The organism is Streptacidiphilus alkalitolerans (assembly GCF_042511045.1).
Classification (GTDB): Bacteria; Actinomycetota; Actinomycetes; order Streptomycetales; family Streptomycetaceae; genus Streptacidiphilus; species Streptacidiphilus alkalitolerans.
Map to the genome: position 1 here is coordinate 56,999 of NZ_JBHEZX010000003.1, position 111,524 is coordinate 168,522.

General features: G+C 71.7%; 113 protein-coding genes and 1 riboswitch (2 of these 114 running past the window's edge). Of the genes, 22 read left to right on the forward strand and 91 right to left on the reverse strand.

Features of this window, described 5'->3' with window-relative positions; all coding sequences use genetic code 11:
* From ACEZDG_RS06995 to ACEZDG_RS07025, 7 genes are all read right to left on the reverse strand, one after another.
* Positions 1–132: the 5' end (the start) of a 2'-5' RNA ligase family protein gene (locus ACEZDG_RS06995; RefSeq protein WP_380504019.1), read on the reverse strand. The gene continues 414 nt to the left of window position 1, outside the view; 132 of the gene's 546 nt are visible here — the first part of the coding sequence; it begins with the start codon at positions 130–132; its stop codon lies beyond the left edge, outside the window.
* Between the two features lie 7 nt (positions 133–139).
* Complete coding sequence (gene trpS, locus ACEZDG_RS07000) at positions 140–1,132, reverse strand: tryptophan--tRNA ligase (RefSeq protein ID WP_380505426.1); 993 nt, start codon at positions 1,130–1,132, stop codon at positions 140–142.
* Positions 1,133–1,213: 81 nt separating this feature from the next.
* The gene (locus ACEZDG_RS07005; RefSeq protein ID WP_380504022.1) at positions 1,214–2,551 is read right to left on the reverse strand and encodes a hemolysin family protein; all 1,338 of its coding nucleotides are present in this window, start codon (positions 2,549–2,551) and stop codon (positions 1,214–1,216) included.
* A 41-nt stretch (positions 2,552–2,592) separates the two neighbouring features.
* Positions 2,593–3,846, reverse strand: coding sequence for a serine hydroxymethyltransferase (locus tag ACEZDG_RS07010; RefSeq protein ID WP_380504024.1), 1,254 nt, complete (start codon positions 3,844–3,846; stop codon positions 2,593–2,595).
* Between the two features lie 33 nt (positions 3,847–3,879).
* Positions 3,880–3,968, reverse strand: a riboswitch (ZMP/ZTP riboswitch).
* Positions 3,969–4,003: 35 nt separating this feature from the next.
* Positions 4,004–4,993, reverse strand: a complete 990-nt coding sequence (locus ACEZDG_RS07015) for a malate dehydrogenase (RefSeq protein ID WP_380504027.1) — start codon at positions 4,991–4,993, stop codon at positions 4,004–4,006.
* Between the two features lie 203 nt (positions 4,994–5,196).
* Complete coding sequence (locus tag ACEZDG_RS07020; protein ID WP_380504029.1) at positions 5,197–5,673, reverse strand: DUF3017 domain-containing protein; 477 nt, start codon at positions 5,671–5,673, stop codon at positions 5,197–5,199.
* On the reverse strand, positions 5,660–6,511 hold the full coding sequence (locus ACEZDG_RS07025) for a bifunctional methylenetetrahydrofolate dehydrogenase/methenyltetrahydrofolate cyclohydrolase (protein ID WP_380504032.1): 852 nt from the start codon (positions 6,509–6,511) through the stop codon (positions 5,660–5,662). The genes ACEZDG_RS07020 and ACEZDG_RS07025 overlap by 14 nt, the downstream gene beginning before the upstream one ends.
* 239 nt (positions 6,512–6,750) lie before the next feature.
* Here ACEZDG_RS07025 and ACEZDG_RS07030 point away from each other — a divergent pair, with 239 nt between their 5' ends.
* The 3 genes from ACEZDG_RS07030 (at position 6,751) to ACEZDG_RS07040 (ending at position 8,488) form a co-directional block, all read left to right on the forward strand.
* On the forward strand, positions 6,751–7,224 hold the full coding sequence (locus ACEZDG_RS07030; protein ID WP_380504035.1) for a DUF4190 domain-containing protein: 474 nt from the start codon (positions 6,751–6,753) through the stop codon (positions 7,222–7,224).
* Positions 7,225–7,256: 32 nt separating this feature from the next.
* Positions 7,257–7,679, forward strand: coding sequence for a DUF2752 domain-containing protein (locus ACEZDG_RS07035; RefSeq protein ID WP_380504038.1), 423 nt, complete (start codon positions 7,257–7,259; stop codon positions 7,677–7,679).
* Positions 7,680–7,750: 71 nt separating this feature from the next.
* Positions 7,751–8,488: an RDD family protein gene (locus tag ACEZDG_RS07040; RefSeq protein WP_380504041.1), complete on the forward strand. Its 738-nt coding sequence runs from the start codon at positions 7,751–7,753 to the stop codon at positions 8,486–8,488.
* Positions 8,489–8,579: 91 nt separating this feature from the next.
* Here ACEZDG_RS07040 and purH read toward each other — a convergent pair whose 3' ends face one another.
* Together purH and purN are read right to left on the reverse strand one after the other, a co-directional pair.
* Positions 8,580–10,136 carry a bifunctional phosphoribosylaminoimidazolecarboxamide formyltransferase/IMP cyclohydrolase gene (purH, locus tag ACEZDG_RS07045; RefSeq protein WP_380504044.1) on the reverse strand — a complete coding sequence of 519 codons (1,557 nt, stop codon included), beginning with the start codon at positions 10,134–10,136 and terminating at the stop codon, positions 8,580–8,582.
* A gap of 77 nt (positions 10,137–10,213) precedes the next feature.
* On the reverse strand, positions 10,214–10,882 hold the full coding sequence (gene purN, locus ACEZDG_RS07050) for a phosphoribosylglycinamide formyltransferase (RefSeq protein ID WP_380504047.1): 669 nt from the start codon (positions 10,880–10,882) through the stop codon (positions 10,214–10,216).
* A gap of 346 nt (positions 10,883–11,228) precedes the next feature.
* Between purN and ACEZDG_RS07055 the strand changes: the two genes are divergently transcribed.
* A complete protein-coding gene (locus tag ACEZDG_RS07055; protein WP_380504050.1) occupies positions 11,229–12,059 on the forward strand; it encodes a hypothetical protein in 831 nt (276 codons plus the stop codon).
* Here ACEZDG_RS07055 and ACEZDG_RS07060 read toward each other — a convergent pair.
* A complete protein-coding gene (locus ACEZDG_RS07060; protein WP_380504053.1) occupies positions 11,974–13,536 on the reverse strand; it encodes a cell division protein PerM in 1,563 nt (520 codons plus the stop codon). The two genes, ACEZDG_RS07055 and ACEZDG_RS07060, sit on opposite strands and share 86 nt — an antisense overlap.
* A gap of 78 nt (positions 13,537–13,614) precedes the next feature.
* On the opposite strand from ACEZDG_RS07060, the gene ACEZDG_RS07065 reads away from it, so the two are divergent.
* Positions 13,615–14,595, forward strand: coding sequence for a sigma factor-like helix-turn-helix DNA-binding protein (locus tag ACEZDG_RS07065; protein ID WP_380504055.1), 981 nt, complete (start codon positions 13,615–13,617; stop codon positions 14,593–14,595).
* 72 nt (positions 14,596–14,667) lie between these two features.
* On the opposite strand, the gene sucD is transcribed toward ACEZDG_RS07065, so the two are convergent.
* Together sucD and sucC are read right to left on the reverse strand one after the other, a co-directional pair.
* Positions 14,668–15,552, reverse strand: coding sequence for a succinate--CoA ligase subunit alpha (sucD, locus tag ACEZDG_RS07070; RefSeq protein ID WP_380504058.1), 885 nt, complete (start codon positions 15,550–15,552; stop codon positions 14,668–14,670).
* A 20-nt stretch (positions 15,553–15,572) separates the two neighbouring features.
* Entirely contained in the window at positions 15,573–16,745 is a 1,173-nt protein-coding gene (sucC, locus tag ACEZDG_RS07075; protein ID WP_380504061.1) for an ADP-forming succinate--CoA ligase subunit beta, read from the reverse strand.
* 442 nt (positions 16,746–17,187) lie between these two features.
* On the opposite strand from sucC, the gene ACEZDG_RS07080 reads away from it, so the two are divergent.
* Positions 17,188–17,682, forward strand: coding sequence for an ATP-binding protein (locus tag ACEZDG_RS07080; protein ID WP_380504064.1), 495 nt, complete (start codon positions 17,188–17,190; stop codon positions 17,680–17,682).
* A 10-nt stretch (positions 17,683–17,692) separates the two neighbouring features.
* Here the strand turns inward: ACEZDG_RS07080 and ACEZDG_RS07085 are convergent, their stop codons facing one another.
* From ACEZDG_RS07085 to ACEZDG_RS07095, 3 genes are read right to left on the reverse strand one after another with little or no spacing between them, the layout of a single operon-like run.
* Positions 17,693–18,895 carry a VWA domain-containing protein gene (locus ACEZDG_RS07085; RefSeq protein ID WP_380504067.1) on the reverse strand — a complete coding sequence of 401 codons (1,203 nt, stop codon included), beginning with the start codon at positions 18,893–18,895 and terminating at the stop codon, positions 17,693–17,695.
* Positions 18,892–21,192: a DUF5682 family protein gene (locus ACEZDG_RS07090; protein ID WP_380504070.1), complete on the reverse strand. Its 2,301-nt coding sequence runs from the start codon at positions 21,190–21,192 to the stop codon at positions 18,892–18,894. The genes ACEZDG_RS07085 and ACEZDG_RS07090 overlap by 4 nt, the downstream gene beginning before the upstream one ends.
* A gap of 31 nt (positions 21,193–21,223) precedes the next feature.
* On the reverse strand, positions 21,224–22,318 hold the full coding sequence (locus ACEZDG_RS07095; RefSeq protein ID WP_380504073.1) for an ATP-binding protein: 1,095 nt from the start codon (positions 22,316–22,318) through the stop codon (positions 21,224–21,226).
* A 136-nt stretch (positions 22,319–22,454) separates the two neighbouring features.
* Here ACEZDG_RS07095 and ACEZDG_RS07100 point away from each other — a divergent pair, with 136 nt between their 5' ends.
* Positions 22,455–23,837 (forward strand): SWIM zinc finger family protein, encoded by a 1,383-nt coding sequence (locus ACEZDG_RS07100; RefSeq protein WP_380504076.1) that lies wholly within the window; start codon positions 22,455–22,457, stop codon positions 23,835–23,837.
* Positions 23,834–25,396, forward strand: coding sequence for a DUF5691 domain-containing protein (locus ACEZDG_RS07105; protein ID WP_380504079.1), 1,563 nt, complete (start codon positions 23,834–23,836; stop codon positions 25,394–25,396). Before ACEZDG_RS07100 ends, ACEZDG_RS07105 begins: the two co-directional genes overlap by 4 nt.
* Here ACEZDG_RS07105 and ACEZDG_RS07110 read toward each other — a convergent pair.
* Complete coding sequence (locus ACEZDG_RS07110) at positions 25,393–25,800, reverse strand: cobalamin B12-binding domain-containing protein (RefSeq protein ID WP_380504082.1); 408 nt, start codon at positions 25,798–25,800, stop codon at positions 25,393–25,395. The two genes, ACEZDG_RS07105 and ACEZDG_RS07110, sit on opposite strands and share 4 nt — an antisense overlap.
* Positions 25,801–25,926: 126 nt before the next feature.
* On the opposite strand from ACEZDG_RS07110, the gene ACEZDG_RS07115 reads away from it, so the two are divergent.
* Both ACEZDG_RS07115 and ACEZDG_RS07120 read left to right on the forward strand, forming a co-directional pair.
* Entirely contained in the window at positions 25,927–26,706 is a 780-nt protein-coding gene (locus ACEZDG_RS07115; protein WP_380504085.1) for an alpha/beta fold hydrolase, read from the forward strand.
* Between the two features lie 125 nt (positions 26,707–26,831).
* Positions 26,832–27,908, forward strand: coding sequence for a M23 family metallopeptidase (locus ACEZDG_RS07120; RefSeq protein ID WP_380504088.1), 1,077 nt, complete (start codon positions 26,832–26,834; stop codon positions 27,906–27,908).
* A 33-nt stretch (positions 27,909–27,941) separates the two neighbouring features.
* Here the strand turns inward: ACEZDG_RS07120 and pcrA are convergent, their stop codons facing one another.
* Positions 27,942–30,494, reverse strand: coding sequence for a DNA helicase PcrA (pcrA, locus tag ACEZDG_RS07125; RefSeq protein ID WP_380504091.1), 2,553 nt, complete (start codon positions 30,492–30,494; stop codon positions 27,942–27,944).
* Positions 30,495–30,577: 83 nt separating this feature from the next.
* Between pcrA and ACEZDG_RS07130 the strand changes: the two genes are divergently transcribed.
* Both ACEZDG_RS07130 and ACEZDG_RS07135 read left to right on the forward strand, forming a co-directional pair.
* Positions 30,578–31,141, forward strand: a complete 564-nt coding sequence (locus ACEZDG_RS07130; protein ID WP_380504094.1) for an RNA 2'-phosphotransferase — start codon at positions 30,578–30,580, stop codon at positions 31,139–31,141.
* 142 nt (positions 31,142–31,283) lie between these two features.
* Complete coding sequence (locus tag ACEZDG_RS07135) at positions 31,284–32,357, forward strand: C40 family peptidase (RefSeq protein WP_380504097.1); 1,074 nt, start codon at positions 31,284–31,286, stop codon at positions 32,355–32,357.
* A 24-nt stretch (positions 32,358–32,381) separates the two neighbouring features.
* Here ACEZDG_RS07135 and ACEZDG_RS07140 read toward each other — a convergent pair whose 3' ends face one another.
* Together ACEZDG_RS07140 and ACEZDG_RS07145 are read right to left on the reverse strand one after the other, a co-directional pair.
* On the reverse strand, positions 32,382–33,116 hold the full coding sequence (locus tag ACEZDG_RS07140; RefSeq protein ID WP_380504100.1) for a LuxR C-terminal-related transcriptional regulator: 735 nt from the start codon (positions 33,114–33,116) through the stop codon (positions 32,382–32,384).
* Entirely contained in the window at positions 33,113–34,543 is a 1,431-nt protein-coding gene (locus ACEZDG_RS07145; protein WP_380504103.1) for a PspC domain-containing protein, read from the reverse strand. The genes ACEZDG_RS07140 and ACEZDG_RS07145 overlap by 4 nt, the downstream gene beginning before the upstream one ends.
* 114 nt (positions 34,544–34,657) lie before the next feature.
* On the opposite strand from ACEZDG_RS07145, the gene ACEZDG_RS07150 reads away from it, so the two are divergent.
* Entirely contained in the window at positions 34,658–36,031 is a 1,374-nt protein-coding gene (locus ACEZDG_RS07150) for a PspC domain-containing protein (protein WP_380504106.1), read from the forward strand.
* A 280-nt stretch (positions 36,032–36,311) separates the two neighbouring features.
* Here the strand turns inward: ACEZDG_RS07150 and ACEZDG_RS07155 are convergent, their stop codons facing one another.
* The 9 genes from ACEZDG_RS07155 to ACEZDG_RS07195 all read right to left on the reverse strand — a co-directional run bounded on the left by ACEZDG_RS07155 (position 36,312) and on the right by ACEZDG_RS07195 (position 47,494).
* Positions 36,312–36,929 carry a DoxX family protein gene (locus tag ACEZDG_RS07155; protein WP_380504109.1) on the reverse strand — a complete coding sequence of 206 codons (618 nt, stop codon included), beginning with the start codon at positions 36,927–36,929 and terminating at the stop codon, positions 36,312–36,314.
* Between the two features lie 85 nt (positions 36,930–37,014).
* The gene (locus tag ACEZDG_RS07160) at positions 37,015–37,803 is read right to left on the reverse strand and encodes a class II aldolase/adducin family protein (protein WP_380504112.1); all 789 of its coding nucleotides are present in this window, start codon (positions 37,801–37,803) and stop codon (positions 37,015–37,017) included.
* A 77-nt stretch (positions 37,804–37,880) separates the two neighbouring features.
* Positions 37,881–38,486 carry a Uma2 family endonuclease gene (locus tag ACEZDG_RS07165; RefSeq protein ID WP_380505429.1) on the reverse strand — a complete coding sequence of 202 codons (606 nt, stop codon included), beginning with the start codon at positions 38,484–38,486 and terminating at the stop codon, positions 37,881–37,883.
* A gap of 120 nt (positions 38,487–38,606) precedes the next feature.
* The gene (gene guaA, locus ACEZDG_RS07170) at positions 38,607–40,202 is read right to left on the reverse strand and encodes a glutamine-hydrolyzing GMP synthase (RefSeq protein ID WP_380504115.1); all 1,596 of its coding nucleotides are present in this window, start codon (positions 40,200–40,202) and stop codon (positions 38,607–38,609) included.
* A 73-nt stretch (positions 40,203–40,275) separates the two neighbouring features.
* Complete coding sequence (locus tag ACEZDG_RS07175) at positions 40,276–40,557, reverse strand: chorismate mutase (protein WP_380504118.1); 282 nt, start codon at positions 40,555–40,557, stop codon at positions 40,276–40,278.
* A gap of 947 nt (positions 40,558–41,504) precedes the next feature.
* The gene (locus ACEZDG_RS07180) at positions 41,505–42,146 is read right to left on the reverse strand and encodes a TMEM175 family protein (protein WP_380504121.1); all 642 of its coding nucleotides are present in this window, start codon (positions 42,144–42,146) and stop codon (positions 41,505–41,507) included.
* Between the two features lie 132 nt (positions 42,147–42,278).
* A complete protein-coding gene (locus ACEZDG_RS07185; RefSeq protein WP_380504124.1) occupies positions 42,279–44,102 on the reverse strand; it encodes a GMC family oxidoreductase N-terminal domain-containing protein in 1,824 nt (607 codons plus the stop codon).
* 14 nt (positions 44,103–44,116) lie between these two features.
* A complete protein-coding gene (locus ACEZDG_RS07190; protein ID WP_380504127.1) occupies positions 44,117–45,736 on the reverse strand; it encodes a succinic semialdehyde dehydrogenase in 1,620 nt (539 codons plus the stop codon).
* A gap of 60 nt (positions 45,737–45,796) precedes the next feature.
* Positions 45,797–47,494, reverse strand: a complete 1,698-nt coding sequence (locus ACEZDG_RS07195; protein WP_380504130.1) for an ArnT family glycosyltransferase — start codon at positions 47,492–47,494, stop codon at positions 45,797–45,799.
* Between the two features lie 141 nt (positions 47,495–47,635).
* Here ACEZDG_RS07195 and ACEZDG_RS07200 point away from each other — a divergent pair, with 141 nt between their 5' ends.
* Entirely contained in the window at positions 47,636–48,751 is a 1,116-nt protein-coding gene (locus ACEZDG_RS07200) for a glycoside hydrolase family 26 protein (RefSeq protein WP_380504133.1), read from the forward strand.
* Here ACEZDG_RS07200 and ACEZDG_RS07205 read toward each other — a convergent pair.
* Complete coding sequence (locus ACEZDG_RS07205) at positions 48,708–49,823, reverse strand: glycoside hydrolase family 26 protein (protein ID WP_380504135.1); 1,116 nt, start codon at positions 49,821–49,823, stop codon at positions 48,708–48,710. The two genes, ACEZDG_RS07200 and ACEZDG_RS07205, sit on opposite strands and share 44 nt — an antisense overlap.
* Before the next feature lie 67 nt (positions 49,824–49,890).
* Complete coding sequence (locus ACEZDG_RS07210) at positions 49,891–51,210, reverse strand: glycosyltransferase family 2 protein (protein WP_380505432.1); 1,320 nt, start codon at positions 51,208–51,210, stop codon at positions 49,891–49,893.
* Between the two features lie 514 nt (positions 51,211–51,724).
* On the opposite strand from ACEZDG_RS07210, the gene ACEZDG_RS07215 reads away from it, so the two are divergent.
* On the forward strand, positions 51,725–52,516 hold the full coding sequence (locus ACEZDG_RS07215; RefSeq protein WP_380504138.1) for a hypothetical protein: 792 nt from the start codon (positions 51,725–51,727) through the stop codon (positions 52,514–52,516).
* Here ACEZDG_RS07215 and ACEZDG_RS07220 read toward each other — a convergent pair whose 3' ends face one another.
* The 9 genes from ACEZDG_RS07220 to ACEZDG_RS07260 form a co-directional block, all read right to left on the reverse strand.
* Positions 52,517–53,902 carry a dihydrolipoyl dehydrogenase family protein gene (locus ACEZDG_RS07220; RefSeq protein ID WP_380504141.1) on the reverse strand — a complete coding sequence of 462 codons (1,386 nt, stop codon included), beginning with the start codon at positions 53,900–53,902 and terminating at the stop codon, positions 52,517–52,519.
* Between the two features lie 77 nt (positions 53,903–53,979).
* On the reverse strand, positions 53,980–55,833 hold the full coding sequence (locus ACEZDG_RS07225; protein WP_380505435.1) for a serine/threonine-protein kinase: 1,854 nt from the start codon (positions 55,831–55,833) through the stop codon (positions 53,980–53,982).
* A gap of 244 nt (positions 55,834–56,077) precedes the next feature.
* Positions 56,078–57,406: a hypothetical protein gene (locus ACEZDG_RS07230; protein WP_380504144.1), complete on the reverse strand. Its 1,329-nt coding sequence runs from the start codon at positions 57,404–57,406 to the stop codon at positions 56,078–56,080.
* A 49-nt stretch (positions 57,407–57,455) separates the two neighbouring features.
* On the reverse strand, positions 57,456–59,159 hold the full coding sequence (locus ACEZDG_RS07235) for a serine/threonine-protein kinase (RefSeq protein ID WP_380504147.1): 1,704 nt from the start codon (positions 59,157–59,159) through the stop codon (positions 57,456–57,458).
* 45 nt (positions 59,160–59,204) lie between these two features.
* Positions 59,205–60,914, reverse strand: a complete 1,710-nt coding sequence (locus ACEZDG_RS07240; protein WP_380504150.1) for a glycerol-3-phosphate dehydrogenase/oxidase — start codon at positions 60,912–60,914, stop codon at positions 59,205–59,207.
* A gap of 135 nt (positions 60,915–61,049) precedes the next feature.
* The gene (locus tag ACEZDG_RS07245) at positions 61,050–62,165 is read right to left on the reverse strand and encodes a GuaB3 family IMP dehydrogenase-related protein (RefSeq protein WP_380504153.1); all 1,116 of its coding nucleotides are present in this window, start codon (positions 62,163–62,165) and stop codon (positions 61,050–61,052) included.
* Between the two features lie 61 nt (positions 62,166–62,226).
* A complete protein-coding gene (gene guaB / locus ACEZDG_RS07250) occupies positions 62,227–63,729 on the reverse strand; it encodes an IMP dehydrogenase (protein ID WP_380504156.1) in 1,503 nt (500 codons plus the stop codon).
* A gap of 155 nt (positions 63,730–63,884) precedes the next feature.
* Positions 63,885–64,523, reverse strand: a complete 639-nt coding sequence (shbA, locus tag ACEZDG_RS07255) for an RNA polymerase sigma factor ShbA (protein ID WP_380504159.1) — start codon at positions 64,521–64,523, stop codon at positions 63,885–63,887.
* 212 nt (positions 64,524–64,735) lie between these two features.
* Positions 64,736–65,347: a response regulator transcription factor gene (locus tag ACEZDG_RS07260; protein ID WP_030251459.1), complete on the reverse strand. Its 612-nt coding sequence runs from the start codon at positions 65,345–65,347 to the stop codon at positions 64,736–64,738.
* Between the two features lie 424 nt (positions 65,348–65,771).
* Here ACEZDG_RS07260 and ACEZDG_RS07265 point away from each other — a divergent pair, with 424 nt between their 5' ends.
* Complete coding sequence (locus ACEZDG_RS07265) at positions 65,772–66,122, forward strand: WhiB family transcriptional regulator (RefSeq protein ID WP_380504163.1); 351 nt, start codon at positions 65,772–65,774, stop codon at positions 66,120–66,122.
* A 56-nt stretch (positions 66,123–66,178) separates the two neighbouring features.
* Here the strand turns inward: ACEZDG_RS07265 and ACEZDG_RS07270 are convergent, their stop codons facing one another.
* Positions 66,179–67,231, reverse strand: coding sequence for a LysR family transcriptional regulator (locus ACEZDG_RS07270; protein WP_380504166.1), 1,053 nt, complete (start codon positions 67,229–67,231; stop codon positions 66,179–66,181).
* Between the two features lie 78 nt (positions 67,232–67,309).
* On the opposite strand from ACEZDG_RS07270, the gene ACEZDG_RS07275 reads away from it, so the two are divergent.
* Complete coding sequence (locus ACEZDG_RS07275) at positions 67,310–67,966, forward strand: MOSC domain-containing protein (RefSeq protein ID WP_380504169.1); 657 nt, start codon at positions 67,310–67,312, stop codon at positions 67,964–67,966.
* Positions 67,967–68,069: 103 nt separating this feature from the next.
* On the opposite strand, the gene groL is transcribed toward ACEZDG_RS07275, so the two are convergent.
* Both groL and groES read right to left on the reverse strand, forming a co-directional pair.
* A complete protein-coding gene (groL, locus tag ACEZDG_RS07280) occupies positions 68,070–69,701 on the reverse strand; it encodes a chaperonin GroEL (RefSeq protein WP_380504172.1) in 1,632 nt (543 codons plus the stop codon).
* A 121-nt stretch (positions 69,702–69,822) separates the two neighbouring features.
* On the reverse strand, positions 69,823–70,131 hold the full coding sequence (gene groES, locus ACEZDG_RS07285) for a co-chaperone GroES (protein WP_034089847.1): 309 nt from the start codon (positions 70,129–70,131) through the stop codon (positions 69,823–69,825).
* 197 nt (positions 70,132–70,328) lie between these two features.
* Here groES and ACEZDG_RS07290 point away from each other — a divergent pair, with 197 nt between their 5' ends.
* A complete protein-coding gene (locus tag ACEZDG_RS07290; protein WP_380505438.1) occupies positions 70,329–71,510 on the forward strand; it encodes a THUMP-like domain-containing protein in 1,182 nt (393 codons plus the stop codon).
* A gap of 15 nt (positions 71,511–71,525) precedes the next feature.
* Here ACEZDG_RS07290 and ACEZDG_RS07295 read toward each other — a convergent pair whose 3' ends face one another.
* The 4 genes from ACEZDG_RS07295 to tsaB form a co-directional block, all read right to left on the reverse strand.
* The gene (locus ACEZDG_RS07295; protein ID WP_380504176.1) at positions 71,526–72,425 is read right to left on the reverse strand and encodes a polysaccharide deacetylase family protein; all 900 of its coding nucleotides are present in this window, start codon (positions 72,423–72,425) and stop codon (positions 71,526–71,528) included.
* A 93-nt stretch (positions 72,426–72,518) separates the two neighbouring features.
* Positions 72,519–73,592: a tRNA (adenosine(37)-N6)-threonylcarbamoyltransferase complex transferase subunit TsaD gene (tsaD, locus tag ACEZDG_RS07300; protein WP_380504179.1), complete on the reverse strand. Its 1,074-nt coding sequence runs from the start codon at positions 73,590–73,592 to the stop codon at positions 72,519–72,521.
* Entirely contained in the window at positions 73,585–74,106 is a 522-nt protein-coding gene (gene rimI, locus ACEZDG_RS07305) for a ribosomal protein S18-alanine N-acetyltransferase (protein ID WP_380504181.1), read from the reverse strand. The genes tsaD and rimI overlap by 8 nt, the downstream gene beginning before the upstream one ends.
* Positions 74,103–74,777, reverse strand: coding sequence for a tRNA (adenosine(37)-N6)-threonylcarbamoyltransferase complex dimerization subunit type 1 TsaB (gene tsaB / locus ACEZDG_RS07310; protein WP_380504184.1), 675 nt, complete (start codon positions 74,775–74,777; stop codon positions 74,103–74,105). Before tsaB ends, rimI begins: the two co-directional genes overlap by 4 nt.
* Before the next feature lie 126 nt (positions 74,778–74,903).
* Here tsaB and ACEZDG_RS07315 point away from each other — a divergent pair, with 126 nt between their 5' ends.
* Complete coding sequence (locus ACEZDG_RS07315) at positions 74,904–75,479, forward strand: hypothetical protein (protein WP_380504187.1); 576 nt, start codon at positions 74,904–74,906, stop codon at positions 75,477–75,479.
* 31 nt (positions 75,480–75,510) lie between these two features.
* On the opposite strand, the gene ACEZDG_RS07320 is transcribed toward ACEZDG_RS07315, so the two are convergent.
* From ACEZDG_RS07320 to ACEZDG_RS07350, 7 genes are all read right to left on the reverse strand, one after another.
* Positions 75,511–75,687 carry a hypothetical protein gene (locus tag ACEZDG_RS07320; protein WP_380504190.1) on the reverse strand — a complete coding sequence of 59 codons (177 nt, stop codon included), beginning with the start codon at positions 75,685–75,687 and terminating at the stop codon, positions 75,511–75,513.
* Positions 75,688–75,790: 103 nt separating this feature from the next.
* The gene (gene tsaE, locus ACEZDG_RS07325; RefSeq protein ID WP_380504193.1) at positions 75,791–76,303 is read right to left on the reverse strand and encodes a tRNA (adenosine(37)-N6)-threonylcarbamoyltransferase complex ATPase subunit type 1 TsaE; all 513 of its coding nucleotides are present in this window, start codon (positions 76,301–76,303) and stop codon (positions 75,791–75,793) included.
* 35 nt (positions 76,304–76,338) lie between these two features.
* Positions 76,339–77,787: an alpha/beta fold hydrolase gene (locus tag ACEZDG_RS07330; RefSeq protein WP_380504196.1), complete on the reverse strand. Its 1,449-nt coding sequence runs from the start codon at positions 77,785–77,787 to the stop codon at positions 76,339–76,341.
* Complete coding sequence (gene alr / locus ACEZDG_RS07335; RefSeq protein WP_380504199.1) at positions 77,784–78,938, reverse strand: alanine racemase; 1,155 nt, start codon at positions 78,936–78,938, stop codon at positions 77,784–77,786. Before alr ends, ACEZDG_RS07330 begins: the two co-directional genes overlap by 4 nt.
* Before the next feature lie 74 nt (positions 78,939–79,012).
* Positions 79,013–79,609 (reverse strand): L,D-transpeptidase, encoded by a 597-nt coding sequence (locus tag ACEZDG_RS07340; protein WP_380504202.1) that lies wholly within the window; start codon positions 79,607–79,609, stop codon positions 79,013–79,015.
* Positions 79,610–79,660: 51 nt separating this feature from the next.
* Positions 79,661–81,178, reverse strand: a complete 1,518-nt coding sequence (locus ACEZDG_RS07345) for an NAD(P)H-hydrate dehydratase (RefSeq protein WP_380504205.1) — start codon at positions 81,176–81,178, stop codon at positions 79,661–79,663.
* Positions 81,179–81,190: 12 nt separating this feature from the next.
* Positions 81,191–81,559: a holo-ACP synthase gene (locus tag ACEZDG_RS07350; RefSeq protein WP_380504208.1), complete on the reverse strand. Its 369-nt coding sequence runs from the start codon at positions 81,557–81,559 to the stop codon at positions 81,191–81,193.
* A gap of 72 nt (positions 81,560–81,631) precedes the next feature.
* On the opposite strand from ACEZDG_RS07350, the gene ACEZDG_RS07355 reads away from it, so the two are divergent.
* Positions 81,632–84,853 carry a BTAD domain-containing putative transcriptional regulator gene (locus ACEZDG_RS07355; protein WP_380504211.1) on the forward strand — a complete coding sequence of 1,074 codons (3,222 nt, stop codon included), beginning with the start codon at positions 81,632–81,634 and terminating at the stop codon, positions 84,851–84,853.
* Positions 84,854–84,872: 19 nt separating this feature from the next.
* On the opposite strand, the gene ACEZDG_RS07360 is transcribed toward ACEZDG_RS07355, so the two are convergent.
* Entirely contained in the window at positions 84,873–85,682 is an 810-nt protein-coding gene (locus tag ACEZDG_RS07360) for an ABC transporter permease (protein WP_380504214.1), read from the reverse strand.
* Positions 85,683–85,684: 2 nt separating this feature from the next.
* Entirely contained in the window at positions 85,685–86,677 is a 993-nt protein-coding gene (locus ACEZDG_RS07365) for an ATP-binding cassette domain-containing protein (protein ID WP_380504217.1), read from the reverse strand.
* Positions 86,678–86,817: 140 nt separating this feature from the next.
* On the opposite strand from ACEZDG_RS07365, the gene coaA reads away from it, so the two are divergent.
* Positions 86,818–87,798, forward strand: a complete 981-nt coding sequence (coaA, locus tag ACEZDG_RS07370; protein ID WP_380504220.1) for a type I pantothenate kinase — start codon at positions 86,818–86,820, stop codon at positions 87,796–87,798.
* A 111-nt stretch (positions 87,799–87,909) separates the two neighbouring features.
* On the opposite strand, the gene glmM is transcribed toward coaA, so the two are convergent.
* The 4 genes from glmM to ACEZDG_RS07390 all read right to left on the reverse strand — a co-directional run bounded on the left by glmM (position 87,910) and on the right by ACEZDG_RS07390 (position 92,333).
* Complete coding sequence (gene glmM / locus ACEZDG_RS07375; RefSeq protein WP_380504223.1) at positions 87,910–89,268, reverse strand: phosphoglucosamine mutase; 1,359 nt, start codon at positions 89,266–89,268, stop codon at positions 87,910–87,912.
* A 142-nt stretch (positions 89,269–89,410) separates the two neighbouring features.
* Positions 89,411–89,908, reverse strand: a complete 498-nt coding sequence (gene rpsI / locus ACEZDG_RS07380) for a 30S ribosomal protein S9 (RefSeq protein WP_380504226.1) — start codon at positions 89,906–89,908, stop codon at positions 89,411–89,413.
* Positions 89,909–89,953: 45 nt separating this feature from the next.
* Complete coding sequence (gene rplM, locus ACEZDG_RS07385; RefSeq protein WP_380504229.1) at positions 89,954–90,397, reverse strand: 50S ribosomal protein L13; 444 nt, start codon at positions 90,395–90,397, stop codon at positions 89,954–89,956.
* A gap of 274 nt (positions 90,398–90,671) precedes the next feature.
* On the reverse strand, positions 90,672–92,333 hold the full coding sequence (locus ACEZDG_RS07390; protein WP_380504232.1) for an ABC-F family ATP-binding cassette domain-containing protein: 1,662 nt from the start codon (positions 92,331–92,333) through the stop codon (positions 90,672–90,674).
* 83 nt (positions 92,334–92,416) lie between these two features.
* Here ACEZDG_RS07390 and ACEZDG_RS07395 point away from each other — a divergent pair, with 83 nt between their 5' ends.
* On the forward strand, positions 92,417–93,445 hold the full coding sequence (locus ACEZDG_RS07395) for a hypothetical protein (protein WP_380504235.1): 1,029 nt from the start codon (positions 92,417–92,419) through the stop codon (positions 93,443–93,445).
* 7 nt (positions 93,446–93,452) lie between these two features.
* Here ACEZDG_RS07395 and ACEZDG_RS07400 read toward each other — a convergent pair whose 3' ends face one another.
* The 32 genes from ACEZDG_RS07400 to ACEZDG_RS07555 form a co-directional block, all read right to left on the reverse strand.
* Positions 93,453–94,367, reverse strand: coding sequence for a tRNA pseudouridine synthase A (locus tag ACEZDG_RS07400; protein WP_380504238.1), 915 nt, complete (start codon positions 94,365–94,367; stop codon positions 93,453–93,455).
* 75 nt (positions 94,368–94,442) lie between these two features.
* Positions 94,443–94,949 (reverse strand): 50S ribosomal protein L17, encoded by a 507-nt coding sequence (rplQ, locus tag ACEZDG_RS07405; RefSeq protein ID WP_380504241.1) that lies wholly within the window; start codon positions 94,947–94,949, stop codon positions 94,443–94,445.
* 132 nt (positions 94,950–95,081) lie between these two features.
* The gene (locus ACEZDG_RS07410) at positions 95,082–96,101 is read right to left on the reverse strand and encodes a DNA-directed RNA polymerase subunit alpha (protein WP_123497011.1); all 1,020 of its coding nucleotides are present in this window, start codon (positions 96,099–96,101) and stop codon (positions 95,082–95,084) included.
* 109 nt (positions 96,102–96,210) lie between these two features.
* Positions 96,211–96,618, reverse strand: a complete 408-nt coding sequence (gene rpsK / locus ACEZDG_RS07415) for a 30S ribosomal protein S11 (RefSeq protein ID WP_380504245.1) — start codon at positions 96,616–96,618, stop codon at positions 96,211–96,213.
* A gap of 75 nt (positions 96,619–96,693) precedes the next feature.
* Positions 96,694–97,074 carry a 30S ribosomal protein S13 gene (rpsM, locus tag ACEZDG_RS07420; protein WP_380504248.1) on the reverse strand — a complete coding sequence of 127 codons (381 nt, stop codon included), beginning with the start codon at positions 97,072–97,074 and terminating at the stop codon, positions 96,694–96,696.
* 202 nt (positions 97,075–97,276) lie between these two features.
* On the reverse strand, positions 97,277–97,390 hold the full coding sequence (gene rpmJ / locus ACEZDG_RS07425; protein WP_009740505.1) for a 50S ribosomal protein L36: 114 nt from the start codon (positions 97,388–97,390) through the stop codon (positions 97,277–97,279).
* Between the two features lie 59 nt (positions 97,391–97,449).
* Positions 97,450–97,671, reverse strand: a complete 222-nt coding sequence (infA, locus tag ACEZDG_RS07430) for a translation initiation factor IF-1 (protein WP_003956442.1) — start codon at positions 97,669–97,671, stop codon at positions 97,450–97,452.
* Positions 97,672–97,843: 172 nt separating this feature from the next.
* Positions 97,844–98,677: a type I methionyl aminopeptidase gene (gene map, locus ACEZDG_RS07435; protein WP_380504254.1), complete on the reverse strand. Its 834-nt coding sequence runs from the start codon at positions 98,675–98,677 to the stop codon at positions 97,844–97,846.
* Between the two features lie 139 nt (positions 98,678–98,816).
* Positions 98,817–99,488 (reverse strand): adenylate kinase, encoded by a 672-nt coding sequence (locus ACEZDG_RS07440; RefSeq protein WP_380504257.1) that lies wholly within the window; start codon positions 99,486–99,488, stop codon positions 98,817–98,819.
* Positions 99,488–100,795: a preprotein translocase subunit SecY gene (gene secY / locus ACEZDG_RS07445; RefSeq protein ID WP_380504260.1), complete on the reverse strand. Its 1,308-nt coding sequence runs from the start codon at positions 100,793–100,795 to the stop codon at positions 99,488–99,490. The genes ACEZDG_RS07440 and secY overlap by 1 nt, the downstream gene beginning before the upstream one ends.
* Before the next feature lie 303 nt (positions 100,796–101,098).
* The gene (gene rplO, locus ACEZDG_RS07450; protein WP_380504262.1) at positions 101,099–101,554 is read right to left on the reverse strand and encodes a 50S ribosomal protein L15; all 456 of its coding nucleotides are present in this window, start codon (positions 101,552–101,554) and stop codon (positions 101,099–101,101) included.
* Positions 101,555–101,737 (reverse strand): 50S ribosomal protein L30, encoded by a 183-nt coding sequence (rpmD, locus tag ACEZDG_RS07455; protein ID WP_030251557.1) that lies wholly within the window; start codon positions 101,735–101,737, stop codon positions 101,555–101,557. It lies immediately after the preceding gene.
* Entirely contained in the window at positions 101,737–102,381 is a 645-nt protein-coding gene (rpsE, locus tag ACEZDG_RS07460) for a 30S ribosomal protein S5 (RefSeq protein WP_380504266.1), read from the reverse strand. The genes rpmD and rpsE overlap by 1 nt, the downstream gene beginning before the upstream one ends.
* A gap of 44 nt (positions 102,382–102,425) precedes the next feature.
* The gene (gene rplR / locus ACEZDG_RS07465) at positions 102,426–102,809 is read right to left on the reverse strand and encodes a 50S ribosomal protein L18 (protein WP_380504269.1); all 384 of its coding nucleotides are present in this window, start codon (positions 102,807–102,809) and stop codon (positions 102,426–102,428) included.
* 3 nt (positions 102,810–102,812) lie between these two features.
* Positions 102,813–103,352, reverse strand: a complete 540-nt coding sequence (gene rplF, locus ACEZDG_RS07470; protein ID WP_380504272.1) for a 50S ribosomal protein L6 — start codon at positions 103,350–103,352, stop codon at positions 102,813–102,815.
* A 23-nt stretch (positions 103,353–103,375) separates the two neighbouring features.
* Complete coding sequence (gene rpsH, locus ACEZDG_RS07475; protein WP_380504275.1) at positions 103,376–103,783, reverse strand: 30S ribosomal protein S8; 408 nt, start codon at positions 103,781–103,783, stop codon at positions 103,376–103,378.
* A 220-nt stretch (positions 103,784–104,003) separates the two neighbouring features.
* Positions 104,004–104,189 carry a type Z 30S ribosomal protein S14 gene (locus tag ACEZDG_RS07480; RefSeq protein WP_380504278.1) on the reverse strand — a complete coding sequence of 62 codons (186 nt, stop codon included), beginning with the start codon at positions 104,187–104,189 and terminating at the stop codon, positions 104,004–104,006.
* 4 nt (positions 104,190–104,193) lie between these two features.
* Positions 104,194–104,763, reverse strand: coding sequence for a 50S ribosomal protein L5 (gene rplE, locus ACEZDG_RS07485; protein ID WP_380504280.1), 570 nt, complete (start codon positions 104,761–104,763; stop codon positions 104,194–104,196).
* Positions 104,763–105,086, reverse strand: a complete 324-nt coding sequence (gene rplX, locus ACEZDG_RS07490) for a 50S ribosomal protein L24 (protein ID WP_034093714.1) — start codon at positions 105,084–105,086, stop codon at positions 104,763–104,765. The genes rplE and rplX overlap by 1 nt, the downstream gene beginning before the upstream one ends.
* Before the next feature lie 41 nt (positions 105,087–105,127).
* Positions 105,128–105,499: a 50S ribosomal protein L14 gene (rplN, locus tag ACEZDG_RS07495; RefSeq protein WP_030251577.1), complete on the reverse strand. Its 372-nt coding sequence runs from the start codon at positions 105,497–105,499 to the stop codon at positions 105,128–105,130.
* Between the two features lie 109 nt (positions 105,500–105,608).
* Entirely contained in the window at positions 105,609–105,887 is a 279-nt protein-coding gene (gene rpsQ / locus ACEZDG_RS07500) for a 30S ribosomal protein S17 (RefSeq protein ID WP_380504284.1), read from the reverse strand.
* Entirely contained in the window at positions 105,887–106,105 is a 219-nt protein-coding gene (gene rpmC / locus ACEZDG_RS07505; protein WP_380504287.1) for a 50S ribosomal protein L29, read from the reverse strand. Before rpmC ends, rpsQ begins: the two co-directional genes overlap by 1 nt.
* Positions 106,105–106,524, reverse strand: a complete 420-nt coding sequence (gene rplP, locus ACEZDG_RS07510; RefSeq protein WP_030251586.1) for a 50S ribosomal protein L16 — start codon at positions 106,522–106,524, stop codon at positions 106,105–106,107. Before rplP ends, rpmC begins: the two co-directional genes overlap by 1 nt.
* 4 nt (positions 106,525–106,528) lie before the next feature.
* Entirely contained in the window at positions 106,529–107,371 is an 843-nt protein-coding gene (rpsC, locus tag ACEZDG_RS07515; protein ID WP_380504290.1) for a 30S ribosomal protein S3, read from the reverse strand.
* Positions 107,371–107,718: a 50S ribosomal protein L22 gene (rplV, locus tag ACEZDG_RS07520; protein WP_380505441.1), complete on the reverse strand. Its 348-nt coding sequence runs from the start codon at positions 107,716–107,718 to the stop codon at positions 107,371–107,373. The genes rpsC and rplV overlap by 1 nt, the downstream gene beginning before the upstream one ends.
* Positions 107,719–107,764: 46 nt before the next feature.
* On the reverse strand, positions 107,765–108,046 hold the full coding sequence (rpsS, locus tag ACEZDG_RS07525; RefSeq protein WP_380504293.1) for a 30S ribosomal protein S19: 282 nt from the start codon (positions 108,044–108,046) through the stop codon (positions 107,765–107,767).
* A gap of 11 nt (positions 108,047–108,057) precedes the next feature.
* Complete coding sequence (gene rplB / locus ACEZDG_RS07530; RefSeq protein ID WP_380504295.1) at positions 108,058–108,894, reverse strand: 50S ribosomal protein L2; 837 nt, start codon at positions 108,892–108,894, stop codon at positions 108,058–108,060.
* Positions 108,895–108,936: 42 nt separating this feature from the next.
* Positions 108,937–109,266: a 50S ribosomal protein L23 gene (rplW, locus tag ACEZDG_RS07535; protein WP_380504298.1), complete on the reverse strand. Its 330-nt coding sequence runs from the start codon at positions 109,264–109,266 to the stop codon at positions 108,937–108,939.
* Positions 109,266–109,943: a 50S ribosomal protein L4 gene (gene rplD, locus ACEZDG_RS07540; protein ID WP_380504300.1), complete on the reverse strand. Its 678-nt coding sequence runs from the start codon at positions 109,941–109,943 to the stop codon at positions 109,266–109,268. Before rplD ends, rplW begins: the two co-directional genes overlap by 1 nt.
* Before the next feature lie 4 nt (positions 109,944–109,947).
* Positions 109,948–110,592, reverse strand: coding sequence for a 50S ribosomal protein L3 (gene rplC / locus ACEZDG_RS07545; RefSeq protein WP_380504303.1), 645 nt, complete (start codon positions 110,590–110,592; stop codon positions 109,948–109,950).
* A 15-nt stretch (positions 110,593–110,607) separates the two neighbouring features.
* Positions 110,608–110,916 carry a 30S ribosomal protein S10 gene (gene rpsJ, locus ACEZDG_RS07550; RefSeq protein WP_020549238.1) on the reverse strand — a complete coding sequence of 103 codons (309 nt, stop codon included), beginning with the start codon at positions 110,914–110,916 and terminating at the stop codon, positions 110,608–110,610.
* Positions 110,917–111,368: 452 nt separating this feature from the next.
* On the reverse strand, positions 111,369–111,524 hold the 3' end of the coding sequence (locus ACEZDG_RS07555; RefSeq protein WP_380504306.1) for a glycosyltransferase family 2 protein. It continues 753 nt past the right edge of the window; only the last 156 of its 909 coding nucleotides appear in the window; the start codon falls outside the window, past its right edge; its stop codon occupies positions 111,369–111,371.

A 111,524-nucleotide genomic window follows, 5' to 3' on the forward strand; every position in this document is an offset into this window, starting at 1 on the left:
CGGCAGCAGCGTCACATGCGTGGGTATCGACCGCGCCAGCGGGTCGCCGTACCCCGCCCGGGCGTCCTGGATCGCCTGCCCGTACGGCTCGGGCACGGCGATCGAGACGCCGATCGTGATCGGACCGGTCATCGCGGCCTCAGTGCTTCGCCGGGAGGAAGCCGATCCGGTCGTACGCCGCCGCGAGCGTCTCGGCCGCCACCGCGCGGGCCTTCTCCGCGCCGCGGGCCAGCACCGCGTCCAGCTCCGCCGGGTCGTCCAGGTACGCCCTGGTCCGCTCCTGGAACGGGGCGACCCACTCGCCGAACACCTCGGCCAGCTCGGTCTTCAGCGCCCCGTACATCTTCCCCTCGAAGTGCTGCACCAGCTCGGGGACCGGTCGGCCGCTGATCGCCGAGTAGATGTTCAGCAGGTTGGAGACGCCCGGCTTCTCCTTCTCGTCGTAGGAGACGACGGTGCCGGTGTCGGTGACCGCGCTCCTGAACTTCTTCGCGCTGACCTTCACCTCGTCCAGCAGGCTGACCAGGCCCTTCGGCGAGGAGGCCGACTTGCTCATCTTGGCGGACGGGTCCTGCAGGTCGTAGACCTTCCCGGTCTCCTTGAGGATGTACGGGTTGGGCACGGTGAAGGTCTGCCCGTAGCGGTGGTTGAAGCGCTCGGCCAGGTCGCGGGTCAGCTCGACGTGCTGCCGCTGGTCCTCGCCCACCGGGACCTGGTTCGCCTGGTACAGCAGGATGTCGGCGACCTGCAGGATCGGGTAGGTGAACAGGCCGACCGAGGTGTTGCCCGAGCCGTACCTGGCGGACTTGTCCTTGAACTGGGTCATCCGGGAGGCCTCGCCGAAGCCGGTGATGCAGTTCATCACCCAGGCCAGCTGCGCGTGCTCGGGCACGTGCGACTGCACGAACAGGGTGCAGCGCTCCGGGTCCAGGCCCGCGCCGAGCAGCTGCGCCACCGACACCCGGGTGTTCTCCCGCAGCTCGGCCGGATCCTGCTCCACGGTGATCGCGTGCAGGTCGACGACCATGTAGAAGGCGTCGTGGGACTCCTGCAGGGACACCCACTGGCGCACCGCGCCCAGGTAGTTCCCCAGGTGGAAGGACCCGGACGTCGGCTGGATACCGGAGAGCACGCGAGGGCGATCAGTGACCATGCCGCCATTCTCGCAGCAACCGGCGGGCACTTTTCGCAGAGTTCCTGCCAAGGGCTCCCGCTAGGCGGATGTGGTCGGCTGCTCCGGCGGCGCCACCGAGACCCTGACCCGGTCCACCCGGCGGCCGTCCAGCGCCGCCACCGCGATCCGGTAGCCGGGCGCCGCCTCGGTCGGCGCCGCCAGCTCCACCTGGTCGCCGAGTTCCGGCAGCCGCCCCAGCTCGGCGACGACGAAGCCGGCCACCGTCTCGTACGGGCCCTCGGGCAGCTCGACGCCGGTCTCCTCGGCGAAGTCGGGCAGATTGAGCAGCCCGTCCACCTCGATGCTGCCGCCGGCCAGCCGCCGGGTGGTGCTGACCTCCGGCGAGTCGTACTCGTCCCTGATCTCGCCGATGACCTCCTCGACCAGGTCCTCCAGCGAGACGATCCCGGCGGTGCCGCCGTACTCGTCCACCACGATGGCCAGGTGGTGGCCCTCGTGCCGCATCTCCGACATGGACGGCAGCACCCGCTTGGTCGCCGGCAGCAGCTTCACCGGCCGGGCCAGGTCGCGCACGGTCTGCGCGACCGGCCCGCCGCCGGGCAGCGGGGCCCGGTACAGGTCGCGGACGTGGACGAAGCCGACCACCGCGTCGTACGAGCCGTCCACCACCGGGTAGCGCGAGTGCGGGTACTGGCTGACCTCCTCGCGGACCTCCTCCAGGCGGCGCGAGGCGTCCAGGAAGGTCACCTCGGTGCGCGGCACCATCACCTCGCGCAGCTGGCGCTCCCCGGCCGCGAAGACCTCGGCGATCAGCCGCCGCTCGTCGCTGCCCAGCTCGGTGTTGGACGCGACCAGGCCGCGCAGTTCCTCCGAGCTCATCGCGTTGCGCCCGGCCTGGGGGTCGCCGCCGAGCAGCCGCACCATCAGGTTGGTGGACCGCGACAGCAGCCAGATCACCGGCCGCAGCACCACCGAGATGAAGTCCACCAGCGGCGCGGCCAGCAGCGCGATCGACTCGGCCCGCTGCAGCCCGATCCGCTTGGGCGTCAGCTCGCCGAGCACCAGGGACACATAGGAGATCAGCAGGGTCAGCAGCACCAGCGCGACCGCGTCGGCCACCCCGTCGCTCAGCCCCAGGCCGGTGAAGATCGGGGCGGCCTTGGCGGCCAGGGTGTCCGCGCCGAAGGCGGCCGAGAGGAAGCCCATGCAGGTCACCCCGACCTGCACGGCCGCCAGGAAGCGGTTGGGGTCCCCGGCCAGATGCGCCGCCCTGACCGCGCGCTTGGTGCCGCGCTCGGCCAGGGCCTGGATCTGCCCTTCGCGCAGGGAGATCAGCGAGATCTCGGCCACATTGAAGATTCCACCGATGATGATGAAGATCAGGACCAGTCCCGCGTCCTGGAGGGTCTCGCTCACGGGGAACAGTGTAGGCAGTGCTTCCCCGCGGCCCGCGGGGCTCAGCCGACCGGCAGGCCCGGCGCCGGGTAGGCGTCCATGAGCTCCTTCACCTCGGCGCGCACCTTGGCGACGGTGTCCTCGTCCCCGGCGCGGGCCGCCAGCACGGTGCGGTCGATCCACTCGGCGACCGCGGCCATCTCGCTCGCCGGGATGCCCCGCGAGGTCAGCGACGGGGTGCCGATCCGGATGCCGGAGGGGTCGAAGGGCTTGCGGGTGTCATAGGGGACGCTGTTGTAGTTGACCACGATCCCGGCCCGGTCCAGGGCCTTGGCGGCGACTTTGCCCGGGATGTCCTTGCTGGTCAGGTCGATCAGCAGCAGGTGGTTGTCGGTGCCGCCGGACACCAGGTCGAAGCCGCGCGCGGCGAGCTGCTCGCCCAGCGCCCGGGCGTTGCCGACCACCTGGGCCGCGTACGCGCGGAAGTCCGGGCCCGACGCCTCCTTGAGCGCGACCGCGATGGCGGCGGTGGTGTGGTTGTGCGGGCCGCCCTGCAGACCGGGGAAGACCGCGCGGTCGATCGCCCGGGCGTGCTCCTCGGTGGACATCAGCATCGCGCCGCGCGGACCGCGCAGGGTCTTGTGGGTGGTCGTGGAGATCACATCGGCGTGGCCGGCCGGCGAGGGGTGCGCCCCGCCCGCGACCAGCCCGGCGATGTGCGCGATGTCCGCGACCAGCACCGCGCCGACCTCGCGGGCGATCTCGGCGAAGGCCGGGAAGTCGATGGTCCGCGGGACGGCCGTGCCACCGCAGAAGATCACCTTGGGGCGCTCCTTCAGCGCCAGGTCGCGCACCTGGTCCAGGTCCGTGCGCCCGGTCGCGCGGTCGACGCCGTACTGCACCCCGCGGAACCAGGAGCCGGTGGCGGAGACGCCCCAGCCGTGGGTCAGGTGGCCCCCCATCGGCAGCGCCATGCCCAGCACGGTGTCGCCGGGCTTGAGGAAGGCCAGGTAGACCGCGAGGTTCGCGGGCGATCCCGAGTACGGCTGGACGTTGGCGTGCTCGACGCCGAACAGGGCCTTGGCGCGGTCGATCGCCAGGGTCTCCACCTGGTCGATGTTCTGCTGGCCCTCGTAGTAGCGCTTGCCGGGGTAGCCCTCGGAGTACTTGTTCTGCAGCACCGTGCCGGTCGCCTCCAGCACGGCGGCGGAGACGTAGTTCTCACTGGGGATCAGCCGCAGCGTGTCCGCCTGCAGCTGTTCCTCGGCGGCGACGAGTGCGGCGATCTCGGGGTCGGTACTCAGCAACTGGGACATGGCGTCCTCCGGGTCTCGTCCAGTGAAGGGTGACCCGGATGCCCAGGCGTACGGCACTCCGGTGGTCCTGCTCCGCCGCTTCCTCGTGGTTGGTTCCACGTTCGCCAGTCGCGACAGCCCCCACCCTAACGGGTGGGGGCTGTCGTCGACACAGGGACTAGATGAGGCCCAGTCCGGCGACCGCGTCCCGCTCCTCGACCAGCTCGTTGACCGAGGCGTCGATCCGGGCGCGGGAGAAGTCGTTGATGTCCAGGCCCTGGACGATCTCGAACTTCCCGTCCTTGGCGGTGACCGGGAAGGAGGAGATGAGGCCCTCCGGGACGCCGTAGGAGCCGTCGGAGACCACACCGGCCGAGGTCCAGTCGCCCTCGGCGGTGCCATTGGTCCAGGTGAAGACGTGGTCCAGGGCGGCGTTCGCGGCCGAGGCGGCCGAGGAGGCGCCCCGGGCGTCGATGATGGCCGCGCCGCGCTTGGCCACGGTCGGGATGAAGAAGTCCGACAGCCAGGCGTCGTCGGAGACGGCCTTGGCCGCGTTCTCGCCGTTGACCTCGGCGTGGAAGACGTCCGGGTACTGGGTGGCCGAGTGGTTGCCCCAGATGGTGAGCTTCTTGATCTCGGAGACCGTGACGCCGAGCTTCTTGGCCAGCTGGGCCACGGCCCGGTTGTGGTCGAGCCGGGTCATCGCGGTGAAGCGGTCGGCCGGTACGTCCGGGGCGTTGCGCTGGGCGATCAGCGCGTTGGTGTTGGCCGGGTTGCCGACGACCAGGACCCGGATGTCGTCCGCGGCGTGGTCGTTGATGGCCTTGCCCTGCGGGCCGAAGATGCCGCCGTTGGCGGAGAGCAGGTCGCCGCGCTCCATGCCGGGGCCGCGCGGACGCGCGCCGACGAGCAGGCCGATGTTGGCGCCCTCGAAGCCCTGGTTCGGGTCGTCGAAGATGTCGATGCCGGCGAGCAGCGGGAAGGCGCAGTCGTCCAGCTCCATCGCGGTGCCCTCGGCGGCCTTGACGCCCTGCGGGATCTCCAGCAGCCGCAGCTTCACCGGCACGTCGGGGCCGAGGAGGTGGCCGGAGGCGATGCGGAAGAGCAGCGCGTAGCCGATCTGGCCGGCGGCACCGGTGACGGTGACGTTGACGGGAGTGCGGGTCATGAGACATCTCCTGCTGATACCTGGGGTGGTCAGGTTGCGGCAGCAGAGCACGTGCAGGGCACGCCCGCGGTGCCGGACCCTGATCGGTCTCTTGACTTCAAGAGACCGATGTCAGGTTATCCCAGCGAGGCCGGTACGTGTGACGCCGGGCGGAGAAGGCCGGAGCGTCCTTCGTCACGTTTGCCCCAGCCCCCGGACGGACCCTAGTTCTGGTCCCTTCCGAAGAAGCGGGCGATGTCGGTGACATAGGGGATCGTGATCACCGGATCGGGCTCCGCCGCCAGCGCCAGCACGATGATGGCGCTGCCGAGCACCCCCATCACCACGATGTCGGTGAACCGGCTGCGCACGGCCAGCATGCCGACCTCGGGCAGCACCCCGCGCAGCAGCGAGCCCAGCAGCAGCGCCACGCCGATGGTGATCACCCCGGGCCGGAAGTCGTCCAGCGCGGTGACCGCCAGGCCGACGGCGACCAGGGTGAGCACCACCACTATCGGCCACTGCCGGACCGGGACCGGCTGGTCGCGGTCCGCCGCCGCGGCCGAGCCCTCCGGCGGGAAGGTTCCGACGGTCTCCTCCGGACGGCGGCGCGACTTCGCCGCCGCGTGCTTCCCGGGCGGCGGTTCGGCGGCGGGTCCGGCGTTGTGCTCGGCGGCCGGCCCGGAGTCAGCTCGCGGCACGCTCGGCCGCCTCGACCACATTGCTGAGCAGCATCGCCCTGGTCATCGGCCCGACCCCGCCGGGGTTCGGCGACAGCCAGCCGGCCACCTCGGCGACCGCCGGGTCCACGTCCCCGACCAGGCCGTTGGCGTCGCGGCTGACGCCGACGTCGAGGACCACCGCGCCGGGGCGCACGTCCGAGGGCTTGACCAGGTGCGGCACCCCGGCCGCGGCGACGATGATGTCGGCCTGGCGCAGGTGGGCCGAGAGGTCCCGGGTGCCGGTGTGGGTGAGGGTGACGGTGGCGTTCTCGCTGCGCCGGGTGAGCAGCAGGCCGATCGAGCGGCCGACGGTGATGCCGCGGCCGATGACCACGACGTTCGCGCCGTTGGTCTCCACCTTGTGGCGGCGCAGCAGCTCGACGATGCCGTTGGGGGTGCACGGCAGCGGCCCGTCGATGCCCAGGACCAGTCGGCCGAGGCTCACCGGGTGCAGGCCGTCGGCGTCCTTCGCCGGGTCCATCAGCTCCAGCACCCGGTTCTCGTCCAGGCCCTTGGGCAGCGGCAGCTGGACGATGTAGCCGTGGCAGGCCGGGTCGGCGTTGAGCTCGCGGACGACGTCCTCGACGTCCTGCTGGGTGGCGTCGGCGGGCAGCTCGCGCTGGATGCTGCCGATGCCGACCTGGGCGCAGTCACGGTGCTTGGCACGGACGTAGGAGTGGCTGCCGGGGTCGTCGCCGACCAGGACGGTGCCGAGGCCGGGCGTGACGCCCCGGGCCTTCAGCGCCTCGACGCGGACGGTGAGCTCGGACTTGATCGCGGCGGCGGTGGCCTTGCCATCGAGAATCTGGGCGGTCATGGAGACATTCTCGCGGATCGCGGGACCGGCCCGCACAGCGCCCTGCTGGTGGCGGCGTCGAGGTTGGGACGGGTTGACGACGGGGTTGACGGGAGGACCCCGGGGAATACCCGGATTGTCCGAGTCCGGTTGCAGAACCACTACAACTGCGATCCGGGGCGCGAACGCAATGGACAGCGCGCTCGGAGATGGCAACGATGGACCGTGCGAGCGTAATGGAACGAACTTCGGGGGAGACAGTGAGCAACCCGTACCAGCCGCAGGACCCGTACAGCCAGAATCCCTACGGTGAGCAGCAGCCGCCGCCGGCCCCGCAGCCGGGGTACGGCTACCCGCAGCAGCCGCCGGCCCCGCCGTACGGGCAGGACCCGTACGCGCAGCAGCCCCCGCAGGGATACGGCTACCCGCAGCAGCCGGGATACACCGGGTACCAGCAGCCTGGCTACGGCTACGGGCCGACCGGGGAGAACAACGGCATCGCCCTGGCCTCGATGATCGTCGGCATCGTCTCGATCGTCGGCATCTGCTTCTTCGGCGGCTTCCTCGGACTCGTCGCCCTCGGGCTCGGCATCGGCGGGCTGAACCGCTCCAAGACCACCGGCACCGGTCGCGGCCAGGCCATCGCCGGGATCGCGACCGGGGCGGTCGGCGTGGTCATCGCCGTCATCCTGATCGCCGTGATGCTGGCCAACGCCGACTTCAGCACGTACTGACCGCCGCGACCGCTGCCATGACCAGCGATCAGATGACGGCAGTCCCCCCGGTCGCCCCTGCCCGTACCGCGCCTGCGCCCGTACCGCTGTCGCGGCGGATCCGGGAGGTGCTGCTGCGGGGTGGCGGCGCCGGCGCCGCCGCGGTGGCCGCCGCCGCGGTGCACTCGGTGCACGACCCCGGGGTGATCTGTCCGTTCCGGCTGCTGACCGGCCTTCCCTGCCCGGTCTGCGGCAGCAGCACGGTGTTCATCGAGCTCGGCTCCGGCCATCCGGCCGCGGCGCTGCTGGCGAACCCGTTCACGGTGCTGTTCGGTCTGGGGCTGCTGTTCGCACCGCTGGGGGTGGGGCGCCGCTGGCGCGGGCTCCCGAAGCGGCTGCGGACCGGCGTCCTGATCGGGGCCGCGGTCCTCTCCTGGTGCTGGCAGCTGCACCGGCTTGGACTGCTTTCCCACTGACCGTCAGACATCTCCGATAATCTCACCGCGCATCCCTGCTTCATCCACTCCTTTCCTGTCCGGAGGACCACATGAGTTACCCGCCTGATCCCAACAATCCCTATGCGCAGCAGCCCCAGCAACCCCAGCAGCCCCCGCAGCAGCCTGGTTACGGCTACCCGCAGCAGCCGCCGACCCAGCCCCAGTACGGCTACCCGCAGCAGGGTGTGCCGCAGCAGCCGCAGGACCCCTACGCCCAGCAGCCCGGCTACGGCTACCCGCAGCAGCCCCCGGCCCCGCAGGCCGGCTACGGCGGCTACCAGACCGACCCGTACGGCCAGCAGGCCGGCTACGGGCAGGGCGCGTACGCGAGTTGGGGCGCGCGGGTCGGCGCGTACCTGCTGGACGGGCTGATCATCGGCGTCGTGCCGATCATCCTCTACATCATCGCGGGGGTGGCCTTCGCCAGCAGCGTCCACACCACCACCGACGCCTACGGCTACCCCACCACCACGACCAGCGGCGGAGCAGCGGGCATCGCTGTCATCTTCTACCTGCTGGGTGCGGCCGTCGCCTTCGCCGGTGTCCTGTACGTCTGCTACAAGGAGGGCACCACCGGGCAGTCGCCCGGCAAGAAGATCCTCAACATCCGGCTGGTCCGCGAGGCCGACGGCCAGGTGCTGGGCTTCGGCATGGCGTTCGTGCGCAAGCTCGCCCACATCCTGGACAGCATCACCTGCTACGTCGGCTTCCTGTGGCCGCTCTGGGACGACAAGGCGCAGACCTTCGCCGACAAGGTGATGAACACCGTGGTCGTCCGCAGCCAGTAATCCAGTAGTACCGGTACCGAACAGTACGGCCCGCCGCCCCGGGGAACGGGGCGGCGGGCCGTACCGCGTCAGCGGGCCGTGCTCGGTGGAATCAGTGGAAGAAGTGCCGGGTGCCGGTCAGGTACATCGTCACCCCGGCGGCCTTGGCCGCCTCGACCACCAGGTCGTCGCGGATCGAACCGCCGGGCTGGACCACGGCCTTGACGCCCGCGGCGAGCAGGATCTCCAGGCCGTCCGGGAACGGGAAGAACGCGTCGGAGGCCGCGTACGACCCGGCCGCGCGCTCCCCGGCCCGCTCGACCGCGAGCTTCGCCGAGTCCACCCGGTTGACCTGGCCCATGCCGACGCCCACCGAGGCGCCGCCCGAGGCCAGCAGGATGGCATTGGACTTGACGGCCCGGCAGGCGCGCCAGGCGAAGGACAGCTCGGCCAACTGCTCGGCGTCCAGCGCCTCACCGGTGGCCAGGGTCCAGCTGGACGGGTCGTCACCGGCCGCGTCGATCCGGTCGGCCTGCTGCAGCAGCACCCCGCCGGTGACCGCGCGGGTCTCGATCGCCGCGGCCGCGGGGGTGCCACGGAGCACCCGGATGTTCTTCTTCTGCGCCAGCACCTCGACCGCGCCGTCCGCGTAGGACGGGGCGAAGACCACCTCGGTGAAGATCGGCGCGATCTGCTCGGCCAGCTCCACGGTGACCTCGCGGTTCACCGCGATGACGCCGCCGTACGCGGAGACCGGGTCGCAGGCGTGCGCCTTGCGGTGCGCCTCGGCGACGTCCGCGCCGACCGCGATGCCGCAGGGGTTGGCGTGCTTGATGATCGCCACACAGGGCCGGTCGTGGTCGTAGGCGGCGCGGATCGCGGCGTCGGTGTCGGCGTAGTTGTTGTAGGACATCTCCTTGCCGTGCAGCTGCTCGGCGGCGGCCAGGCCGGTGCCGCTGCCGTCCACGTACAGGGCCGCGGCCTGGTGCGGGTTCTCGCCGTAGCGCAGCACGTTCTCGCGCTCCCAGGTGGCGCCGAGGAAGGCGGGGAAGCTCTCCTCGTCGGCGGGGGCGTAGCCGTTGGCGAACCAGGATGCCACCGCCACGTCGTAGGCGGCGGTGTGGGCGAAGGCCTCGCCGGCCAGCCGCTTGCGGGTGTCCAGGTCGAAGCCGCCGGCGGCGACCGCCGCGAGCACGTCCGGGTAGCGGGCCGGGGAGGTGACCACGGCGACCGAGGGGTGGTTCTTGGCGGCGGCCCGGACCATGCTGGGCCCGCCGATGTCGATCTGCTCGACGCACTCGTCGGCGCTCGCGCCGGAGGCGACGGTGGCCTTGAACGGGTAGAGGTTGACGACCACCAGGTCGAACGGCGCGATGCCCAGCTCGGTCAGCTGCTCGCGGTGCGACTCCAGCCGCAGGTCGGCCAGGATCCCGGCGTGCACCCGCGGGTGCAGCGTCTTGACCCGGCCGTCCAGGCACTCGGGGAAGCCGGTGAGCTCGTCGACCGGGGTGACCGGCACCCCGGCGGCGGCGATCCGGGCGGCGGTGGACCCGGTGGAGACCAGCTCGACACCGGCCGCGTGCAGGCCCTGCGCCAGCTCCTCGAGACCGGTTTTGTCGTACACGCTGACGAGGGCGCGGCGGAGCGGGCGGACGTTCTCGGAACTCATGACCGAAATCCTTTGGTGTGGGAGGGGGAGGAGGGGGCTGGGCAGGTGCCTCAAAGCAGGTTCAGGGCGAAACAGGTTCAGGGGGTGAGCGGGAGCACGCGGCGGCCCTGGACCCGGTGGCCCTCGCGGGCCAGCCGGCCGACCGCCTCGACCAGGAGCCCGCGCTCGACGGCCTTGATGCGCTCGTGCAGCGCCTCGCCGCCGTCCTCGTGGTCGGCGTCGGTGACCTCGACCACGCCCTGGGCGATGATCGGGCCGGTGTCCACGCCCTCATCGACCAGGTGGACGGTGCAGCCGGTCACCTTCACGCCGTAGGCGAGGGCGTCGCGCACCCCGTGCGCGCCGGGGAAGGCGGGGAGCAGGGCGGGGTGGGTGTTGATGATGCGTCCCTCGAAGCGGCGCATGAAGCCGCCGCCGAGGATCTTCATGAACCCGGCGGTGACCACCAGGTCCGGGCTGTGCGCGGCGGTGGCCCCGGTCAGCGCGGCGTCCCAGTCGGTGCGCTCGGCGAAGTCCTTGACCCGCAGCACAAAGGTCGGGATCCCGGCCTGCTCGGCCCGGTCGAGTCCGGCGATGGAGTCGCGGTCGGCGCCGACGGCGACGATCCTGGCACCGTAGGCCGGGTCGGCGCAGGCGTCGATCAGCGCCTGCAGATTGGTGCCCGATCCCGAGATCAGGACCACCAGCCGGGCCGGGTTTTCAGGTGCGCTGAAGTCGAGGTGGGGGGCGGTTGGCGAGTACGCCACTGCTCGGTCCTCCGTAACGGCGCGGCCGTACTCCGGCGACTGTTCAGTCCTGCGCACGGGTACTGACCGGGCACTGCTTGCGGCTGAAGTGGGGTGTCATCTTGTGACCGGCATCCACGTCCGCCGACGGGCCCGGGGCGGCGCCACGGGCCGACCAGGAACCCCAGAGGAGCGCCGGTCGTCAGCAACGATACCGGCCCCGCTCCGCGGCCTCGCACTCCTGGTCGACGATCATGGGGTGGGGACGCGCCACAGCGGGGTACAGGGTGAGAGGGTGTCCCTCAGTGGCACAGCGGGACGAAGAGCGGGACAGCGGACGTTCACAGGCAGGAGTACGGCGAAGACCATGGTCCAGAAATCGGACAGCGGCACACCTCCCGAGGGCCCGCGCGACCCCTTCGCCCCGCCACCCAAGGACGCACCCGACCGTCCCTGGCAGCCGCGGCAGCACCCGGTGCACCCCGGTGAGCGCGGCTGGGCCAACGAGGACCCGCCGCAGCACAACGGGCAGGGCGGACCGGACGGCCAGGGCGGGCAGGGCGGCGAGCACGGCTCCCCGGCCGACGGCGACGGACAGCACCGCCCGCCCCGGCCGGTGGTACCGCCGCCGCACCCGTGGAGCCCCGGCTACCAGGGCGGACCGCCGTCGAACCCCGGCTACGGCCCGCAGCAGCCGCGCTTCGACCCCAGCGACCCGGTGCAGCGGCGGGCCCGCTACGCGCTGCTGAGCGGGATGTGGGGGATCTTCTTCCTGATCCTCGACATCCCCTACGTCACCCTGGCCCTGGCCTCGCTGGCGCTCTACTGGTCCATCAGCTCGCTGCGCGGTACGGCGAAGACACCGGTCTCCGCGCTGAACTCCGGCGGCTCCGCTTCGGCGTCGCCGCAGGCGGGCCCGAACGGGACGGGCGCGCCGGTCCCGCCGGCCCCGTCCTATGCGCAGGGCTACGCGCCCGCGTACCCGCTGAAGCCGCAGCTGCCCGCGGCGCTGGGCGGGCTGATCGCCTCGGTGGTCGGGCTCTCGCTGGTCGCCGTGGTCTTCGGGGTGCAGCTGTACTACAAGAACTACTACGACTGCCAGAGCAACGCGCTTACCAAGTCGGTCTACGACCAATGCGCCACCAGCGTGCACCCGGAGCCTCCGGAATGGCTTCGGAAGCTCGGCGGCGACAACTGATCCTCCAGCGCAGCAGCACCGCCCCGGGGACGCCGACGGCGGCGGCCCAGGCCAGCGCGGCCAGCCCGGTGCGCCAGGGCGAGGGCCCCACCTGGGCCAGCGCGGCGGTTCCCAGCGCTCCGCCCGAGGCGCCCGCGCAGAGCGCGGCCAGCAGCCCGGTGCCGAGGGCCGCGGCCAGGGCGACCACGGCCGTGGCGATCGGGCCCCAGTCCCGTCCGCCGCTGGTCGCGGCCCGGCCGACCAGCGCGGCCAGCACCGCGCCCACGGTCAGCGGCAGCGCCAGGGTGAGCAGCCCCAGCAGTGTCCGATCGGACCCGGGCAGCGCCGTGAACAGCGGAAACGCCGGTACGTTGGCCGCCGTGGCGGCTGTGGCGGCCCCGGCCGCGCCGGTGCCGCCCAGCGGACCGAACCACCCGCCCAGGACGAAGCCTGGCCCGGTCGCATAGGCGGCGGCCCAGACCGCGGCGTTCGGCAGCACCACCGCGCAGAGCAGCAGCAGCGCCAGCCGCCCGGCCAGATCGGGGGCGGTCTGCGCGGCCATGGTCCCGGCCGCGCGGAAGTGCGCCAGCAGCGAGGCCGTCAGCACCAGCCCGCCGGCGCCCAGCAGAGCCGCCCCGGCGGCCAGAGCGGCCCGCAGCGCGACCGCCGGGCCGCCGGGGGCCTGCACCCGGTCCGGCAGGGCGCGGAGGCCGCGGAGCGGGGCGTCCAGCCATTTCAGCCAAGCCGGCCAGGCCGGCCACGCGGACCGCTTCAGCCAATCGGGCCGGTTCAGCCAGGTCGGCCAGGTCGGCCGGGAGAGGGCGCGCAGGGCGCCCCAGGCGCCGGGGCCGATCCCGCGCCGGACGCCCAGCGCGGCCACCGGCAGCGAGACCAGGGCCACCCGGCCGAGGGCGGTGAGCGGGGTGGCGAGGCTGAGCGGTCCGGTCGCGGCGACGGCCACCGCGACGGCGGCGACCAGGAGGTAGCCGATCCCGAGGCCCAGCAGGGCGGACCAGGCCTGCGGCGGCTCCACGGCCGCCTGCTCCGGCTGCTCGCCCTCGTCCTGGTCCGGCTCCTCGTCCGGCTCCTCGCCCGGGCCCTCGTCCTCCGCGGACGGCGGCCGGGGCGATCCGATCCGGACCCCGGCCCGGTACAGCGGCACCAGCGCCAGCACGCTGACCAGCAGCGGGGTCACCGCGAGCGGCACGCCGGGGCCGCCGTAGCCCGGGGAGCCGTAGGTCGCCGGGCGGACCAGGTCCGCCCCGTGCGCCAGCAGCCAGACGCAGGCCGCCAGATGGACCACCCCGCCGGGGCCCGCCACCACGTACGGGCTGACGATCCACAGCAGCAGCATCGGCACCGCCACCACCGCCAGGCCCGCGCAGGCCGCCACCGCCCCGCCGATCAGACCGCCCCTGAGCGCCGCCAGGTCGGCCCCCGCCGCGAGGGCGCGCTCCCGCGCCGCGGCGGGGCGCAACCGCTCCATCAAGAACGCCATGCCCCACCATGCGCCGGAGAACCACCCGTTATGCCTACCGACATGGCAGTTGTCACTCTTGGGACAAATAATTCGTATATGTCACTTATCGGGTCGGTGGAGACCGCTGCTCCTGCTGCCTTCGAAGCGCTGTACCAGGACTCCTACACACGGGTGGCCCAGCAGACCTTCCTGCTCACCGGCCACCAGCGGCACGCGGACCACTGCGCCCGCCGGGCCTTCCAGCTCGCCTGGAGCAACTGGGACACGGTCTCTGACGACCCGTCGCCCGAGGGCTGGGTCAGGGCCGCCGCGTTCGAGCTGGCGCTCTCCCCCTGGTACCCGGCCCGGCTGCGCCGTCCGGACCACAGCGCTCTCGGCGCCCGCGACCAGCAGCTGCTGGCGGCGCTGCTGCGGCTGCCGGGAGCCCAGCGCCGGGCGCTGGTGCTGCACGACGCGCTCGGCCTCAGCTGGGAGCAGACCGCCCGGGAGATCGAGTCGAGCACCCCGGCCGCGTACGGACGGGTGGTCAGGGCCCGGCTGGGGATGGCCAGGCTGGCACCCCAGGCGGCCGGGGAGGACGCCAGGGAGCCGGACTTCGCCCGCCGCCTGGGGCCACTGCTGCGCGGCGCGGCGGTACGCGGCTGCCCGGTGCGGCAGGAGGAGGCGCCGCCGCCGGACCGGGTGCAGCAGCAGGCGAGGCTGCGCGAGCGGGTGGTGAACAGCGCGGCCGGGCTGGCCGCCGCCGCGGTGGCGGCGGCCGTGATCACCGGCCTCGCGGTGGGCACCCCCTGGCACCCGGCGGCCCCCGCCTTCATCACCTTCGGCCACGGCTCCGCGCCCGCACCGGTCCAGCCGCCTTCGGCGCCGCCGGCCCCGGCCCCGCCGACAGCGCCGGTCCCGGCCGCGCCGACCGTACCGGCCGCCGTCCAGCAGCCGAACTCGGCCGACGCGGACCTGCGGCATGTCGACCTCTCGGCGCTGAAACTGGTCCGGCCCTCGCCCGCCGGCCACGCCCCGGGCACGCTCCCGGCCGGGTTCTGCGGGCTGGTCGCCCAGCTCTGCCCGTCCCGGCGCTGACCCGCGCCCACGACAGAGCCGCCCCGCACCGACGTACTCGGTGCGGGGCGGCTCCTTCGTCCTGCGCGGGGACTACTTGGTGATCAGCTCGCGGGCGAGCCTCGCGGTCTCGGACGGCGTCTTGCCGACCTTGACCCCGGCGGCCTCGAGGGCCTCCTTCTTCGCCTGCGCCGTGCCGGAGGAGCCGGAGACGATGGCGCCGGCGTGGCCCATGGTCTTGCCCTCGGGCGCGGTGAAGCCGGCCACGTAGCCGACGACCGGCTTGGTGATGTGCTCGGCGATGTACGCCGCCGCACGCTCCTCGGCGTCGCCGCCGATCTCGCCGATCATCACGATCAGGTCGGTGTCGGGGTCGTCCTGGAACGCCTGCAGGGCGTCGATGTGGGTGGTGCCGATGATCGGGTCGCCACCGATGCCGACGGCGGACGAGAAGCCGATGTCGCGCAGCTCGTACATCATCTGGTAGGTCAGCGTGCCCGACTTGGACACCAGGCCGATCCGGCCGGGCTTGGTGATGTCGCCCGGGATGATGCCGGCGTTGGACTGGCCGGGGGTGATCAGGCCGGGGCAGTTCGGGCCGATGATCCGGGTCTTGTTGCCCTTCTCGCCGGCGTAGGCCCAGAAGGACGCGGAGTCGTGCACCGCGATGCCCTCGGTGATCACGACGGCCAGCGGGATCTCGGCGTCGATCGCCTCGACCACGGCGGCCTTGGCGAAGGCCGGCGGCACGAAGATGACCGAGACGTCGGCGCCGGTCGCCTTGATGGCCTCGGCCACGGTGCCGAACACCGGGACCTCGGTGCCGTCGAAGTCGACGCTGGTGCCGGCCTTGCGCGGGTTGACACCGCCGACGATGTTGGTGCCGTCGGCCAGCATGAGGCGGGTGTGCTTCAGGCCGGTGGCGCCGGTCATCCCCTGGACGATGACCTTGCTTTCCTTGGTGAGGAAGATAGCCATGGTTGTGGAGTCCTCGTCCCTTACTTCGCAGCCAGCTCGGCGGCCTTGTCGGCCGCTTCGTCCATGGTGTCCACGCGCTGCACCAGCGGGTGGTTGGCGTCAGACAGGATCTTGCGACCCAGCTCCGCGTTGTTGCCGTCCAGACGGACGACCAGCGGCTTGGTGACGGCCTCGCCACTGGCCGCGAGCAGCTCCAGGGCCTGGACGATGCCGTTGGCGACCTCGTCACAGGCGGTGATGCCACCGAAGACGTTGACGAACACGGACTTGACGTCCGGGTCGCCCAGGATGATGCCCAGGCCGTTCGCCATCACCTCGGCGGACGCGCCGCCGCCGATGTCGAGGAAGTTGGCGGGCTTGACGTTGCCGTGCTTCTCACCGGCGTAGGCGACGACGTCCAGGGTGCTCATGACGAGACCCGCGCCGTTGCCGATGATGCCGACCTCGCCGTCGAGCTTGACGTAGTTGAGGTTCTTGGCCTTGGCCGCGGCCTCCAGCGGGTTGGCGGCGGCGTGGTCCACCAGCGCCTCGTGCTCCGGCTGGCGGAAGTCGGCGTTCTCGTCCAGGGAGACCTTGCCGTCAAGCGCGACGATCTTGCCGTCACCGGTCTTGACCAGCGGGTTCACCTCGACCAGCAGGGCGTCCTCGGCGATGAAGACCTTCCACAGGCTCTTCAGCACCTCGACGATCTGGTCCGCGACATCGGCCGGGAACTTCGCCGCCTCGACGATCTCGCGGGCCTTGGCGTCGGTGACGCCCTCGTTCGCGTCCACCGCGATCTTGGCCAGCGCCTCGGGGTTCTCGACCGCGACGACCTCGATCTCCACGCCGCCCTCGACCGAGGCCATCGCCAGGAAGGTGCGGTTGGTCCGGTCCAGCAGGAACGAGACGTAGTACTCGTCCTTGATGTCGGCCGTCTGGGCGAGCATCACCTTGTGGACCGTGTGGCCCTTGATGTCCATACCCAGGATCTGGCCGGCCTTGGCCACCGCGTCGTCCGGGTCGGAGGCCAGCTTCACGCCGCCGGCCTTACCGCGGCCACCGACCTTGACCTGCGCCTTGACGACCGCTCGGCCGCCCCATTCCTCAGCGATCGCCCGCGCCTCTTCAGCGCTTTCGATGACTGCACCGCCCAGCACCGGTACACCGTGCTTGGCGAAGATGTCCCTCGCCTGGTATTCGAACAGGTCCACGCGCGTCCGTCCTTGTGATCGCGACTTCGGAAGTGGTCGGTCACAGAAGGGCCGGCCACCCCTATCTTCCCAGCGTGCCGCCCGAAAGGTCGCCGCTGTGGCCGTCGTGGCAGGCGGTACGCGGAACCCCGGAGGGCCCTCGCGTCCAGCTTGGTCTATCGCTACGCGGAGCACACGGCCTGGCGTCAGACGGGCAGGCATGTCCGTCTCGCAGGTTATCCCCGTACGACCGGCGCCCCTCACCGTGAGCCGGGCTGAGCCCGGTGATAACCATCACAACCGGCGCGTCGGGGGGAGCGCGCCCTGTCCTTCACTTCGAGAAAACTCACCTCATTTCAGCGAATCCCGCCAAGTGAGTTGCTTCTGCCGACGCGGTCGGGGAATGTTTTATGGGTAACGGTGCAGACACAGACCGTAGCGAAGCCCCAGAAGCGGATGTTCGATGCACAGCGCACGCCATCGCGTCCAGGCCCCACCGGCGGAACCGCCGGGCCCGGCCGAGCTGGGCAGCGCCCGAAGTACCTGGGCGATGGACCGCCAGGCCGCCGCGACCTTCCCCGACGCCCCCGAGTCCGTCGCCACGGCCCGACGGTTCGTCAGAATCACCGCCGCGATGTGGCAGCTCCCCGGCGACACCCTCGCCGACGCCGAGCTCTGCATGTCCGAACTGGTCGGCAACGCGGTCACCCACACCAGCAGCAGCCGGGTCCACTGCCGGCTGTGGAGCGCCCGCGGGGTGCTGTTCCTGGAGGTGGACGACGAGGACCGGTGCGACCTGCCGCAGCTGGAACAGGCCGAGGACGAGGACGAGCACGGCCGCGGCATCCTGCTGATCGACACCTTCGCCACCGCCTGGGGCGCCGTCCCCAAGCCGGGGGCCGGCGGCAAGACGGTCTGGGCCGCGCTCAAGCTCCCGCCGGACCGGTCAGACCTCTGAAGCCTGCTGCTCACGGCTCCGGTATCGGCAGCGGCAGCTTCTGGATGGCGGCGGCCATCACCTCGGGGAAGAGGTCGGGGGTGCAGGCGAAGGCCGGGGCCCCCAGCTCGGCCAGCGCCGCCGCGTGCGAGCGGTCGTAGGCGGGCGCACCGTCGTCGGAGAGCGCGAGCAGGGCGATGAACTGCACCCCGGACGCCTTCATCGCGGCCACCCGCTTGAGCATCTCCGCCCGGATGCCGCCCTCGTAGAGGTCGCTGATCAGCACCACGATGGTGTCGGCCGGCCGGGTGATCCTGGACTGGCAGTACGCCAGCGCCCGGTTGATGTCGGTGCCGCCGCCGAGCTGGACCCCGAACAGCACGTCCACCGGGTCGGTCAGCTCCTCGGTGAGGTCCACCACCGAGGTGTCGAAGACCACCAGCCGGGTGCTCAGCGAGTGCATCGAGGCGAGGACCGCGCCGAAGACCGAGGAGTGCACCACCGAGGCCGCCATCGACCCCGACTGGTCCACGCACAGGATCACCTCCTTCTTCACCGCGTTTCCGGCCCGCGCGTAGCCGATCAGCCGCTCCGGCACGACGCTGCCCGCGGTCCGCTCCCCGGTGGGCTCGACGTAGTTGCGGAGATTGGCGCGGATGGTGCGGTTCCAGTCGATGTCCCGGTGCCGGGGCCGGTTGACCCGGGCGCTGCGGTCCAGCGCGCCGCCGAGGACCGAGCGGGTCCTGGTGGCGATCCGGCGCTCCAGGTCCTCGACGACCTTGCGGACCACGGCGCGGGCGGTCTCCCTGGTGGTCTCCGGCAGCGCCCGGCCCAGCGAGATCAGCGTCCCGACCAGGTGCACGTCCGGCTCGACCGCCGCCAGCATCTCCGGCTCCATCAGCAGCTGGGCCAGGCCCAGCCGTTCGATGGCGTCCTGCTGCATCAGCTGCACCACGCTGGTCGGGAAGTACTCGCGGATGTCGCCGAGCCAGCGGGCGACCTGCGGCGCGGAGCCGCCGAGGCCCGCCTGCCGCGGGCCGCCGCGGTCGACCGCGCCGCCGGAGTCGCCCCGGTAGAGGGCGGAGAGCGCCCGGTCCATCGCGGCGTCGCGTCCGGCGAGCTTGCAGCCGGTGCCGTCCGCCTCGCCGCCGAGCACCATCCGCCAGCGGCGCAGCCGGGCCTCGGCGGCGTCCTGCGCGCCGCCCCGGGCCGGCGGGGGTGTGGTGGGGGTCATGGCTGAGCCTCCGTCAGTCCGAGCAGCAGGGCGGCGGTGGTACGGGCGGCGGCGGCGCGGTCCGGGTCCAGCGCGGCGGCGAAGCCGGGGCGGTCGGACGCCCCGGTGGCAGCGCCGCCGCCCGCGGTGCTGCCGCTGCGGACCCGCTCGCCGATGGTGCGCCGCACACCCGCCTCGAAGCCGGAGAAGGTGCGCCGCAGCAGCGGCAGCACGTCGGGGAAGACCTCCTCGGGGACCGAGCCGAGCCAGTCGTCGACCAGCCCGAGCAGTTGGGCGTCGTGGACCAGCAGCATGCCGCCGCCGGCCAGGAAACCCTCGATCCAGCCCGCGGCCTCGGCCGGGGGCGTCGCGGCCGAGAGGGCGAGGCCCATCTCCCGGGCCGCCTCGTCGGCGTCCCACTGGCTGTCGTCCAGCAGCAGCCGGACGGCGCGTCCGCGCAGCAGCCCGGGCACGGTGTCCCGCCGGGCGAGGGTGCGCAGCGTCGCGCCCCAGCGCTCCCGTATCCCGGCGCCGCCGGCGCCTTCCGGCCCGGCGCCTTCGGGCCCGGCGGCGCAGAGCAGGGTCACCGCGGTGTGGGTGGCGCCCAGGTGGGCGGCCATCGCGCCGGCGCCCTCGGTGTCCAGGCTGCCGCAGGCGGAGGGCAGGCCGATGCAGATCCTGACCGCGAGGCCCTCGGCCAGTTCGCGCAGCGCGGTGGCGTCGGTGCCGCGCACATCGCCGTAGCGGAGCGAGCGGACCAGCGCCGGCAGGGCCTCGGCCAGATGCGCCACGTCGGCGTCCAGCGCGGCCCGGTCGGCCAGCGCCTTGAGCACCACCGGCAGGGCGTCCGCCAGATCGGCCAGCAGGCACACCTCGGCCAGCGCGGTGACCTCCCCCAGCGACCCGGCGTGGGCGGCCCGGTCCCTGGCCCGGTTGGTCGCCGCGGACTCCACGGTGGTGCCCCAGATGCCGGCCTCGGCGATGCTCACCGCCAACTCCGGCTCCCAGCGGAGCCGCCAGCTCTCCCGGAAGGTGCCGGTGCTGCCGGTCCGCGGGGCGGCGGCGTGGCCCCAGTGGATGCCCAGCAGGGTGAGCCGGTGCAGCAGCCGGCTGCGGGCGGCGCCGGTGTCCTCGCGCAGGTCGAGGTCGAGTTCACGCTCGACCGGTTCCGGCTTCAGCCGCAGGCTCCGCTGAAGCCGGGTCAGATCCCGTTGCAGCGGCACCGCCGGGGCCTCGTCCGGGACCTCGCCGAGACAGTCGCCGACCACCATCCGGTCCTCGATCAGGGCCAGCGGGACGTCCGAGCCCTCGCACATCACCGCCCGTACCGCGTCGGTGGTCTCGGCCAGGCCGGGCAGCGGACGGCCGCGCATCGCGGCCAGCGTGCCGGCCAGCCGGACCGCCTCGATGACATGCGCCGAGGAGACCGAGTGGTCCTCCTCCCGCAGCAGCGCGGCGACCCGGGTCATCCAGCGGACCACGGTCTGCTCGGGCGAGGAGAAGAGGTGCTGGTACCAGCCGGGCGAGGCGATGCCCGCGCCGTAGCCGGTGGACTGGGAGAGCCGGCGATGGGTCCAGGGCACCCAGGTCATCTCGACCTTCACCTTGGGCAGGCCCTTGAGCAGCGCGTTGTCCGCGGCCACCGGCAGCTTCGCGGCCAGCGCGGGGACGTGCCAGGCGCCGCAGACCACGGCAATCCGCCGGTGCCCGGCCCGCTGGGCGGCCCGCAGTTGCCTCCGCATGAACGCCTCGCGCAGCAGGTCCGAAGGCCGCTCCCGCTGTGCGCCGAGCGGACGCAGTTCCGCCATCGCCTCGGCGATGGTGCGGAACGGCGCCAGGGCGTCCCCGCCGCCCTCGGGCAGCCGGTGCTCCACCGCGTCGTCCCACCACTGCTCCGGGTCGTCGTGGCCGGCCAGCCGGGCCAGCTCGGCGATCGGGTCCAGCGGTGCGGCGGCCACCGCGCCGGTGACCGCGGCGGGCTCGGCCAGCGCGAAGCTGTGCGCGGCCGGCAGGTCGATGAAGCGCACCGGCACTTCCCGGTCCAGCGCATGGCGCAGCGCCACCCACTCCGGCGAGAACGCGGCGAAGGGCCAGAACGCCGCCTGCGCCGGGTCGTCCACCACATGGGCCAGCAGCGCGACCGGCGGCACCATCTCCTTGCGGGCCGCCAGGCCCAGCAGCGGGTCTGCCTCGGCGGGGCCCTCGATCAGCACGATGTCGGGCCGGTACTGCTCCAGCGCGGCGGCCACCGCACGGGCCGATCCCGGCCCGTGGTGCCGTACCCCCAGCAGCGCGACCGCCGGTGTCTGACGTTCCATCACACCCCCTTCGAGTTCTGGACGGACCGGTTCAGCGGGCGGCGGCGTCGCGGCAGCTGCGGTAGAAGTCCTTCCAGTCGTCGCGCTCGCGCACCACGCTCTCCAGGTACTCCTGCCAGACCAGCCGGTCCGCGGCCGGGTCGCGGACCACCGCGCCGAGCAGCCCGGAGGCGACGTCGGCGGGCCGGAGCACACCGTCGCCGAAGTGCGCGGCCAGGGCGAGCCCGCTGGTCACCACGGAGATGGCCTCGGCGGTGGAGAGGCTGCCGGAGGGCGACTTGACCTTGGTCCGGCCGTCGGCGGTGACCCCGTCCCGCAGTTCGCGGAACACGGTGACGACCCGTCGGATCTCGGCCGAGCCGCTGGGGACCTCGGGCAGCTCCAGCGAGCGGCCCAGCTCGCCGACCCGGCGGGCGACGATGTCCACCTCCTCCTCCAGCGAGGCGGGCAGCGGCAGCACCACGGTGTTGAACCGCCGGCGCAGCGCGCTGGACAGCTCGTTGACGCCCCGGTCCCGGTCGTTGGCGGTGGCGATCAGGTTGAAGCCGCGGACGGCCTGCACCTCCTCCCCCAGCTCCGGGATCGGCAGGGTCTTCTCGGACAGGATGGTGATCAGGCTGTCCTGCACGTCGGCCGGTATCCGGGTCAGCTCCTCCACCCGGGCGGTCATCCCCTCGGCCATGGCCCGCATCACCGGGCTGGGCACCAGCGCGCCGCGGCTGGGGCCCTCGGCGAGCAGCCGGGCGTAGTTCCAGCCGTAGCGGATCGCCTCCTCGGGCGTGCCGGCCGTGCCCTGGACCAGCAGCGTGGAGTCACCGCTGACGGCGGCGGCGAGGTGCTCGGACACCCAGGTCTTGGCGGTGCCGGGGACGCCGAGCAGCAGCAGCGCCCGGTCGGTGGCCAGGGTGGTGACGGCGACCTCGACGATCCGGCGCGGGCCCACGTACTTGGGCGAGATCACCGTGCCGTCCGGCAGCACCCCGCCCAGCAGGTAGGTCGCGACAGCCCAGGGGGACAGCAGCCAGCGCGCCGGGCGCGGGCGGTCGTCGGCGGCGGAGAGTGCGGCGAGTTCGTCGGCATAGGCGGTCTCGGCATGCGGGCGAAGGGCTTCCGCGGCAGCAGGCATGAAGGCTCTCCTCAAAGGGCGATCCGGGTTGCCAACCACTCTGCACCCCGGCACTGACAATCCGACAGGGGAGGCTCCCAGCTGGGGTTTTACCGCGCCGGACGGATTGTCAGTGGTGCCGTCTACCGTCGTTGCCATGGAGGATCGCTGGACACCCGAGCACGTTCTCTCACTCGCCCCCGACGCGCCCTCGCGCAAGGCGGCGACCAAACTCAGCGCGCCCGCGCCCTGGTCCGGCACGGGCTGCGACACGGCCTCGGCCTCCGCCGCCGTGTGGGGCGAGTGCCGGGGCAGCGGGAGCACCCCGTACCGGGTCGTGGTGGACCTCACCGGGCCCGCCTACCGGTGCAGCTGCCCCAGCCACAAGTTCCCCTGCAAGCACGCGCTGGCGCTGCTGCTGCGCTGGTCCGCCGGCGCGGGCGAGCCGGCGCCCGCGCCGGAGTGGGCCGCGGACTGGCTCCGCGGACGCCGGGACCGGGCCGAGCAGAAGGCCGCGCGCGAGGCCGACCCCGGCCCCGCCGCGCCTGACGAGGCGTCACTGCTGGCCGCCGAGCGGCGCCGCGAGCGCCGGGCGGCCCGGGTCGCGGCGGGCGCGTCCGAGCTGGAGGCGCGGCTCGCCGACCAGCTGCGCGGCGGCCTGGCCGACGCCCCGTCCCAGGGCTACGCGGGCTGGGCCGATGTCGCCGCCCGGATGGTCGACGCACAGGCGCCGGGGCTGGCCTCGCGGGCCCGCGAGCTGGGCGCGGTGCCCTCCTCCGGCCCCGGCTGGCCGTCCCGGCTGCTGGAGGAGTACGGCCTGCTGCACCTGCTCGCCACCGGCTACCGCCGGGTGGACGCCCTGCCCGAGCCGCTGGCCGCGACCGTACGGGCCCGGGTCGGCTTCACCGTGGACGCCGCCGAGCTGCTGCGCGGCCCCCGGATCAGGGACCGCTGGCTGGTGCTCGGCGCCCGCGACGGCGCCGACGAGCGGGTGCCCATCCGGCGGATCTGGCTGCGCGGCAGCGAGACCGGCCAGGACGCCCTGCTGCTGTCCTTCGGCCGCCCCGGGCTCGCCCCGGAGCTCGCCCTGCCCACCGGGCTGCTGCTGGACGCCGAGCTGGCCTTCCACCCCGGCGCCCGCCCGCTGCGCGCGGTGCTCGGCACCCGCTTCGGCGCGCCCGTCCCGCCGCCGCCGGCCGAGGCGGTCCCGGCCGGGCTCACCCTGGACGCCGCCCTCGACGCCTACGGGCAGGCGCTGGCGGACGACCCCTGGCTGGAGTCCTGGCCGGTGGCGCTGCACCAGGTGGTGCCCTCCCCCACCGCGCACGGCTGGGAGCTGGCCGACCACTCGGGACCGCTGTCGACCGCGATACCCGTCGACCGCCGCGGCACCCCGGACGCCGCGCTGTGGCGGCTCGCCGCGGTGTCCGGCGGCCGACCGATCACCCTGTTCGGGGAGTGCGGCCACCGGGGGTTCGCCCCGGTCACCGCCTGGTACCCGGACGGCCCGAGAATCCGCACCCTGGGAGTGGCGGCATGACGAGGCTTCAGGAACAGCAGAGCGCCCAGGACGTCGCGGCGGCCTGGCCGGACCTGGTCACCGCCGCGCTGCTCGGCACCGACCGGCGTCCGCTCGCCACCGCGCCAGAGCTGCTGGACCAGGCGGCGCTGCAGGCCGTCCAGCGGCGCTCCGGGCTGCGGGCCGGGCCTGCCGGGGCGGCGGCCGTGGCCCCGGCCCCGGAGGACCCCAGGCCGCCGCTGCCGGAGCCCGCCGCCCGCCGCCTCGCCATGCTGCTGCCGGGGCCTGACGCCTCGTCCGGCGGTTCCGGCAGCCTGGCCAATATCAGCGAGCTGCTGCCGCAGTACCTGACCGCCGCCGCCGGGCACGGCTACCGGGTGCCCTCCGCGCTGGTCCCGCCGCTGCTGGACGCCGCCCGGGCCCGCAGCGAGCTGCGCGGCGACGCGGCGCAGCTGGCCGGACCGCTGGGCCGCTGGCTGGCCGAGCGCAACCCGGACTGGCGCTACGTGCTGCGCACCCCGCTGCCCGGCGACTCCGACCAGGCCGACGAACGCCTGTGGCAGGAGGGCCTGTTCGCGGAGCGGGTGACCCATCTGACCCGGCTGCGCCGCCGCGACCCGGCCGCCGCGCGGGAGCTGCTGCGCTCCTGCTGGTCCACCGAGCGGGCCGAGGACCGGCTGCTGTTCCTGGACGCGCTCCAGGAGCGGCTGTCGGCGGAGGACGAGCCCTGGTTGGAGACCGTGCTCAGCGACCGCTCCAAGAACGTCAGGCTGACCGCCGCGGAACTGCTCTCCACGCTGCCCGGGTCCGCGCTGGCCCGGCGGATGGCCGAACGCGCCCGCGCCGCGGTCCGGCTCACCGACACCGCGGACGGCCCCCGGCTGACGGTGCATCCGCCCACCGCCTGCGACGCCGCGATGCTGCGGGACGGGATACCCGCCACCTCCCCCACCGGGCGCTCCGAGCGGGCGTTCTGGCTGGGCGAGATCCTGGCCGCGACGCCGCTGGAGACCTGGCAGCGGGATCTCGGCTCCCCGGCCGAGGTGCTGGCCCTGCCGGTCTCCGACACCTGGGCCGCCGAGCTGCGCGAGGCCTGGTCCCGGGCCGCGGTCCGGCAGAACGACACCGGCTGGGCCCGGGCGCTGCTGGCCGGCGGCCCGGCGACCGGCCAGGCCGCGGGCGGCGCGGCCAAGCTGCTCGGGGTGCTGCCCCCGCTGGAGCGGGCCGAGTGGACCGCGGCCTACCTGGACCGGCACAGCCTGGACGCGCACAGCCTGGGCGAGGCGTTCCAACTGCTGGTCGCCTGCCCGGCCCCCTGGCCCGAGCCGCTGGGCCGCGCGGTGCTGCGGGCGCTGGCCCGGGTCGCCGACGGGGGCGGCTACCCGTGGAGCCACAGCGGGGTGCTCGGCGTGGCCGAGCGCGCGCTGGCGCCGGAGTCGGCGGGCGCGCTGGACGCCCTCGCCGCGGGCGCGGGCTCGGCCTGGGCCGAGATGTTCACCCGCCTCGCCGCGACCCTGCGCCTGCGCGCCACGATGCTCGCCGAGCTCGCGGAGCCGGCCGCCGCCGTTGAAAGGCTCTAAGCCGCGGCCCGGACGTGGCTCTGCACCCAGCTGACGATGTCGGTGGTGGTCGCGCCAGGGGTGAAGACGCCGTCGATGCCGAGTTCCTTCAGCAGCGGGAGGTCGTCGTCGGGGATGATGCCGCCGCAGAAGACGGTGATGTCCGCCGCGTCCCGTTCCTTGAGCAGCTGCACCACCTTGCCGCAGAGCGTCATGTGCGCGCCGGAGAGGATGGACAGGCCGATGCCGTCGGCGTCCTCCTGAATCGCCGTGTCGACGATCTGCTCGGGCGTCTGGTGCAGCCCGGTGTAGACGACCTCCATGCCGGCGTCGCGCAGCGCGCGGGCGATCACCTTCGCGCCGCGGTCGTGGCCGTCGAGTCCCGGCTTGGCCACCACCACACGGATAGGTCCGGACACGCCCATCGCTGCCTCCTCATGATGTGCCAGCCACATCCCGGTCCCGCTGATGTTAACGAACGTTAGCGCCGATGCGGTCCCCGCACCGTTTTCACTGTCCCGAGCGAGGGGAGAATCACAGCGGAGGCCCGCGTGAGCAGTCTGTTCCGTCGTGCAGCGACGACCGTACGAGCCGTCACCCAGGAGACCGCGGCGCTCGCCGAGCACCTGCTCCGCTACCCGTCCGGGATACCCGGCGAATCCTGGCCGCTGCCGCCCCCCGACTGCGCCCACGACACGCACCGCCCGGTGCTGCTGCTGCACGGGCTGTTCGACAACCAGGCCGTGTTCACCCGGATGCGCCGCTCGCTGCACGCCCACGGCCGGGAGCACGTGCACGCGCTCAACTACAACCTGCTCACCGTCGACGTGCGCAGCGCCGCCGAACTCCTCGGCCGGCACGTCCTGCACACCCGCGAGGTGTACGGGGGCGAGCAGGTGGCGGTGGTCGGGCACAGCCTCGGCGGCCTGATCGCCCGCTACTACGTGCAGCTGCTCGGCGGCGACGAGCTGGTGCACACCGTGGTCACCCTGGGCACCCCGCACGGCGGGACGCTCGGCGCGCACCTGCTGCACCCGCTGCCCATCGCGACCCAGCTGGCACCCGGCAGCAGCGTGATCGAGGAGCTGCGCGCCCCCGCCCCGCACTGCCGTACCCGGTTCCTCGCCTTCCGCGGCGACCATGACGCGCTGATCCTTCCGCCCGGTCTCGGCGAGCTGCGCCACCCCGACCTCTGGGCGGAGAACGTGCTGGTCACCGGCACGGGCCATGTCGCGCTGCCGGTCCATCCCCGGGTTCTGGCCGAGGTCGAGGCCGCCACCGCGCAGCCGCCGACCCGGACCGCCGCGGGCGCCGACCGGCTGAGCGCATAGGTGGATCCACGGCCAAATGCCTTTATTCCTCCATAGAGGGATAGATCGCCCAGGAGATTGTGGCCGGTCCGATACGGGGGATACAGTCGCGGTCACTTTCCATTGGGTTGCGGATTGGGACTTTCGTGGTGGAGACCGAGACCGGCTGGTACGGGTACGCGGCGCCGACGCCTGCGCAGCCCTACTACCCGGAGCAGGACACGACCTACTACGCCGCCTATCCGGTCCACCAGGACCCGATGGCCCAGCAGTGGGCGACGATGCCGGCCCCGGAGCCGCAGTACTACTACCCCACCCAGGAGTACTACTCCTACGACCCGTACCAGGCTCAGACCCAGACCCAGACGTATGTGACCGAACCCCTGGCGGCCTACGAGCAGGAGTTCGAGTACCTCTCTCCGGGGCTGGATCCGGAGCCGGAAGCGGAGTTGGCGTACGAGCCCGAGCCGGAGCCCCTGCCGGAACCGGCACCCGCCGCCGTCGTGGTCACCGGGGGCCGCGCCGCGGCCCGCGCGGCCAGGGGCAGGACCAAGCGCCGCCGTTCCGCCGTGCTGACCATCGCCGTCCCCTCGGTCGCCGTGCTGGGCATGGCCGGCGCCGCCGCCGCGACCCTCGCCCCCGGGATGACCAGCCACGCGGTCGCCGCGAACGACGCCAGCAAGCCGCTCACCGCGGACGACAAGAAGGCCCAGGCCGAGGCCGCCGAGCAGGCCAAGGCCTCGGCCGAACAGGTCAGCAGGGACCAGGCCCGCCAGGCGCTGACGCTGCGTACCGCCGCCGCCAAGAAGGCCGCCGCCGAGGCCCCCCGCTATGTCATGCCGATCACCGCGCACGTCGGCCTCAGCGCCCTCTACGGGCAGGCCGGCACGCACTGGATGTCGCTGCACACCGGGATCGACTTCCCGGTCAGCACCGGCACCCAGGTGCACGCCGTCACCGACGGCACGATCAGCACCAAGTGGAACGCCTACTACGGCAACATGCTGATACTGACCGCCCCGGACGGCACCCAGACCTGGTACTGCCACCTCAGCGCCTACAAGAAACGCAGCGGTTCGGTGAAGGCCGGAGACGTGGTCGCCTACTCCGGCGACACCGGCAACTCCACCGGACCGCACATGCACTTCGAGGTGCACCCCAACGGCGGCGTGGCGATCGACCCGCTGCCGTGGCTGCTCTCGCACGGCCTCGACCCGCGCTGACCGCCCGTCAGGCCGTCAGCGCCGTCGGCACCATCAGAGCTTCTCCACCGGTGCGTAGCGCAGCAGCAGCTGCTTGGTCCCCTCCGCGCCGAAGTCGATCGTCGCCTTGGCGTCGTCCGCCGGACCGCCGACGGCCACGACCGTGCCGAGGCCGAAGCGGTCGTGGGTGACCCGGTCGCCGACGGCCAGCGAGATGGTCGGCCGCTCCTTCAGCCGCCCGGCGCTCTTGCCCCAGCCCGCCGGAGCCGTGCGCTTGCCGGCACCCGCCGCCGAGCTCCCGCCGAAGCCGCCCCGGGCCGAGGGCGCGGCAGCGGCGGCCGTCCGCTTCTCGTTGACCAGGGCCGCCGGGATCTCCTCCAGGAAGCGCGACGCCGGGTTGTACGAGGGCTGGCCCCAGGCGCTGCGCAGCACCGCCCGGGACAGGTACAGCCGCTCGCGGGCCCGGGTCAGGCCGACGTAGGCGAGCCGGCGCTCCTCCTCCAGCTCCTTGGCCTGGCCGAAGGTCCGCATGTGCGGGAAGACGCCGTCCTCCATACCGGTCAGGAACACCACCGGGAACTCCAGCCCCTTGGCGGTGTGCAGGGTCATCAGCGTGACCACGCCCTTGCTCTCGCCGTCCTCGTCATCGGGGATCTGATCGCTGTCCGCGACCAGGGCGACCCGCTCCAGGAATCCGGCCAGGCCGGTGGCCACCGGCTCCGCGGGCTCCGCCTCGGGGTCCGCGGGGTCGGCCGCGCCGGCGGCGGCGACCTCCTCCTGCTCGAACTCCAGCGCCACCGCCGCGAGTTCCTGCAGGTTCTCGACCCGGGTCTCGTCCTGCGGGTCGGTCGACGCCTGCAGTTCGGCCAGGTAGCCGGTCTCGGTGAGCACGGCCTCCAGCACCGCGGCCGGGCCCGCACCCGAGTCGACCACGCTGCCCAGCTTCACCAGCAGCTCGTTGAACTTCTTCACCGCATTGAGCGAGCGCGCGGCCATCCCGTACGCCTCGTCCGCGCGCCGGAGCGCCTGGGCGAAGGAGATCCGCTCGCGCTGCGCCAGGGCGTCGATCATCGCCTCGGCCCGGTCGCCGATGCCGCGCTTGGGCACGTTGAGGATCCGGCGCAGCGGCACCGTGTCCTCCGGGTTGGCCAGTATCCGCAGGTAGGCCAGGACGTCCCTAACCTCCTTGCGCTCGTAGAAGCGCACCCCGCCCACCACCTTGTAGGGCAGGCCGGTGCGGATGAACACCTCCTCGAACACCCGGGACTGGGCGTTGGTCCGGTAGAACACCGCGACATCGCCGGGACGGGCCTGGCCGGCGTCGGTGAGCCGGTCCACCTCGTCGGCCACGAACTGGGCCTCGCCGTGCTCGTCGTCGGCGACATAGGCGGTGATCAGGTCGCCGTCGGCGCCTGCCGTCCAGAGGTTCTTGGCCCGGCGGTTGGTATTGCGCTCGATCACCGAGTTGGCGGCGCTCAGGATGGTCTGGGTGGAGCGGTAGTTCTGCTCCAGCAGGATCGTGGTCGCGCTCGGGTAGTCCTCCTCGAAGTCGAGGATGTTGCGGATGGTCGCGCCGCGGAAGGCGTAGATCGACTGGTCCGCGTCACCCACCACGCACAGCTCCGCCGGGGGCACGGTGGCGAGGCCGGCCGCGGCCGGGTTGACGAACTCCCCGTCCGCGGTCATCTTCGGCGCGGAGCCGGCGGCGCCCCCGCTCAGCTCCCTGACCAGCATGTACTGGGCGTGGTTGGTGTCCTGGTACTCGTCCACCAGGATGTGCCGGAAGCGGCGGCGGTAGTACTCGGCCACGTCCGGGAACGCCTGCAGCAGGTGCACCGTGGTCATGATGATGTCGTCGAAGTCGAGCGCGTTGGCCTCGCGCAGCCGGCGCTGGTAGAGCGCGTAGGCGTCGGCGAGCTTGCGCTCCATCGGGTTCTCCGCCTTCGCGGCGAAGGTCTCCTCGTCGACCAGCTCGTTCTTGAGGTTGGAGATCTTCGAGGTGAAGGACTTCGGCGGGAACTGCTTGGGGTCCAGGTCCAGATCCCGGCAGCAGAGCGCCATCAGCCGCTGCGAGTCGGCCGAGTCGTAGATCGAGAAGCTGGAGGTGAAGCCGAGCCGCTTGCTCTCCCGCCGCAGGATCCGCACACAGGCGCTGTGGAAGGTGGACACCCACATCGCCTTGGCGCGCGGTCCGACCAGGTCCTCGACCCGCTCGCGCATCTCGCCGGCGGCCTTGTTGGTGAAGGTGATCGCCAGGATCTCCCCCGGCTGCACCCCCCGCGCGCCGAGCAGGTAGGCGATCCGGTGGGTCAGCACCCGGGTCTTGCCCGAACCCGCGCCGGCCACGATGAGCAGCGGCGACCCGGCGTGCACCACGGCCTCGCGCTGCTCCGGGTTCATCCCCTCCAGCAGCGCCTCGGCGTCGATGACCGGGCGCGGCGCACCGTTGCGGTAGTGGGCGTCACGGGGCGGCGGAAGCGCGTCGAAGCTGCCCGCGAAGAGGTCCGCGGGGATCTCCTCCTCGTACGGGGCGTCGTCGGGCGGCCCGGGCTCGGCGGAGGCGCTGTCGAGCCCGGGAAGGGGGATGTCGTCAAAGAGGCTGCTCATCGGACACGAGTCTAGGCCGCCGCACCGACAGCCCTCCGCAAAACCAGGAGACGCCCGAAATCGCCGTCGCTATCGTCACGGGTATGTCCGAAACCGACGACCCCGGCCGTACGAAGCGGCTGGTGAAAACCTCCAGACATCTCTCCCTTGTGCTGCGCCACAACCCCGGCTCGATCGGGGTCACCCTGGACCCGGCAGGCTGGGTCGACGTCTCCGTCCTGCTGGCCGCGCTGGCGGCGCACGGCCGCCGGCTGAGCCGGGCCGAGCTGGACGAGGTGGTGGCCGAGAACGACAAGCAGCGCTTCGCCTTCGACGACAGCGGCACCCGGATCCGGGCCAGCCAGGGCCACAGCGTCGACGTCGACCTCGGCTACACCGACTCGGAGCCGCCCGCGCGGCTGTTCCACGGCACCCACCCCGGCGCCCTGGACCAGATCCGGCGCGAGGGGCTGCGACCGATGAACCGCCATGAGGTCCATCTCTCCCCCGACCCCGAAACCGCGACCAGGGTCGGCGCCCGCCGGGGCCGACCGGTGGTGCTGACCGTGGACGCCGCCAGGATGGCCGCCGACGGCCACCGGTTCCGGGTCAGCGCCAACGGGGTCTGGCTGACCGACGCGGTCCCGCCGGAGTATCTGAGCCACTGATCGGCATTCTGATCATCGGATGCCAGAAGAGGGCCAGCAAAAGACAGCAAAAGGCGAATCGGAACGATCGGTTCCGGCAGAACAGGTCAACCTCGAACTCTGCCCGGCGGACCCCCGACCGACCCGACTAGCGTCCCGGCCCATGGCGTCCCACCGAAAACCCCGTGCCGCCCTGCCTGCCCCGGCCGGCATCCGTACCGCGCTCACCCTGGTCACCGCGGCAGCCGCCTCGGTGACCGTGCTCGCTCCGCCGGGGCACGCGGACCCCCGGCTCACCGCCGACCAGGCCAAGGCCCGGTTGGACACCCTCTACCAGCAGGCCGAGGCCGCCACCCAGGAGTACGACGGCGCGGTCGCCCGGGCCGCCGAACTGCAGCGCCAGGCCGCCCAGCTGCAGCAGCAGGCGGCCAGGACCGAGGCCGCGATGAACGGCCTGCGCACCCGGCTCGGCTCGATGGCCGCCGCCCAGTACCGCGACGGCGGCATGGACCCCACGCTGCGGCTGCTGACCACCGCGCACCCGGACGACTACCTGCAGCTGGCCGGATCGCTCAGCCAGGTCTCCTCGGCCCAGCAGCGGGTCCTGGACCAGTACGCGGCCCAGCAGCGCAGCTGCCGGCAGCAGCAGGCCGCCGTCGCCGCCCGGCTGAGCACGCTCCAGGCGCAGCAGCGGCGGATCTCCGCCGCCCGCACCACGATCACCAGCAGGCTCGCCGCCGCCCAGCGGCTGCTGGACTCCCTGGACGCGGCCCAGCGCGCCGCCGTCCAGCAGGCCGAGTCGCGCGCGACGGCCGCGAAAACGCCCAGGCCATCCGCCGCCGCTCCTGCCGGGCCCACCAGCGCGCCCCACACCGAAGTCCCGGTGTCCGGCCGGGCCGCTGCGGCCGTCGCCTTCGCCCGGGCGCAGCTCGGCAAGCCCTATGTCTGGGGCGCGACCGGCCCCGGCTCCTTCGACTGCTCCGGGCTGACCCAGGCCGCCTGGCGGGCCGCCGGGGTCTCCCTGCCGCGGACCACCTACCAGCAGATCAACGCCGGCAAGCGGGTCTCCACCGGCCAACTGCGGCCGGGCGACCTGGTGTTCTACTACTCCGGGATCACCCATGTGGCGATCTACGTCGGCGGCGGCCGGATCATCCACGCCCCGCACCCGGGCGCCGCGGTGGAGTACGCGCCGGTCGGCGAGATGCCGATCTCCGGCGCGGTACGCCCGGCCTGACCGCGCGTCAGATCGCCAGGGGCCTCAGACCAGCCGCCGGGCGGTGGCCCAGCGGGTCAGCTCATGACGGTTGCTCAGCTGCAGCTTGCGCAGCACCGCGGACACATGGCTCTCCACCGTCTTCACCGAAATGAACAGCTGCTTGGCGATCTCCTTGTACGCGTAGCCGCGGGCGATCAGCCGCAGCACCTCGCGCTCGCGCTGGGTGAGCCGGTCCAGGTCCTCGTCCACCGGCGGGGTGTCGGTGGCCGCGAAGGCGTCCAGTACGAAGCCGGCCAGCCGCGGCGAGAACACCGCGTCGCCGTCGGCGACCTGGAAGATCGCGTCGACCAGGTCGGCGCCGGTGATGGTCTTGGTGACGTAGCCGCGGGCCCCGCCGCGGATCACCCCGATCACGTCCTCGGCCGCGTCGGAGACCGAGAGCGCCAGGAACCGCACCGCCCCCGCGCCCTCGGTGGAGGTGGCCGGGGCGGTGCCCCCGGCCATCAGCGAGGCGCAGCGGCGCAGCACCTCGACCCCGCCGCCGCCGGGCAGGTGCACGTCCAGCAGCACCACGTCCGGCCGGGTCGCGGTGACGATCGCCACCGCCTGCTCCACGTCCGCGGCCTCGCCGACCACGTCCACGCCGGTGCTCTCGGTCCGGCCGATCTCGGCGCGGACCCCGGTCCGGAACATCCGGTGGTCGTCCACCAGCACCACCCTGGCCCTGCGCCCGACCGCCCCCTGGTCGGCAGCCATCTCGTCCCCGCCCGTCGTCATCCGCTCGCCCTCTCCATCTCCAGCTCGACCTCGGTGCCCCCGGCAGGTGCCGGACGTACCCGCGCGTGCCCGCCGTTGCGCTGCATCCGGCCGATGATCGACCCGCGCACGCCCATCCTGTCCTCGGGCACCGAGTCCAGGTCGAAGCCGGGGCCGCGGTCGCGGACGAACACCCAGACGGTGCTGCCCTCGACCTCGGCGTACATCGAGACCGGCTCGCCGCCACCGTACTTGGCCGCGTTGACCAGCGCCTCCCTGGCGGCCTGCAGGGTGACCACCAGTTTGTCGTCCATCGGGCAGTCGCCGACGCAGATCACCTCCACCGGGACCCCGTGCAGGTCCTCCACCTCGGCGGCGACCTTGCGGGCGCACTCGGCCAGGGTGTCCGGGGTGTCGTCCGCCGCGTCCGGGCCGGTCGGGCGGTAGAGCCACTGGCGCAGGTCCCGCTCCTGGGCCCGGGCCAGCCGGGACACCTCCTTGGGGTCCTCGGCGTTGCGCAGGATCAGGGTGAGCGTGTGCAGCACCGAGTCATGGATGTGGGCGGCGACCTCGGCCCGCTCCTGGGCCCGGATCCGCTCACCGCGCTCGGTGCTGAGGTCCTGCCACAGCCGCAGCAGGTAGGGCCCACCGAGCAGCAGCGCCCCGGCGAAGACGGCCAGCACCGCCTGGGCGACCTTGGCGAAGTCGGCCAGCGAGCCGGAGACGAACAGGAAGCCGGTCACCCCCGCGCCGACCAGCAGCACCCCGGCGCCCATCCGCAGCGCGGCGGTGCCGCGCTTGCTCTCGCCGAGCGAGAACCAGCGCGCCCAGCGGGCGTCGTCCGCCTGCCGCCAGACCATGGCCACGCCGAGCCCGGTGACCAGTATCGGCCAGACGTACGGGGAGGTGGCCTGCTTGGTGACGATGTTGAGGAACACCAGCAGCCCGGCGACCACCGCGATCAGCGCCAGCAGCGGCCCCCGGTGGTCCTCGCCGTCCCCCGCGCCCGGGGCGGACGCGCCGGAGGCCGCACCGGACGCCGCACCGGACGCCGCGCCGGGATCCGCGCTGGGCAGCGGCTCGCCCTGCAGCGTCTGCTGCAGCAGCTCCCGCACCCGGCGCAGCCCGCGCGGCTTCTTGACCAGCGAGTACGGGCCGACGTTGCCGGCCTGCCAGGTGGTGACCGGGGCCGCTCCGGCCCGCAGGCCCATCGGCACGGCGAACCAGAACGCGGCGTACAGCAGCGCGCCCAGGCCGTTGCCGAGCAGCAGCACCACAAAGGCCACCCGCACCCAGAAGGTCCCGATCCCCAGATGCGCGGCCAGCCCGTTCGCCACACCGCCGAGCATCCGTCCGTCCGGAATGCGGTAGAGCTTGCGGACCGGCTCGGGCCCGGGCTCGTGGAGCAGGGCCGGATCGGGATCGATGCTGGAGTCAGTGGATGCCACCCCTCGATCGTCACATGTCCGGACGCGTCTGAGGCACCCTTAGGGAGGTATCTCAGGGTCGGACCAGGGGGATGACGGATGGGCGCGGCGCCGAACGGACCTCAGGATGGTGGCATGACCGAAGACGCGCCACCCACCCAGCCGGTGCCAGAACCGGGGAACCGGCCCCGATCCGCCCGGCCCCCGCTGGAGCGCAGCCGCGACCGCCGGGTGGTGGCCGGCGTCTGCGGCGGCCTGGGACGGCACCTGGACATCGACCCGGTGGTGTTCCGGGTGGTGATCGCGGTGCTCTGCCTCTCCGGCGGGGTCGGCCTCTTCATCTACGGTCTGGCCTGGCTGGTCGTCCCGGTGGAGCGGACCAGGCGGAACGAGCTGCAGCGGCTGCTCTCCGGCCGGGTGGACGGCCAGTCGCTGGGCGCGGTGCTGGTGACGGTGCTGGGCACCGGCATCTTCTTCTCCTACATGGGCAGCGCCGGGCACATCTTCCCGCTGCTGCTGATCGCCCTGCTGGCGTTCGCCGCGCTGCGCTACGACCCGGCGAAGCACCCGCGGCGCCGACTGCAGCAGCCGCTGCCCGGGGACCCGCCCGGCGAGGACGGCGAGCCGACCGGCTCCTCCGGCTTCGAGGGCACCATCTTCGGGGTGACCTTCCGGACCACGCCGCCGAGCGCCCCGCCGGAGCAGCCGACCGTCCCGGTGCCGCCCGGCGCGCCGGCCTGGTGGAAGCGGACCGACCCGCTGGCCAAGGACGCGCCCGAGGACACCGTGCCGCTGGACACCCCGCCCGCGGACGCGCCGCCCTGGGCGCCGGAGCCCCCGCCGGCGCCCCCCGGGCCGCCCGCGCCGCCCTTCGCGCCGCTCCCCCCGCGCGAACGGCGCTCGCGCTCCTTCCTCGGCTCGGCCTTCTTCTTCCTGGCCCTGATCACCGGCGGCTCGGTCTGGTGGCTGTCCGCCAGGGACCACCACAGCATCGACGTGCTGACCGTGCTCGCCTCGTCGCTGCTGGTGCTGGGCCTCGGCCTGGTCGTCTGCGCCCGCTGGGGCCGCGGTCGCAGCCTGGCGGTCTGGGCCACCCTGCTCACCCTCGCCATCGCCGCGGTGGGCGCGAGCCCGGCCCGGCTGAGCACCTCGTACCAGCACCGGGTGTGGACGCCGACCGCCGCCGCCTCGGTGCAGCCCGACTACAACCTGGGCACCGGGCAGGCCACGCTGGACCTGAGCCGGCTCGCCGCGGCCCCGGGCCGGACCGTGACCACCGACGTCCACCTGGGCGTGGGCAAGCTGCTGGTGCTGCTGCCGCCGGGGAGCCGGGTGGAGATCACCGCCCATGTCGGCCTCGGCAGCATCCACCTGCCCGGAACGGACGACGACTCCGGCGGGGTCTCGGCGAACCGGTCGACCGAGCTGAACCCCGAGGGCGCCGCCCGGTACGGGACGATCAACCTGGACCTGAGCGTCGGGGCCGGAGACCTGGAGGTCACCCAGTGAAGCGCCATCAGCTCGACCTGTTCTCGCTGATCGCGGGACTGACCTTCGTCGCCATCGCGGTGCTCTACCTGATGGACGCCTCGGGCCGGCTGAGTGTCAACGGCCGACTGGTGATCCCGCTGCTGCTGGTGGCCCTGGGCGTGGCCGGCCTCGCCGCCGCCGTGCACCGGATGGCGACCGGCCAGCGCTCGGCGCCCCCGGAGCCGGCCGCGCCGACCACGCCCGCGGCGTGGCCGGAGCAGCCGACGGCGGGCGCCGGCGCCCCGGTCGGGCTGTCCCGCTACGACAGCCTGTCGCCCGACCTGGAGGCGCTGGGGCTGCTCGACGACCCGGCCGCGGACCCGAAGGACCCGACCGGCTCCACCGGATCCAGCGGCCCCGACACGCCCGAGGACCGCCGCTGACCCGGCCGTCCGGACCGCCGCCGGGAGGCCAGCCACCCGTCAAGCGACAGGTACGGCATCCCGGCCAGCAGCAGCGGGGTCCAGGCCATCAGGTAGATCAGGTCGTTGCCGAGGTAGTACGGGTGCACCTGCCAGCTCACGGTGAGCCAGAAGCTCAGGTTGAGCAGCACCCCGCCCAGCGCGGCGACCCGTCCCAGCAGCCCGAACAGGGCGCCGAGGCCCACCGCCAGCTCGCCGACCGCGATGGCGATCGCGAAGGCGGTGGGGGCCTTCAGGGCGACGTCGAGCAGCGGTGCGATCGGGCTTCCGGCCTTGACCCCCTGGGTCATCGAGGCGAACGACAGCGGATCGCCCGGCCCGCCCAGGTAGTGCGAGTCGGTGAGCTTGTCCAGACCCGCGTAGATGAAGGTCACGCCCAGGAAGAGCCGCAACGGCAGCAGCGCGAACTGCGCCATCCGCTCCCGTGGCCCGGTCACCGTGCTGTGCTCGGCCATGTCCGCCGCCTTTCCGTCCGCCGACCGCACGACCGTGCGGCCAACCCTGACTACGCGGTCGGCGGACGTGAGGTTCACGGGTCTGCTACAGGGCGCCCTGGTACGCGTCCGCGTGCCCGGCGGCCAGCGGCTGGTAGTTGATCCAGGCCACCAGGTCGTTGCCGAGCTGGTCCCGGGTCAGCACCGCGCTGTCGTGGTCCACGTGCACCGGCTTGCCGGCCGCCTTCGCCATCAACTGGACCTGGCAGGACCGCTCCATGGTGATGAACCACCAGGCGGCGGCGTCCACCGAGTCGCCGACGGTGAGCAGCCCGTGGTTGCGCAGGATGACGGCCTTGTGGCCGCCCAGGGTCGCGGCTATCCGGCGCCCCTCCTCCTGGTCCAGCACCACGCCGGTGTAGTCGTCGAACAGCGCGTGGCTCTCGTAGAAGGCGCAGACGTCCTGGGTCAGCGGCTCCAGCAGTTCACCCAGCGAGGACAGGGTCTTCCCGTAGAGGGAGTGGCTGTGCGCGGCGGCGACCACGTCCGGACGGGCGGCGTGCACCTGCGAGTGGATCGCGAACGCGGCGGCGTTGACGTGGTGCCGCCCCTGCACCACCTGGCCCTCGTGGTTCACCAGGATCAGGTCGTCGACCGTGATCTGCTTGAAGGACATGGCGAACGGGTTCACCCAGAAGTGGTCGGTCCACTCCGGGTCGCGCGCGGTGATGTGCCCGGCGACCCCCTCCTCGAACCCGAACTTGCCGAACAGCCGCAGCGCCACGACCAACCGCTCCTTGCGGTGCCGCCGCTCCTCCTCGACCGTCTCGAACTTCTGGGGCAGCGCGAACTGCAACTGGTCCACGGGTACCGGGGAAGGGGGCGGGTTGGTCATGGGGGCTCTCCTCGCGGGGATGGAATCCTCGCGAGGGAAGCTACCCCCGGGTAGCCGAGATGACCAGGGCCCCAGGGCTACAAACGCTTGATCTCGGAGAGGTCGATGTCGATGACAAATGGCAGGTTGAGCTTCAGCCGGTCATGGACCACGCCGGCCGACGCATAGGCCCCGGTAGCGGGATCGAGTTCGAACAGGTAGACCACCGGCATTCCGTCCACGGCCCGCTCGACCCGCCAGAAGTACACGATTCCGGCTTTGGCGTAGAGCTGGGGCTTGCGTTCCCGGTCGCGGAGCTCGGACTCCGGTGAGACCACCTCGATCACGAGCACCACATCGGCGGCCTGGTACGAGGTCTGGACATCGCTGGTCTCCGCCTCGGCCCGGATCACGCACACATCCGGCTCGGGGCACTGCCTGGCGTCGAGGACAACCGCCATCTCCCGCCGTACCAGCAGGTCAGCCGGTACGGTGCGGCGCAGTGCCGACGCCAGGAGGTCAACCGCCCGGCTGTGGAAACTCCGCTGCGCGCTCACAAGGACCAGGCTCCCGTCGATCAGCTCGGTGTGCGGCGGGAGGCCTTTCATAGCCAGGAACTCTTCTGCGGTGAAGCCGTCCGGTGGCGGGATCATCCAGCCCGGGACAGACCGCTGTTCAGCCTCGGTGGTCGGCTCGGCAGTCATCAGGTTTCCTCCCATGGCTGGAATCCTTGTCGATCCCCCAGCGTAGATGCCCCGAAACAGCCGTGCCGCCACTCGAAGGAAGGTCGAGTGGCGGCACGGTTGACGGTGTGTTCGAGCGGGCTACTCCCACTCGATGGTGCCCGGGGGCTTGCTGGTGACGTCCAGGACCACCCGGTTGACGTCGGGGACCTCGTTGGTGATCCGGGTGGAGATCTTCGCCAGCACCTCGTAGGGGACCCGGGACCAGTCCGCGGTCATCGCGTCCTCGGAGGAGACCGGGCGCAGCACGATCGGGTGGCCGTAGGTGCGGCCGTCGCCCTGGACGCCGACGCTGCGGACGTCCGCGAGCAGCACCACCGGGCACTGCCAGATCGAGCGGTCCAGGCCGGCCGCGGTCAGCTCGGCGCGGGCGATGGCGTCGGCCTCGCGGAGCAGGTCGAGCCGCTCCTTGGTGACCTCGCCGACGATCCGGATACCCAGGCCGGGGCCGGGGAAGGGCTGCCGCTGGACGATCTCCTCGGGCAGGCCGAGCTCGGCGCCGACCATCCGGACCTCGTCCTTGAACAGCTTGCGCAGCGGTTCCACCAGCGCGAACTGCAGGTCCTCGGGCAGGCCGCCGACATTGTGGTGGGACTTGATGTTGGCGGTGCCGGTGCCGCCGCCGGACTCGACCACGTCCGGGTAGAGGGTGCCCTGGACCAGGAACTCCACCGACTCGCCGGAGGCGCCCGCCTCAGCCACGATCTCGGCGGCGGCCTGCTCGAAGACCCGGATGAACTCCCGGCCGATGATCTTGCGCTTCTGCTCCGGGTCGGAGACCCCGGCCAGCGCGGTCAGGAAGCGCTGCTCGGCGTCGACCACCTTCAGCTGGACGCCGGTGGCGGCCACGAAGTCCTTCTCGACCTGCTCGGACTCGCCCTTGCGCATCAGCCCGTGGTCGACGTACACGCAGGTCAGCTGGTTGCCGATGGCCTTCTGCACCAGCGCGGCGGCGACCGCGGAGTCCACCCCGCCGGAGAGCCCGCAGATGGCGCGCTTGTCGCCGACCTGGGCCCGGATCAGCGCGACCTGCTCGTCCACCACATTGACCGTGGTCCAGTCCGGGGCGATGCCCGCGCCGCGGTAGAGGAAGTGCTCCAGGATCTGCTGGCCGTGGGTGGAGTGCAGCACCTCGGGGTGGTACTGGACGCCGTAGAGCTTGCGGGCGTCGTCCTCGAACGCGGCGACCGGGACCACGTCGGTGGAGGCGGTGACGGTGAACCCGGGAGGCGCGGCGGAGCAGGCGTCGCCGTGCGACATCCACACCGACTGCTCGACCGGGGTGCCCTCGAACAGGGTCGAGCCCGGCCGGCTGACCGCCAGCGGGGTGCGGCCGTACTCGCGGGCGCCGCTGTTGTCGACGGTGCCGCCGAGGGCGACCGCCATCAGCTGGAAGCCGTAGCACATGCCGAAGACCGGCACCCCGGCCTCGAAGATCGCGCGGTCCAGCGAGGGCGCGTCCTCGGCGTAGACCGAGGAGGGCCCGCCGGAGAGGATGATCGCCGCGGGCTGCTTCGCCAGCATCTCGGCCACCGGCATGGTGGAGGGGACGATCTCGCTGTAGACCCGGGCCTCACGGACCCGGCGCGCGATGAGCTGGGCGTACTGGGCGCCGAAGTCGACGACGAGGACGGTGTTGCCTGTCGACTCGCGGTGGTCGGGGGTCGCTGTGGGCACGGGGCGGCCTTCCGGCAGTGCAATGGGAGCGGACCCCCATCCTACCGTCGCCCGCCCCGCCCTCCCGCGCCGCTCAGGCCCGGCCGCGGCAGAGCTCCAGCAGCTGCATGGCCACCTCGGTGCCCTGCGGGCCGAGCGCGGCCCGGTAGCGGGCCAGGATCTCCAGCTCGCGGGACAGGGCGAGACGGGGGCCGCCGGTGGCGATCCGCGCGGCCTGCACCTCGGCCGAGACCGCCATCCGCTCCTGGACCAGGGCGACGATCCGGCCGTCGAGGTCGTCGATCCGGCCGCGGGCCTCGGCGATGACCCGGGCGGCCCGGGCGGGGGTGAGCGTGCTGTCGACGGTGCTGTCCATGGGGTGTCTCCTCTGCGGTGGCGGCGGCTCGGGGCCCGCCGGCGCCGGGGAGACGCAGAGCGCCCCGGGCCAGTGGGCCCGGGGCGCTCGGTGAAGAACTGTCGTCCGTTTCTCAGACGGCGTCACCATGGCAGCCGGAGCCTCCGGTGCCATAGCTAAACTCGTACGCCGTCGTGAACATGGGCGACATCATAGCCGCTTCACCCGTTCGCCATGGACCGCACGGCGTGACTCCTCGTCAGGAGAATCGTTGTCCCTCATGACCGCACGGGGTTCTCGTCTCCGCCAGGGATGTGAACCCAGCCCCCACCGGGGGCCGTGTGCGGCAGCAGGGCCACGCGTGGAGAGTTCAAGACAGTCAGCCGGAGCGATGAGACGTGCCCTCACCGGTACGTCGTGGGACCTCGCTCCGGTGCTGCGACCGGTCAGCAGGGGACAGCGGCCCGGTCGCGACTGATGTGAAGGGGCGGTCGGCGCCGGGGACGCCCGGACCGGCCGCCCCCGATCATGCGAAGGCCCGTCAGTTCCCTTGCAGAGCGTGACTGTCCGCCCGTTGTGCGCCGGGACGCACATCTACGCGCCTAGCACGGAAAACGACTATGCCGAAGTGTGCCGAATCGGTTGCGCACCGCCCTCATATCCCCCACGATGCTGGTGAGGGGGTTGCGTCAGACACCGCGGAAGAGTAGCCGGAACGGCCGCTCCCGCCGGACCGAAGCGTGTCCGTCCGAGGACTTCTTCCGGTCACTCGGAGTAGTCAAAGCGCCCCCGCGACGACCAACTGACAGCGGCGCCCCTCCCCCGGCGCCGTTCCCGCAGCACCGGCGCTGCCCTGACGCCGGCTGCCGCAGACCGAGGGCCCCGTCTTCCCCCGCGGGGCCCTCCGTCGTTGGCACTGCCGGTCGTCGGCACTGTCGGTCGTCGGCGCTTCCGGTCGGGCGACGCCCTCAGGCCACCAGCGGCTCGTCCGGGTCCACGCCCTCGTGCAGCGGCACCGGCAGCTGGTTGAAGCCGTAGTAGACCGCGACCACCCCGTGCACGGCCAGGGTCAGCGGCGCCGAGACGAACGAAAGACCCACCAGGATCGGATAGATGACCGATCCCACCGCGAAGCGCAGCCTGGTCTGCCGGGCCGCCTCAACGTCCACCCGGGTGTCGAAGAGGTGCCCGGTGCGGGTGAGCCACCACCACAGCGCCCCGAAGGTGAGGCTGTGGGCGACCATGAAGCCGCTGTAGACGGCCAGCGCGACGGCGGCCTCGCCGGAGGCCGCGCCGTCCAGGTAGTTGGCGACCAGTCCCGCCGCCCAGGGCAGCGCCGAACACACCATCAGCAGAAGGAGGTTGAGGAACACCAGGACCCGGTCCACCCTGGCCACGTAACCGAACACGGTGTGGTGGTTCGCCCACATGATGCCGATGATCAGGAAGGTCACCACATAGGCGGCGTAGGAGGACCAGTGGCTCAGCAGCTGGTGACCGATCCCGCCCCCCTCGGGGACTTTGACCTCCAGGATCAGCAGGGTGATCGCGATGGCGAACACCCCGTCGCTGAAGGCCTCCACCCGGTTCGAGTCGTTCAGTCTGGACACGTCTTCCACCCCCATGACATGACACCGCCCGCGGCGGCGGTGATCCGTCAACGCGGGCGGGTTCTGATCGCACAATGTACTGATCGCATCGTCACAGCGGAGGGCTGTTCCCAGGAATGTGACGTGGATCGCTCAACCGGTCGGCTTCGGCGGCACGGCCGGTACCGGCAGCAGGGGCAGCCGCAGCTCCGCGAAGGCGCCGGCCGGCACCGCCGGACGCCTGGGCGCGACCGCCGGCACCGGCCGGTATGGCTCGCCCTGCGCCGGACGCGGGTCCGGCTCACCCTTGTTGGGCCACATCGACAGCGCCCGCTCGGCCTGCGCGGTGATCGTCAGCGAGGGGTTCACCCCCAGGTTCGCCGAGACCGTCGAACCGTCCGCGACACTGATCCCCGGGTAGCCGTAGAGCCGCTGGTACGGGTCGATGACGCCGTGCTCCGGCGAGTCGCCGATCACGCAGCCGCCGAGGAAGTGCGCGGTGAGGGTGCGTCCCAGCAGGTCGCTGACGCCGCTGCCGGCCTCGCCGCCGATCTCGGTCGCGATCGCCCTGGCCGCCTCCTCCGCCGCCGGGATCCACTTGGGGTTGGGCGCCCCATGGCCCTGACGGGACGTCAACTGCCCTTTGCCGATGCCGGACTTCTTCCGCGACACGATCACCGAGTTGTCCAGGGACTGCATCACCAGGCCGATGATGGTCCGCTCGGACCAGCGCCGCTTGTCCAGGATCTGCAGCAGCAGCCGCGGCCGGCGCGCGACGATCTTCGCGAAGCGCAGCAGCGGGGCCCTGCTGCCGCCCGGCACCTGCATGATCGTCAGCAGGCTCATCGCATTGGACCCCTTGCCGTAGCGCACCGGCTCGACATGGGTGTGCTGGTCCGGGTGCACCGAGGAGGTGATCGCCACGCCCTTGGTGAAGTCGGCCCGCCTGCGGTAGCGCCGGTCGGTGGTCATCGCGCCGACCAGGGCCTCCGAATTGGTCCGGGTCAGCTCGCCCAACCGGGCCGAGATCCGCGGCAGACGGCCCTCGTCCCGCATGGTGTGCAGCAGCTTCTGGGTGCCGAAGGTCCCGGCCGAGACCACCACCCGGCGGGCCCTGAGGGTGCGTCGGCCTTCGCTCTTCCTGGAACGGGAGTCGGTCGGCCGCACCTCGACCGCGTAGCCCTCGCCGTCCTCGGTGATCCCGGTGACCGTGGTCATCGGCAGGATCCGCGCGCCGTTCCGCTCGGCCAGGTAGAGGTAGTTCTCGGTGAGGGTGTTCTTGGCCCCGTGCCGGCAGCCGGTCATGCACTCGCCGCACTCGGTGCAGGACTTCCGGCGCGGCCCGGCGCCGCCGAAGTACGGGTCCTCGACCTCGGTGCCGGGCGGCACCTCCGCCCCCGCGCCGCCGGCGTCCCGGCCGTCCCCGAAGAACACCCCGACCGGGGCCAGGTGGAAGGTGTCCCCGTAGCCGAGCTTGTCGGCGGCGTCCCGCAGGTGCACGTCCGAGGGGGTGACGGTGGGGTTGGTGCGGACCCCCAGCATCCGCTGCGCCTGGTCGTAGAAGGGGGCCAGCTCCGCGGACCAGTCGGTGATGTCCTTCCACTGCGGGTCCTGGAAGAACGCCTCCGGCGGTACGTAGAGGGTGTTGGCGTAGTTCAGCGAACCGCCGCCGACACCCGCGCCGGCCAGCACCATCACCTCCTTGAGCAGGTGGAAGCGCTGGATGCCGTACATCCCCAGGGCCGGGGCCCAGAGGTAGTTCCTGGTGTCCCAGGAGTTCTTGGGCAGGGTGGCCGGGGTGAACCGGCGGCCGGCCTCCAGCACCGCCACCGAGTAGCCCTTCTCGGTCAGCCGCAGCGCCGAGACCGAGCCCCCGAACCCCGACCCGACGATCACCACGTCGTAGTCGAAGCCGCCCTCGGCCGCGTCTTCGGCCGCGTCCTCGGTCACATCTTCCGTCGGATCTTCCGTCGCCATGGGCGCCGCTCCCTCTACTTGAGTCGCAGTGCCTTCATCGCGCCCAGCGCGCGGGTCTGGAACCTGGCGTACGCCTCGTCGTCCATGCCGAACGAGGGCGACATGCTGATCAGCTTCTGCACCGCGACGGTCTGCGGCTCGGTGTACTTGAGGATCCCCTCGGAGCCGTGCCGGCGGCCGACGCCGCTCTGGCCCATGCCGCCCATCGGGGCCGCGACGCTGGCGTAGGCGGGCGCGTAGCCCTCGTTGACGTTGACCGTGCCGGAGTGCAGCCGGGCGGCGACCGCCACCGCGTGCCGGGTGTTCCGGCCCCAGACGCTGGAGTTCAGCCCGTACGGGGTGCCGTTGGCCAGGTCCACGGCCTCGTCCTCGCTGTCGAAGCGGTAGATCGAGACCACCGGGCCGAAGGTCTCCTCGGTGCAGACGGCGCTGTCCTCGGCCACCCCGTCCAGGATGGTCGGCTCGAAGAACAGCGGGCCGAGGTCGGGGCGGGCCTGTCCGCCGGCCAGCACGGTGGCGCCGTTCTTGACCGCCTCCTCGACGTGCCGGGTGACCGTGTCCAGCTGCCGCTGGGCCACCAGCGAGCCCATGTCGGCGCCCCAGGCCAGGGTGTTGCCGAGGCGCAGGGCCCGGGTCCTGGCCGCGAACTTCTCCAGGAAGGCGTCGGCGATGGCGCGGTCGACGTAGAGCCGCTCGATCGAGATGCAGAGCTGGCCGGCCGAGGAGAAGCAGGCCCGGACCGCGCCCTCGGCGGCCTTGTCCAGGTCCGCGTCGGCGAGCACCAGCATGGCGTTCTTGCCGCCCAGCTCCATCGAGGCGCCGATCAGCCGGGCCGCGGCCCGCTGAGCCACGTCCCGTCCGGTCCTGGTGGAGCCGGTGAAGGAGACGTAGTCCGCGCGGGCGACCACCTCGGGTCCGATCACCGGGCCCTCGCCGATCACGATCTGCCACAGCTCGGCCGGCAGTCCGGCCTCGACCATCAGCTCGCGGGCCCGCAGCGCGGTCAGCGCGGTCTGGCTGTCGGGCTTGGTGACCACCGCGTTGCCGGCCGCGAAGGCGGGCACCGCGTCGCCGACGAACAGCGCCAACGGGTAGTTCCAGGGCGAGATCTGGCCGACCACGCCCTTGGGCTGGCGCAGCTCGCGGACCTGGGTGAGCACCGGGTAGACCCCGCCCCGGCGGCGCGGCTTCAGGTACTTGGCGGCGGCCCGGCCGTAGTGGCGGGCCTCCAGCGCGGCGGCGCTGACCTCCTCGAAGGCATGCGCCCTGGCCTTGCCGGTCTCCGACTGGACCAGGTCGAGCAGCTCCGACTGCGCCGCGAAGAGCAGGTCGTGGAAGCGCAGCAGCACCGCGGCGCGCTCGCGGACCGGGCGCTGCGCCCAGGCCGCCTGGGCCACCCTGGCCCGGGCGAAGGCGTCCTCGACGTCCGCCGGGGTGGACTCGGGGATCTCCGCGAGCACCTCGCCGGTGAACGGGCTGCGGCTCTGCGCCAGGGTCGCTCCGGGGCCGGCCGAGATGCCCTGGACCAGCCGGGCGACCAGCGCGGACGTCACCGCGTCGGCGCTGGTACGGGGGCCGGCGGCGGCGACAGGGTTGCGCTCACCAGTGGCGCCACTGGCGCTGATGTCAGTCATGACGTGCAGCGTAAGCGCTCGCGGCCCGCTTGGGTACCCGGCGGTAACAACGAGCCGGGGTCAGGGTCCTTCCGGGGCCACCCAGATGGTGTACGAGCCCGAGGTGGCGCTGTTGCTGGTGCGGATGGTGGTGAGCTTCCGGTATCCGGCCTTGTCGATGAAGGGGCGCACCTGCTCGTCGATCGACCGGGTCTGGGCGTAGTCGAGGACGATCACGGCGTACTTGTGGGCGGTGATCCCCTGCTCGATGCCCTCGGTGCCGGTGTACTTCACCCCGGTCTTCGGGTCCTGGTACTGGCCGCCGCCGACCAGGTCGTGCCACTGCGGCCAGGTGGAGGAGCGCCGGAGGTAGTACGCGGGGACGTCGTAGTCCTCCGCCAGGTACTGGTCGGTCCCGGAGTGGATGTACGGCTTCAGCGCCGCGACCAGCTTCGAGGAGTCGGGCCAGGCGCCGAACATGTGGGTGGCCTGGCGCTCCCCCTCCACCCCCAGCGGGCCCGCCACCAGCACGGTGACCAGGGCGACCGCGATCAGCACCGGCAGCCGGACCGTGCTGTGCAGCCATTCGGCGATCCAGGCCAGCAGGGCGCCGGCCACGACGCAGGCGAACCAGGCGCCGAAGTCGACGTGCTTCTGCAGCGACAGCCAGGTGTGGATCCGGATCTGGTTCGCCGGGGCGAGCACCCCGCCCAGCAGCAGCACCGCGGCGAGCCAGAAGTCGGTCCCGCCCGAGCCGCGCCGACGCCCGCGCAGATAGCTCGCGAACACCCCGACCAGGGCGACCACCAGCAGCGCGCCCACCCACTTGGCCGCCTCGCCGGCCACGTACGAGGGCGCGTCGTGGCCGGGGTTGCGCAGCAGCGTGGTCTGGGTGAAGCCGTGGATGTACAGCTTCCCGGCCAGCGGGATCGGCAGCAGCACGGCCACCGCCACCCCGGCCGCGAACCGCACCCCGTTGTTCCACCGCGACCGGCCCAGCACGGACCGGCCAGGACCGGCCAGCGCGGCGATCAGGACCACGATCGGCACCCACAGCAGCGAGGCGTACTTGGTCCAGACGGCGAGGGAGACCAGCAGCGAACCCGCGACCATCGCGCCGTGCCCGGTGCCGCAGGCGAACCGCACCGCGAAGTAGCCGGCCCAGGCCAGCGCGGCCAGCGCCATCGCGTCGTAGGTGCTGTAGCCGCCGAGGAACTGGGTCGGGCCGAGTGCCGCGAAGAGCGCGGTGGCGAAGAAGGCCGCCGTGGCCCCGTGGATGCGCCGGGCCGCCAGGTAGAGCGCCACCGTGGCCAGGAGCATGAACACCAGGCTCAGGGTCCGCGCTCCGGCCAGGCCGCCCAGCCGGTCGGCGACCGCGGCCAGGACCGGGTAGAGCTTCGGGGAGCCGGAGAAGAAGGTCTCGTAGGTGGCGACCTTGTCGCCGTAGATCAGGTTGGCGAGTTCCTGGTGCCCGGAGTAGAGGTAGGTCCCCTCGTCCAGGAAGGCGGTGTTGGAGTGGATCAGCCGCCAGGAGAGGGCCGCCTGGGCCACGAGCACCGGCAGCAGCGGCCAGAGCGGCCCGGAGGCGGGCCCGGAAGAGTCCTCGGCCTCCTCCTCCGCCTGGTCGATGTCCTCCTCGGTGTCCCCTGCGGCCACCGCCAGCGCGGCGTAGTCGTTGCTGGTGCTGCGGTGCGGACGGGGCCGCGGCGCGGCCGGACTGGGGGCTCGGGGGACGGACCTCGCCTCGCGGTAGCCGTCGCCGTTACTGCCCGCACTCATCGAACGCTGCCCTCAGGTCTCAGTGTCGTACGGCGCTGACCACCACACAGATCGAACGGTTATCGTATGTGAGCCCGAGGAGCGGACGGCAGCCCACGGGACTCGATCTCATAACACTGGCCTGGTGGGGCGGGAGGGTTCGTGCCACGTCGACTGGCGCACCGTCAGGGCGTCGTCGGACTCGGCTGGGCGCTCGGCCTGGTGCTGCTGCTGGTGGCCGGTTGCAGCAGCCAGGGGGTGGTGTCGCCGCTCGCGCCGTGGCCGCCCCAGCAGACCGCCGGCCCCGTGCCCTCCACCCCGGCCGCGCCGTCGGCCACCCCGTCCGGCCCCACGACCTCGCTGAAATACCGTCTGATCCACCCGGACGGCGACTACTTCGGCATCAGCACCTGGAAGGCGCCCTCCCAGGCCGAGACCAACCTGGTGGCGGCCCCGGCCGGGGCGACGCCCACGATCCAGGAGTTCTTCGTCGGCTGGGACGAGTCGTTCAATCCGCAGTCGGTGCGCAACTCCTACCACCTGGGCGCGCTCCCGCTGCTGACCTGGGAGCCCGAGGGCGCCTCCAAGGACTCCAACCAGCCGGCCTACTCGCTGCGGCGGATCGCCTCCGGCGCCTTCGACGGCTACCTCACCTCGTTCGCCGCGGCGGTCAGGACCGAGGGGCAGCCGGTGGTGATCAGGTTCGCGCACGAGATGAACGGCGACTGGTACCCCTGGTCCGAGGGCAACAGCGGCAACCGCCCCGGCGACTACGTCAAGGCCTGGCGGCACGTCCACGACCTGTTCGTCCGGGCCGGCGCGGTCAATGTCATCTGGCTGTGGAGCCCGAACGTCGTCCGCGGCCCGGAGACGACCGGCTTCGCCTCGCTGTACCCGGGCGCCGACTACGTCGACTGGGTGGGCCTGGATGCCTACGCCCTGGGCGAGAGCACCGCGGGCGCCGTGCTCGACCACTCGCTGTCGCTGCTGCACGCGGTCACCGACAAGCCGGTGCTGATCTCGGAGACCGCCGCCGAGCCCGGCCCGGAGAAGGCGCCGTGGACCGCCGACCTGTTCCGCTGGCTGAACCGGCATCAGGACGTGATCGGCTTCGTCTGGTTCGAGCACACCCCGACCGACGGCGGCAAGTACGACTACCGGTTCACCGCCGACCCCGCCACCGAACAGGCCTTCCGCAAGGGCCTGGCCTCGCTGCGCCTGGTCGACTGGCCGATCAGGGCGACGCTGCCGACGCCGCCGCCTTCGCCGATCCCGTGACCAGGTGCACCTTCTTGATGCCCTGCTGGAAGGCGCGCAGCGTCTCCGGTGTGGCGGAGAACCTCCAGTCGGCGTTGGCCCCGCCGGCGATGTCCTTCTCGAACCAGACGAAGCCGATCACCTGCGGGTGCTTGATCAGCCAGGGGAAGAAGTTGCCGATCCAGGTGGCCTTGAGCGAGCTCGGCTCGGCCCCGGTCTCGGTGATCAGGACCTTCTTCGAGGTGAGCGCCGCGACCTTCTTCAGGGTGCTGTCGAAGGTGGTGTCGGGGGTCTTCTCGCCGAGGACCCCGTAGCCCGTCAGCCCCACCAGGTCCACATACGCGTCGCCCGGGTAGAGCGCGGCCAGCCCCCGGGTGTGGCTGCCGCGGACCACGTCCGGACTCCAGATCCAGATCGCGTTGACCGCGCCGGCCCGGACGAACAGGTCGTGGACGTGCTGCCAGGCCTTGACGTAGTCACCGAGGTGGTTCCCGTTGGTCTGCTCGGACCAGGGGTACCAGGAGCCGTTCATCTCGTGCGCGAACCTGATCATCACCGGCCTGCGGTCGGCCGCCACCCCCTTGGCGAAGGCGGTGATGTAGCTGTCGAACTTCCCCGCGGTGATGTTGGCCAGCCGGTAGGCCGGCTGGTTGACGTCCGCGGAGGTGGTCTTGGGGATGCCCGCGCCCTGGTTGCTGTCCCCGCCCGCCCAGGGCTCCCAGGAGATCAGCGGAAGCGTGCCGTGCTGGTAGGCCGCCGCCACCGCCTTGGGGTCGAAGCCGTGCTTCCAGTTGACGAAGTACTCGCTGATGGTCGGCCGGGCCCCGGCTTCCGTGCCGACCTGCCGCACCTCGGCCCCGGACCACGGCGACTGCTTGGTGGAGGTGCCGAAGTAGATGCCGTCGGGGTCGAGGAGCTGCTCCTTCTCCGGGATCGAGGAGGTCTTCGGGGCTTCCAGCTTCAGCCGGTCGACCAGCCCCGGCCCCTTCGCCTCGGCCCCGAGGCCGGAGTAGCCCGGCGCCTGCGCCTTGGACAGGACGGCCGCGTAGACGCCGTAGGAGAGCGAGCAGAGCAGCAGGGCGTTCAGCGTCATCCAGACCCTGAGCCGGATCCCGGATCCCCGGCTCCACCAGTGCAGCGTACGGGCGCGATGCCGGCGGCTAGACACTCATCATCACCGAGCCGAACAGCATGACTCCGCCGAGGAGGTAGGGGACCACGACCAGCGCGCTCCGGTTCCGGTCGCCCGCGAAGCTGTCCGCCCTGGTCCCCCAGCCCGCGTTGTGGGCGCAGCGCAGGAAGCCGACCATGCGGACCGGCATCAGCAGCAGGGTGTTGATGACCATGAAGACCGGCAGATAGGCCATGTCCCGCGGCCGGTAGGCGAAGTGGCGGCCGAAGCGCACCGCGATGGACAGCGCCGACATCATCGCGGCCAGCATCAGCAGCAGCACGAAGGAGAGCACCGGCGAGGCGGGCAGCGGGAGTTCGTTGTAGAGCCCAGGCCGCGTCCCGTGGAAGCTCGCGACGACCCAGGAGCCGAAGGTGCCCAGCAGGACGAACGGGATCAGGATGTCGGCCACGTAGAACAGCCCGAGGGTCTTCGCCCGCCGGGCCATCCACGGCAGCATCCGCAGGGTGTTGTACTGCGACCCCCGGGCCCAGCGGTACTGCTGCCGGGCCAGCTTGCCGAGCGTGGTCGGCGCGTCGGTGTACACCAGCGAGGTGGCCTGGTAGACGGTCCGGTAACCGGCCTTGAGGGTGTAGTTGGTGAGTGAGCGGTCGTCGCTCACCTCCAGGAAGACGCCGAGGAACTTCTCGTGCAGGAACGCGTCCATGCAGTTCTCCAGGATGCTGCTGCGGAACGCGATGGTGCGTCCCGGCAGGCAGCCCACCGTGCCCAGCACGCTCATCGCCGGGAGCGAGTACTGGCAGCGCACGCTCTCCAGCCAGTCCGCCCAGCGGGTCAGCACCGAGCGGCCCGGGCCGAGGATGCGCTGACGCGTGGTCACCCCGCCGACCTTCGGGTCGGCGAAGGGCTTGAGCAGTTCGGCCAGCGTGTCCTTGGTCCAGATCGTGTCCGAGTCCACCAGGACGCAGACGTCCCCGCTCGCGGCTTCGAGCCCGACCCGCAGCGCGTTCCGCTTGCCGGGAACCTCGGTCCAGCACCACCAGACCTCGAGGTCGTCGCAGATCTTCTGCAGCGCCGGGTTCTCCGGACCATTGATCACCACGATGATCTCGGTGGGCTCCTGGTCGATGATCCGCCGGAGCACGTCGTGGAACAGGTCCTCGGGTTCGTCCACGACGGGAATGATCACGGACGTGGTGGTGGAGTAGGACCGGACCCACGGCCGGTAGCGGCGGGCGATGCCGGTCCGCACCAGCCACATGAACCAGATCGCTGCCATGAACACCGCGAACGGGTAGACGTCGTGCCGGACCAACCCGTCCCGCAGTTCCAGCAGAAAGGCAAGCATCACGATCCATTTCCGTACCGGCGGCCGGACCGCGGCGTCGTCATCACGCTTGGCAAGTTCAGTGCAACTCGATCGTATGTACGCAGCCACGTCGCATATCTGGACAATGCGGAGATAACAGCCAGCGACCGGGGAACCGTTATGTCTTGGTGACTGATTTCCCGGGTCCGTCAAGGAATCTGACCGCACATTGTGCGAACCGGTATTCTGCCGACCTGACCTAGCACACCCGACATGAACGATTGGGATCGGCATGCCTGAGGCTGCGAGCACACCTCCGGGTCCCCAGGACCCGAGAGTCCCCCACGATCCCCGGATACCGAGGGACACGCCGCCCGCGCAGTCGCAGCCGACGCCGACGCCGACGCCGGGCGAGAGTGCGCAGCCGACCATGCAGATCCGCACCCCGTTCCCGTCACCGGCGCCGGCCCCTGCACCCGCCCCAACTCCCGTTCCGGCCCCTGCCCCTGCCCCTGCCCCGCAGCAGTACCGGCCCGCGCCCGCGCCCGCGCCGGTGCCGCCACCGCAGTTCGGCGGATACAACCCGCCCACCGTCTCCACCGAACCGAACTGGAGTGCCCTGGCCGAACAGCATGAGGCCCAGGCCAAGCGAAAGCGGCGACTGCTGATCGCGGCCGGTGCGGGCGCGCTCTGCCTGGTGGTCGCCGGCGGGGCGGCCTTCGCCGTGTCGCGGGGCGGCGGTCACCCGGTGACCCAACCGACCGGCAGCGCCGCTCCGGTGGCGAGCTCCGCGGGCCCTTCCGCGACCGGAAGCGCGTCGGCCTCCGCCTCCGCGACGGCCGCCGCGGGTGGCGGCGGCAACAAGGCACCGCTCACCGCCGGCGCCGTGCTGTCGGCCAAGACCATCAAGATCGGCGGAGTGCTCTACACCCGCAAGGCGACCGACAGCACCGAGCACTGCGGCCAGGGCGTCGACGCCAAGCTCGGGGCACTGCTGGCGCAGCACCACTGCAGCCGACTGCTGCGCGCCACCTATGTGTCCAGCAACACCGCCGTGACCGTGGCCATCGCCGTGGTGACCGACCCTCAGGAGGCGCAGGCGGCCGACAACCACATGACCGGCAAGCCGGCCCCGCTCACCGGGACGGGCATTCCCGGCTTCTGCCCCGCCGACGTCACCTGCGCGCTCACCCACGCCGACTACGACCGCTACCTGTACTTCACCCTCGCCGGCCCGGCCAACGTCGCCCGCGGCAAGGCGGACGCCACCTCCGTCGCCGCCGGAAAGGGCTTCGCCGGCTACGCGGCCGGCGCCGTGCAGCGGCTGGCCGCGTCCGACGGCTGATCAGAGCGCGTTGAGCGCGTCCCCCACGACCCGGTGGAAGGTGGGGTAGGCCCAGTTGGTGGCACGGAGTTCCGCCAGCGGGACCTTGGCCTGCACCGCCAGGGTCAGCAGGCCGAGGATCTCGCCGCCGGTGGGCCCGGCCGCCGTGGCGCCGACCAGCACCCGGTCCGCCGCCACCAGTTTGATGAAGCCGTCGTTGCCCGCGCCGTGCACCAGGCCCCGGCCGCTGGCCGCGAGGTCGGCGACCGCGGTCCGCACCGCCAGGCCCCGGGTCCTGGCCTGGGCCTCGGTCAGTCCGACCGCGCCGATCTCCGGGTCGGTGAAGGTCACCCGGGGCACCGCGTGGTACTCGGCGGGCCGTCCGCCCTGTCCGAGGATCCCCCGGACCGCGACGTCGGCCTGATACATCGCCATATGCGTGAACGCGCCCTTGCCGGTGACATCGCCGACCGCCCACACCCCGGGGGCGCCCAGCACCCGCAGCCGCTCGTCCACCGGCAGCCCCCGGGCGTCGGCCGGGACGCCCAGCGCGCTCGCGCCCAGCCGCTCCAGGTCCACCCGGCGCCCGGTGGCGACCAACAGCCGTTCCGCGCTGAGCCGTTCGCCCCGGCGGCAGACCACGGTGAAGCGTCCGCCCTGACGGCTGACCGACACCGCCTCGATGCCGGTGTGGATCTCGATCCCCTCGGTGGTCAGCACCCGCATCAGCAGGTCGGCGGCCTCCGGCTCCTCCTGCGGCAGCAGCCGCGACTGCGCCTCCAGCACGGTCACCTGGCAGCCGAACCGCTGTACCGCCTGGCCGAGTTCGAGGGCGATCGCCCCGCCGCCGAGCACCAGCAGCGACTCCGGCAGCTCGGCCGCCTCCACCAGGTCGTGGTTGGTCCAGTAGGGCGTCCCGGCCAGACCGGGTACCGGCGGCACCGAGGGACGGGCGCCGACCGCGAGCACCAGGGCCCGGCGCGGGCGCAGCAGGGTCTCCGTCCCGCCGTCGTCGGGACCGCTCACACAGACCTCGTTGGGGCCGGTCAGCCGGGCGGTGCCGCGCAGGAACCGGCCGCCCCTGGTGGTGAAGCGGTCCACCGCGACCTTGTCGTCCCAGTCGTCGGTGGCGGCGCGGACATGCCGGACCACCGGCCGCCAGTCGCTCTGCACCCGGCTGATCCCGGCCGATCCCGGCACCCGGTGGGCGTCGGTGACCAGGTTCCCGGCCCTTACCATGATCTTGGAGGGGATGCATCCCCAGTACGGGCACTCGCCGCCGACCAGGCGTTCGTCGATGCCGACCACGTCCCACCCGGCGTCCGCGAGGCGCCCGGCCACCTCCTCCCCAGCGGGACCCATTCCGATGACGACGGCGTCAGGTGTGGAGACTGTAGGGGCGACCATGACCGGCTCCCTGCTCTGCTCTGGGGTTTGGCCTGTGTCGTTCCACCGTACTCGGGACGGGTTCCGGCGTCCTCCGCTCAGCCGTCCCCGCTGAAGCCGTTGGTGATGTCGAGGAACCGCTGGTAGCCGGTGTTCCAGTCGGACTCGGGATAGCTGACCAGGATGTCGTACTCGGTCCCGTCGCTGTCCGTGAACAGTTCCTCCATCGAGTGGTACGGCACCTGGTCGCTCTTGTTCACGAAGGTGTACTCCCACTGCACCCCCTCCAGGTCCCGGTGGAAGGTGTGGCTGGTCACCATGTGCACCAGGGAGTAGGTCGGGGTCTGGCCGCTCTTGAGGCTCGTCTCCATCTCCTGGGCGTGCTGCAGCGGGGTGACCCCGGCGCTCGGGGTGACCCCGAAGACCACCTTGTGGACGCCCTTGTCCGGGCTGTAGATGATCTGGGTGGTCCCGCCGCCGGGGTCGCTGCGCACCCAGGGCTGCCCGTTGAAGTCGGGCGGCAGGGCGAAGGTGAACCCGGCCACGTCGTGGTGGAAGGTGTAGCCGGCCGCCAGCTGCGGCTTGAACGGGGCCGGCGCGGTGCTGGGCGGCGCCGAGGACCCGCTCGGGTCGGGCTGCTGCGGCCCGCTGTTGTTGTGCCCCGGGGTGTCCTTGAGGCTGACCTCGTACGCGGCGCCGCCGCCGGCCGCGGCGGCGATCAGGCCCGCGACCACCAGCCAGGGCCAGGTACGGCGGCGCCGGCGCGGTGCGCCGGGCCGGGTCGCCGAGGGTCCCGCGGGCGGGGCGGCGGGAGCGGCGGCGGGCGAGTACCCAGCCCCGGCCCCGTTGCCGGCTCCGTCGGTGTGGAAGCCGCGGTTCCGCTCCGCGGCCTGACGGGCGGCGGCCTGACGCGCGGCAGTCTCCTGGGCTGCGGCCTGCTGAGCCGCCTGCTGAGCTGCGGCCTGGTGGGCAGCGACCTGCTGATACTCGGACTCCACATAGGTCGGCCGGAACAGCGGCTCGGCCTCCCGGAACGACTCGGTGGTCCGGAAGGCGGTCGAAGTGTGCGGCTCCCGGCGGTCCACCAGCGGCACGTGCTGGGTCGGGCTGCGCAGCGGGGTGGTGGCGACCGGGACGCTGATGTTGGTGGTGAGCCCGGCCGCGATGTCCTGCAGCATCCGGATGGCGTCGGGCGCGCTGGGGCGCTCGGCCGCGTCCTTGGTCATCAGGGCGTGCAGCACCGGCGCGAGCGCCCCCGCACGCTTGGGCTCCGGCAGCGGGTCGGTGACCACCGCGGCCAGTGTGGTCAGCGGCGAGTCGCGGCGGAACGGCGACTGCCCCTCCACCGCCGCGTACAGGGTCGCGCCGAGGCCCCAGAGGTCGGACTCGGGGCCGGGACGGTGGCCGTGCACCCGCTCGGGAGCCAGGTAGTCGGGCGAGCCGATCAGGTCGCCGGTCCTGGTGAGCGCGGAGTCGCCCTCGTAGGTGGCGATGCCGAAGTCGGTCAGCACCACCCGCCCGGTGCCGCGTTCCAGCAGCACGTTGGCGGGCTTCACATCGCGGTGGATCACCCCCACCTGGTGGCCCCGGTGCAGCGCGGCCAGCACCTGCGCGCCGATCTCGGCGGCCTCACGGGGATTCAGCGTCCCCTCCTGCTCGACCAGTTCGGCGAGCGAGCGGCCGTCGATCAGCTCCATCACGATCCACGGCTTGCCGTCCTGCTCCAGCACGTCGTGGATGGTGACCACGCCGGGGTGCTTGATCCTGGCGGCGGCACGGGCCTCCTGACGCATCCGGGACTGGACGATCAGCAGGTCCTCCTCGGCCAGGTGGTTCACCGAGAGTTCCTTGACCGCGACCTCGCGGTCGAGCATCTGGTCCTCGGCCCGCCAGACCGTGCCCATCCCGCCCCGGCCGAGCCGGGCGCCCAGCAGGTAGCGGCCGGCCAGCATCCTGGGCACGGCGACAGGCTGCGTGGCCGGGCCCCGCGTCACCTCGTCACCGCGTCCGGACTGCACTGCCGAGCCCTCTTCCGTACCCACCGTGCTCCCCCTTGCCTGCGTCCTGCCGTGTACGTCCAAGCCTGCGGCAGGAACCGACGGCACCGCACGACAACCCCAGGGTTTGCAGCACAGCCTAGGCACGTGGCCTGTCGGCTGGAAAGGCAGGGCCACTCATGAGACCGGGATGTGACGCTCAGCGTGACACCGATACCACCAGTACCAGGGCCAATAGGACGAAAAGAATGATGCCACTGACAAGAATTGCACCCAGCAGCGCCGGGTTGCGGTGCGGCGCGGCATGGCGGTGGTGCGGGAAATCCGGGTGCGGAAGCACCTCTCCGCCGCGCTCGCGCCGGTTCCGCCGGTGGTCCCGGTCCACCGGCAGCAGGGAAGCCACGGACAGGAGTTCGTCCTGGTTGATCGGCTCCGGCGCACGCTTCAGCAGCTGCCTGATCTCCTCCGCCAGCTCCGGCAGCCCCGGCCGGGCGGCCGGATCGACCCGCAGCAGCCGCTTCACCAGGGGTCCCAGCGGGCCGCACTCCGGCAGCTCGGGCGGCGGCTGGGCCCGCGCCGTGCCGCGCGGGAGCAGCGCCGCGACCTGCGGCCTGCCGTAGCGTCCGGCCCTGACCGCGGCGAACAGCTCCTCGGCGTCCCGCGGCTCCCCGTCCAGGGTCTGCACCGGGGAGTCGCCGGTGACCGCGCGGTAGAGCAGCACCCCCAGCGCCCAGACGTCCGCCTCCGGGCCCACCGGGGCGGCCACCGGGACCGCGGGCGGGCCGCCGCCGGCAGCGCCAGGAGCGCTGCCGGGAGCGCCGTAGGCGGGCGGGGCGTCGAAGGGCGGCGGGCCGACCTGCTCCGGCGCCCAGCGCTCGGCCACCGCGCCGACGATCACCGCGCGGGCGTTCCTGGCCCGGATCCGCACCGGCGCCCAGGGGCCGCCCGGCATTCCCGCGCCCGGCTGGTCGGCGCCCGGGCCGCCGCACAGCGCCTCCTGGGCCACCCCCGCGACCAGGCCGCCGAGCAGCGCGGTGCCGTCGTCGCAGACCAGCACCGTGTCGGGGGTGACATTGCCGTGCACCAGACCGGCCGCGTGCACCGCCCGCAACGCCGTGACCAGGTCGTACGCCATCTCCGCGGCCCGGTACGGGGAGAGCGGGCCGCCGCGCTCCAGCAGCGTCCGCAGGGTCACCCCGGGCACCGCCTCGCCGACCACCCAGAGGTAGCCGCCCTCGTCGAGGACCTGGAACACCTGGCTGAGCCGCGGATGGTCGGGAACGGTCTCGGCCACGAAGGCGGCCAGGGTCAGCGCCCGCGCGGTGGTGCTGTCCGGCCGGGGCGGCGCGGGCGGCTCCGGTCGTCCGAAGGGGTCGGGGACCTGGTCCTCCGGGCCCACCAGCTCCGGCAGCGGCACCGGGTCGAGCTGCACCTCCGCGCCGCTGCGCTGGTCCACCGCGGCGACCCCGGAGCCGCGGGCGCGTCCGGACAGCAGATAGCGCCCGCCGAGCACCCGTCCGCCGGCCACGGTGCCACCTCCCTCGTCCGTCGACCTCAGCGTACGTGCTGACACCGGGTCAGCCCGCAGGCTGGAAGCTGGAGAAGAAGCGGCTCAGCAGCTGCTGGTTCCTGGCGCCGCTCCAGCTGGCGTCCGGGGCGGTCCAGTAGATCGCGTAGCCGTGCTTCGGTCCGGTGACGAAGCCGCGGTTCAGCGCGTGCAGCGCGGCGCCCTTGGCGGAGGCGTAGGTCCACTCCCAGTCGGCCGCGTCCCAGCCGTCGCGGTAGCTGACGGTCTCCAGCCGGAGCCGGTGGTAGTCGGCGAAGCTGTGCGCTATGGCGGCCTCCTCCGACCGCCAGGCCCCCACCGCGCTCCCGCCCGGCTGACTGGTCGCGTCGATCTGCAGCGTGCCCTCAGGGCCCTTGTACTTCCAGCTGGTCGCGCTCCGGCTGACGACCCGCCAGCCGGCCGGTATGTCCAGCGTGGAGCCGCCGGGGCCCTGGACCTGGCGGAAGGCCCCGCCGGCCGCCGGGGACGTGGCGGCGGCCGAGCCGGACGCCGAGGCGGAGCCGGAAGCGGCGGGAGGGGCCGCCGCGGACGCCCTGGCCGAGGACGCCGGCGCGCTGCTGGCCACGGAGCCGGCCTTGTGCCCGGCCCCGTCCTTCTTCCCGTGCTGGTGCGCCAGCACCGCGATCAGCACCCCGCCCGCCGCCACCAGCACCAGCGCGACCAGCAGCGCCAGCCACGGCTTCCAGCTGCGGCGCGCGGGCGTCGCGGCGGCGCCGGCGGCGGCCGTCGCGGTGTCCCCGGCGGCCGGAGCCTGCGCCGGGACCGGCGGGGGCACCGCGGCCACTGCCGGGACCGGCTGCACCCGGGTCGGCTCGCTCAGCGCCGCCCGCTGCTCCGGCAGTTCCGCCGCCACCGGCTCGGGTGCGGCCAGCACCGCCCGCAGCATCCGCCGCGCCGCCGCCTCGTCCAGCCGCTCGTTCGGATCCTTGCGCAGCAGGCCCTCGATCACCGGGGTCAGCGCACCGCCGTTGCGCGGCGGGGTCAGCTCCTCGGTCATCACCGCGGTCAGCGTGGACAGCGCCGAGCCCTTGTCGTACGGCGGGTAGCCGTCGACCATCGCGTACAGCGTCGCCCCGAGCGACCACATGTCGGCCGGCGCCCCCGGTATCCCGCCCCTGGCCCGCTCCGGCGAGATGTACGAGGGCGCGCCGACCAGCATCCCGGTGGTGGTCACCGAGGGGTCCCCCTCGACCCGGGCGATCCCGAAGTCGGTCAGCACCACCCTGCCGTCGTGCCCGATCAGCACATTGGACGGCTTGACGTCCCGGTGCAGGATGCCCGAGCGGTGCGCCTCGGCCAGCACCCCCAGCAGGTCGAGGCCGATCTCCGCCGCGCGGCGGACGGACAGTACGCCGTCCTCCCTGATCACCTCGCTGAGCGAGCGCGACTCGACCAGCTCCATCACGATCCAGGGCCGGTCGTCCTCCTCGACCACGTCGTAGACCGTGACGGCCGAGGTGTGCCGGATCCGGGCGATCGCCTTGGCCTCGGTGAGCGCCCGGGCGATCAGCCGGTGCCGCTCGTCCTCGCCCACCCCGGCGGTGAAGCGCAGCTGCTTCACCGCCACCTCGCGGCCGAGCACCTCGTCCTTGGCCCGCCAGACCGTGCCCATCCCGCCCCGGCCGAGCACGGACTCCAGCCGGTAGCGGCGCGCTAGCAGCCGCCCGGTGATGTCCTGGTCGCCGGCCTGGCTACTGGTCTGCTCGCTGGTCATCCGGCTGAGGTCCCCTCCGTCGTGCGCGTAGGCCCCCATCGTCCCCTATCCGAGCGGCACAATCTCCTGCGCCCCCAGCCTGGCGGCGTCGGCCGTCAGGTCGTCAGGCTGCTGCTGGGACTCGCGTTCCGCCTCGACCCGCTTCCGGTAGTGCTCCACCTCGCGGTCCACCTGCCCCTTGTCCCAACCCAGTTCACCGGCCATCAGCTCGGCGACCTCGCGCATCGACTCGGTGCCGCGGTCGAAGGTCTCGATGGAGATCCTGGTCCGCCGGGCCAGCACGTCGTCCAGGTGCCGGGCTCCCTCGTAGCGTGCGCCGTAGACCACTTCGGCCCGCAGGTAGTCGTCCGCACCGGTCAACGCCTCGGCCAGGGACGGGTCCTGGGAGATCAGCGCGATCACCTCCTCGGCCAGCGAGCCGTAGCGGTTGAGCAGGTGCTCGACCCGGGCGATGTGCAGCCCGCTGCTCCGGGCCAGTTCGGCCCGGCCGTTCCAGAGCGCCTGGTAGCCCTCGGCCCCGGCCAGCGGCACCCGCTCGGTGCAGCTCGGCGCGACCCGTTGGTCCAGGCCGTGCACCACCTCGTCCACCGCGTCCTGGGCCATCACCCGGTACGTCGTGTACTTGCCCCCGGCCACCACCACCAGGCCGGGCACGGCGTGCTGGACCACGTGCTCCCGGCTGAGCTTGGAGGTGGCGTCCGACTCGCCGGCCAGCAGCGGGCGCAGACCGGCGTAGACGCCCTCGACGTCCTCCCTGGTCAGCGGTACCGCCAGGACCGAGTTCACATGGTCGAGCAGGTACTCGATGTCGGCGCTGCTGGCCGCCGGGTGGTCCTTGTCCAGGGTCCAGGCGGTGTCGGTGGTGCCGACGATCCAGTGCCGGCCCCAGGGGATGACGAACAGCACGCTCTTCTCGGTCCGCAGGATCAGCCCGGTCGAGGAGTGGATCCGGTCCCGGGGCACCACCAGGTGGATGCCCTTGGAGGCGCGGACGTGGAACTGCCCGCGCGAGCCCACCATGGCCTGGGTCTCGTCGGTCCACACCCCGGTCGCGTTGACCACCTGCCGGGCCCGTACCTCGAACTCGCCGCCCTGCTCCAGGTCGAGCACCCTGGCGCCGACCACCCGCTCGCCCTCGCGCAGGAAGCCGACCACCCGGGCCCGGTTCGCGGCCAGCGTCCCGTAGGAGGCGGCGGTACGCACCAGGGTGGTGACGAAGCGGGCGTCGTCCATCTGTGCGTCGTAGTACTGCACCGCGCCGACCAGGGCGTCCTTGCGCAGGCAGGGGGCCTGGCGCAGCGCCTGGCGGCGCGAGAGGTGCCGGTGCACCGGCAGCCCGCGGCCGTGGCCCCCGGCCAGCGACATGGCGTCGTACATGGCCACCCCGGAGCCCACGTACGGACGCTCCCAGCCCCGGTGCTGCAGCGGGTAGAGGAAAGGGACCGGCTTCACCAGGTGCGGGGCGAGGGTCTGCAGCAGCAGGCCGCGCTCCTTGAGCGCCTCCTTGACCAGGGCGAAGTCCAGCATCTCCAGATAGCGCAGGCCCCCGTGGATCAGCTTGCTCGACCGGCTGGACGTCCCCGACGCCCAGTCCTTGGCCTCGACCAGACCGGTGCTCAGGCCCCGGGTCGCGGCGTCCAGCGCGGTTCCCGCGCCCACCACCCCGCCGCCGACCACCAGCACGTCGAGTTCCCGTTCGGCCATCCGGGCGAGCGACTCCGCCCGCTGGTCCGGCCCCAGTTTCGCGCTACGCAAAGCTTCCTCCGCAGTGTGCTGGCCCTGGCTTTCGGTCCCAGTCTGCCGGGTATCTGCCCGAAGCGGGCAGGTGGACACATGGCAGCGCCCCCGGCGCGGGCTGCGCCGGGGGCACGGGTACTGCTGCGGCCGGTGCTACTTGTGGGCCACCGTGACCTCGACCCGCTGGAACTCCTTGAGCTCCGAGTAGCCGGTGGTCGCCATCGCCCGGCGCAGCGCGCCGAACAGGTTCATGGTGCCGTCGGGGGTGTGCGAGGGGCCGTGCAGGATCTCGGCGGTGCTGCCGACCGTGCCGAGGTCCACCCGCTTGCCGCGCGGGAGCTCCTCGTGCACGGCCTCCATGCCCCAGTGGAAGCCGCGGCCGGGCGCGTCATTGGCGCGGGCCAGCGCGGCCCCGATCATCACCGCGTCGGCGCCGCAGGCCACGGCCTTGGCCAGGTCGCCGCTGTAGCCGACCCCGCCGTCCGCGATCACATGCACATAGCGGCCACCGGACTCGTCCATGTAGTCCCGCCGGGCCGCCGCCACGTCCGCCACGGCGGTCGCCATCGGCACCTGGATGCCGAGCACGGTCCTGGTGGTGTGGGCGGCGCCGCCGCCGAAGCCGACCAGGACGCCGGCCGCGCCAGTGCGCATCAGGTGCAGCGCCGCGGTGTAGGTGGCGCAGCCGCCGACGATCACGGGGACGTCCAGCTCGTAGATGAACTGCTTGAGGTTCAGCGGCTCGGCCGCGCCGGAGACGTGCTCGGCGGAGACCGTGGTGCCGCGGATCACAAAGATGTCCACGCCCGCGTCCACCACGGCCTTGGAGAACTCGGCCGTGCGCTGCGGCGACAGCGCGGCCGCGGTGACCACGCCGGAGTCGCGGATCTCCTTGAGCCGGCGGCCGATCAGCTCGGCCTTGATCGGCTCGCGGTAGATCTCCTGCAGCCGCCGGGTCGCGACGGCCTCGTCCTTGACCTCGGTGATCTCCTCCAGCAGCGGGCGCGGGTCCTCGTAGCGGGTCCACAGCCCTTCCAGGTTGAGCACCCCAAGACCGCCCATCTGCCCGAAGGCGATGGCCTGCTCCGGGGAGACCACGCTGTCCATCGGCGCGGCCAGGAACGGGAGCTCGAAGCGGTAGGCGTCGATCTGCCAGGCGATCGAGACCTCCTTCGGGTCCCGGGTCCGCCGGCTCGGTACGACGGCGATGTCGTCGAAGGCGTACGCCCGTCGGCCCCGCTTGCCCCGCCCGATCTCGATCTCGGTCACGTCCAGCCCTTCGCTCAACCTGCTACTGCCAGCCCTCAGTATCCCGTACGCGGACGGCGGACTAGTTGCCGTGGTAGTTCGGGGCCTCGACGGTCATCTGGATGTCGTGCGGGTGGCTCTCCTTGAGCCCCGCCGAGGTGATCCTGACGAAGCGTCCCTTGGACTCCATCTCGGCGATGTTGGCCGCGCCGACGTAGCCCATGGTCTGCCGCAGGCCACCGACCAGCTGGTGGGTCACCGCCGAGAGCGGGCCGCGGTACGGGACCTGGCCCTCGATGCCCTCCGGCACCAGCTTCTCGTCCGAGCCGACCTCGGCCTGGAAGTAGCGGTCCTTGGAGTAGGACTTCGCCTGGCCGCGGGACTGCATCGCGCCCAGCGAGCCCATGCCGCGGTAGGACTTGAACTGCTTGCCGTTGATGAACAGCAGCTCGCCGGGCGACTCCTCGCAGCCCGCGAGCAGGCTGCCCAGCATCACCGTGTCGGCGCCGGCAGCCAGCGCCTTGCCGATGTCGCCGGAGTACTGCAGTCCGCCGTCGCCGATCACCGGGACGCCGGCCGCGCGGGCGGCCACGGCCGCCTCGTAGATCGCGGTGACCTGCGGGACGCCGACACCGGCGACCACCCGGGTGGTGCAGATGGAGCCGGGGCCGACCCCGACCTTGATGCCGTCCGCGCCGGCGTCGATCAGCGCCTGGGCGCCGTCCCTGGTGGCGACGTTGCCGGCCACCACGTCGACGTCGATGTTGGCCTTGACCTTGGCGACCATCTCCAGGATGCCCCGGCTGTGGCCGTGCGCGCTGTCGATGACCAGGAAGTCCACGCCCACCGCGACCAGCGCCTGGGCCCGCTCGTACGCCTCGTCGCCGACGCCGACGGCCGCGCCGACCAGCAGCCGGCCCTCGACGTCCTTGGCGGCCAGCGGGTACTTCTCGGCCTTGACGAAGTCCTTGACCGTGATCAGGCCCTTGAGCCGGCCCTCGGCGTCGACCAGCGGCAGCTTCTCGATCTTGTGGCGGCGGAGCCGGCCGATCGCGTCCTCACCGCTTATCCCGACCTCGCCGGTGATCAGCGGCATCGGGGTCATCACCTCGCGCACCTGGCGGCTGCGGTCCGACTCGAAGGCCATGTCGCGGTTGGTGACGATGCCGAGCAGCCGTCCGGCCGCGTCGGTGACCGGCACGCCGCTGATCCGGAACTTGGCGCAGAGCGCGTCCGCCTCGGCCAGGGTGGCGTCGGGACCGACCGTGATCGGGTCGGTCACCATGCCGGACTCGGACCGCTTCACCAGGTCGACCTGGTTCACCTGGTCCTCGATGGAGAGGTTGCGGTGCAGCACCCCGACGCCGCCCTGGCGGGCCATGGCGATCGCCATCCGGGACTCGGTCACCTTGTCCATGGCGGCGGACAGCAGGGGGATGTTCACACGTACGTTCCGGGAGACCCGCGAGGACGTGTCCACGGCGTTCGGCAGCACCTCGGAGGCGCCCGGAAGCAGCAGGACGTCGTCGTAGGTGAGCCCGAGCATCGCGAACTTCTCGGGGACACCTGCGGCATTCAAAGACATTGGGGCACCTTCCCGTACCGACCCGATACGGCGCCACCGGGGGCCGCTGGAGAGGCAGCTCGGCACCGATACTTGAGTCTACCGGTATTCGAGTGACACCCCTTGCGCTTCCTGGGGTCGTTGTGCTGCGGGACACAGCGGAGCCGCGCCCGGGGTCAGGCCGACAGCCCCTCGGGTCCGCCGAGCGCCAGCGCCCGCAAGCGGCTGAGCGCCCGGTGCTGGGCCACCCTCACCGCGCCCGCGGACATGCCGAGCACCTCGCCGGTCTCCTCCGCGGTCAGCCCGGCGGCGACCCGGAGCAGCACCAGCTCGCGCTGCCGGGCCGGCAGGCAGGCCAGCAGTTCCCTGGCCCAGGCGGCGTCGCTGCTGAGCAGCGCCCGCTCCTCGGGGCCGAGCGCGTCGTCGGGGGTCTCCGGCAGTTCCTCGGCCAGGAAGACGGACTGGCCCGGGCCCTTCATCGCGGCCCGCTGCAGGTCGGCGATCTTGTGGGCGGCGATGCCGTAGACAAAGGCCTCGAACGGGCGGCCCTCGTCGCGGTAGCGCGGCAGGGCGCAGAGGACGGCGAGGCAGACCTCCTGCGCGACGTCGTCCACATGGTGCCTGGCACCGCCGGGAAGCCGGACCAGCCGGGCCCGGCAGTAGCGCAGCACCAGCGGGTGGACCCGTCCCAGCAGTTCGTCGGTGGCCTCGGACTCGCCGCCGACCGCGCGGACCACGAGAGCCCCGATCGGGACGGAGGCCCCACCGGTGGTCTGCACGCCGCCCGGGGCAGCGGTCATCTCGTCGTCACGCACCGGTCCATGGTGCCTGGTCGCCGCAGAAAACGTGGCACCGCGCCCCGACTTGTGCACAGGAACGTTATGCGCCACCATCGCCCCCTCCTGCCTGCCGACCGCACTCCCCCGAGGATCCCATGCCTCCCATGGTGCGTCCTCGGCGGGGAAAGGGGAAACAGACCACCCCCGCCCATCGGGCGGGGGCTGTGCTCTCCGCGGGCCCGCGTCCGTCAGCGGACCAGGCCCCAGCGGAAACCCAGCGCGACGGCGTGCGCGCGGTCGGAGGCTCCGAGCTTCTTGAAGAGCCGGCGGGCGTGGGTCTTCACGGTGTCCTCGGAGAGGAACAGCTCACGGCCGATCTCGGCGTTGCTGCGGCCGTGGCTCATGCCCTCGAGCACCTGGATCTCCCGGGCGGTCAGGGTGGGCGCGGCGCCCATCTCGGCGCAGCGCAGCCGACGCGGGGCGAGCCGCCAGGTCGGGTCGGCCAGCGCCTGGGTGACCGTGGCGCGCAGTTCGGCCCGCGAGGCGTCCTTGTGCAGATAGCCCCTGGCACCGGCGGCCACCGCCAGCGCCACGCCGTCGAGGTCCTCGGCGACGGTGAGCATGATGATCCGGGCCCCCGGATCGGCGGACAGCAGTCGGCGCACGGTCTCCACCCCGCCGAGGCCGGGCATCCGCACGTCCATGAGGACCAGGTCGGACCGATCGGCCACCCAGCGGCGGAGCACCTCCTCGCCGTTGGTCGCCGTGGTCACCCGGTCCACGCCGGGCACGGTGGCGACCGCTCGGCGGAGCGCCTCCCGGGCGAGCGGTGAATCATCACAGACGAGAACGGATGTCATGACCGTCCTCCGTTGCTGATCCGCGTCACGTTGAGCCTCCTGGCTGGTACGAGCAGGTACGAATCGTCATCCGACACGGCCTGGGCCACCGGCGTCTTCCCCGACGCCCGGGCCGTTCACCGCCTCCGCACTCCCAACGACCGTCACCCGAATGAGTTACGGGGTGGCAACCGTCCCACCACTGTATGTGGTCGACCCACTACGGATCATCCCCTGTGTGGCGCACTCCGGCGCACAGGCGCGCGGACTGCCTCCAGACCCAACGAGTACGGCCACACGCAGGACACGCCGCAGAGGCGATTGGTCCCATTTGTAGTGTTTTCAGAATATTAATGGGCATGTGCAACGCTGATGGCCTCTTGTCCGATTAGATCTACATGAGTCATATTTCCATCTACTAGGACCTACACCGAGGGAATGAGCAATGGCAGACTTCTCCCGCCTCCCTGGCCCCAACGCAGATCTCTGGGACTGGCAGCTCTCCGCCGCCTGCCGCGGCGTCGACAGTTCCCTGTTCTTCCACCCCGAGGGGGAGCGCGGGGCAGCGCGCAGCTCCCGCGAGCAGTCCGCCAAGGAGGTCTGCACCCGCTGCCCGGTGCGGACCGAGTGCGCCACCCACGCCCTGGCCGTGCGCGAGCCGTACGGCGTCTGGGGCGGCCTGACCGAGGACGAGCGCGAGGAACTGCTCGGCCGCTCCCGGCACCGCGCCCCCGAGGTCGCCGACACGGCCGACACGGCCGACAGCGAGGACGAGGCGCTGATCTCCGGCTACTAGGCACGACCTGCCGGGCCCGGCGAAGAAACGATTCTTCACCGGGCCCGCCGGCGGCCTCAGCCGCGCGGCGCGGCGGGCGCGGCCTGGGAGAGCCGGTCCAGCATCAGCGCCACGGCCGGCACCTGGGCCAGGTCCGGCAGGGTCAGCGCCACGATCTCCCGGAACACCCCGGAGGCCAGCGGCAGCACCGACACGCCGGTCGAACGCGCCGACGCCAGTGCCAGTTCCGGCAGCACGGCCACCCCGAGACCGGCCGCGACCAGCCCGAGCACCGCCGGGTAGTCGTCGGTGGCGAAGTCGATCCGGGGCGCGAACCCGGCCTCCGCGCACATGTCCACCAGATGGCCGCGGCACTGCGGACAGCCCGCGATCCACTGCTCCCCGGCCAGCTCGTCCAGGGCGACCGGACGGTCGTCGCCGCGCCCGGCCAGCGGGTGCCCGACCGGGACCACGCCCACCAGCCGGTCCTCCAGCAGCGGCCGGACCACCAGGTCGGACCAGTCGCAGGCGGCGGCCGAGGCGGACGCCTGCACCACCGCGTCCGCCCGGGCCTGCCGCCGCAGCCCGGTCAGATCCCCCTCCGGGAAGTGCAGGGCCAGCCCCTCGCCCGCCACCGCCCTTGCACGGAGGCGCTCCGCGCCGCCCCTCCCCTGGCCCGGGTAGCGGAAGGCCAGGGCCACCTCGCAGTCCCCGCCGCGCAGCATCAACAGCGACTCAGGCGGCTCGGCCTCGGTCAGCGACACCCGGATGCCGGGGCTGCCGCGCCGGACCGCCGCCACCGCGGGCGGGACCAGGGTGGAGCTGGCCGTCGGGAAGGACACCAGCCGCACCCGGCCCGTGCGCAGCCCGGCGATCGCCGCCAGCTCCTCCTCGGCCGCGGTCAGCCCGGCCAGGATCCCGGCCGCGTGCCGCACCAGCACCTGTCCCGCCTCGCTGAGCTGCACCCCGCGGCCGACCCTGACCACCAGCGGGGTGCCGACGGACTTCTCCAGCGCCTTCATCTGCTGGCTCACCGCGGGCTGGGTGTAGCCCAGCTCCCGCGCGGCAGCGGAGAAGGACCCGGTACGGGCGACGGCGCGGAGCACTCGGAGATGGCGGGCCTCGATCACCGCTCCAGCATAAGCCGTGCTTTGACAGCGGCTGAAAAACCGATGGTCGGCTTATGGCCGTCGGTTTACGCTTCCCCCATGGGAACCCTGCTCTCCGTGAACACCGGCCGGCCCCGTCCCTCGGACCACGCCGACATCGGCGTGACCGCCATCGACAAGCGCCCGGCCGCGGGCCCGGTCGCGGTCACCGCCCCGGGGCCGCGCGGCAACGGCGGCAGCGGCAGCGGGCTGGCCGGCGACGAGGTCTGCGACCACCGGTTCCACGGCGGCGACGACCAGGCGGTGTACGCCTACAGCCGGGAGGAGCTGGACCTCTGGGCCGAGGAGCTCGGCCGCGAGCTGCCCGACGGGGTCTTCGGCGAGAACCTCACCACCCGGGGCCTGGCCACCACCGACGCGCTGATCGGCGAGCGCTGGCAGATCGGCGAGCAGGTGGTGCTGGAGGTCTGCGCCACCCGGATCCCCTGCCGCACCTTCGCCGGCTGGCTGGACCGGGCCGCCTGGGTCAAGCGCTTCGCCCAACGCGCGCTCCCCGGCGCCTACCTGCGGGTGATCACCCCCGGCGAGATCCGCGCCGGCGACCCGATCACCGTGCTCTCCCGCCCGGACCACGGCGTGACCAGCGGCGTCGTCTTCCGCGCGCTCACCCTGGAACCCGAACTGCTCCCCCGGCTGCTGGACGTCGAGGCCCTGGCCGCCCACCAGCGCGACCACGCCCTGCACCGCGTGCGGTAGGGCACACGCAAAGGGGCGCGGGGAACTGCGCCGCCAACCATGCACTTTCGTGCACCCAGGCAGTACAGCTCCCCGCGCCCTCAGGCTGTCACCGACCTACAGGTCAGTGGCTGTGGCCGTGCCCACCGTGCGAGTGCCCGGCGTCAGCCTCTTCCTCGGCCGGCTTCTCGACGACCAGGGTCTCGGTCGTGAGCAGCAGCGAAGCGATCGACGCGGCGTTCTGCAGCGCGGAGCGGGTGACCTTGACCGGGTCGATGACGCCGGCCTTCAGCAGGTCGCCGTACTCGCCGGTCGCGGCGTTGTAGCCCTGGCCCTCTTCGAGCTCCGACACCTTGCTGGTGATGACGTAGCCCTCGAGGCCCGCGTTCTGGGCGATCCAGCGCAGCGGCTCGACCAGCGCGCGGCGGACGACGGCGACACCGGTCGCCTCGTCGCCGGCCAGGCCGAGGTTGCCGTCGAGCACCTTCTGGGCGTGCACGAGGGAAGCGCCGCCACCGGCGACGATGCCCTCCTCGACCGCCGCGCGGGTCGCCGAGATGGCGTCCTCGAGACGGTGCTTCTTCTCCTTGAGCTCGACCTCGGTGGCCGCGCCGACCTTGATCACGCAGACCCCGCCGGCCAGCTTGGCCAGGCGCTCCTGCAGCTTCTCGCGGTCCCAGTCCGAGTCGGTGTTCTCGATCTCGGCCTTGATCTGCGCGACCCGGCCGGCCACCTCGGAGGACTCACCGGCACCGTCGACGACGGTGGTGTTGTCCTTGGAGACGGTGACCCGGCGGGCGGTGCCCAGCAGGTCCAGACCGGCCTGGTCGAGCTTGAGGCCGACCTCCTCGGCGATGACCGTGGCACCGGTGAGGGTGGCCAGGTCGCCGAGCATGGCCTTGCGGCGGTCGCCGAAGCCGGGGGCCTTCACCGCGACGGCGTTGAAGGTGCCGCGGATCTTGTTGACGACCAGGGTCGACAGCGCCTCGCCGTCGACGTCCTCGGCGATGATCAGCAGGGGCTTGCTGGCGCCGCCCTGGAGGATCTTCTCCAGCAGCGGGAGCAGGTCCTGGATCGAGGAGATCTTGCCCTGGTGGATCAGGATGTAGGGGTCCTCGAGGACCGCCTCCATCCGCTCCTGGTCGGTGACCATGTAGGGCGACAGGTAACCCTTGTCGAACTGCATGCCCTCGGTGAACTCGAGCTCCAGGCCGAAGGTGTTCGACTCCTCGACGGTGATGACACCGTCCTTGCCGACCTTGTCCATCGCCTCGGCGATGAGGTCACCGACCTGCTGGTCCTGCGCGGAGAGCGCGGCGACAGCGGCGATGTCCTCCTTGCCGTCGATCTCACGGGCGACCGAGAGCAGGTGGTCCGACACGGCCTTGACGGCGGCGTCGATGCCCTTCTTCAGCCCGGACGGTCCGGCGCCGGCGGCGACGTTGCGCAGACCCTCGTTGACCAGGGCCTGGGCCAGCACGGTGGCGGTGGTGGTGCCGTCACCCGCGATGTCGTTGGTCTTGGTGGCGACCTCCTTGACCAGCTGCGCGCCAAGGTTCTCGTACGGGTCGTCGAGCTCCACCTCACGGGCGATGGTGACACCGTCGTTGGTGATGGTCGGAGCGCCGAACTTCTTGTCGATGACGACGTTGCGGCCCTTGGGGCCGAGCGTCACCTTCACGGTGTCGGCCAGCTTGTTGACGCCACGCTCGAGCGAGCGGCGGGCGTCCTCGTCGAACTTCAGGATCTTCGCCATGCTTAGGGTTTCCCTCTCAAACAACCGAGCCCGGGCACCCGGTCTCACTCAGTGAAGACTGGGGGCCCGGGCGGGGTCACGACTCTGCGGTCAGCGTCGTGGCTGCGACAGCAGCCAGGTGTTACTTCTCGACGATCGCGAGGACGTCGCGGGCCGAGAGGACGAGGTACTCCTCGCCGTTGTACTTGACCTCGGTGCCGCCGTACTTGCTGTACAGCACGATGTCGCCGACGGCGACGTCGAGCGGCAGACGCTGGCCGTCCTCGAAGCGACCCGGGCCAACGGCCAGGACAACGCCCTCCTGGGGCTTCTCCTTGGCAGTGTCCGGAATGACCAGGCCAGAGGCCGTGGTCTTCTCGGCTTCGAGCGGCTGGACCACAATGCGGTCCTCGAGCGGCTTGATGGCAACCTTGGAGCTGGTGGTCGTCACGTTCCGACCTCCCCCTTCGGAGATCACGGGGTGATTCATGTCTTGGGTCGCGAAAGGTTGTTGTGCGAATCCGTCGTCGCGGTGCCGGAACCGCCCCTTCGCGGGGTTAGCGCTCTCGCAAGGAGAGTGCCAACGACGACACTAGGCCGCCGTTAGCACTCAGTCAACCAGAGTGCCAACGCGCCGCCTGCGAGATGATGTGTCACGTGGAGACCGAATCGTTCCGTGCCCTGCTGACCGAGCCGGGCCAGGCACTGCTGGCCGAGCTGCGCGACTACCTGCCGGGGCAGGAACTGGCGGTCGCGACCAGGCTGCGGCGTTCGCACCCGGCGGAACTGGTGTCGGCGGCGATCGGCCAGGCCCGGCTGCGGCAGCGGGCCGCGGCGAAGTTCGGCGCGGCCGACGCGGCCCGGATGTACTTCACCCCGGACGGCGTCGAGCAGGCCACCCGAACGAGTGTCGCCGAGTGGCGCGCGGCCCGCTTCAAGACCCTGGGCGTACGGCGGCTCGCCGACCTCTGCTCGGGGGTGGGCGGCGACGCCATCGCCCTGGCCCGGGCCGGCATCGAGGTGCTGGCGGTCGACCGCGACCCGCTGACCTGCGCCGTCGCCGAGGCCAACGCGGCAGCGCTGGGCCTGGACGGCCTGATCGAGCAGCGCTGCGGCGATGTGGCCGACGTCGACCTTGACGGCTTCGACGCGGTCTTTGTCGACCCGGCCCGCAGGGGCGGCCGGGGCCGCATCTTTGATCCCGAGTCCTACTCGCCGCCGCTGAGCTGGGCGGTCGCCGCCGCCCAGCAGGCCCCCTTCGCCGCGCTCAAGGTCGCCCCCGGCATCCCGCACGACGCCGTGCCCGAGGGCGCCGAGGCCGAGTGGGTCTCGGACGGCGGGGACGTCAAGGAGGCCGTGCTCTGGTTCGGCACCGACGCCGCGGCACCCCACCGGGCCACCCTGCTGCCCTCCGGCGCGACCCTCACCGGCGGCCGGCTGCCCGACCCCGAGCCCGGCCCGGTCCGCCGCTACCTCTACGAGCCCGACGGCGCGGTCATCCGCGCCCACCTGGTCGCCGAGGTGGCCCGGGAGCTGGACGCGACCCTGATCGACCCCACCATCGCCTACCTGACCGCCGACACCCTGCGCAGCACGCCCTTCGCCACCCCGTACGAGATCACCGACGTGCTCCCGTTCGGACTGAAGAAGCTCAAGGCGCTGCTCCGCGAGCGCGGCGTCGGCACCGTGGTCATCAAGAAGCGCGGCTCCGCGATCGAGCCGGAGGAGCTCCGCCGCAAGCTCAAGCCCGAAGGGGCGAACTCCTGCACGGTCTTCCTCACCCGCGTCGCCGGCGCCCCGTCCATGCTGCTGGGGCAGCCCGCGAACTGAGCCGCCGACGCCGGCTCACGGGCGCTGGATGTAGTCGTCCAGGCGGGCGACGGTGAAGCCCTGCTCCTCGATGCGCTTGACCATGTTGGCGAACATCTTGGTCATCGACTCGCCCTTGAGCTCCGAGGGGCCGCGGAAGTGGGCCAGGATGATGTCGCCGTCATGGAGCTTGTGCTCGGCCGTCTGGTACTGGAAGCCGGTGATCTGCATGGTCTCCTTCCAGTAGACGATGGCGCGCGGACCGCAGGCCTGGACCGCGCTGTTGAGGCTGGCGGTGTGCGCGCCGGCCCCGTACGGGGGGCGGAACAGGAACGGGGCCGCGCCGTACTGGGCGGTGAGGATCTTCTGGTCGCCGCAGACCTCCTCCCGCTGCCGGGCCTCGGAGACCGTGTTCATCGCCGGGTGGTGCAGGGTGTGGTTCTGGATGCTGTTGCCCAGCGCCTGCAGCGGTTTGAAGTAGCCGTAGTCGTCCTTGATGGTGTCGTTCATCAGGAACATCGTGAAGGGGACCCTGAGGTCCTGCATCATCCGGACGAACTGCGGATCCTTCTCGGCCCCGTCGTCCAGGGTGATGAAGACGACCTTCTGCGTGGTCGGCACGCTGTCGATGACCGGCACCTGCCCGGTCCTGCTGAGCCGGATCGGGCGGACGGCGGGCGGCTGCGGGGCCGGCCGCAGCGGTTCGAGGCCCCACTTGTGCCAGAGCGCGGCATCGGCCGAGACCGAGTCCGAGGAGGGCGCACCCGAGGCGGACGCCCCGGAGGAGGGGGCGACCGTCCCCCGGCTCGACAGCGGGGACGCCGCGGAGCTGGACGGCAACGCTGGGTCACCGCTGCCGCCGCCGCAGGCGGTGGCCAGCCCGGTGAGGGCGAGGGCCCCCGCCGTCAGTGCGAGCGTCCTGCTGTTCCGCTTCACGGTGCGCTGCTCCCCGTCTCCGACCTGCGTGTTGATTACAGGTCAGGACGCTAGCCGCTCCCAGGCAGTTCCCAGCGGACGGCCAGGTAAGGGTTAGTCAGGGAACCGGTGCAGATCGTCGTGGGTGGCGGGGACATGGGTCTCGGTCACCGGCAGTGACGAGTCGGCCGAGAGGTCGAACGAGGACGGCGCGCGGTTGCGCCACACCATCTCCGAGCCCAGCGCGGCCACCATCGCGCCGTTGTCCGTGCACAGCTTCATCCGGGGCACCCGCAGCTCGATCCCGGCCCGCTCGCAGCGCTCCTGCGCCATGGCCCGCAACCGCGAGTTGGCGGCGACCCCGCCGCCGATCATCAGGTGGTCCACCCCGTGGTCCCGGCAGGCCCTGACCGCCTTGCGGGTAAGGATGTCGGTGACGGCCTCCTGGAACGAAGCGGCCACATCTCTTACCGGGACCTCCTCCCCTGCGCGCCGCTTGGCCTCGATCCAGCGCGCCACCGAGGTCTTCAGCCCGGAGAAGGAGAAGTCGTAGGCGGCGTCGTTGGGACCGCTGAGCCCGCGCGGGAACCTGATCGCCCCGGGATCGCCCTCGGCGGCGTAGCGGTCGATCACCGGGCCGCCCGGGAAGCCCAGGCCGAGCACCCGGGCCACCTTGTCGAAGGCCTCCCCGGCCGCGTCGTCGATGGTCGCGCCGAGCGAGCGGACGTCGCTGGTGATGTCCGAGGTGAGCAGCAGCGAGGAGTGCCCGCCGGACACCAGCAGCGCCATCGTCGGCTCGGGCAGCCGCCCGTGCTCCAGCTGGTCCACGCAGATGTGCGAGGCCAGGTGGTTCACCCCGTAGAGCGGCTTGTCCAGGGCGTAGGCGTAGGCCTTGGCGGCGGAGACGCCGACCAGCAGCGCCCCGGCCAGGCCAGGCCCCGCGGTGACGGCGATGCCGTCCAGGTCGCTCGCCTTGATCCCGGCCTCGTCCAGGGCGCGCTGGACGGTGGGGACCATCGCCTCCAGGTGCGCCCGGCTGGCGATCTCGGGGACCACCCCGCCGAAGCGCCCGTGCTCCTCGACGCTGGTGGCCACGGCGTCGGCGAGCAGGGTGGTGCCCCGGACGATGCCGATGCCGGTCTCGTCGCAGGAGGTCTCGATCCCGAGGACCAGCGGTTCGTCAGCCATCGTGGCTCAGTGCTCCTACGTCGGTCGTGCGGTCGTGGGGGGTGCCGGGGTCGTCGAGCCGCATCACCAGGGCGTCGACCCCGGAGGGCTGGTAGTAGTGGCGGCGGATGCCGACGGGCTGGAAGCCGAAGCGCTCGTAGAGGCGCTGGGCCCGGGGGTTGTCGACCCGGACCTCCAGCAGCAGTTCCTCGCAGCCGGCCGCCGCCGCCTGCTCGACCAGCACGGTCAGCAGCCGGGCGCCGAGGCCGGTGCCCCAGTGCCGCCGCGCCACCGCGATGGTCTGCACGTCCCCGCTGCCGGCCGCGGCCATCAGGCCCGCGTAGCCGACGACCGTGCCCTCGGCGTCCTCGGCGACGGTGTACCAGCGGGTGGCGCGGGGGTGCCGGGTGTCGGCGAGCTCGGACCAGAACATGCCGACCGACCAGGCGTCCTCGGGGAACAGCTCGCGTTCGAGCCGCAGCACCGGGGCGATGTCCCACCAGCGCATCTCCCGCAGTTCGGTGGTCCGGGTCATGCCGGCAGGACCGTCTTGTAGTTCTTCGGCACCTCGGCGTCCGGGCGGCGCAGGTACAGCGGCGTGGGCGCCGACAGCGGGCGTCCCGCGGCCAGCTCCCCGGCGGCGTACGCGGCCAGCGCCGCGGCCGACTGGTGCTCCGGCATGCCGGGGACGAGGCGGGTGAACACCTCCGGGTAGAGCGCGGCTCCCGCGCCCACCGAAGGGAGGTCGCCGAGCCGCTCGGCCAGCTCGGCCGGGCGGTCCACCGCGGGACCGTGCGTCCGGGCCCCGTCAGCGCCGTAGGAGGCCCAGTAGACCTCCTTGCGGCGCGCGTCGGTGGCGGCGGTGAACGGGCCGCTCAGCCCGGCGGTACGGGCCGCGTGGGCGATTCCGTCCAGGGTGCAGACCCCGTGCACCGGGATGCCCAGCGCGTGGCCCAGGGCGGCAGCGGTGACCAAGCCCACCCGCAGGCCGGTGTACGGGCCGGGCCCGGTGCCGACCACCAGGGCGCCGAGCTGCTCCTTGCCCACCCCGGCGGCGCGCAGCACCCGGTCGATGGTGGGAATCAGCAGCTCACCGTGGCGGCGCCCGTCGACCTGGTCGGCGGCGGCGAGAGTCGCCCCGCTCGACGTGTCGTGGACGGCGGCGGTGACGGCGGGGGTCGCGGTGTCGAACGCAAGCAGAAGCACCCCACCAGGTTAGACGGATACCGGGGTGAGGATGAGAAGCTGATGTTTTCGCAGGGATCCGGCCGGGCCGGATCGAACGCAGAGCCGGATTGAACGCTGGGCCGGATCGAACGCTGGAGGAGAGTCGTGGCAGGGATCAGTAGTTCCAGCACCGTCGTCGCCGGATTGACGGCGTCGGCGCTCGCGCTGGTCACGCTGCTGGCGCTGCAGGCGAGGAGTTCCGCGCACGAGACCCCGGCCGCCGGCGGTGGCCCCGGCGGTTCGCCGAGCGCCTCGGTGAGCGGCTCCGCGCACCCCAGCGCCGCCCCCAAGCCGGTCGCGGTACCGGCGCACTCGGGCACCGGCAAGCGGATCGTGTACTCGCTGGCCGCCAACCGGGTCTGGCTGGTCGACCCGGCGAAGCCGGCCGTCGACCGGACCTTCACGGTGCAGCCGAGCCCGGTGGACCCGCTGGCCGGCAGCTACAGCGTCTACCGGACCACTCCCGGCCCCTACACCGGCTCGGACGGGGTGAACGTCAAGAACGGCGTGATCTTCACCGAGCACTCGGGCGCCGTGATCGGCTTCAGCTCCGCCGTGGACGGGACCACCCCGAAGCCGGACCCCAACAAGAAGACCGGCGGGATCAGGGAGACCCTGGGCGACGGCCAGGCCCTGTTCGACTTCGCGCCGAACGGGACGAAGGTCGTCGTCGTCCCGTAGCCCCGCGACGGCTCCCGCTGCGGCTGTCCGCTCAGGCGGCGGCCGGGTGCGGGGCCGAACGCTCGGCCGGCTCCCGCCGCGGCTGCTCGGCCGCGGGGCCGGTCGGCGGGGTGCTCACCGCGGTGGCCGACCGCGCGGCGGCCAGCAGCGCGGCCATGCTGACAGGGCTGACCGGCTCGTCCCCGGCGCGGGGGGTCGTGTCGGACATGTCGCCTCCCGTGGCTCCGCTGCGCGCTGTGCTGCCTGTGAGCAACATCTTCCCGACAGCGCGTCGGAATAACAACCGGGGACGGAAAACTCTTCTGCGGACCCTAGAGCTGCGACCAGTCCACTCCGGCCCAGCGGTCGCCGAGGCCGGTGAGGGTGACCTGCCGCTGGTCCGCCTCGTCCGCCTCCAGCGGCCGTTCGTCCCCGCCCAGCGCGCGGGCGATGCGCACCTCAAGACGGGAGTCGGCCAGCTCCTCGACCTTGCCCTCGCCCCACTCGACGACCACCACCGAATCGGACAGCGCGACGTCCAGGTCCAGGTCCTCCATCTGGTCGAGGCCGCCGCCGAGCCGGTAGGCGTCGACATGGACCAGGGCCGGGCCGCCGGACAGCGAGGGGTGCACCCGGGCGATGACGAAGGTCGGCGAGGTGACCGCGCCGCGCACCCCGAGGCCCTCGCCGAGGCCCCGGGTGAGGGTGGTCTTGCCCGCGCCCAGCTCGCCGTGCAGCAGGACCAGGTCGCCGGGGCGCAGCAGCCCGGCCAGGCCGCGGCCGAGGTCCTGCATCGCCGCGGGGTCGGAAACGGTGATGGTGGTGGCGGTGGTGGTGTAACCCATGCTCCTGCGACTGCCTTTCGTCACTGAGATCTCGGTCAGGGCTGCGGTACGGCCTCGGGTTCCGGCAGGCCCAGCGCCAGGTCCCGCACGGCCTGCGGCAGCGGCGCCCCCGACCGTCTCGCCGCCTGCTCCAGCAGCAGCGCGAGCTGGGTGTTGACCAGGTCGGGACGCTCCAGCATGACCAGGTGCCCGGCGTCCTTGACGATCACCAGCTCGGCGTCGGGCAGCTCGGCGGCGATGGCCTCGCTGTGGGCGGCCGGGGTGAGCAGGTCGCGGGTGCCGCCGAGGACCAGCGTGGGTATGCCGCGGAAGGCGGCCAGCGCGGCCTTCTTCTCGTGCAGGGCGAAGGCCGGGAAGAACTCGGCGACCACGTCGATCGGGGTGGCCTCCAGCATCCGCTGGGCGAAGCGCTCGACGGCGGGGTCCACGTCCTCGGTGCCGAAGGAGAACTTGCGGTAGATCACCGAGGTGAGGTCGCTGCCGAGGCGGCGGCTGCGCTCCACCAGGTCGCGCTGCCTGCCCAGGGTCTTGAGCACGCTGGGGGCTATCCGGTGCAGCACCTTGGCCCCGTAGGAGGGCAGCCCGAGGGTGACCCCGGACCAGCTGCCCGCGGTGGTGCCGATCAGGGCGACGGCGGCGACCCGGTCGGCGAACAGCTCGGGGTGCTGGTCGGCGAGGGCCATCACGGTCATGCCGCCCATGGAGTGGCCCACCAGGACCAGCGGCCCGGTCGGTGCGACCGCGTCGATGACGGCCTTGAGATCGCCGCCGAGCTGGTCGATGGCGGCCGGCTGCCCGGCCAGGTGGCTGCGGCTGCGCTCGGAGCGGCCGTGGCTGCGCTGGTCCCAGAAGACCAGCCGCAGGCCCTCCCGGAAGGCCGCGCGCTGGAAGTGCCAGGAGTCCTGGTTGAGGCAGTAGCCGTGGCAGAAGACCACGGTCAGCGGCGGGGTGGGGGCCATCCCGAGCCAGCTGCCGACGCCGGACAGCACGCCGCCGAGCGGTCCGCCGGTCCCCTGGGCCCCGGCCGCGGGCCGGAACCGGCCGAGCCAGCCCTTGCGTCCGCCGGCGCCGTTCGCGGTGCCGGCGGCGCCATTGGCCGCACCGTTGGTCTCGCCGCCGGTCAGCACGGGTGCGTCGGCGCCCTGGTCGGGCCAGCCGCTGCCGTCCAGCTCCACGTACAGCTCGGTGCCGTCCGGCGCGGCGACGGTCCGCGGACGGCCCCGCAGCGAGCCGAAGGGGGTGGCCGCGTCCACCTCGATCCCGGCCCGGCGGCGCATGTCCCGGCCGATCGCCAGCCGCTCCACGGCCACCCCGGCCGCGGCGCCGGCGGCGACCACGCCCACGGTCAGGCCGACCAGGCCGGCCCGGCGCCAGCGTCCGGCCGCGACGTCGCCCACCACGGCCCCGGCCGCTGCCGCCACCTGGCGGCCGGCCTCGACGGCCGCCGCCCCGGCGACGGTCGAGATGCTGTCCTCGCCGCTCATCCGCGCCCCCCGTGGTCCGGCCCGGCGTTCAGGTACCGGCGCGGGACCCGTGCCCCGATCCTGGTGACGATCTCGTAGGAGATGGTCCCGGTCGCCCGGGCCCAGTCCTCGGCGGTGGGCTCGCCGCGGTCGCCGGGGCCGAAGAGCACGGCCAGGTCGCCGACCTCGGCCGGGTCGCCGCCGAGGTCCACCACGAACTGGTCCATGGCCACCCGTCCGGCGACGGTGCGCCACTTGCCGCCGAGCCACAGCGGGCCCCGGCCGCTGGCGTGCCGGGGGATGCCGTCGGCGTAGCCCATCGGGACCAGCGCCAGAGTGGTCTCGCCCTGGGTGACGTAGCTGTGGCCGTAACTGACGCCGTGTCCGCCGGGCACCCGCTTCACCTGGGCGAGCCCGGCCTGAAGGGTCATCACCGGGCGCAGTCCGAACTCCTCGGGACCGCCCACCTCGGGCACCGGGGAGAGGCCGTACTGCGCCAGCCCGGCCCGGACCAGGTCGAAGTGGGTCTCCGGCATCAGCAGGGTGGCCGGGGAGTTGGCCAGGTGCCGCACCTCGGGCCGCAGGCCCGCGGCCTCGGCGACGACCAGCGCCTGGCGGAAGGCGGTGAGCTGGGCGGCGTTCGCGGGGTGGCCCGGCTCGTCGGCGCAGGCGAAGTGGGACCACAGCCCGGCGACGGTGAGCAGGCCCTCGGCCTCGGCCGCGCGGGCGGCGGCGACCAGGTCGGGCCAGTCGTGCGGCTGGGCGCCGTTGCGGCCGAGGCCGGTGTCGGCCTTGAGGTGGATCCTGGCCGGACGGCCGGTGGCCCGGACCGCGTCCAGGACGTGCCGCAGCGCCCACTCGCCGCTGACCGAGATGTCCAGGTCGGCGGCGACCGCCTGGGCCCACGGCCCGGCGGGCGTCCACAGCCAGCAGAGCACCCTGGCCCGGTCCGGGGTGATCCCGGCGGCGCGCAGGGCGAGCGCCTCCTCGGGCGTGGCGGTGCCGAGCCAGGTCGCCCCGGCGTCCAGCGCCGCCAGGGCGCAGGGCACCGCGCCGTGGCCGTAGGCGTCGGCCTTGACCACGGACATGACTCCGGCCGACCCGGTCCGGGCGCGGAGGGCGCGGACGTTCCCCCGCAGCGCGGCCAGGTCGATCACGGCTTCGGCACGCATCGCAGTTTCCATTGCCGCTGATTCTCCCAGACGGGTGCCGCTGCCCGATGCGGCTACCCGTCAGGTGTGGCCGGTCAGGTGCCGGGCTTGCGGCCGAAGATCTTGACCGGGTCGTGCAGCTTGAGGATGCTCCAGGCCTTCTTGGCGTCCCAGGTGTTCATGTTGACGCAGCCGTGCGACCCGGGCGGGGTGGACATCGGCTCGTTCAGGCCGTGCAGCGCCTCGCCGCCGGAGAAGAACTCGCTGTACGGCATGGCCACGTGGTAGAGCGTGGACCAGTGGTTCACCTGGCGGCTGTAGATGTGCCAGAGCCCGGTCCTGGTGGCGTAGCCGCGGCGTCCGGTGCGGACCTGCACCGGGCCGAAGACCACCTTCTTGCCGACCTGGATCCACATCCGCTGGTGCGTCAGGTCGACACAGGCGATCCGGCCCTTGTTGGTCGGGCACAGGCCTGCGGCGTTGGGCCCGGTGGCCTTCTTCGCCACGGCGGTCTGCTTCACCGCGACCTGCTGCACCACCGCGGTCTGCTGCACCGCGGCAACCCCCTGCACCGGGACGGCCTGCGCGTCGGTCGCCCCGACGCACGCCGTCGCGACGATCCCGGCCCCAGCCAGGAGCGCCCCGGCCCGCTTGGTCAGTTTCAACTGGCCCTCACCCTCTCGTGTCCCCATCGGCGGTCGTACCTTGAGAGGCCGTGGCGGAGCCCCTTGGTTGCAGGCTGCTCAGCCGATTCTCAGCTGTTTCCCAAGGGACAGTACGGTTTCCGCCCCTCGGGCCACATCGCGCCACGCCGCCGGAAGCGCCGCCGCGACCTCCGAGGCGGTGATCGGGGCGCCCTCGGCCGCCCCGCTCGCGGTCCGTCCGGCCAGGCCGTGCAGATAGGCCGCCACCGAGCCCGCGTCCAGCGGGGCCAGGCCCGCCGCGAGCAGCGAACCGGCCAGCCCGGACAGCACGTCGCCGCTGCCGGCCGTGGCCAGCCAGGGCGTGCCGGTCGGGTTCACCCGGACCGGGACGGCCGGGTCGGGACCGGCCACCAGCGTGGTCGAGCCCTTGAGCAGCACGGTGCAGCCGTACAGCTCGGCCAGCCGCCGCGCGTACGGCAGCCGGGAGGCCTCGACCTGCTCCCGGGTGGCCTGGACGCCCGCCCCGGCGAGCAGCGCGACCGCCTCGCCCGCGTGCGGGGTCAGCAGCAGGTCGGGCCTCGGGACCGGCCCGCGCCGGGCCAGCAGCCGCAGCGCGTCGGCGTCCAGCAGCAGTGGTACGGCCGCGTCCAGCGCCTGGTCCAGGGTCCGCTGCGCCTCCTCGCCGTCCGAGAGGCCGGGGCCGACCACCCAGGCCTGGACCCGTCCGGCCTGCGCCGGGCCCTGGTCCGACACCAGCACCTCGGGATGCGCCCGGACCACCTCGGCCGCGGCGGAGCCGGTGTAGCGCACCGCTCCGGCGCCGGCGTGCAGCGCCGAGGAGACCGCGAGCACGGCCGCGCCGGGGTAGCGGGCCGAGCCCGCGGCGATGCCGACCACCCCGCGCCGGTACTTGTCGCTCTCGCCCGAGGGCCGCGGCAGCAGCGCCGCGACATCGGCGTGCTGCAGCGCCTCGACGGCGGCGGACGGTACCGCGATGCCGATCGGCACCAGCCGGACCACCCCGGCGTACTCCGCGCCGGGGTCGACCAGCAGGCCGGGCTTGTGCGTCCCGAAGGTCACCGTCACCGCCGCCCGGACCGCGTCCCCGGCCACCTCGCCGGTGTCCGCGTCCACCCCGCTGGGCAGGTCCACCGCCACCACCGGGACGCCCGCCCGCTCGACCGCCCGGAGGTAGGGCAGCGCCCCGGCGCGCAGGCCGCCCCGGCCGCCGATCCCGACGATGCCGTCCAGCACCAGGTCGGCCCGGGCGATCTCGGCGCAGCCCTCCCGCTGATCCCCCGTCAGCACGCCCCCAGCGGCCCGAAAGGCCGTCAGCGCGGCCCGGTGCACCCGGTCCTGATCGAGCAGCACCGCGCCGACCCGGGCGCCGCGGGCGGCCAGCCGGGCCCCGGCGAACAGGGTGTCGGCCCCGTTGTCCCCGCTGCCGACCAGCAGCACCACCCTGCTGCCGTAGATCCGGCCGGACGCCCGCAGCAGTTCCGCGCAGGTCGCCGCGAGACCGGCGGCGGCCCGCTGCATCAGCGTCCCCTCCGGCAGCAGCTGCCGCAGCTCGCCCTCGGCCGCCCGTACCTGCTCCACCGTGTGCGCGTAGCGCATCAGCCCTGCTCCTCACCCCTCGGCGATCACCATGGCCGACGCTACGCCCGCGTCATGGCTCAGCGAGAGGTGCCACGTCCGTACGCCCAGTTCCGCCGCGCGGGCGGCCACCGTGCCGCGCAGTTCCAGCACCGGGCGGCCGGACGGCTCGGTACGCACCTCGGCGTCGGTCCAGAGCAGCCCGCCGGGCGCGCCCAGCGCCTTGGCCAGCGCCTCCTTGGCCGCGAACCGGGCGGCCAGCGAGGCCGCGCCGCGCGGATCCCCGGCCGGGGTGACCAGCTCGTCCGGGGTGAACAGCCGCTCCGCGAGGGTGGGGGTCCGTTTCAGCGACGCCGCGAAACGGTCGATCGACGCCACGTCGATCCCGATCCCGATGATCATTCCTGCTCTCCCTCACTCGACCGCAGCCCATCATCGTGCACCGGCGCCCCGGTTTCCCTGGAGAATGGCACTGTGCGGATACAACTGCTCGGCCCGCTCCAGGTCACCGACACCGACGGCACGGCCGTCGACCTCGGTGGCGCCCGGCTGCGCGTGCTGCTGACCGCACTCGCCCTGGACGCGGACCGGCCGGTGTCCGCGAGCAGCCTGACCGGGACCCTCTGGCCGGACGGCGACGGCCCGGCCAACCCCGCCAACGCGCTGCAGGCCCTGGTCTCCCGGCTGCGCGGGGTCCTCGGCCGGGAGCTGGTGGCGGCCACCCCGACCGGCTACCGGCTGGTCCTCGACCCCGCCGAGGTCGATGTGCACCGCTTCACCCGGCTGCTGTGCGGCCCCGCCGCGGCCCCCGGGCCCAGCTCCGAGCAGCTCACCGAGGCGTTGGCGCTGTGGCGCGGCCCGGCCCTGGCGGACGTCCCCGGCTTCCCCGAGGCCGCCGCCCGGCTGGAGGCGCTGCGCGCGCACGCCAGGGAAGACCTGCTCGAACGGAGGATCGACGCGGGTGAGGGCGCTGAGCTGCTGGGCGAGCTGCACGCCCTCACCGCCGAGGCCCCGCTCCGGGACCGCCCGCGCGCCCTGCTGATGCGGGCCCTGCACCGGTCCGGACGGACGGCCGAGGCCCTGGCCGCCTACGAGCAGGGCCGGGCGCTGCTCGCCGAGGAACTGGGCACCGATCCCTCACCGCTGCTCCGCGACACCCACCAGGCCGTGCTCACCACCGACCCGTCGGCAGCCGCGGCCCCGGCACCGGCCCCCGCCCAGGAGCCGTCCGCGCTGCCCTCGGCGCTGACCAGCTTCCTCGGCCGCGAGCCCGACCTCGCCGCCGTGCGCGCGGCGCTCGGCGCCGCCCGGCTGGTCACCCTGATCGGCCCCGGCGGCGCCGGGAAGACCCGGCTGGCCCTGGAAGCGGCCGGCAAGGCCGGTGCGGCCGGGGCGGCGCCGGTCCGGCTGGTCGAACTGGCCCCGCTGAGCGACCCGGCCGACCTGCCGTCCACCGTGCTGGCCGCGCTGCAGCTGCGCGAGTCCGCCGCCGCGCAGCGGGCCACCATGGCGCCGCACCGGGTCGCCGAGGCGACCGAGCGCATCGTCGCCGCCCTCGGCGCCCGTCCGCTGCTGCTGGTGCTGGACAACTGCGAGCACCTGATCGAGGCCGCCGCCGCCCTCGCCGCCCGGATGCTGGCCGGCTGCCCCGGGCTGCGGATCCTGGCGACCAGCCGTGAGGCGCTGGGCATCAACGGCGAGCAGCTGCACCCCGTCCCGCCGCTGGGATTCCCCGCGGACCCGCAGCAGGACCGGCTGCTGACGCCGGATCAGGCCGCCGGCTTCCCCGCGGTCCAGCTGTTCACCGACCGGGCCGCAGCCGTCCGCCCCGGCTACCGCCCCTCCCCCGACGACCTGCCCGCCGTGCTGCGGATCTGCCGGGCGCTGGACGGGCAGCCGCTGGCGATCGAGCTGGCCGCCGCCCGGATGCGCAGCCTCACCCCGGTGCAGATCGACCAGCGGCTGGCCCGCCGGTTCCACCTGCTGACCGGCGGCAGCCGGGCCGCGCTGCCGCGCCAGCGGACCCTGCGCGCCGTGGTCGACTGGAGCTGGGACCTGCTGGAGAAGCCGGAGCGCTCGCTGCTGGCCCGGATGTCGGTGTTCGCCGGCGGCGCCGAACTGGAGACGGTCGAGGAGGTCTGCGCCTCGGACGAGCTGCCGTCCGACGAGGTGATGGACGCCCTCGCCTCCCTGGTCGACAAGTCGCTGGTGGTGCGCACCTCCGCGGGCCGTTACCGGTTGCTGGAGACGATCCGGGTCTACGCGGCGGAGAAACTGGACGACGCCGGGGCCACTGCGGCCACCCGGAACGCCCATGCCGCGCACTTCCTGGCGCTGGCCGAGGAGGGCGAGCCCTGGCTCTACACCTTCGGCCAGGTCGCCTGGCTGGCCCGGTTCATCGCGGAGCACGAGAACCTGATCTCCGCGCTGCGCTGGTCGGTCGAGCAGCGGGACGCGCCCACCGCGCAGCGCCTGGTCGCGGCCATGGGCTGGTACCTGTGGCGGCGCGGCGAGCGCGGCGAGAACCTGCCGCTGGTGCACCAGGCCCTGAACCTGCCCGCCGAGGACGTGCCGCCGACCGCCCGGGCGGTGGCGCTGGGCATCACCGCCCTCTACGGCCTGGACACCACCTGGGACGTCCCGGCCACCCTGAAGCTGATGCGCACCGCCGTGGTCCTGCGCGAGCAGTTGGAGGACCGGGACGCGCATCCGCTGCTGCCGATGCTGGACATCATGTCCTCGATGTTCGAACAGCGGGACTGGCGGATCGGCCCGCTGGCCCAGCGCATCTTCGACAACCGCAACCCCTGGGTCCGCGCCATCGCCCGGATGTTCATGGGCTACGCCCTGCAGAACAGCGGCCGGGTCGAGGAGGCGGAGAGCTACTTCCACGACGCCGCCGAGCGCTTCCGCGAGGTCGGCGACCTGTGGGGGCGCTCCTTCTGCGCGGCCGGGCTGGCCGACTACGCCCAGTGGCGCGGTGACATTCCGGAGGCGGTCCGGCTCTGGGAGCTGGCCATCGCCTTCGAGGCGGAGCTCGGCATCAGCGCCGACTCGGGCGACTACCGGGCCCGGCTGCTGACGGTCCGGGCGATGGGGCCGACCATCGACGCCGAGACCCTCGCCGAGCTGGAGCAGGAGGCGGCCACCGCGCTCAGGGAGGGCAACTGGACCGTGGTGCTCGCCACCCACAGCACCCTGGCCGAGGCCTACCGGCGGCTGGACCGGCTCGAGGACGGGCGCAGGACGCTGGCCACGGCGTCCGAGGTGGTCGGCATCCGCACCGGCGGCGCCCCGCAGGTGCAGTCCCTGCTGCTGGGCGCCAAGGGCTACATCGAGGCCGCAAGCGGCCGGTTCGAGCAGGCCGCCGACTACCACCGGCAGGCCCTGGAGGCGGCGGTGACCGCCTTCGACGGACCGGTCGCCGCCAATACCGTCCAGGGCTGGGCCGACCTGGCGCTCCGTCAGGGCGACCCGGCCCGCGCGGCGGAGCTGCTGGGCACCGCGCACCAGCTGCGCGGCATGCCCGACCTGTCCAACACCGATGTGCACCTGATCACCGCGGCGGCCACCGAGGCCCTGGGCGAGCAGGATTTCGCGGCGGCCTACGAACGCGGCCGGACCACCCCGAGCCAGGAGACGGTCTCCTCGCTCGGCGTGGCCCCGCCCCAGATCCCGGCCTTCGACGAGTTCTAGGACCACCTGTCGACGGCCGTCAGCTGCGGCGCTGGTAGGCGCGGACGGCCAGCGGGAAGAACACCGCCGCGATCACCGCCGCCCAGAGCAGGGTGTGCAGCACCGGCGCCTGCACCGGCCCGCCGACCAGCAGCGCTCGCATCGAGTCCACCAGCGAGGTGACCGGGTTGACCTTCACCCAGGCCTGCATCCAGCCCGGCATCGAGCCGACGCTGACAAAGGCGCTGGACGAGAAGGTCAGCGGGAACATCACCACGAAGCCCAGCATCTGGACCTTCTCCGGGTTGGCCGCGACCATCCCGACCAGCACCATCATCCAGGACATGGCCAGCGCGAAGACCAGCATCAGGCCCAGCGCCCCGAGCACCCCGGCCACCCCGGTCGGGCGGAAGCCCAGGCACAGGCCGAGGCCGAGCATCAGCGCCATCGACCAGACCTGCTTGCCCAGATCCGCCAGCACCCGCCCGGCCAGCGGGGCGGAACGGGCGATCGGCAGGCTGCGCAGCCGGTCGAAGACGCCCTTCTGGATGTCGTTGTTGAGCCCGATCGCGGTGTTCAGCGTGGCGAAGAGCCCGTTCTGCACCAGGATCCCGGCCAGCGCGAACTGCAGGTACGCATGGGTGGACCCGGACATCTGGCCGCCGAACACATAGGTGAACAGCAGCAGGAACATCACCGGTTGGATGCTGAGGTCCATCAGCTCCATCGGGTTGTGCTTGATCTGCACCAGGTTGCGCCAGGCCAGGGTGGCCGTGTGCTGCAGCCCGGCCAGCACGCCGACCTTGCCGGTGGTGACCGGCCCGTTCGCGGTCAGGGTTGCGGTAGCCATGGTCAGACTCCTGCCTTCACGGTCTCGTCGGTGGTGGTGCTCTCGGGGGCGGTGCCGTCGGGGGCGGTGCGGTGCCCGGTCAGGGTCAGGAAGACCTCGTCCAGGCTGGAACCGCGCAGCGAGAGCTCGCCGACCGGCAGCTCGGCCTGAGCCAGCCGGGCCACCACGGCCGGCATCAGCGCGACATCCCGGACCGGGGCGCTGATCAGCCCGTTCGCGGTGATCTCGGTGGACTCCCCGGCCAGCGCGGCGACCAGCCCGTAGGCCATGTGCAGATCCTCGGCACGCTGCATCCGCAGCTCCAGGACCTGCCCGCCGACCTGGGCCTTCAGCGCCTCCGGGGTGCCCCCGGCGATCACCCGGCCGTGGTCGATCACCACGATCTCGTCGGCGAGCTGGTCCGCCTCCTCCAGGTACTGGGTGGTCAGCAGGAAACTGACGCCCTCGCCGACCAGGCCGCGGACGATGTCCCACAGCTCATTGCGGCTGTGCGGGTCGAGCCCGGTGGTGGGCTCGTCCAGGAACAGCACCGAGGGCCGTCCGACCAGCGAGGCCGCCAGGTCGAGCCGGCGCCGCATCCCGCCGGAGAAGGTCCCGGCCGCCCGGCCGCCGGCCTCGGTCAGCGCGAATCGCTCCAGCAGCTCGGCGGCGCGGACCTTGGAGTCGGCCCGGGACAGGCCCAGCAGCCGGCCGATCATCACCAGGTTCTCGGTGCCGGTGAGCATCTCGTCCACCGCCGCGTACTGGCCGGTCAGCCCGATCTGCGCGCGCACCGCGCCGGCCTGCTTCACCACGTCGAGCCCGCCGACCAGGGCCCGTCCGGCATCGGGGCGCAGCAGCGTCGCCAGGATCCGCACCACCGTGGTCTTGCCGGCCCCGTTCGGGCCCAGCACCCCCAGTACCGTGCCGGTGCGGGCCACCAGGTCCACCCCGTCCAGCGCCTTTGTCTCCTTGAACGTCTTGACCAGGCCCTCGGCCTGGAACGCGTAGGTCATTCCGGGTCTCCCCCGTTCGCTCGTCGTCCTCGTCAGTGACGACTCTGCACCGACCCACTGACAGACCGCTGAGATGAATCTCTCGCCGCTGACAGCCCGCTGACGCGCACCCGCGGGCCGTACCGCCGGACAATGGACGGGTGCCGACCACGCTGGAAGCCCAACGCCGCGCTGACGCGTCCCCCTTCGTCGACCTCGACCGGGCGGAGTGGAGCGCGCTGCACCAGCGCACCCCGCTGCCGCTGACGGCGGACGAGCTGGAACGCCTGCGAGGACTCGGCGACGTCATCGACCTCCAGGAGGTCCAGGACGTCTACCTGCCGCTGTCCCGCCTGCTCAACCTGTACGTCACCGCGACCACCTCGCTGCGCGGCTCGTTGAACGCCTTCCTGGACAGCAACGAGCACACCCACACCCAGCAGGGCACCCCGTTCGTGATCGGGGTGGCCGGCAGCGTGGCGGTCGGCAAGTCCACCACCGCCCGGCTGCTGCAGGCCATGCTGGCCCGCTGGCCGGAGCACCCCCGGGTGGAACTGGTCACCACCGACGGCTTCCTGCTCCCCAACGCCGAGCTGCGGCGGCGCGGCCTGATGGCCCGCAAGGGGTTCCCCGAGTCCTACGACCGCAGGGCGCTGACCCGCTTCGTGGCGGACGTGAAGTCGGGCAAGGCCGAGGTCAGCGCGCCGGTCTACTCGCACCTGGTCTACGACATCGTCGAGGGCGAGCGGAACACCGTGCACCGCCCCGACATCCTGATCGTCGAGGGCCTCAACGTGCTCCAGCCGGCGCTGCCCGGCCTGGACGGCCGGACCAGGGTCGCGGTCGCCGACTTCTTCGACTTCTCGATCTACGTGGACGCCCGCGCGGACGACATCGAACGCTGGTACCTGGAGCGGTTCCGCAAGTTGCGGCTCACCGCGTTCCAGGATCCCTCCTCGTACTTCCGCCGCTTCACCGAGGTCCCGGAGGAGGAGGCACTGGACTACGGCCGTCAGGTCTGGCGCAGCATCAACCGCCCCAACCTGCTTGAGAACGTGGCCCCCACGCGGGGGCGCGCGAGTCTGATCCTCCGCAAGGGCGCCGACCACAAGGTGCAGCGGGTCCGCCTGCGGAAACTGTGAACGTCGGCGGTGGTTGCTGTTCGCGCAGTTCCCCGCGCCCCTAAGGGGTTGCAGCTGGCCCAGTTGCAGACACCTGGGGGCGCGGGGAACTGCGCGAACAAGTAGCTGAACTCAGCCCAGACGTTCCCGCACAACCTCGGCCAGCTTCTCGGCAACGCTCCGCGCGACGTCCGCGTCGGCGGCCTCGACCATGACCCGTACCAGCGGTTCGGTCCCCGAGGACCGCAGCAGGACGCGACCCGTCGAGCCCAGCTCGGCCTCCGCCGCGGCGACCGCCACCAACAGGCCCTCATCCGTCGCGGCCCGCGCCTTGTCCACGCCCTTGACGTTGATCAGCACCTGCGGCAGCCGCGTCATCACCGACGCCAGGTCCGCCACCGACTGCTTGGTCGCCGCCAGCCGCGCGGCCAGCATCAGCCCGGTCAGCGTCCCGTCCCCGGTGGTCGCGTGGTCCAGGAAGATCACGTGTCCGGACTGCTCGCCGCCGAGGTTGTAGCCGTACTGCTTCATCGACTCCAGCACGTACCGGTCGCCCACGGCCGTCTGCACCAGGTCGATGCCCTCCCGCTCCATCGCCAGCTTGAAGCCGAGGTTGGACATCACCGTGCCGACCACGGTGTTCTTGCCCAGGGTCCCGGCCTCCCGCATCGCGCAGGCGATCACCGCGAGGATCTGGTCGCCGTCGATCTCATTGCCCTCGGCGTCCACCGCGAGGCAGCGGTCGGCGTCGCCGTCGTGGGCGATGCCCAGGTCCGCGCCGTGTTCGACCACGGCCGCCCGCAGCGGGGCGAGGTGCGTGGAGCCGATGCCGTCGTTGATGTTCAGGCCGGTCGGGTCGTCGCCGATGGTGTGCACCACCTCGGCCCCGGCCCGCCGGAACACCTCGGGGGAGACCTTCGCCGCCGCGCCGTGCGCACCGTCGATGACGACCTTGAGCCCGTCGAGACGGTTGGGCAGCACCGAAAGCAGGTGGGCGAGGTACTGCTCGAAGCCCTCCGCGTGGTCCCGCACCCGGCCCACGGCCTCGCCGGTGGGGCGGGTCCAGGCGTGGCCCTCGAAGCGCTCGTACTCGGCCTCGATCGCGTCCTCGACCTCGTCGTCGAGCTTCTGGCCGCCGCGGGCCAGGAACTTGATGCCGTTGTCGGGCATCGCGTTGTGGCTGGCCGACAGCATCACGCCGAGGTCGGCGCCGAGCGCGTCGGTCAGGTACGCCACCGCGGGCGTCGGCAGGACGCCGACTCTCAGCACGTCGACGCCCGAGCTGGCCAGTCCGGCGATGACCGCCGCCTCCAGGAACTCGCCCGAGGCCCGCGGGTCGCGGCCGACCACCGCGACCGGGCGGTGCCCGGCGAACGCGCCGGCGTCCCCCAGGACGTGTGCGGCTGCGACCGAGAGGCCCAGCGCCAGTTCCGCCGTGAGGTCGACGTTCGCCAGTCCTCGTACGCCGTCCGTGCCAAAGAGTCGTCCCACTGCTGTTCCTCCGCGGCTCATTGCCAGTCAAAGTCCATAGAACGCAGCACGCCCCGGGAGCACATGGTGTGCTCCCGGGGCGTGACAGTCCAGCCCTGCCGCCACGCTGAGTTGTTCCAACGCGGCAGCTCGGCGGGGAGGCTTAGCGCTTGCTGTACTGCGGTGCCTTGCGAGCCTTCTTCAGACCGGCCTTCTTGCGCTCGACGGCGCGCGGGTCACGGGTGAGGAAGCCGGCCTTCTTGAGGGCCGGGCGGTTCGCGTCGACGTCGACCTCGTTCAGCGCGCGGGCGACACCGAGACGCAGGGCGTAGGCCTGGCCGGAGATGCCGCCGCCGTGGATCCGGGCGATGACGTCGTAGCGGCCGTCGAGCTCCAGGAGCTTGAACGGCTCGTTGACGATCTGCTGGTGCACCTTGTTGGGCAGGTAGCCCTCCAGGGTGCGGCCGTTGATCTTCCAGACGCCGGTGCCGGGGACGATGCGCACGCGGGCGATCGCCTCCTTGCGGCGGCCCAGGCCGGCGGCCGGAACGGCCTCGGCGAAGCGGCCCACGAGGGACTCGCTGGTGTACTCGGTCTCCTCGACCTCGACGTCGAAGGTCTCTTCGACCTCGAGCGGGGTCTCGGCAGTGGTCTCGGCCACGGTTCTCCTCAGCTACGTTCTTCTAGATTCGGGGTGTGGCCGGTATTACTGCGCGACCTGGGTGATCTCGAACGGCACCGGACGCTGGGCGGCGTGCGGGTGCTGGTCGCCCGAGTAGACCTTCAGCTTCGAGAGCATCTGACGGCCCAGGGTGTTCTTGGGGATCATGCCCTTGATGGCCTTCTCGACGGCCTTCTCCGGGTTCTTGCTCAGAAGGTCGTCGTAGCGCACGGAGCGCAGGCCACCCGGGTAACCGGAGTGGCGGTAGGCCAGCTTCTGGGTCTTCTTGTTCCCGGAGAGGTGCACCTTGTCCGCGTTGATGATGATGACGAAGTCACCCATGTCAAGATGCGGCGCGTACACCGGCTTGTGCTTCCCCCGGAGGAGGTTCGCAGCCTGGGAGGCCAGACGGCCGAGGACGACGTCTTGGGCGTCGATGATGAGCCACTGACGCTGGACGTCGCCGGGCTTGGGGCTGTACGTACGCACGGTCGTAGCCTTCGCTTTTCAGTGAGTGTGTCCTGACAGGACCACCCGGACGATCGGAAGCAGCCGAGACGCACTTCCCCGGACGCAATCGGATGGGCGCGTCGCTGCTTATCGGCCGGTTGGACCGGCGTACCGACCTCTCACGTGAGATGGAGCGAGCCAATACGCACAACGAACTCGCAGGATACCGGGACGGAGCCGTACGGGTCAAAATCGCCCGACCGGGACCGCGGTATCCCGCAAGCCGTTCTCCAGTCTACGTGCTGTTTCGAGGTCATCTCTCCCTGGTCACCCGGGCCTCGTCCCAGACCGGCTCCGGGGCCTCGTAGACCCGGCCGTCGGAGCCGAAGACCACGAAGCGGTCGAAGCTGCGTGCGAACCAGCGGTCGTGGGTGACCGAGACGACCGTGCCGTCGAAGCTCTCCAGGCCCTCCTGCAGGGCTTCCGCGCTGTCCAGGTCCAGGTTGTCGGTCGGCTCGTCCAGCAGCAGCGCGGTGGCGCCGGAGAGCTCCAGGCGCAGGATCATCAGCCGGGCCTGCTGGCCGCCGGAGAGGTCCTGGAAGCGGATCTCCTCCTGGTGATGCAACTCATACCGGCGCAGCACGCTCATCGCCGCCTTGCGGTCCAGCGCGTGCTCGGACTCCAGGATCTCCCGGGTGGTCCGGCCGAACAGGTCGGGGTGCGCGTGGGTCTGCGCGAAGTGCCCGGGGACCACCCGGGCGCCGAGCTTCCAGCTGCCGGTGTGCGCGACGTCCTCGCCCGCCAGCAGCCGCAGGAAGTGCGACTTCCCCGAGCCGTTGGAGCCGAGCACGGCCACCCGCTCGCCGTAGTAGACCTCCAGGTCGAAGGGCTTCATCAGCCCGGTCAGCTCCAGCTTCTCGCAGGTCAGCGCCCGTACTCCGGTGCGGCCGCCGCGCAGCCGCATGGCGATGTTCTGCTTCCGCGGCGGCTCCGGCGGCGGGCCGATCTCCTCGAACTTCCGCAGCCGGGTGACCGACGCCGCGTAGCGCGAGGCCATGTCGGGGCTGCGGGCGGCGTAGTCCCGCATGTCCAGCATCAGTTTCCGCAGCTGGGCGTGCTTCTCGTCCCAGCGGCGACGCAGCTCGTCGAAGCGGGCGAAGCGGTCCTCGCGGGCGGCGTGGAAGGTGTCGAAGCCGGCGCCGTGCACCCAGACCTCGCTGCTGCCCGCACCGGTCTCCACGCTGACGATCTTGTCGGCGGTGCTGGCCAGCAACTCCCGGTCGTGCGAGACGAACAGCACGGTCTTGGGGGTGGCCCGGATCGCCTCCTCCAGCCAGCGCTTGCCGGGGACGTCCAGGTAGTTGTCCGGCTCGTCCAGCAGCAGCACCTCGTCGGGACCGCGCAGCAGGGCCTCCAGCACCAGCCGCTTCTGCTCGCCGCCGGAGAGCGTGTTCAGGCCGCGGAACTGGGCCCGGTCGTACGGCATGCCCAGGGCGGCGGTGGTGCAGACGTCCCAGGTGGTCTCGTACTCGTAGCCACCGACGTCGGCCCAGTCGGACAGCGCCTGGGCGTACGCCATCTGCGTCTTCTCGTCGTCCTGCGCCATCATCGCCAGCTCGGAGGCGTCCACCGCGCGGGCCGCGCCGCGGATCCGCGGCGGCGCGACCGAGACCAGCAGGTCGCGGACCGAGGCGTCGGCCGGGAGCACGTGCTGGTTGTCCTCGTCCGCCTCGGCCACCCGACCGGTGGTGCCGACGAACTGGCGCATCACGCCCAGGCCGCCGCTGATGGTCACGGTGCCGCCGTGCGGCTGCAGATCGCCCGCGACGATCTTCAGAAGGGTGGTCTTGCCGGCCCCGTTGGCGCCGACCAGGGCGACTGCCGCGCCCTCCCCCACCCGGAAGGACGCGTCGTCGAACAGCACCCGCCCGTCCGGCAGGTAGTACTCCAGGTGCGAAATCTCGACATGTCCCATGTCCGCAATTCTCCGCTGCCCGGTCCCGCCGCCCAAACCGGTTTTTGCCAGGGCCGGTCCCGGCAGGTCTAGGATGCGTCGCCATGGGCAATGGGTCAGCGCGGGACAACGCAACCAAACCGCTCCCGCGCCGGGGCGCGGACAGTACCGGCCGGATTCCGACGAAGTACGGCCCGGGAAACCCCATCTCGGACCGGCTGAAGCGGCATCAGTTCCGGGTCCGCCCGGGCGCGCCCAACCTGCCCATCCCCGAGCCGCAGCAGGCCGGAACGCCCTCCGACGAGCCGCTGACGACCTACGCGGTCAGACCGGGCACCCCCGCCGACTCGGACCACCAGCTGTTCGAGGCCATGGCGGAGAAGAAGACCGACGAGGACCGGCGGCGCCGACTGCTGTGGCTGGGAGTCGCCGTCGTCGCCCTGATCGGACTGGTCGGCGCGAGTGCCGCGCTGCTCACCTCACACCCCGTCAAAACCGCGGCCGGGCCCGTTCCCACGGCCGCCGTGACCACCGCCCCGGCCCCGTCGCCGCCCCCGGCCGAGCCCACCGGCACCGCCCCCGCGCCGTCCGCCGCCGGGCCCGACCCGGTGGCCCTGGTCTCCACCGCGGGCACGGACACCGCACCGCTGAGTACGGTGACGCTCTTCCCCGGCAAGAGCGTCACCGTCAACGGCCATTCCTACACCCAGGCACTGACAGCGGCCTCCGGCTGCGCCGCCGGGGCCACCCCGCAGCTCGCCGCGGTGCTGGCCAAGAACGGCTGCCAGCAGCTGTTCCGGGCCACCTACGGCAGCGGCACCACCGCGGTGACCGTGGGCGTCGCGGTCTTCGACAGCGCGGCCCGGGCCACCGCGGCCAAGCAGCAGGCGCAGGGCAATCTGCAGCCGCTGGCCGGGGGCGCCCTCCCGGCCTTCTGCCACCTCGTCGCCTGCCGGCTCTCGGCCAACTCCTTCGGCCGCTACGCCTACTTCACCGTGGCCGGCTACACCACCGGGAAGCCGGTCCCGACCACGGACACCTCGGCGCTGGCGGCGGGGACGGACATCGCCGTCATGGCCTTCCAGAACCTGGTCACCCGGGCCCGCAACGAGGCCGCCACCGCCGCACCCTGATCAACCGTCAGCCGTCGGCCGAGCCCGCGCCGAGCACCCGCAGGTTCCGGGCCGCGCGGCTGCGGGCGGCGAGGTCGGCGTCGGCCGGGTAGCCGACCTCCTCCAGGGTCAGCCCCCAGGGCCTGACCACATTGACCGCGGAGTGCCGCACTCCCCCGGCCAGCACCTCGCCGGGGAAGGACACCGGCTTCAGCCCGCCGCCGACCAGCAGCATCGAGCCGACCAGCGCCCGCACCATGTTGTGGCAGAAGGCGTCGGCCCTGACCGTGCCGATCACCAGGCCGGGCAGCACCGGTCCGAGCAGGGCGTCCCCCGGCTGCCGCTCCCAGCGGAAGTCCAGCAGCGACCTGATCGTGGTCGCCCCCTCGCGCTTCTTGCAGTACGCCGCGAAGTCGTGCTCCCCCAGCAGCAGCGCCGCCGCCTCGTTCATCGCGTCCACGTCCAGCGGGCGGTCGTGCCACAGCACATGGCTGCGCCGCAGCGGGTCCGCCCCGGCCGGGTGGTCGCAGATCCGGTAGGCGTAGCGGCGCCAGATCGCCGAGAAGCGGGCCTCGAAGCCCGCCGGGGCCTGCTCGGCCCGCCAGACCCGGAGGTCCCCCGGCAGCTTTCCGGCGAGCCGGCGGCGCAGCTTGCCGCCCTCGGCGGCCCAGACCCCGGCCGGCAGGTCGACATGGGCGACCTGGCCGCGCGCGTGCACCCCGGCGTCGGTCCGGCCGGCCACGGTGAGCGGAAACACCTCGGGCTGCCGCAGCACCACCCGGATCGCCTCCTCCAGCTCGCCCTGGACCGTCCGCCGCCCGCCCTTCTGCTTGGCCCAGCCGGAGAAGTCGGTCCCGTCGTACGACAGGTCGAGCCGCACCCGGACGAACCCCTCGGCCGGGCCGTCCCGCCGGGGCTCCCGCTCTTCCACACACTCAGTCATCAGTTCTCCTGGGTACACGAGAACGGGCCCGCCCTCCCCGAGGGGAGAGCGGACCCGTCACCGAGCGAAGGACGATCAGGCGTCCTTCGACTCCTCGGGAGCAGCGTCCTCGACCGGAGCGGCGTCCTCGACGACCTCGGCGGCAGCCGGAGCGGCGGCCTCGGTCTCCTTGACGGAGCGCTTGGTCGCGGCCTCGGCCTCGCCGACCGCGGTCTGGGCCACGGTCAGGGCCTCGACCAGCTCGATCACGGCCATCGGGGCGTTGTCGCCACGACGGGGGCCGATCTTGGTGATGCGGGTGTAGCCACCGGGACGGTTCTCGTAGCGAGGCGCGATCTCGGTGAACAGGGTGTGCAGCACAGCGATGTCGGTGATGACCTTGCGGGCCTCACGGCGGCTGTGGATGTCACCCTTCTTGCCCTTGGTGATCAGCTTCTCCGCGAGCGGACGCATCCGACGGGCCTTGGCCTCGGTCGTGGTGATGCGGCCGTACTGGAAGAGCTCACGGCACAGGCCGGCGAGCAGCAGACGCTCGTGGGCCGGGCCGCCACCGAGGCGGGCACCCTTGGAGGGGCGAGGCATGGTGTCTCCTTGGATCTCCGGATCCCGGCCGTGTCAGGTACCGGGGCGGGCGTCCGGGCACTGTTGCCCGGACGACTTCTCTTGGGCTGTGCCCGCGGAGCTCCGCGGGCACAGCGGTCAAGCTTACGGGACCTAGTACTGCTCGGTCTCCGCGAAGCCCGGGTCGTCGTCGTCGGCGCCGAAGGCGTCGGCGGCGGCGGTCGGGTCGAATCCGGGCGGGCTGTCCTTGAGGGCCAGGCCCATGCCGGCCAGCTTCGCCTTGACCTCGTCGATCGACTTCGCACCGAAGTTGCGGATGTCGAGCAGGTCGGCCTCGGAGCGGGCGACGAGCTCACCCACGGTGTGGATGCCCTCGCGCTTGAGGCAGTTGTACGACCGAACGGTGAGCTCCAGCTCCTCGATCGGCAGGGCGAGATCGGCGGCCAGGGCGGCGTCCGTGGGGGACGGGCCCATGTCGATGCCCTCGGCGTCGATGTTCAGCTCGCGGGCGAGGCCGAACAGCTCCACCAGGGTCTTGCCGGCCGAGGCCATGGCGTCACGGGGACGCATGGCGGGCTTGGTCTCGACGTCGACGATGAGCTTGTCGAAGTCGGTACGCTGCTCGACTCGGGTCGCCTCGACCTTGTAGGTGACCTTCAGCACGGGCGAGTAGATCGAGTCGACCGGGATCCGGCCGATCTCCTGGCCCGACTGCTTGTTCTGGACGGCGGAGACGTAGCCGCGACCGCGCTCGACGGTCAGCTCCATCTCCAGCTTGCCCTTGCCGTTGAGGGTGGCGAGGACCAGCTCGGGGTTGTGCACCTCGACACCGGCCGGGGGCGCGATGTCGGCGGCGGTGACCAGACCGGGGCCCTGCTTGCGCAGGTACATCACGACCGGCTCGTCGTGCTCCGAGGAGACGACCAGCTGCTTGATGTTGAGGATCAGGTCGGTCATGTCCTCCTTGACGCCGGGCACGGTGGTGAACTCGTGCAGGACGCCGTCGACCCGGATGCTGGTGACAGCGGCACCGGGGATCGAGGAGAGCAGGGTGCGGCGGAGCGAGTTGCCGAGGGTGTAGCCGAAGCCCGGCTCCAGCGGCTCGATCACGAACCGGGAGCGGAACTCGTCGACGACCTCTTCGGTCAGCGACGGACGCTGAGCGATCAGCATGTGGTGTCCTCCATAGATCTTCGGCACCCACTATTTGATGCCGACGAAAGCAAGGATACGGCCCCCGCGTGAACGGGGGCCGTATCCTCAGGCGATTGCCTGGCGAGCCTCAGACGCGACGGCGCTTCGGCGGGCGGCAGCCGTTGTGCGGGGTGGGGGTGACGTCCTGGATCGAGCCGACCTCCAGGCCGGTGGCCTGGATGGAGCGGATCGCGGTCTCGCGGCCGGAGCCCGGACCCTTCACGAAGACGTCGACCTTGCGCATGCCGTGCTCCTGGGCGCGACGCGCGGCGGCCTCGGCGGCCATCTGCGCGGCGAACGGAGTCGACTTGCGGGAGCCCTTGAAGCCGACGTGGCCCGAGGACGCCCACGCGATCACGTTGCCCGCGGGGTCCGTGATCGAGACGATGGTGTTGTTGAAGGTGCTCTTGATGTGCGCGTGGCCGTGGGCCACGTTCTTCTTTTCCTTGCGGCGGATCTTCTTCGCGCCTGCAGCCTGACGACCCTTGGGGGGCATAAGTCTGTTTCTCCTACTGAGGTGGTCGGTCCGCTAGCCCAGCGGGCCGGATTCAAGTCCGGTTTGTGGGGCGGACTACTTCTTGCCGGGCTTCTTCTTGCCGGCGATCGCGCGACGCGGGCCCTTGCGGGTGCGGGCGTTGGTGTGGGTGCGCTGACCGTGGACCGGCAGGCCGCGACGGTGACGAATACCCTGGTAGCAGCCGATCTCGACCTTGCGGCGGATGTCGGCGGCCACCTCACGGCGGAGGTCACCCTCAACCTTGTAGTTGGCGTCGATGAACTCACGCAGCTTGACGAGGTCGTCCTCGGTGATGTCGCGAACACGGATGTTCGGGTTCACACCGGTCTCGGCCAGAGCCTGCTGCGAGCGGGTACGGCCGATGCCGTACACGTAGGTGAGGGCGATCTCGATCCGCTTTTCGCGGGGGAGATCAACGCCGGCGAGGCGTGCCATGAATGTGGCTCCTGGTTTCCTTCGGAGGTCTGGCGCGATGCCTCTCCTACGACTCTCGTCGATGGAGCCCCGGCCTCCGGACCGAGGGTGGCAGTCCGCTCATCCATCAGACACTGCTGACTGAAGAACAGGCGGATCGGGCATCCCGCTTCATATTGTTTTTCGCGTCGCTCGAAGAGTTACGACCCGTGAAGGGAGCTGATCAGCCCTGACGCTGCTTGTGACGCAGGTTCTCGCAGATCACCATGACCCGCCCGTGACGGCGGATCACCTTGCACTTGTCGCAGATCTTCTTGACGCTCGGCTTGACCTTCATGGGATTCAGGTTCTCCGGGTCGAGCGCACCACGCGTCAGCGCGGTGCGAGATCTGCTGCTTACTTGTACCGGTAGACGATGCGTCCACGGGTCAGGTCGTACGGGCTGAGCTCGACGACGACCCGATCGTCCGGGAGGATGCGGATGTAGTGCATACGCATCTTGCCGCTGATGTGGGCGAGGACTTTGTGCCCGTTCTGCAGCTCTACCTTGAACATGGCGTTCGGCAGAGACTCGATGACGGTGCCCTCGATCTCGATGGCGCCTTGCTTTTTGGCCATGTCCTGCGGGTATCGCCTTCCGGGGTTCGACTACCGTAGTCGGCACCCACGCAGGACCGCTAAGTCCACTCCGCCGCAATGGACGGAGGCATGCAGGGGCAAGCTACGAGTGAGCCGACACAGCAGTCTACGTCAGCGGACAAGCGATCGCGAAATCGCCTCTGTTCGGCGTTCAGCCCAGCGGGTCGGGGGCCGCGGTGATGCCCAGCTCGGCCAGCTTGGCCCGGCCGCCGTCGAAGGCGGTGAGCACCAGCGGGCCCTCCTCGGTGACCGCGATGGAGTGCTCCCAGTGCGAGGCCCAGGTGCCGTCGTTGGTCTTGACGGTCCACTCGTCGGCCAGGGTGTGGGTCTTCGGGGTGCCCAGGCTGATCATCGGCTCGATCGCCAGGCAGAAGCCGGGGACCAGCTTGGGACCGCGGCCCCGGCCGCGGTCCACGTAGTTCAGCAGGTGCGGGTCCATGTGCATCTCGGTGCCGATGCCGTGGCCGCCGAAGTCCTGGATGATCCCGTACTTGCCCTTGGCCGGCAGCGGCTGGCGGCGGATGTAGGACTCGATCGCCCGGCTGACGTCGACCAGCCGGTTGTTCTTCTTCATCGCCGCGATGCCGGCCCACATCGAGTCCTCGGTGACCTGGCTGAGCTGCAGCAGCTCGGGGGCGTGGCCCTCGCCGACGAAGACGGTGACAGCCGAGTCGCCGTGCCAGCCGTCGACGATGGCGCCGCAGTCGATGGAGATCATGTCCCCGTCCTCCAGCTTGCGGTCGCCGGGGATGCCGTGCACCACCTCGTCGTTCACCGAGGCGCAGATCACCCCGGTGAAGCCGTGGTAGCCGAGGAAGTTGGACTTCGCCCCGTGGTCGCTGATCACGCCGGCCGCGATGGCGTTGAGCTCACCGGTGGTGATCCCGGGCGCGACCGCCTGCTCGCACGCCTTCAGCGCCTCCGCCACCACCAGGCCGGCCTCCCGCATCTTCCTGATCTGCTCGGGAGTCTTGATCTCAACCATGCCTTCTCGCCTTCCCCAAACCACTGCTCTGTCACCGACCTCTGCTGCCGACCGTTCCACGGTACGGCGGACCATCAAAACGCGCTCCGGCCGCGGCGCCCTTGCGGGACGCCGCGGCCGGTCGGCTACGTGCTGCGACTCACTCGGAGTCGACGGTGGCCTTGTTCTCCCGCAGCGCCGCGATGGCGCGCTGGGTCACCTCGTCCACCTTGCCCAGAGCCGGGATCGTGGTGACCAGTCCCTGCTTCTGGTAGTACGCGATGATCGGCTCGGTCTCCGTGTGGTAGACCTCGAGCCGGACCCGCACCTTGTCCTCGGCGTCGTCCCCGCGCTGGTACAGCTCGCCCTGGCAGACGTCGCAGACGTCGTCCACGGCCGGGCGGTTGTACTCGACGTGGAAGATGTGCGCGCTGTCGTTCCGGCAGATGCGGCGGCCGGCGATGCGGCGGACGACCTCGTCCTCCGGCACCTCCAGGTCGAGCACACCGTCCAGCTCGATGCCCCACTCGGCCAGGATCCCGTCCAGCGCGACCGCCTGGGCCACGTTGCGCGGGAAACCGTCCAGCAGGAAGCCATCGGCGGCGTCGGGCTCGGCGAGCCGGTCCTTGGCCATCCCGATGGTCACCTCGTCGGGTACCAGCTTGCCCGAGTCCATGATGGCCTTGGCAGCGAGACCGAGCTCGGTGCCCTGGCTGATGTTGGCGCGGAACAGGTCACCGGTGGACACGTGGGGAATGGACAGGGTCTTGGCGAGCAGCGTCGCCTGAGTACCCTTCCCGGCCCCGGGCGGCCCGACGAGGACAATACGCATCAGCGGAGGAACCCTTCGTAGTTGCGCTGCTGGAGCTGGCTCTCGATCTGCTTGACAGTTTCAAGGCCGACACCGACAACGATCAGAATGCTCGTACCGCCGAACGGGAAGTTCTGTGAGGCGCCGAACAACCCGAGGGCGACCAGCGGAACCATGGCGATCAGGCCCAGGTACAGCGAACCCGGCCAGGTGATCCTGGTCAGCACGTAGTTCAGGTATTCGGCCGTCGGGCGGCCCGCCCGGATACCCGGGATGAAGCCACCATACTTCTTCATGTTGTCGGCGACTTCTTCGGGGTTGAAGGAGATGGCGACGTAGAAGAAGGCGAAGAAGACGATCAGCACGAAGTACAGCAGCGCATAGAGCGGTTTGTCGCTCTTGGTCAGGTTCGTGGTGATCCACACCGCCCACGGGGCGGTGCTCCCGCTGAGGGTGACGATCAGTCCGGGGATGTACAGCAGCGAGCTGGCGAAGATGACCGGGATCACACCGGCCTGGTTCACCTTGAGCGGGATGTAGGTCGAGGTGCCGCCGTAGGCACGGCGGCCGATCATCCGCTTCGCGTACTGCACCGGGATCCGGCGCTGCGCCTGCTCGACGAACACCACCAGGGCGACCATGGCCAGGCCCATCACGATCACGAAGGCGAAGGTGGCCCAGCCCTTGGTGGTCTTGATGCCCCACAGCGAGGACGGGAACTGGGCGGAGACCGAGGTGAAGATGAGGATCGACATGCCGTTGCCGATGCCGCGGTCGGTGATCAGCTCACCGAGCCACATGATGACCACGGTGCCGGCCGACATGGTGATGACCATGACGGCGATCGAGAAGATCCCCTGGTTCGGGACGATCGAGCTGGTGTCGCACTGCACACCGCTGAACAGGGCGCCGCTGGAGGCGGTCGCCACGATGCCGGTCGCCTGGAGGATCGCCAGGGCGATGGTCAGGTAGCGGGTGTACTGGGTGATCTTGGTCTGTCCGGCCTGGCCCTCCTTCTTGAGGGCGTCCAGGCGCGGGATCACCACCGTCAGCAGCTGAAGGATGATGCTGGAGGTGATGTAGGGCATGATGCCCAGCGCGAAGATGGTGATCTGCAGCAGCGCGCCGCCACTGAAGAGGTTGACCAGGCCGAGCAGCCCGGCCCCGCTCTTCTGGGACGCGTTGACACACGCCTGGACCGCGGTGAAGTTCACTCCGGGAACGGGGATGTGGGCACCCATCCGGAAGACGACCACGATGCCCAGCGTGAACAGCAGCTTCTTGCGCAGGTCAGGCGTCTTGAACGCCCGGGCGAACGCGGTGAGCACGGTGCCTCCTGCAGCTCCCTGCCTGGGGCGGCGGGAGGGACGGTGTATCTGGGCCCAGCCCGAATCGAAACGGGGCCGAAAGTGGGTGGCTGCCACCTGCGGACACAGCTCGCAGACACATCCTGCGGCCAGCCTACAAGTGGACTCCACGGACTCTAACAGTCCGTGGCCGCTCGAATGAAGCGCGTGGCCCCCCCAGCTTCAACTCGACTGCCGCCCCGGGCGTTATGGGGACGCCGAAAGGCCCGGTCCACCCCTGCGAACAGGGACGAACCGGGCCTTGAAGGCTGGTCAGGTGTGAGCTCAGATGAGCTCGGTCACCGTACCGCCCGCGGCGGTGATCTTCTCGGCGGCGGAACCGGAGACGGCGTCAACCGAAACCTGCAGCGCGACCGTGATCTCACCGGAGCCGAGCACCTTGACGAGCGAGTTCTTGCGAACCGCGCCCTTGGCGACCAGGTCCTCGACGGTGACCTCGCCACCCTCGGGGTAGAGCGCACCGAGCTTGTCCAGGTTCACCACCTGGAACTCGACGCGGAAGGGGTTCTTGAAGCCCTTCAGCTTCGGCAGGCGCATGTGGAGGGGCATCTGGCCACCCTCGAAACGCGCCGGCACCTGGTAGCGGGCCTTGGTGCCCTTGGTACCACGACCAGCGGTCTTACCCTTGGATGCCTCACCACGACCGACACGGGTCTTGGCGGTCTTGGCACCCGGGGCGGGCCGCAGGTTGTGGATCTTCAGCGGGTTCTGCTCCGCCATTTAGTCCACCTCCTCGACCGTGACGAGGTGGCGGACGGTCTGGGCCATCCCGCGGATCTCGGGACGGTCCTCCTTCACAACCACATCGTGCATGCGCTTGAGACCAAGCGAACGCAGGGTGTCACGGTGGTTCTGCTTGCTGCCGATGTAGGACTTGGTCTGCGTGATCTTCAGGCGAGCCATTACGCAGCCCCCTGCCCGGCAGCACGCGCACGCAGCAGAGCCGCGGGAGCGACGTCCTCGAGCGGCAGCCCACGACGGGCCGCGATCTCCTCGGGACGCGAAAGCCCCTGCAGAGCGGCGACCGTGGCGTGCACGACGTTGATCGCGTTGTCGGAGCCCATGGACTTCGACAGGATGTCGTGGACGCCGGCGCACTCGAGCACGGCACGCACCGGACCACCGGCGATAACGCCGGTACCCGGGGAAGCCGGCTTGAGCATGACGACGCCGGCCGCCTTCTCACCGGTGATCGGGTGGGGGATGGTGCCCTGGATGCGGGGAACCTTGAAGAAGTTCTTCTTCGCTTCCTCGACACCCTTGGCAATGGCCGCGGGAACTTCCTTGGCCTTGCCGTAACCGACACCGACAGTGCCGTCGCCGTCTCCGACCACGACCAGGGCGGTGAAGCTGAAGCGACGACCACCCTTGACTACCTTGGCGACACGGTTGATCGCGACAACGCGCTCGACGTACGCGGTCTTCTCGACGACAGGAGCGCCGTCACGACCATCACGCTTACGGTCACGCCGCTCGCCACCGCCGGTGCCGCCAGGGCCACCGGTGCCGCCGCCGGCGCCGCTACCGCGGCGCTGGGGTCCAGCCATTGGATTTACCTCTCTCGTTTACGTCCGCCAGCTTGGCGAGCGGGTCAGAAGTCGAGCCCGGACTCACGGGCAGCGTCCGCCAGGGCGGCGATGCGCCCGGCGTACTGGTTGCCCGCGCGGTCGAATACGACCGACTCGACGCCGGCTGCCTTGGCGCGCTCGGCGACCAGGGCTCCGACCTTCTTCGCCTGCTCGGTCTTGTCACCGTCGACGCCCTTGATGGACACGTCGAGGGTGGACGCCGAAGCCAGCGTGTGGCCCGCGAGGTCGTCGATCACCTGCGCCAGGATGTGGCGGTTGGACCGGGACACGACCAGGCGCGGACGCACCGGCGTACCGGAGACGCGCTTGCGGACGCGGATGGCGCGGCGCTTGCGGGCGGCGGCCTTGTAACCGTTGCCCTTGCCGATCTTCACACTGAGGCTCATGAGCTACTTACCACTCTTTCCGACCTTGCGGCGGATGACCTCGCCGGCGTACTTGACACCCTTGGCCTTGTACGGGTCGGGCTTGCGCAGCTTGCGGATCTTCGCAGCCACCTCGCCAACCTGCTGCTTGTCGATCCCGTCCACGTGGAACTTGGTGGGGGTCTCGACCACGAAGGCGATGCCTTCGGGGGCCTCGATCAGGATGGGGTGGCTGTAGCCCAGGGCGAACTCCATCGAGGAGCCCTTCGCCTGGACGCGGTAGCCGACGCCGCTGATTTCCAGCGACTTGCGGTAGCCCGCGGTCACGCCGGTGATCATGTTCGCCACCAGCGTGCGGCTCAGGCCGTGCAGGGCCTTGGACACGCGCTCGTCGTTGGGGCGGGTGACGAGCAGAGTGCCGTCCTCACCCTTGGCGATGTCGATCGGCGCGGCAACGGTGTGGGCAAGGGTTCCCTTGGGGCCCTTGACCGAGACCGTGCGGCCATCGATGGTGACGTCCACGCCGGCGGGAACCGGGATGGGCAGCCGTCCAATGCGAGACATTGCTGTACCTCCGTTTCCCTGAGTTACCAGACGTAGGCGAGGACTTCCCCACCCACGCCCTTCTTGGCTGCCTGCTGTCCGGTGAGCAGACCCGCGGAAGTGGAGACGATCGCCACTCCCAGGCCGCCGAGCACCTTCGGCATAGCGGTGGACTTGGTGTAGACCCGCAGACCCGGCTTGGAGATCCGCTTGATGCCCGCGATCGAGCGCTCACGGTTCGGGCCGAACTTGAGGTCGAGCGTCAGCTTCTTGCCGACCTCGCCCTCCTTCGGGTCCTCGACCTTCCATCCCGTGATGTAGCCCTCCTGCTGGAGGATCTCGGCGATGTGAGTCTTGATCTTGCTGTGGGGCATCACGACGACGTCGTGGTAGGCCGAGTTCGCGTTTCGCAGACGCGTCAGCATGTCTGCGATCGGGTCGGTCATGGTCATGATGGCCTGTGGCCTCTCTCACCGGGGTTTCCCGAAGCGCGCAGCCCGGGGATGAACCAGAGCGGGCGCGGCGCGGGGACCTACGGCGTAGTTGATCATGTACTGCGTAAGACGAATCAGGGGCGCGGGGCCCCGACCTCACTACCTTACGGGAGACTCCGGGGAGTTCCAAAAAGGCGGATCATGGTCGGGACCCTGCTGACCCCAGAACCTCTGGTTGTTACCAGGAGCTCTTGGTGACGCCCGGGAGCTCGCCGCGGTGAGCCATCTCGCGAAGGCAGATGCGGCAGAGACCGAACTTGCGGTACACGGAGTGCGGACGGCCGCAGCGCTGGCACCGGGTGTAACCCCGGACAGCGAACTTCGGCTTGCGGGCCGCCTTCGCGATGAGGGACTTCTTAGCCATGTGCTCAGTTCTCCTTGAACGGGAAGCCAAGGGCACGCAGCAGCGCCCGGCCCTCGTCGTCGGTCTGGGCAGTGGTGACCACGGTGATGTCCATGCCGCGCGTGCGGTCGACCTTGTCCTGGTCGATCTCGTGGAACATGACCTGCTCGGTCAGACCGAAGGTGTAGTTGCCCTTGCCGTCGAACTGCTTCGGCGACAGACCGCGGAAGTCGCGGATGCGCGGAAGCGCCAGCGACACCAGACGGTCCAGGAACTCCCACATGCGGTCGCCACGCAGGGTGACGTGGGTACCGATCGGCTGGCCCTCACGCAGCTTGAACTGCGCGATGGACTTGCGGGCCTTGGTGACGGTCGGCTTCTGACCGGTGATCGCGGTGAGGTCGCGGACCGCACCGTCGATCAGCTTGGAGTCGCGGGCGGCGTCGCCCACGCCCATGTTGACCACGACCTTGACCAGGCCGGGGATCAGCATGACGTTCTCGTAGGAGAACTCCTCCTGCAGCTGGCCCTTGATCTCGGAGCGGTAGCGCTCCTTGAGACGGGGGCTCACCTTCTCAACAGAGGTGTCGGTCATCAGATGTCCTCACCGGTTCGCTTGGCAACGCGGATCTTGTTGCCCTCGTCATCGAAGCGGTAACCGACGCGGGTGACGACCTTCTTGCCGTCCTTCTCCACCACGAGCTGAACGTTGCTCACGTGGATCGGGGCCTCGGTCGTGACAATGCCGCCGGTCTGGGCACCACGGGCGGTCTGGCCGACCTTGGTGTGCTTCTTGACCCGGTTGACACCCTCGACAAGCACGCGGTCCTCAGTGGGAATGGCCTGAATGACCTTCCCCTGCTTGCCCTTGTCCTTGCCGGTGATGACCTGGACCAGGTCACCCTTCTTGATCTTCATCGCGTTCTTGGTGGTGTACTTCGCAGCGCGATTCGTCATGGCTAGAGCACCTCCGGCGCAAGCGAGATGATCTTCATGAACTTCTTGTCGCGCAGCTCGCGGCCCACCGGGCCGAAGATGCGCGTGCCGCGGGGGTCACCATCGGTGTTCTTGAGGATGACGGCGGCGTTCTCGTCGAAACGGATGTAGGAACCGTCCGGACGACGGCGCTCCTTCACGGTGCGGACGATGACGGCCTTGACCACATCGCCCTTCTTCACGTTGCCACCGGGGATCGCATCCTTGACGGTGGCGACGATGACGTCACCGATACCCGCGTAGCGTCGGCCGGAGCCACCGAGAACACGGATGCAAAGGATTTCCTTCGCACCAGTGTTGTCGGCGACACGCAGTCGCGACTCCTGCTGGATCACAGCTTTCTCCTGATCGTCAACGATCGGGACCGGGCCGGCCCGCTGCTCACCCGAGCGCCCCCGGAGGGGACCTCAGGCACATACGGACCGCGCCCAATCGCGTTCGTTACTACTTGGCCTTCTCGAGGATCTCGACGACGCGCCAGCGCTTCGTCGCGGACAGCGGCCGGGTCTCCGCAAGGAGGACACGGTCGCCAATGCCTGCGGCGTTGGCCTCGTCGTGCGCCTTCAGCTTGTTCGTACGGCGGATGACCTTGCCGTACAGCGCGTGCTTGACGCGGTCCTCGACAGCGACGACGACGGTCTTGTCCATCTTGTCGCTGACGACGAGACCCTCACGGGTCTTGCGGGCGCCGCGTGCAGCTGCTTCGTTCGTGTTCTCAGTCATCAGGCGCTCTCCACCGTCTCGATGCCCAGCTCGCGCTCACGCATCAGGGTGTAGATCCGCGCGATGTCCTTCTTGACCAGCTTGAGCCGACCGTGGTTGTCGAGCTGTCCGGTCGCCGCCTGGAAGCGGAGGTTGAACAGCTCCTCCTTGGCCTCGCGGAGCTTGGCGACGAGACCCTCGCCGTCCAGCTCACGAAGCTCCGTGGTGGTGGCCGACATCAGCTCTCACCTGCCTCGCGCCGGACAATCCGGCACTTCATAGGAAGCTTGTGCGCGGCGCGGGTCAGCGCCTCGCGAGCAATCTTCTCGTTGGGGTACGACAACTCGAACATCACGCGTCCGGGGTGCACGTTGGCAATCCACCACTCCGGCGAACCCTTGCCGGAACCCATGCGGGTCTCGGCCGGCTTCTTGGTGAGGGGACGGTCCGGGTAGATGTTGATCCAGACCTTGCCGCCACGCTTGATGTGACGAGTGATGGAGATACGAGCGGACTCGATCTGCCGGTTCGTCACGTACGCCGGGGAGACGGCCTGGAGGCCGTACTCGCCGAACGCCAACTCGGTACCGCCCTTAGCCATGCCACGCCGCTTGGGGTGGTGCTGCTTGCGGTGCTTGACCCTGCGAGGGATCAGCATGGGGTCAGGCCTCCGTTCCAGTGTTGTCCGAGGACGCGACCTCGACCGGAGCCTCGGTCACCGCGGCCGGAGCCTCGGTACCGGGACGACGGCCGCGGCCACCGCGCTCGCCGCCGGCGGGGCGCTCGGCGCCACGACGGGGACGCTCGGCCGGAGCGCCACCCGCACGGGGCGGACGGTTCCCGGCCTTGGCCGCGGCGTTGTCCGCGCGGACCTCGGCGATGTTCTTGACATTGCCCTTGTAGATCCACACCTTGACACCGATGCGACCGAAGGTGGTCTTGGCCTCGAAGAAGCCGTAGTCCACGTTGGCGCGCAGGGTGTGCAGGGGCACGCGGCCCTCGCGGTAGAACTCGGAGCGGGACATCTCGGCGCCGCCGAGACGGCCGGAGCACTGGACCTTGATGCCCTTGGCGCCGGACTTCATCGTGCCCTGCATGCTCTTGCGCATGGCACGACGGAACGAGACGCGCGAGGACAGCTGCTCCGCGACGCCCTGAGCCACGAGCTGGGCGTCCAGCTCGGGGTTCTTGACCTCGAGGATGTTCAGCTGGACCTGCTTGCCGGTCAGCTTCTCGAGGTCGCCGCGGATGCGGTCGGCCTCGGTGCCGCGACGGCCGATCACGATGCCGGGACGTGCGGTGTGGATGTCCACCCGCACACGGTCACGGGTGCGCTCGATCTCAACCTTCGAGATGCCGGCGCGCTCCATGCCGGACGTCATCATCCGACGGATGGCGACGTCTTCCTTGACGTAGTCCTTGTAGAGCTTGTCGGCATACCAGCGGGACTTGAAGTCCGTGGTGATGCCGAGGCGGAACCCATGCGGGTTAACCTTCTGGCCCATTACCGGGTCCCTTCCTTCGACGCGAGAACCACAGTGATGTGGCTCGTCCGCTTGCGGATCCGGTACGCGCGGCCCTGGGCCCGCGGACGGAAACGCTTCAGAGTCGGGCCCTCGTCGACGTACGCCTCAGCGACGTACAGCGACTCCACGTTGTTGTGGTTGTAGTTGTGCACGGCGTTGGCGATGGCGCTGTCGAGCACCTTGCCGACCGGCACAGTTGCGGCCTGCGGAGCGAAACGCAGGACCGCCTGGGCCTCCGTGGCATTCATGCCACGGATGAGGTCCACCACGCGGCGGGCCTTCATGGGCGTGACGCGGATGTACCGCGCCTGGGCCCTGGCTTCCATGGTTGTCCCCTTGTTGGTGTCTGTCATGGTCTTCGCTTTCCGCAGATCAGCGACGACGCGACTTGCGGTCGTCCTTCTCATGGCCGCGGAAGGTGCGGGTCGGCGCGAACTCGCCGAGCTTGTGGCCGACCATCGACTCGGTGACGAACACCGGGACGTGCTTCCGACCGTCGTGCACCGCGAGGGTGTGGCCCAGCATCGCCGGCACGATCATGGAGCGGCGGGACCAGGTCTTGATGACGTTCTGGGTACCTGCTTCGTTCTGGACATCCACCTTCTTGAGAAGGTGGTCGTCGACGAAGGGCCCCTTCTTGAGGCTGCGCGGCATCGAGACTGCTCCTAGCGCTTCTTGTTCGTCTTGCGGCGGCGGACGATGTACTTGTTGGACGCCTTCTTCGGCGAACGAGTACGACCCTCCTTCTGACCCCACGGCGAAACCGGGTGGCGACCACCGGAGGTCTTACCCTCACCACCACCGTGCGGGTGGTCGATCGGGTTCATGGCGACACCACGCACGGTCGGGCGAACGCCCTTCCAGCGCATACGGCCGGCCTTGCCCCAGTTGATGTTCGACTGCTCGGCGTTGCCGACCTCGCCAATCGTGGCGCGGCAGCGGGCGTCGACCAGGCGAACCTCGCCCGAGGGCATGCGGAGGTGGGCGTAGACGCCCTCCTTCGCGAGCAGCTGCACGGAGGAACCCGCGGAACGGGCGATCTTCGCGCCGCCACCGGGCCGGAGCTCGATGGCGTGGATGACCGTACCGACCGGGATGTTGCGCAGCGGCAGGTTGTTGCCGGGCTTGATGTCGGCCTGGGGGCCGTTCTCAACCCGGTCGCCCTGGCCCAGCTTGGCCGGGGCGATGATGTAGCGCTTCTCGCCGTCTGCGTAGTGCAGCAGCGCGATGCGTGCGGTGCGGTTCGGGTCGTACTCGATGTGAGCGACCTTGGCCGGGACGCCGTCCTTGTCGTGACGACGGAAGTCGATGACGCGGTACGCACGCTTGTGACCGCCACCCTGGTGGCGAACAGTGATGCGACCGGTGTTGTTACGACCGCCCTTGCTGTGCAGCGGGCGGACCAGCGACTTTTCCGGCTCGGACCGCGTGATCTCGACGAAGTCGGCAACGCTGGAGCCACGACGGCCCGGCGTTGTCGGCTTGTACTTGCGGATGCCCATGGCTTCTTCTGTCCTCGTCCGTTTCGGTTATCCGACTCGCCGTCAGGCGGAGGTCGGAGCCCCGAAGATGTCGATGGGCTTGCTGCCCTCTGCCAGCGTCACGATGGCGCGCTTGGTGTCCTTGCGCTTGCCGAAACCGGTCTTCGAGCGCTTGCGCTTGCCGACGCGGTTGATCGTGTTGACGTTGGCGACCTTGACCGCGAAGACCGCCTCGACGGCCTGCTTGATCTGGGTCTTGTTGGAGCCAGGCGCCACGATGAACGTGTACTTGCCCTCGTCGAGGAGCGCGTAGCTCTTCTCCGAGATGACCGGCTTGACCAGGACGTCACGGGGGTCCGTGAACGTCTTGCTGGTGATCTGTGCGTCGCTCATCAGGCGTCGCTCCCTTCGAGCTCGCTCGAAGAGGCAACGGCCTTCGCGGACGCGGCAGGGCCGGCCACGAAGCGCTCGAAGGCGGCCTGGGTGAAGACCACATCGTCGGAGACGAGCACGTCGTAGGTGTTCAGCTGACCGGCCTCAAGGATGTGCACCTCGGGCAGGTTGCGGGCGCTCTTGATCGCCAGCTCGTCGTCGCGCTCGACCACGAGGAGGACGTTCTTGCGCTCGCTGATCTTGCCGATCAGGGTGCGGGCAGTCTTGGTGGACGGCGCCTCGCCCGCGGTCACGCCGGTGACGACGTGGATGCGGGAGTTGCGGGCCCGGTCGGTCAGGGCGCCACGGAGCGCGGCGGCCTTCATCTTCTTCGGCGTCCGCTGCGAGTAGTCGCGCGGCTGGGGGCCGTGCACGACGCCACCGCCGACGAACTGCGGAGCGCGGGTCGAACCCTGACGGGCGCGGCCGGTGCCCTTCTGGCGGTAGGGCTTGCGCCCACCACCGCGGACCTCGGCGCGGGTCTTGGTCTTGTGCGTGCCCTGGCGGGCCGCGGCCAGCTGGGCCACGACGACCTGGTGGATCAGCGGAATGCTGACCTTCGCGTCGAAGATCTCGGCCGGCAGCTCGACGGTGCCGACAGTCTCACCCGCGGGGGAGAGAACATTGATGGTGCTCATTGCTTCAGGCCCCCTTTGCCGCAGTGCGGACCAGGATGAGGCCGCCGTTCGGACCGGGGATCGCTCCCTTGATCAGGAGCAGGCCCTTCTCCGCGTCAACGGCGTGGATGGTCAGGTTCTGGGTGGTCACACGCTCGTGGCCCATGCGACCGGCCATCTTCATGCCCTTGAACACGCGACCCGGGGTGGCGCAGCCACCGATCGAGCCGGGCGAACGGTGCTTGCGCTGCACACCGTGGCCGGCGCCCAGACCGTGGAAGTTGTGGCGCTTCATGACACCCGCGAAGCCCTTGCCCTTGCTGGTACCGGTCACGTCGACCTTGATACCGGCCTCGAACACCTCAGCGGTGATCTCCTGGCCCAGGGTGTACTCGGCGGCGTCGCTGGTGCGCAGCTCGACGAGGTGGCGACGGGGGGTGACGCCGGCCTTGGCGAAGTGGCCCGCGAGGGGCTTGTTCACCTTGCGCGGGTCGATCTCGCCGAAGCCGATCTGCACGGCGTCGTAGCCGGTGCCATCAGCGGTGTGGACCTGGGTCACGACATTCGGCCCGGCCTTGACGACGGTCACCGGAACGATCCGGTTGTTCGCGTCCCAGACCTGGGTCATGCCGAGCTTCTCGCCCAGGATCCCCTTCATCTGCTTAGCCATCTTCGTTCAGCCCCTTCAGAGCTTGATCTCGATGTCGACGCCGGCCGGGAGGTCGAGTCGCATCAGAGAGTCAACGGTCTTGGGGGTCGGGTCGAGGATGTCGATCAGACGCTTGTGCGTGCGCATCTCGAAGTGCTCGCGCGAGTCCTTGTACTTGTGCGGCGAGCGGATGACGCAGTAGACGTTCTTCTCAGTGGGCAGCGGCACCGGGCCCGCGACCTGCGCACCAGTACGCGTCACCGTCTCGACGATCTTCTTCGCCGAGGAATCGATGACCTCGTGGTCGTAGGCCTTGAGCCGGATGCGGATCTTCTGTCCCGCCATGGCTTCTTGTAGTCCTTCGTGTCGTCTTGTCGCTTCTGCGGCCGGGTGCTCCGGGTGGAGCCTCCGGTGGCGTTTCGTTCGACCCACGCGGTCGGGCGTGTCGCGCTGCCCGCCATACAAAATCCTTGGTCGAACTTCTCAGCCCCGGGCGGCGGAACCGTGAGGTTCACACCCGGAGCGAAACGCCGGATCGAGGGCCTGTCTGCACTTCCCGGAAGATTCCCGTACGTCCGCGCCGCAGCTGCCGCGCTTCGTCACAATCAACTAGGCAACGGCCATCACGGGCACGACGAGTACTGTGGGACTCGCTTCCGGTCCTCCCGACGGGAGGCGCGCAACATCGACGCTCAACCGAGCAACTTGGCTAGTGTGCCATACCGGACACAGGCCACGCCAATCGGGGCCGATGAGAGTACCCACGGCCCGCCGCTTGTCAAACCCGGTGGGGCCGATCAGCGCCGTTCGGCCCCGAGGGCGAAGCGGATCAGGCCGGCCGCGCCGTCCGGCCGGCCACGCCGCAGCGCTCCGGGGACCATGCTCAGCGCGTGCAGTCGGCTCCAGAGGTGCCGACGGGCCGTCAGCGCGGCCCGGTGCCAGCCCAGTCGGTC

Coding starts and splice junctions, on each gene's coding strand:
- ACEZDG_RS07480 (WP_380504278.1), bottom strand. CDS start 104,189: ATGGCTAAGAAGTCCCTCATCGCGAAGGCGGCCCGCAAGCCGAAGTTC.
- rpsJ (WP_020549238.1), bottom strand. CDS start 110,916: ATGGCGGGACAGAAGATCCGCATCCGGCTCAAGGCCTACGACCACGAG.
- ACEZDG_RS07275 (WP_380504169.1), top strand. CDS start 67,310: ATGGGAACCCTGCTCTCCGTGAACACCGGCCGGCCCCGTCCCTCGGAC.
- rpmD (WP_030251557.1), bottom strand. CDS start 101,737: ATGGCTCGCCTGAAGATCACGCAGACCAAGTCCTACATCGGCAGCAAG.
- rplQ (WP_380504241.1), bottom strand. CDS start 94,949: ATGCCTCGCCCCTCCAAGGGTGCCCGCCTCGGTGGCGGCCCGGCCCAC.
- alr (WP_380504199.1), bottom strand. CDS start 78,938: ATGCGTGCCGAAGCCGTGATCGACCTGGCCGCGCTGCGGGGGAACGTC.
- sucD (WP_380504058.1), bottom strand. CDS start 15,552: ATGGCTATCTTCCTCACCAAGGAAAGCAAGGTCATCGTCCAGGGGATG.
- ACEZDG_RS07110 (WP_380504082.1), bottom strand. CDS start 25,800: ATGGGCGTGTCCGGACCTATCCGTGTGGTGGTGGCCAAGCCGGGACTC.
- ACEZDG_RS07210 (WP_380505432.1), bottom strand. CDS start 51,210: ATGCTTGCCTTTCTGCTGGAACTGCGGGACGGGTTGGTCCGGCACGAC.
- rpsH (WP_380504275.1), bottom strand. CDS start 103,783: ATGACCATGACCGACCCGATCGCAGACATGCTGACGCGTCTGCGAAAC.
- rplD (WP_380504300.1), bottom strand. CDS start 109,943: ATGAGCACCATCAATGTTCTCTCCCCCGCGGGTGAGACTGTCGGCACC.
- ACEZDG_RS07350 (WP_380504208.1), bottom strand. CDS start 81,559: ATGATCATCGGGATCGGGATCGACGTGGCGTCGATCGACCGTTTCGCG.
- ACEZDG_RS07130 (WP_380504094.1), top strand. CDS start 30,578: ATGTCCGAAACCGACGACCCCGGCCGTACGAAGCGGCTGGTGAAAACC.
- rplW (WP_380504298.1), bottom strand. CDS start 109,266: ATGAGCGACGCACAGATCACCAGCAAGACGTTCACGGACCCCCGTGAC.
- ACEZDG_RS07010 (WP_380504024.1), bottom strand. CDS start 3,846: ATGTCCCAGTTGCTGAGTACCGACCCCGAGATCGCCGCACTCGTCGCC.
- ACEZDG_RS07040 (WP_380504041.1), top strand. CDS start 7,751: ATGAGTTACCCGCCTGATCCCAACAATCCCTATGCGCAGCAGCCCCAG.
- ACEZDG_RS07290 (WP_380505438.1), top strand. CDS start 70,329: ATGTGTCACGTGGAGACCGAATCGTTCCGTGCCCTGCTGACCGAGCCG.
- ACEZDG_RS07440 (WP_380504257.1), bottom strand. CDS start 99,488: ATGCGTATTGTCCTCGTCGGGCCGCCCGGGGCCGGGAAGGGTACTCAG.
- ACEZDG_RS07190 (WP_380504127.1), bottom strand. CDS start 45,736: ATGACTGACATCAGCGCCAGTGGCGCCACTGGTGAGCGCAACCCTGTC.
- ACEZDG_RS07260 (WP_030251459.1), bottom strand. CDS start 65,347: ATGACATCCGTTCTCGTCTGTGATGATTCACCGCTCGCCCGGGAGGCG.
- ACEZDG_RS07330 (WP_380504196.1), bottom strand. CDS start 77,787: ATGAGCGGCGAGGACAGCATCTCGACCGTCGCCGGGGCGGCGGCCGTC.
- ACEZDG_RS07025 (WP_380504032.1), bottom strand. CDS start 6,511: ATGACCGCCCAGATTCTCGATGGCAAGGCCACCGCCGCCGCGATCAAG.
- rplB (WP_380504295.1), bottom strand. CDS start 108,894: ATGGGCATCCGCAAGTACAAGCCGACAACGCCGGGCCGTCGTGGCTCC.
- rpsE (WP_380504266.1), bottom strand. CDS start 102,381: ATGGCTGGACCCCAGCGCCGCGGTAGCGGCGCCGGCGGCGGCACCGGT.
- rplV (WP_380505441.1), bottom strand. CDS start 107,718: ATGGAAGCCAGGGCCCAGGCGCGGTACATCCGCGTCACGCCCATGAAG.
- rplC (WP_380504303.1), bottom strand. CDS start 110,592: ATGGCTAAGCAGATGAAGGGGATCCTGGGCGAGAAGCTCGGCATGACC.
- ACEZDG_RS07340 (WP_380504202.1), bottom strand. CDS start 79,609: ATGGGGACACGAGAGGGTGAGGGCCAGTTGAAACTGACCAAGCGGGCC.
- ACEZDG_RS07345 (WP_380504205.1), bottom strand. CDS start 81,178: ATGCGCTACGCGCACACGGTGGAGCAGGTACGGGCGGCCGAGGGCGAG.
- pcrA (WP_380504091.1), bottom strand. CDS start 30,494: ATGAGCAGCCTCTTTGACGACATCCCCCTTCCCGGGCTCGACAGCGCC.
- ACEZDG_RS07265 (WP_380504163.1), top strand. CDS start 65,772: ATGGCAGACTTCTCCCGCCTCCCTGGCCCCAACGCAGATCTCTGGGAC.
- ACEZDG_RS07235 (WP_380504147.1), bottom strand. CDS start 59,159: ATGACCAGCGAGCAGACCAGTAGCCAGGCCGGCGACCAGGACATCACC.
- ACEZDG_RS07160 (WP_380504112.1), bottom strand. CDS start 37,803: ATGACCAACCCGCCCCCTTCCCCGGTACCCGTGGACCAGTTGCAGTTC.
- rplE (WP_380504280.1), bottom strand. CDS start 104,763: ATGACCGACACCTCTGTTGAGAAGGTGAGCCCCCGTCTCAAGGAGCGC.
- ACEZDG_RS07035 (WP_380504038.1), top strand. CDS start 7,257: ATGACGGCAGTCCCCCCGGTCGCCCCTGCCCGTACCGCGCCTGCGCCC.
- ACEZDG_RS07365 (WP_380504217.1), bottom strand. CDS start 86,677: ATGACCTACGCGTTCCAGGCCGAGGGCCTGGTCAAGACGTTCAAGGAG.
- rpsK (WP_380504245.1), bottom strand. CDS start 96,618: ATGCCCCCCAAGGGTCGTCAGGCTGCAGGCGCGAAGAAGATCCGCCGC.
- purH (WP_380504044.1), bottom strand. CDS start 10,136: ATGAGTTCCGAGAACGTCCGCCCGCTCCGCCGCGCCCTCGTCAGCGTG.
- rpmJ (WP_009740505.1), bottom strand. CDS start 97,390: ATGAAGGTCAAGCCGAGCGTCAAGAAGATCTGCGACAAGTGCAAGGTG.
- ACEZDG_RS07205 (WP_380504135.1), bottom strand. CDS start 49,823: ATGACGCTGAACGCCCTGCTGCTCTGCTCGCTCTCCTACGGCGTCTAC.
- ACEZDG_RS07100 (WP_380504076.1), top strand. CDS start 22,455: ATGGAGGATCGCTGGACACCCGAGCACGTTCTCTCACTCGCCCCCGAC.
- ACEZDG_RS07060 (WP_380504053.1), bottom strand. CDS start 13,536: ATGGCGTTCTTGATGGAGCGGTTGCGCCCCGCCGCGGCGCGGGAGCGC.
- ACEZDG_RS07175 (WP_380504118.1), bottom strand. CDS start 40,557: ATGGACAGCACCGTCGACAGCACGCTCACCCCCGCCCGGGCCGCCCGG.
- ACEZDG_RS07220 (WP_380504141.1), bottom strand. CDS start 53,902: ATGGTCGCCCCTACAGTCTCCACACCTGACGCCGTCGTCATCGGAATG.
- rplR (WP_380504269.1), bottom strand. CDS start 102,809: ATGAGCCTCAGTGTGAAGATCGGCAAGGGCAACGGTTACAAGGCCGCC.
- ACEZDG_RS07140 (WP_380504100.1), bottom strand. CDS start 33,116: ATGACGACGGGCGGGGACGAGATGGCTGCCGACCAGGGGGCGGTCGGG.
- ACEZDG_RS07395 (WP_380504235.1), top strand. CDS start 92,417: ATGGGCAATGGGTCAGCGCGGGACAACGCAACCAAACCGCTCCCGCGC.
- map (WP_380504254.1), bottom strand. CDS start 98,677: ATGGTTGAGATCAAGACTCCCGAGCAGATCAGGAAGATGCGGGAGGCC.
- ACEZDG_RS07185 (WP_380504124.1), bottom strand. CDS start 44,102: ATGGCGACGGAAGATCCGACGGAAGATGTGACCGAGGACGCGGCCGAA.
- ACEZDG_RS07400 (WP_380504238.1), bottom strand. CDS start 94,367: ATGACTGAGTGTGTGGAAGAGCGGGAGCCCCGGCGGGACGGCCCGGCC.
- ACEZDG_RS07320 (WP_380504190.1), bottom strand. CDS start 75,687: ATGTCCGACACGACCCCCCGCGCCGGGGACGAGCCGGTCAGCCCTGTC.
- ACEZDG_RS07165 (WP_380505429.1), bottom strand. CDS start 38,486: ATGACTGCCGAGCCGACCACCGAGGCTGAACAGCGGTCTGTCCCGGGC.
- ACEZDG_RS07015 (WP_380504027.1), bottom strand. CDS start 4,993: ATGACCCGCACTCCCGTCAACGTCACCGTCACCGGTGCCGCCGGCCAG.
- ACEZDG_RS07105 (WP_380504079.1), top strand. CDS start 23,834: ATGACGAGGCTTCAGGAACAGCAGAGCGCCCAGGACGTCGCGGCGGCC.
- rplX (WP_034093714.1), bottom strand. CDS start 105,086: ATGAAGATCAAGAAGGGTGACCTGGTCCAGGTCATCACCGGCAAGGAC.
- rimI (WP_380504181.1), bottom strand. CDS start 74,106: ATGACCCGGACCACCGAACTGCGGGAGATGCGCTGGTGGGACATCGCC.
- rpsS (WP_380504293.1), bottom strand. CDS start 108,046: ATGCCGCGCAGCCTCAAGAAGGGGCCCTTCGTCGACGACCACCTTCTC.
- guaB (WP_380504156.1), bottom strand. CDS start 63,729: ATGTCTTTGAATGCCGCAGGTGTCCCCGAGAAGTTCGCGATGCTCGGG.
- ACEZDG_RS07155 (WP_380504109.1), bottom strand. CDS start 36,929: ATGGCCGAGCACAGCACGGTGACCGGGCCACGGGAGCGGATGGCGCAG.
- ACEZDG_RS07390 (WP_380504232.1), bottom strand. CDS start 92,333: ATGGGACATGTCGAGATTTCGCACCTGGAGTACTACCTGCCGGACGGG.
- ACEZDG_RS07085 (WP_380504067.1), bottom strand. CDS start 18,895: ATGACCCCCACCACACCCCCGCCGGCCCGGGGCGGCGCGCAGGACGCC.
- rplO (WP_380504262.1), bottom strand. CDS start 101,554: ATGGCGGAGCAGAACCCGCTGAAGATCCACAACCTGCGGCCCGCCCCG.
- ACEZDG_RS07080 (WP_380504064.1), top strand. CDS start 17,188: ATGCACAGCGCACGCCATCGCGTCCAGGCCCCACCGGCGGAACCGCCG.
- rplF (WP_380504272.1), bottom strand. CDS start 103,352: ATGTCTCGCATTGGACGGCTGCCCATCCCGGTTCCCGCCGGCGTGGAC.
- rpmC (WP_380504287.1), bottom strand. CDS start 106,105: ATGTCGGCCACCACCACGGAGCTTCGTGAGCTGGACGGCGAGGGTCTC.
- ACEZDG_RS07225 (WP_380505435.1), bottom strand. CDS start 55,833: ATGCTGGCCGGCCGCTACCTGCTGGGCGCCCGGCTCGGCCGGGGCGGG.
- ACEZDG_RS07195 (WP_380504130.1), bottom strand. CDS start 47,494: ATGAGTGCGGGCAGTAACGGCGACGGCTACCGCGAGGCGAGGTCCGTC.
- tsaE (WP_380504193.1), bottom strand. CDS start 76,303: ATGGGTTACACCACCACCGCCACCACCATCACCGTTTCCGACCCCGCG.
- ACEZDG_RS07095 (WP_380504073.1), bottom strand. CDS start 22,318: ATGCCTGCTGCCGCGGAAGCCCTTCGCCCGCATGCCGAGACCGCCTAT.
- ACEZDG_RS07065 (WP_380504055.1), top strand. CDS start 13,615: ATGTCACTTATCGGGTCGGTGGAGACCGCTGCTCCTGCTGCCTTCGAA.
- ACEZDG_RS07150 (WP_380504106.1), top strand. CDS start 34,658: ATGACCGAAGACGCGCCACCCACCCAGCCGGTGCCAGAACCGGGGAAC.
- rpsC (WP_380504290.1), bottom strand. CDS start 107,371: ATGGGCCAGAAGGTTAACCCGCATGGGTTCCGCCTCGGCATCACCACG.
- ACEZDG_RS07360 (WP_380504214.1), bottom strand. CDS start 85,682: ATGGCTACCGCAACCCTGACCGCGAACGGGCCGGTCACCACCGGCAAG.
- rpsM (WP_380504248.1), bottom strand. CDS start 97,074: ATGGCACGCCTCGCCGGCGTTGATCTCCCCCGCGAAAAGCGGATCGAG.
- ACEZDG_RS07410 (WP_123497011.1), bottom strand. CDS start 96,101: ATGCTGATCGCTCAGCGTCCGTCGCTGACCGAAGAGGTCGTCGACGAG.
- ACEZDG_RS07055 (WP_380504050.1), top strand. CDS start 11,229: ATGGTCCAGAAATCGGACAGCGGCACACCTCCCGAGGGCCCGCGCGAC.
- groL (WP_380504172.1), bottom strand. CDS start 69,701: ATGGCGAAGATCCTGAAGTTCGACGAGGACGCCCGCCGCTCGCTCGAG.
- rpsQ (WP_380504284.1), bottom strand. CDS start 105,887: ATGACTGAGAACACGAACGAAGCAGCTGCACGCGGCGCCCGCAAGACC.
- ACEZDG_RS07135 (WP_380504097.1), top strand. CDS start 31,284: ATGGCGTCCCACCGAAAACCCCGTGCCGCCCTGCCTGCCCCGGCCGGC.
- rplP (WP_030251586.1), bottom strand. CDS start 106,524: ATGCTGATCCCTCGCAGGGTCAAGCACCGCAAGCAGCACCACCCCAAG.
- ACEZDG_RS07090 (WP_380504070.1), bottom strand. CDS start 21,192: ATGGAACGTCAGACACCGGCGGTCGCGCTGCTGGGGGTACGGCACCAC.
- infA (WP_003956442.1), bottom strand. CDS start 97,671: ATGGCCAAAAAGCAAGGCGCCATCGAGATCGAGGGCACCGTCATCGAG.
- tsaD (WP_380504179.1), bottom strand. CDS start 73,592: ATGGCTGACGAACCGCTGGTCCTCGGGATCGAGACCTCCTGCGACGAG.